Source organism: Rhodococcus sp. RCBS9, from assembly GCF_029457415.1.
Taxonomy (GTDB): Bacteria; Actinomycetota; Actinomycetes; order Mycobacteriales; family Mycobacteriaceae; genus Rhodococcus_F; species Rhodococcus_F qingshengii.
In genome coordinates this window covers 4,637,884-4,753,226 of the sequence record NZ_CP120422.1, presented here as the reverse complement: position 1 = coordinate 4,753,226, position 115,343 = coordinate 4,637,884, and the positions used below count along the sequence as shown (strand labels likewise).

At 62.6% G+C, this 115,343-nt stretch carries 111 protein-coding genes and 1 riboswitch (2 of these 112 only partly in view); of the genes, 38 read left to right on the top strand and 73 right to left on the bottom strand.

Translation table 11 applies throughout. The features are described 5' to 3' along the window. Positions 1–1,303: the beginning of an error-prone DNA polymerase gene (locus tag P0M12_RS22255; protein WP_037129108.1), read on the bottom strand. It extends 1,985 nt beyond the left edge of the window; the window shows 1,303 of its 3,288 coding nt (coding positions 1–1,303); its start codon is at positions 1,301–1,303; its stop codon lies off the left edge, out of view. 268 nt (positions 1,304–1,571) lie between these two features. Here P0M12_RS22255 and phoA point away from each other — a divergent pair, with 268 nt between their 5' ends. Then, entirely contained in the window at positions 1,572–3,104 is a 1,533-nt protein-coding gene (gene phoA / locus P0M12_RS22250; protein WP_003940796.1) for an alkaline phosphatase, read from the top strand. Between the two features lie 31 nt (positions 3,105–3,135). On the opposite strand, the gene P0M12_RS22245 is transcribed toward phoA, so the two are convergent. Genes P0M12_RS22245 through P0M12_RS22230 form a run of 4 tightly spaced genes read right to left on the bottom strand, consistent with a single transcriptional unit; the run spans position 3,136 to position 6,747 of the window. Next, on the bottom strand, positions 3,136–3,906 hold the full coding sequence (locus P0M12_RS22245; protein ID WP_165638210.1) for a (2Fe-2S)-binding protein: 771 nt from the start codon (positions 3,904–3,906) through the stop codon (positions 3,136–3,138). Beyond that, positions 3,903–4,700, bottom strand: a complete 798-nt coding sequence (locus P0M12_RS22240) for an ABC transporter ATP-binding protein (protein ID WP_081305329.1) — start codon at positions 4,698–4,700, stop codon at positions 3,903–3,905. The genes P0M12_RS22245 and P0M12_RS22240 overlap by 4 nt, the downstream gene beginning before the upstream one ends. A gap of 14 nt (positions 4,701–4,714) precedes the next feature. After that, entirely contained in the window at positions 4,715–5,755 is a 1,041-nt protein-coding gene (locus P0M12_RS22235; protein ID WP_277376829.1) for an iron ABC transporter permease, read from the bottom strand. Beyond that, positions 5,752–6,747 carry an ABC transporter substrate-binding protein gene (locus tag P0M12_RS22230; RefSeq protein WP_029254958.1) on the bottom strand — a complete coding sequence of 332 codons (996 nt, stop codon included), beginning with the start codon at positions 6,745–6,747 and terminating at the stop codon, positions 5,752–5,754. Before P0M12_RS22230 ends, P0M12_RS22235 begins: the two co-directional genes overlap by 4 nt. A 115-nt stretch (positions 6,748–6,862) precedes the next feature. Further along, positions 6,863–7,009, bottom strand: a riboswitch (cobalamin riboswitch). Positions 7,010–7,080: 71 nt separating this feature from the next. Here P0M12_RS22230 and P0M12_RS22225 point away from each other — a divergent pair. The 4 genes from P0M12_RS22225 (at position 7,081) to P0M12_RS22210 (ending at position 12,188) form a co-directional block, all read left to right on the top strand. Beyond that, positions 7,081–9,201 (top strand): MMPL family transporter, encoded by a 2,121-nt coding sequence (locus P0M12_RS22225; RefSeq protein WP_277376828.1) that lies wholly within the window; start codon positions 7,081–7,083, stop codon positions 9,199–9,201. 67 nt (positions 9,202–9,268) lie between these two features. Further along, positions 9,269–9,736 carry a hypothetical protein gene (locus tag P0M12_RS22220; protein ID WP_277376827.1) on the top strand — a complete coding sequence of 156 codons (468 nt, stop codon included), beginning with the start codon at positions 9,269–9,271 and terminating at the stop codon, positions 9,734–9,736. Between the two features lie 284 nt (positions 9,737–10,020). After that, positions 10,021–10,143 (top strand): hypothetical protein, encoded by a 123-nt coding sequence (locus P0M12_RS22215; RefSeq protein ID WP_003940840.1) that lies wholly within the window; start codon positions 10,021–10,023, stop codon positions 10,141–10,143. Between the two features lie 50 nt (positions 10,144–10,193). Beyond that, the gene (locus P0M12_RS22210) at positions 10,194–12,188 is read left to right on the top strand and encodes an SDR family oxidoreductase (RefSeq protein WP_277376826.1); all 1,995 of its coding nucleotides are present in this window, start codon (positions 10,194–10,196) and stop codon (positions 12,186–12,188) included. Positions 12,189–12,284: 96 nt separating this feature from the next. On the opposite strand, the gene P0M12_RS22205 is transcribed toward P0M12_RS22210, so the two are convergent. Next, a complete protein-coding gene (locus tag P0M12_RS22205) occupies positions 12,285–12,968 on the bottom strand; it encodes a response regulator transcription factor (RefSeq protein WP_100245420.1) in 684 nt (227 codons plus the stop codon). Positions 12,969–13,009: 41 nt separating this feature from the next. Next, positions 13,010–14,179: a histidine kinase gene (locus P0M12_RS22200; protein WP_277376825.1), complete on the bottom strand. Its 1,170-nt coding sequence runs from the start codon at positions 14,177–14,179 to the stop codon at positions 13,010–13,012. A 301-nt stretch (positions 14,180–14,480) separates the two neighbouring features. On the opposite strand from P0M12_RS22200, the gene P0M12_RS22195 reads away from it, so the two are divergent. The 4 genes from P0M12_RS22195 (at position 14,481) to P0M12_RS22180 (ending at position 19,713) form a co-directional block, all read left to right on the top strand. Further along, entirely contained in the window at positions 14,481–15,566 is a 1,086-nt protein-coding gene (locus tag P0M12_RS22195) for a serine hydrolase domain-containing protein (protein ID WP_230359678.1), read from the top strand. 228 nt (positions 15,567–15,794) lie between these two features. Beyond that, positions 15,795–16,979, top strand: coding sequence for a serine hydrolase domain-containing protein (locus P0M12_RS22190; protein WP_007733647.1), 1,185 nt, complete (start codon positions 15,795–15,797; stop codon positions 16,977–16,979). Between the two features lie 99 nt (positions 16,980–17,078). Then, positions 17,079–18,275 (top strand): serine hydrolase domain-containing protein, encoded by a 1,197-nt coding sequence (locus P0M12_RS22185; RefSeq protein WP_228232546.1) that lies wholly within the window; start codon positions 17,079–17,081, stop codon positions 18,273–18,275. Between the two features lie 295 nt (positions 18,276–18,570). Further along, the gene (locus P0M12_RS22180) at positions 18,571–19,713 is read left to right on the top strand and encodes an MFS transporter (protein WP_238588030.1); all 1,143 of its coding nucleotides are present in this window, start codon (positions 18,571–18,573) and stop codon (positions 19,711–19,713) included. Positions 19,714–19,806: 93 nt separating this feature from the next. Here P0M12_RS22180 and P0M12_RS22175 read toward each other — a convergent pair whose 3' ends face one another. Continuing rightward, positions 19,807–21,432, bottom strand: a complete 1,626-nt coding sequence (locus P0M12_RS22175) for a D-aminoacylase (protein ID WP_007727452.1) — start codon at positions 21,430–21,432, stop codon at positions 19,807–19,809. 153 nt (positions 21,433–21,585) lie between these two features. Next, positions 21,586–22,575, bottom strand: coding sequence for a pyridoxal-phosphate dependent enzyme (locus P0M12_RS22170; RefSeq protein ID WP_277376824.1), 990 nt, complete (start codon positions 22,573–22,575; stop codon positions 21,586–21,588). 81 nt (positions 22,576–22,656) lie between these two features. Here P0M12_RS22170 and P0M12_RS22165 point away from each other — a divergent pair, with 81 nt between their 5' ends. Next, a complete protein-coding gene (locus P0M12_RS22165) occupies positions 22,657–23,580 on the top strand; it encodes a LysR family transcriptional regulator (RefSeq protein WP_277376823.1) in 924 nt (307 codons plus the stop codon). A 2-nt stretch (positions 23,581–23,582) separates the two neighbouring features. On the opposite strand, the gene P0M12_RS22160 is transcribed toward P0M12_RS22165, so the two are convergent. Further along, the gene (locus P0M12_RS22160) at positions 23,583–24,158 is read right to left on the bottom strand and encodes a TetR/AcrR family transcriptional regulator (RefSeq protein WP_042449699.1); all 576 of its coding nucleotides are present in this window, start codon (positions 24,156–24,158) and stop codon (positions 23,583–23,585) included. Positions 24,159–24,234: 76 nt separating this feature from the next. Between P0M12_RS22160 and P0M12_RS22155 the strand changes: the two genes are divergently transcribed. Continuing rightward, the gene (locus P0M12_RS22155; RefSeq protein WP_003940783.1) at positions 24,235–24,849 is read left to right on the top strand and encodes an NAD(P)H-dependent oxidoreductase; all 615 of its coding nucleotides are present in this window, start codon (positions 24,235–24,237) and stop codon (positions 24,847–24,849) included. A gap of 13 nt (positions 24,850–24,862) precedes the next feature. Here P0M12_RS22155 and P0M12_RS22150 read toward each other — a convergent pair whose 3' ends face one another. Next, entirely contained in the window at positions 24,863–25,444 is a 582-nt protein-coding gene (locus tag P0M12_RS22150; RefSeq protein WP_277376822.1) for a GNAT family N-acetyltransferase, read from the bottom strand. 76 nt (positions 25,445–25,520) lie between these two features. Between P0M12_RS22150 and P0M12_RS22145 the strand changes: the two genes are divergently transcribed. After that, positions 25,521–26,504: a hypothetical protein gene (locus P0M12_RS22145; RefSeq protein ID WP_003940911.1), complete on the top strand. Its 984-nt coding sequence runs from the start codon at positions 25,521–25,523 to the stop codon at positions 26,502–26,504. 54 nt (positions 26,505–26,558) lie between these two features. Here the strand turns inward: P0M12_RS22145 and P0M12_RS22140 are convergent, their stop codons facing one another. The 4 genes from P0M12_RS22140 to P0M12_RS22125 are packed head-to-tail and all read right to left on the bottom strand — an operon-like array spanning position 26,559 to position 29,162. After that, a complete protein-coding gene (locus P0M12_RS22140) occupies positions 26,559–27,449 on the bottom strand; it encodes a sucrase ferredoxin (protein WP_277376821.1) in 891 nt (296 codons plus the stop codon). Between the two features lie 58 nt (positions 27,450–27,507). Then, complete coding sequence (locus tag P0M12_RS22135; protein ID WP_003940957.1) at positions 27,508–28,080, bottom strand: YdeI/OmpD-associated family protein; 573 nt, start codon at positions 28,078–28,080, stop codon at positions 27,508–27,510. Between the two features lie 9 nt (positions 28,081–28,089). Beyond that, positions 28,090–28,593, bottom strand: coding sequence for a hypothetical protein (locus P0M12_RS22130; RefSeq protein WP_210378274.1), 504 nt, complete (start codon positions 28,591–28,593; stop codon positions 28,090–28,092). Positions 28,594–28,601: 8 nt separating this feature from the next. Beyond that, a complete protein-coding gene (locus P0M12_RS22125) occupies positions 28,602–29,162 on the bottom strand; it encodes a TetR-like C-terminal domain-containing protein (protein ID WP_037129117.1) in 561 nt (186 codons plus the stop codon). A gap of 292 nt (positions 29,163–29,454) precedes the next feature. Between P0M12_RS22125 and P0M12_RS22120 the strand changes: the two genes are divergently transcribed. Further along, positions 29,455–30,300, top strand: a complete 846-nt coding sequence (locus P0M12_RS22120) for an alpha/beta hydrolase (protein ID WP_003940761.1) — start codon at positions 29,455–29,457, stop codon at positions 30,298–30,300. Here the strand turns inward: P0M12_RS22120 and P0M12_RS22115 are convergent. Next, positions 30,285–31,241: a GlxA family transcriptional regulator gene (locus P0M12_RS22115; RefSeq protein WP_007727480.1), complete on the bottom strand. Its 957-nt coding sequence runs from the start codon at positions 31,239–31,241 to the stop codon at positions 30,285–30,287. The genes P0M12_RS22120 and P0M12_RS22115 overlap by 16 nt on opposite strands. A 125-nt stretch (positions 31,242–31,366) precedes the next feature. Between P0M12_RS22115 and P0M12_RS22110 the strand changes: the two genes are divergently transcribed. Then, on the top strand, positions 31,367–32,005 hold the full coding sequence (locus tag P0M12_RS22110; protein ID WP_277376820.1) for an HD domain-containing protein: 639 nt from the start codon (positions 31,367–31,369) through the stop codon (positions 32,003–32,005). A 9-nt stretch (positions 32,006–32,014) separates the two neighbouring features. Here P0M12_RS22110 and P0M12_RS22105 read toward each other — a convergent pair whose 3' ends face one another. The 7 genes from P0M12_RS22105 to P0M12_RS22075 all read right to left on the bottom strand — a co-directional run bounded on the left by P0M12_RS22105 (position 32,015) and on the right by P0M12_RS22075 (position 39,311). Next, positions 32,015–32,971: a R2-like ligand-binding oxidase gene (locus tag P0M12_RS22105; protein ID WP_003940790.1), complete on the bottom strand. Its 957-nt coding sequence runs from the start codon at positions 32,969–32,971 to the stop codon at positions 32,015–32,017. A gap of 87 nt (positions 32,972–33,058) precedes the next feature. Beyond that, positions 33,059–34,696, bottom strand: a complete 1,638-nt coding sequence (locus P0M12_RS22100) for a sulfatase-like hydrolase/transferase (RefSeq protein ID WP_277376819.1) — start codon at positions 34,694–34,696, stop codon at positions 33,059–33,061. Positions 34,697–34,741: 45 nt separating this feature from the next. After that, positions 34,742–35,080, bottom strand: a complete 339-nt coding sequence (locus P0M12_RS22095; RefSeq protein ID WP_064443375.1) for a DUF6292 family protein — start codon at positions 35,078–35,080, stop codon at positions 34,742–34,744. A gap of 67 nt (positions 35,081–35,147) precedes the next feature. Then, positions 35,148–35,903: an alpha/beta hydrolase gene (locus P0M12_RS22090; protein WP_277376818.1), complete on the bottom strand. Its 756-nt coding sequence runs from the start codon at positions 35,901–35,903 to the stop codon at positions 35,148–35,150. After that, positions 35,890–36,735: an alpha/beta hydrolase gene (locus P0M12_RS22085; RefSeq protein ID WP_054188134.1), complete on the bottom strand. Its 846-nt coding sequence runs from the start codon at positions 36,733–36,735 to the stop codon at positions 35,890–35,892. The genes P0M12_RS22090 and P0M12_RS22085 overlap by 14 nt, the downstream gene beginning before the upstream one ends. A gap of 165 nt (positions 36,736–36,900) precedes the next feature. Then, positions 36,901–38,454: a DNA polymerase Y family protein gene (locus P0M12_RS22080; protein ID WP_003940966.1), complete on the bottom strand. Its 1,554-nt coding sequence runs from the start codon at positions 38,452–38,454 to the stop codon at positions 36,901–36,903. Next, positions 38,451–39,311: a hypothetical protein gene (locus P0M12_RS22075; protein ID WP_007727491.1), complete on the bottom strand. Its 861-nt coding sequence runs from the start codon at positions 39,309–39,311 to the stop codon at positions 38,451–38,453. The genes P0M12_RS22080 and P0M12_RS22075 overlap by 4 nt, the downstream gene beginning before the upstream one ends. A 227-nt stretch (positions 39,312–39,538) precedes the next feature. Between P0M12_RS22075 and P0M12_RS22070 the strand changes: the two genes are divergently transcribed. Beyond that, positions 39,539–40,738 (top strand): serine/threonine-protein kinase, encoded by a 1,200-nt coding sequence (locus P0M12_RS22070; protein WP_003940952.1) that lies wholly within the window; start codon positions 39,539–39,541, stop codon positions 40,736–40,738. Between the two features lie 9 nt (positions 40,739–40,747). On the opposite strand, the gene P0M12_RS22065 is transcribed toward P0M12_RS22070, so the two are convergent. Further along, positions 40,748–42,139, bottom strand: a complete 1,392-nt coding sequence (locus P0M12_RS22065; protein WP_277376817.1) for an FAD-binding oxidoreductase — start codon at positions 42,137–42,139, stop codon at positions 40,748–40,750. Then, on the bottom strand, positions 42,136–42,972 hold the full coding sequence (locus P0M12_RS22060; protein ID WP_047270192.1) for a class I SAM-dependent methyltransferase: 837 nt from the start codon (positions 42,970–42,972) through the stop codon (positions 42,136–42,138). The genes P0M12_RS22065 and P0M12_RS22060 overlap by 4 nt, the downstream gene beginning before the upstream one ends. 135 nt (positions 42,973–43,107) lie before the next feature. Between P0M12_RS22060 and P0M12_RS22055 the strand changes: the two genes are divergently transcribed. From P0M12_RS22055 to P0M12_RS22030, 6 genes are all read left to right on the top strand, one after another. Further along, positions 43,108–43,785: a helix-turn-helix domain-containing protein gene (locus tag P0M12_RS22055; protein ID WP_003940889.1), complete on the top strand. Its 678-nt coding sequence runs from the start codon at positions 43,108–43,110 to the stop codon at positions 43,783–43,785. 110 nt (positions 43,786–43,895) lie between these two features. Then, complete coding sequence (locus P0M12_RS22050; RefSeq protein ID WP_003940687.1) at positions 43,896–44,480, top strand: M15 family metallopeptidase; 585 nt, start codon at positions 43,896–43,898, stop codon at positions 44,478–44,480. Between the two features lie 2 nt (positions 44,481–44,482). Next, positions 44,483–45,124: a phosphatase PAP2 family protein gene (locus P0M12_RS22045; RefSeq protein WP_003940956.1), complete on the top strand. Its 642-nt coding sequence runs from the start codon at positions 44,483–44,485 to the stop codon at positions 45,122–45,124. Between the two features lie 75 nt (positions 45,125–45,199). Further along, entirely contained in the window at positions 45,200–45,898 is a 699-nt protein-coding gene (locus P0M12_RS22040; RefSeq protein ID WP_277376816.1) for a response regulator transcription factor, read from the top strand. Further along, on the top strand, positions 45,895–47,289 hold the full coding sequence (locus P0M12_RS22035; protein WP_277376815.1) for a HAMP domain-containing sensor histidine kinase: 1,395 nt from the start codon (positions 45,895–45,897) through the stop codon (positions 47,287–47,289). The genes P0M12_RS22040 and P0M12_RS22035 overlap by 4 nt, the downstream gene beginning before the upstream one ends. A 189-nt stretch (positions 47,290–47,478) precedes the next feature. After that, positions 47,479–48,687: an MFS transporter gene (locus P0M12_RS22030; protein ID WP_083057657.1), complete on the top strand. Its 1,209-nt coding sequence runs from the start codon at positions 47,479–47,481 to the stop codon at positions 48,685–48,687. On the opposite strand, the gene P0M12_RS22025 is transcribed toward P0M12_RS22030, so the two are convergent. The 3 genes from P0M12_RS22025 to P0M12_RS22015 are packed head-to-tail and all read right to left on the bottom strand — an operon-like array spanning position 48,684 to position 52,124. After that, on the bottom strand, positions 48,684–50,138 hold the full coding sequence (locus P0M12_RS22025; RefSeq protein ID WP_042449833.1) for an MFS transporter: 1,455 nt from the start codon (positions 50,136–50,138) through the stop codon (positions 48,684–48,686). The two genes, P0M12_RS22030 and P0M12_RS22025, sit on opposite strands and share 4 nt — an antisense overlap. Before the next feature lie 49 nt (positions 50,139–50,187). Then, a complete protein-coding gene (locus tag P0M12_RS22020) occupies positions 50,188–50,847 on the bottom strand; it encodes a response regulator transcription factor (protein WP_003940972.1) in 660 nt (219 codons plus the stop codon). Further along, on the bottom strand, positions 50,844–52,124 hold the full coding sequence (locus tag P0M12_RS22015; protein ID WP_037125680.1) for an ATP-binding protein: 1,281 nt from the start codon (positions 52,122–52,124) through the stop codon (positions 50,844–50,846). The genes P0M12_RS22020 and P0M12_RS22015 overlap by 4 nt, the downstream gene beginning before the upstream one ends. A 236-nt stretch (positions 52,125–52,360) precedes the next feature. On the opposite strand from P0M12_RS22015, the gene P0M12_RS22010 reads away from it, so the two are divergent. Both P0M12_RS22010 and P0M12_RS22005 read left to right on the top strand, forming a co-directional pair. After that, entirely contained in the window at positions 52,361–53,746 is a 1,386-nt protein-coding gene (locus P0M12_RS22010) for a PspC domain-containing protein (RefSeq protein ID WP_030535126.1), read from the top strand. After that, the gene (locus P0M12_RS22005; RefSeq protein ID WP_003940832.1) at positions 53,743–53,976 is read left to right on the top strand and encodes a hypothetical protein; all 234 of its coding nucleotides are present in this window, start codon (positions 53,743–53,745) and stop codon (positions 53,974–53,976) included. Before P0M12_RS22010 ends, P0M12_RS22005 begins: the two co-directional genes overlap by 4 nt. A 55-nt stretch (positions 53,977–54,031) precedes the next feature. Here P0M12_RS22005 and guaA read toward each other — a convergent pair whose 3' ends face one another. Next, positions 54,032–55,603, bottom strand: coding sequence for a glutamine-hydrolyzing GMP synthase (guaA, locus tag P0M12_RS22000; protein WP_030535127.1), 1,572 nt, complete (start codon positions 55,601–55,603; stop codon positions 54,032–54,034). Positions 55,604–55,970: 367 nt separating this feature from the next. Between guaA and P0M12_RS21995 the strand changes: the two genes are divergently transcribed. Together P0M12_RS21995 and P0M12_RS21990 are read left to right on the top strand one after the other, a co-directional pair. Then, positions 55,971–57,740 carry an Ig-like domain-containing protein gene (locus P0M12_RS21995; RefSeq protein WP_081557615.1) on the top strand — a complete coding sequence of 590 codons (1,770 nt, stop codon included), beginning with the start codon at positions 55,971–55,973 and terminating at the stop codon, positions 57,738–57,740. A 51-nt stretch (positions 57,741–57,791) separates the two neighbouring features. Then, positions 57,792–59,549: an Ig-like domain-containing protein gene (locus P0M12_RS21990; protein ID WP_003940813.1), complete on the top strand. Its 1,758-nt coding sequence runs from the start codon at positions 57,792–57,794 to the stop codon at positions 59,547–59,549. A gap of 69 nt (positions 59,550–59,618) precedes the next feature. Here P0M12_RS21990 and P0M12_RS21985 read toward each other — a convergent pair whose 3' ends face one another. From P0M12_RS21985 to guaB, 3 genes are all read right to left on the bottom strand, one after another. Next, positions 59,619–61,373 carry a GMC family oxidoreductase gene (locus tag P0M12_RS21985; RefSeq protein WP_003940689.1) on the bottom strand — a complete coding sequence of 585 codons (1,755 nt, stop codon included), beginning with the start codon at positions 61,371–61,373 and terminating at the stop codon, positions 59,619–59,621. A gap of 173 nt (positions 61,374–61,546) precedes the next feature. Next, a complete protein-coding gene (locus tag P0M12_RS21980; RefSeq protein WP_003940976.1) occupies positions 61,547–62,686 on the bottom strand; it encodes a GuaB3 family IMP dehydrogenase-related protein in 1,140 nt (379 codons plus the stop codon). Between the two features lie 27 nt (positions 62,687–62,713). Further along, a complete protein-coding gene (gene guaB / locus P0M12_RS21975; RefSeq protein WP_020723641.1) occupies positions 62,714–64,237 on the bottom strand; it encodes an IMP dehydrogenase in 1,524 nt (507 codons plus the stop codon). A 243-nt stretch (positions 64,238–64,480) separates the two neighbouring features. On the opposite strand from guaB, the gene P0M12_RS21970 reads away from it, so the two are divergent. Then, the gene (locus P0M12_RS21970; protein WP_003940777.1) at positions 64,481–64,885 is read left to right on the top strand and encodes a DUF5319 domain-containing protein; all 405 of its coding nucleotides are present in this window, start codon (positions 64,481–64,483) and stop codon (positions 64,883–64,885) included. A gap of 102 nt (positions 64,886–64,987) precedes the next feature. Here P0M12_RS21970 and P0M12_RS21965 read toward each other — a convergent pair whose 3' ends face one another. The 3 genes from P0M12_RS21965 to P0M12_RS21955 all read right to left on the bottom strand — a co-directional run bounded on the left by P0M12_RS21965 (position 64,988) and on the right by P0M12_RS21955 (position 67,482). Next, positions 64,988–65,926: an anti-sigma-D factor RsdA gene (locus P0M12_RS21965; RefSeq protein WP_231917247.1), complete on the bottom strand. Its 939-nt coding sequence runs from the start codon at positions 65,924–65,926 to the stop codon at positions 64,988–64,990. After that, positions 65,910–66,488, bottom strand: a complete 579-nt coding sequence (locus P0M12_RS21960) for a sigma-70 family RNA polymerase sigma factor (RefSeq protein WP_003940953.1) — start codon at positions 66,486–66,488, stop codon at positions 65,910–65,912. The genes P0M12_RS21965 and P0M12_RS21960 overlap by 17 nt, the downstream gene beginning before the upstream one ends. 175 nt (positions 66,489–66,663) lie before the next feature. Next, positions 66,664–67,482: a hypothetical protein gene (locus tag P0M12_RS21955; RefSeq protein ID WP_277376814.1), complete on the bottom strand. Its 819-nt coding sequence runs from the start codon at positions 67,480–67,482 to the stop codon at positions 66,664–66,666. A 648-nt stretch (positions 67,483–68,130) separates the two neighbouring features. Here P0M12_RS21955 and P0M12_RS21950 point away from each other — a divergent pair. From P0M12_RS21950 to P0M12_RS21935, 4 genes are all read left to right on the top strand, one after another. Beyond that, a complete protein-coding gene (locus tag P0M12_RS21950) occupies positions 68,131–68,427 on the top strand; it encodes a WhiB family transcriptional regulator (protein ID WP_003940939.1) in 297 nt (98 codons plus the stop codon). 165 nt (positions 68,428–68,592) lie between these two features. Further along, a complete protein-coding gene (locus tag P0M12_RS21945; protein ID WP_007728616.1) occupies positions 68,593–69,258 on the top strand; it encodes a fasciclin domain-containing protein in 666 nt (221 codons plus the stop codon). Positions 69,259–69,346: 88 nt separating this feature from the next. Further along, positions 69,347–70,015 (top strand): sigma-70 family RNA polymerase sigma factor, encoded by a 669-nt coding sequence (locus P0M12_RS21940; protein ID WP_007728615.1) that lies wholly within the window; start codon positions 69,347–69,349, stop codon positions 70,013–70,015. A 1-nt stretch (position 70,016) separates the two neighbouring features. Next, positions 70,017–70,754, top strand: a complete 738-nt coding sequence (locus P0M12_RS21935; protein ID WP_054188123.1) for an anti-sigma factor — start codon at positions 70,017–70,019, stop codon at positions 70,752–70,754. 74 nt (positions 70,755–70,828) lie between these two features. Here P0M12_RS21935 and groL read toward each other — a convergent pair whose 3' ends face one another. Next, a complete protein-coding gene (gene groL, locus P0M12_RS21930; protein ID WP_003940715.1) occupies positions 70,829–72,439 on the bottom strand; it encodes a chaperonin GroEL in 1,611 nt (536 codons plus the stop codon). 86 nt (positions 72,440–72,525) lie between these two features. Further along, positions 72,526–72,825, bottom strand: coding sequence for a co-chaperone GroES (gene groES, locus P0M12_RS21925; RefSeq protein ID WP_003940763.1), 300 nt, complete (start codon positions 72,823–72,825; stop codon positions 72,526–72,528). Between the two features lie 233 nt (positions 72,826–73,058). On the opposite strand from groES, the gene P0M12_RS21920 reads away from it, so the two are divergent. After that, on the top strand, positions 73,059–74,774 hold the full coding sequence (locus P0M12_RS21920; protein WP_007728613.1) for a TIGR03767 family metallophosphoesterase: 1,716 nt from the start codon (positions 73,059–73,061) through the stop codon (positions 74,772–74,774). A gap of 19 nt (positions 74,775–74,793) precedes the next feature. Here P0M12_RS21920 and P0M12_RS21915 read toward each other — a convergent pair whose 3' ends face one another. Next, positions 74,794–75,354 carry a potassium channel family protein gene (locus P0M12_RS21915; RefSeq protein ID WP_042922497.1) on the bottom strand — a complete coding sequence of 187 codons (561 nt, stop codon included), beginning with the start codon at positions 75,352–75,354 and terminating at the stop codon, positions 74,794–74,796. A gap of 161 nt (positions 75,355–75,515) precedes the next feature. On the opposite strand from P0M12_RS21915, the gene P0M12_RS21910 reads away from it, so the two are divergent. Further along, positions 75,516–77,105 carry an Hsp70 family protein gene (locus P0M12_RS21910; RefSeq protein WP_042922496.1) on the top strand — a complete coding sequence of 530 codons (1,590 nt, stop codon included), beginning with the start codon at positions 75,516–75,518 and terminating at the stop codon, positions 77,103–77,105. 18 nt (positions 77,106–77,123) lie between these two features. On the opposite strand, the gene tsaD is transcribed toward P0M12_RS21910, so the two are convergent. The 7 genes from tsaD to P0M12_RS21875 are packed head-to-tail and all read right to left on the bottom strand — an operon-like array spanning position 77,124 to position 83,617. Next, positions 77,124–78,161 carry a tRNA (adenosine(37)-N6)-threonylcarbamoyltransferase complex transferase subunit TsaD gene (tsaD, locus tag P0M12_RS21905; protein ID WP_007728610.1) on the bottom strand — a complete coding sequence of 346 codons (1,038 nt, stop codon included), beginning with the start codon at positions 78,159–78,161 and terminating at the stop codon, positions 77,124–77,126. Further along, a complete protein-coding gene (gene rimI, locus P0M12_RS21900) occupies positions 78,158–78,652 on the bottom strand; it encodes a ribosomal protein S18-alanine N-acetyltransferase (protein WP_003940971.1) in 495 nt (164 codons plus the stop codon). Before rimI ends, tsaD begins: the two co-directional genes overlap by 4 nt. Positions 78,653–78,662: 10 nt before the next feature. Continuing rightward, positions 78,663–79,346 (bottom strand): tRNA (adenosine(37)-N6)-threonylcarbamoyltransferase complex dimerization subunit type 1 TsaB, encoded by a 684-nt coding sequence (gene tsaB / locus P0M12_RS21895; protein WP_234551573.1) that lies wholly within the window; start codon positions 79,344–79,346, stop codon positions 78,663–78,665. Positions 79,347–79,395: 49 nt separating this feature from the next. Beyond that, positions 79,396–79,887, bottom strand: coding sequence for a tRNA (adenosine(37)-N6)-threonylcarbamoyltransferase complex ATPase subunit type 1 TsaE (tsaE, locus tag P0M12_RS21890; RefSeq protein ID WP_003940673.1), 492 nt, complete (start codon positions 79,885–79,887; stop codon positions 79,396–79,398). Further along, the gene (locus P0M12_RS21885) at positions 79,877–80,929 is read right to left on the bottom strand and encodes an alpha/beta hydrolase (protein WP_003940782.1); all 1,053 of its coding nucleotides are present in this window, start codon (positions 80,927–80,929) and stop codon (positions 79,877–79,879) included. Before P0M12_RS21885 ends, tsaE begins: the two co-directional genes overlap by 11 nt. Continuing rightward, positions 80,926–82,128: an alanine racemase gene (gene alr / locus P0M12_RS21880; RefSeq protein ID WP_277376813.1), complete on the bottom strand. Its 1,203-nt coding sequence runs from the start codon at positions 82,126–82,128 to the stop codon at positions 80,926–80,928. Before alr ends, P0M12_RS21885 begins: the two co-directional genes overlap by 4 nt. Positions 82,129–82,183: 55 nt before the next feature. Continuing rightward, complete coding sequence (locus P0M12_RS21875) at positions 82,184–83,617, bottom strand: NAD(P)H-hydrate dehydratase (protein WP_277376812.1); 1,434 nt, start codon at positions 83,615–83,617, stop codon at positions 82,184–82,186. Positions 83,618–83,655: 38 nt separating this feature from the next. On the opposite strand from P0M12_RS21875, the gene P0M12_RS21870 reads away from it, so the two are divergent. Beyond that, positions 83,656–84,027: a plastocyanin/azurin family copper-binding protein gene (locus tag P0M12_RS21870; protein ID WP_003940908.1), complete on the top strand. Its 372-nt coding sequence runs from the start codon at positions 83,656–83,658 to the stop codon at positions 84,025–84,027. Positions 84,028–84,080: 53 nt separating this feature from the next. Here the strand turns inward: P0M12_RS21870 and glmS are convergent, their stop codons facing one another. Next, positions 84,081–85,943, bottom strand: coding sequence for a glutamine--fructose-6-phosphate transaminase (isomerizing) (gene glmS, locus P0M12_RS21865; RefSeq protein ID WP_003940837.1), 1,863 nt, complete (start codon positions 85,941–85,943; stop codon positions 84,081–84,083). A gap of 112 nt (positions 85,944–86,055) precedes the next feature. On the opposite strand from glmS, the gene P0M12_RS21860 reads away from it, so the two are divergent. After that, on the top strand, positions 86,056–86,895 hold the full coding sequence (locus P0M12_RS21860; RefSeq protein ID WP_003941000.1) for a dienelactone hydrolase family protein: 840 nt from the start codon (positions 86,056–86,058) through the stop codon (positions 86,893–86,895). Here the strand turns inward: P0M12_RS21860 and P0M12_RS21855 are convergent. The 10 genes from P0M12_RS21855 to eccCa form a co-directional block, all read right to left on the bottom strand. Next, positions 86,856–87,146 carry a hypothetical protein gene (locus P0M12_RS21855; RefSeq protein WP_277376811.1) on the bottom strand — a complete coding sequence of 97 codons (291 nt, stop codon included), beginning with the start codon at positions 87,144–87,146 and terminating at the stop codon, positions 86,856–86,858. The genes P0M12_RS21860 and P0M12_RS21855 overlap by 40 nt on opposite strands. After that, on the bottom strand, positions 87,143–88,207 hold the full coding sequence (locus tag P0M12_RS21850) for a hypothetical protein (protein WP_238587985.1): 1,065 nt from the start codon (positions 88,205–88,207) through the stop codon (positions 87,143–87,145). Before P0M12_RS21850 ends, P0M12_RS21855 begins: the two co-directional genes overlap by 4 nt. Before the next feature lie 80 nt (positions 88,208–88,287). Next, entirely contained in the window at positions 88,288–88,593 is a 306-nt protein-coding gene (locus tag P0M12_RS21845; protein ID WP_050655853.1) for a hypothetical protein, read from the bottom strand. A gap of 110 nt (positions 88,594–88,703) precedes the next feature. Continuing rightward, positions 88,704–90,041: a phosphoglucosamine mutase gene (gene glmM / locus P0M12_RS21840; RefSeq protein WP_050655854.1), complete on the bottom strand. Its 1,338-nt coding sequence runs from the start codon at positions 90,039–90,041 to the stop codon at positions 88,704–88,706. 154 nt (positions 90,042–90,195) lie between these two features. Next, positions 90,196–90,705 (bottom strand): 30S ribosomal protein S9, encoded by a 510-nt coding sequence (gene rpsI / locus P0M12_RS21835; protein WP_007728596.1) that lies wholly within the window; start codon positions 90,703–90,705, stop codon positions 90,196–90,198. Beyond that, positions 90,702–91,145 carry a 50S ribosomal protein L13 gene (gene rplM, locus P0M12_RS21830; protein ID WP_003940842.1) on the bottom strand — a complete coding sequence of 148 codons (444 nt, stop codon included), beginning with the start codon at positions 91,143–91,145 and terminating at the stop codon, positions 90,702–90,704. The genes rpsI and rplM overlap by 4 nt, the downstream gene beginning before the upstream one ends. A gap of 290 nt (positions 91,146–91,435) precedes the next feature. Beyond that, positions 91,436–91,729 (bottom strand): WXG100 family type VII secretion target, encoded by a 294-nt coding sequence (locus P0M12_RS21825; protein WP_003940975.1) that lies wholly within the window; start codon positions 91,727–91,729, stop codon positions 91,436–91,438. A 100-nt stretch (positions 91,730–91,829) separates the two neighbouring features. Continuing rightward, positions 91,830–92,135: a WXG100 family type VII secretion target gene (locus tag P0M12_RS21820; protein WP_003940986.1), complete on the bottom strand. Its 306-nt coding sequence runs from the start codon at positions 92,133–92,135 to the stop codon at positions 91,830–91,832. A 184-nt stretch (positions 92,136–92,319) separates the two neighbouring features. Then, entirely contained in the window at positions 92,320–93,615 is a 1,296-nt protein-coding gene (locus P0M12_RS21815; protein ID WP_277376810.1) for a type VII secretion-associated protein, read from the bottom strand. A gap of 203 nt (positions 93,616–93,818) precedes the next feature. Next, positions 93,819–97,838, bottom strand: a complete 4,020-nt coding sequence (eccCa, locus tag P0M12_RS21810; protein ID WP_277377931.1) for a type VII secretion protein EccCa — start codon at positions 97,836–97,838, stop codon at positions 93,819–93,821. A gap of 219 nt (positions 97,839–98,057) precedes the next feature. Here eccCa and eccD point away from each other — a divergent pair, with 219 nt between their 5' ends. Both eccD and mycP read left to right on the top strand, forming a co-directional pair. Beyond that, on the top strand, positions 98,058–99,524 hold the full coding sequence (gene eccD / locus P0M12_RS21805) for a type VII secretion integral membrane protein EccD (protein ID WP_277376808.1): 1,467 nt from the start codon (positions 98,058–98,060) through the stop codon (positions 99,522–99,524). Positions 99,525–99,538: 14 nt separating this feature from the next. After that, complete coding sequence (gene mycP, locus P0M12_RS21800) at positions 99,539–100,951, top strand: type VII secretion-associated serine protease mycosin (protein WP_118602429.1); 1,413 nt, start codon at positions 99,539–99,541, stop codon at positions 100,949–100,951. Between the two features lie 14 nt (positions 100,952–100,965). Here the strand turns inward: mycP and eccB are convergent, their stop codons facing one another. Beyond that, positions 100,966–102,432 carry a type VII secretion protein EccB gene (gene eccB / locus P0M12_RS21795; RefSeq protein ID WP_204855604.1) on the bottom strand — a complete coding sequence of 489 codons (1,467 nt, stop codon included), beginning with the start codon at positions 102,430–102,432 and terminating at the stop codon, positions 100,966–100,968. Between the two features lie 97 nt (positions 102,433–102,529). Here eccB and eccE point away from each other — a divergent pair, with 97 nt between their 5' ends. After that, positions 102,530–104,170, top strand: a complete 1,641-nt coding sequence (gene eccE, locus P0M12_RS21790; protein WP_081557587.1) for a type VII secretion protein EccE — start codon at positions 102,530–102,532, stop codon at positions 104,168–104,170. A 16-nt stretch (positions 104,171–104,186) separates the two neighbouring features. Here eccE and P0M12_RS21785 read toward each other — a convergent pair whose 3' ends face one another. Next, complete coding sequence (locus P0M12_RS21785) at positions 104,187–104,744, bottom strand: NAD(P)H-dependent oxidoreductase (RefSeq protein ID WP_003940967.1); 558 nt, start codon at positions 104,742–104,744, stop codon at positions 104,187–104,189. Between the two features lie 22 nt (positions 104,745–104,766). Continuing rightward, on the bottom strand, positions 104,767–105,345 hold the full coding sequence (locus tag P0M12_RS21780) for a TetR/AcrR family transcriptional regulator (RefSeq protein ID WP_277376807.1): 579 nt from the start codon (positions 105,343–105,345) through the stop codon (positions 104,767–104,769). A gap of 57 nt (positions 105,346–105,402) precedes the next feature. On the opposite strand from P0M12_RS21780, the gene P0M12_RS21775 reads away from it, so the two are divergent. Then, a complete protein-coding gene (locus tag P0M12_RS21775; protein WP_007728582.1) occupies positions 105,403–106,545 on the top strand; it encodes an acyl-CoA dehydrogenase family protein in 1,143 nt (380 codons plus the stop codon). A gap of 63 nt (positions 106,546–106,608) precedes the next feature. Here P0M12_RS21775 and truA read toward each other — a convergent pair whose 3' ends face one another. From truA to rpsE, 14 genes are all read right to left on the bottom strand, one after another. Next, complete coding sequence (gene truA / locus P0M12_RS21770; protein ID WP_042922421.1) at positions 106,609–107,493, bottom strand: tRNA pseudouridine(38-40) synthase TruA; 885 nt, start codon at positions 107,491–107,493, stop codon at positions 106,609–106,611. A gap of 6 nt (positions 107,494–107,499) precedes the next feature. Further along, complete coding sequence (gene rplQ / locus P0M12_RS21765; protein ID WP_020906897.1) at positions 107,500–108,057, bottom strand: 50S ribosomal protein L17; 558 nt, start codon at positions 108,055–108,057, stop codon at positions 107,500–107,502. Between the two features lie 29 nt (positions 108,058–108,086). Beyond that, complete coding sequence (locus tag P0M12_RS21760) at positions 108,087–109,148, bottom strand: DNA-directed RNA polymerase subunit alpha (protein ID WP_003941016.1); 1,062 nt, start codon at positions 109,146–109,148, stop codon at positions 108,087–108,089. Positions 109,149–109,268: 120 nt separating this feature from the next. Beyond that, positions 109,269–109,874 (bottom strand): 30S ribosomal protein S4, encoded by a 606-nt coding sequence (gene rpsD / locus P0M12_RS21755; protein WP_003940769.1) that lies wholly within the window; start codon positions 109,872–109,874, stop codon positions 109,269–109,271. A gap of 22 nt (positions 109,875–109,896) precedes the next feature. Next, a complete protein-coding gene (gene rpsK / locus P0M12_RS21750) occupies positions 109,897–110,310 on the bottom strand; it encodes a 30S ribosomal protein S11 (RefSeq protein WP_003940683.1) in 414 nt (137 codons plus the stop codon). Beyond that, entirely contained in the window at positions 110,310–110,684 is a 375-nt protein-coding gene (gene rpsM, locus P0M12_RS21745; protein WP_003940834.1) for a 30S ribosomal protein S13, read from the bottom strand. The genes rpsK and rpsM overlap by 1 nt, the downstream gene beginning before the upstream one ends. A gap of 250 nt (positions 110,685–110,934) precedes the next feature. Further along, positions 110,935–111,048 carry a 50S ribosomal protein L36 gene (rpmJ, locus tag P0M12_RS21740; protein WP_003938068.1) on the bottom strand — a complete coding sequence of 38 codons (114 nt, stop codon included), beginning with the start codon at positions 111,046–111,048 and terminating at the stop codon, positions 110,935–110,937. Positions 111,049–111,138: 90 nt separating this feature from the next. Beyond that, positions 111,139–111,360, bottom strand: coding sequence for a translation initiation factor IF-1 (gene infA / locus P0M12_RS21735; protein ID WP_003418601.1), 222 nt, complete (start codon positions 111,358–111,360; stop codon positions 111,139–111,141). 313 nt (positions 111,361–111,673) lie between these two features. Beyond that, a complete protein-coding gene (gene map / locus P0M12_RS21730; protein ID WP_064112325.1) occupies positions 111,674–112,471 on the bottom strand; it encodes a type I methionyl aminopeptidase in 798 nt (265 codons plus the stop codon). Then, positions 112,471–113,016 carry an adenylate kinase gene (locus P0M12_RS21725; RefSeq protein WP_003940868.1) on the bottom strand — a complete coding sequence of 182 codons (546 nt, stop codon included), beginning with the start codon at positions 113,014–113,016 and terminating at the stop codon, positions 112,471–112,473. Before P0M12_RS21725 ends, map begins: the two co-directional genes overlap by 1 nt. Further along, complete coding sequence (gene secY, locus P0M12_RS21720; RefSeq protein WP_003940773.1) at positions 113,013–114,332, bottom strand: preprotein translocase subunit SecY; 1,320 nt, start codon at positions 114,330–114,332, stop codon at positions 113,013–113,015. The genes P0M12_RS21725 and secY overlap by 4 nt, the downstream gene beginning before the upstream one ends. A 276-nt stretch (positions 114,333–114,608) precedes the next feature. Continuing rightward, the gene (gene rplO / locus P0M12_RS21715) at positions 114,609–115,052 is read right to left on the bottom strand and encodes a 50S ribosomal protein L15 (protein ID WP_003940829.1); all 444 of its coding nucleotides are present in this window, start codon (positions 115,050–115,052) and stop codon (positions 114,609–114,611) included. A gap of 2 nt (positions 115,053–115,054) precedes the next feature. Next, complete coding sequence (gene rpmD / locus P0M12_RS21710; protein ID WP_003940751.1) at positions 115,055–115,234, bottom strand: 50S ribosomal protein L30; 180 nt, start codon at positions 115,232–115,234, stop codon at positions 115,055–115,057. Then, on the bottom strand, positions 115,234–115,343 hold the final stretch of the coding sequence (gene rpsE / locus P0M12_RS21705) for a 30S ribosomal protein S5 (protein ID WP_003940718.1). The gene runs 562 nt beyond the window's last position; 110 of the gene's 672 nt are visible here — the last part of the coding sequence; its start codon lies off the right edge, out of view — the gene reads right to left on this strand; it ends in the stop codon at positions 115,234–115,236. Before rpsE ends, rpmD begins: the two co-directional genes overlap by 1 nt.

The window sequence follows — 115,343 nt, the reverse complement described above, 5'->3', positions numbered from 1 at the left end:
CCGGATCGACATTGGTGATGCCGATCGCGTAACACACCGCCGAGTTCGCAGCGGAACCTCTTCCCTGACAGAGGATGTCGTTGTTCTTGCAGAACGACACGATGTCATGCACCACCAGGAAATATCCGGGAAAGTTCAATCCCTCGATGATGGCAAGTTCATGTTCGAGCTGTTTGTATGCCTTCGGTGCACCTTCCGGCGGTCCGTAGCGTTCCAGCGCCCCCACCATGGTGAGCTCACGCAACCACGACGCCTCGGTATGCCCGGCGGGAACGTCGAACGGTGGCAATTTGGGCGCGATGAGCTTGAGATCGAAAGCGCACTCACGACCAAGATCGGCGGCACCACTGACAGCCTCGGGATAGAGCGAGAACAGTGCCGCCATCTCCGCGCCGGACCGCAGGTGCGCTCCGCCGGTAGGGGCCAGCCATCCTGCTGCCTCGTCCAAGCTTTGACGCGACCGCACAGCCGCCATTGCCATGGCGAGGCGTCGACGCGGAGGAGCGGCGAAGTGCGCGGCGGTGGTCGCCACCGTACGTAGTCCATGCTCTCTCGCCAATTCGGCCAGAACGGCATTGCGCTCGTCGTCCTCCGCCAACCCATGATGAGTGAGTTCCACCGACACTCGCTCCGCCCCGAAACGCTCGACCAGATCCCCCAAGGCATCCGCCGCTGCTTCGCGACCACCCGACGTCAAGGCTTGCCGCACATGACCTTTCCGGCACCCGGTCAGGATCTGCCAGTGGCCACCGGCCGCTTCGGTCAGCACGTCGTAGTCGTACTGCAGTTTGCCCTTCTCGCCGCCCGCCAGATGCGCGGCGGCGATCTCCCGCGAGAGCCGGCGATACCCTTCCTGCCCACGGGCAAGTACCAGGAGGTGCGTTCCACCGGGATCTGCCGTGCCGGTTCTGGGTACCGAATCCAGAGACAACTCGGCCCCGAACACGGTGCGCATTCCCCATTCACGTGCGGCTTCCGCAAACCTCACCACGCCGTAGAAGCCGTCGTGATCGGTGACGGCGATAGCTTCGAGCCCGAGACGCACTGCTTCCTCGACCAGCTCTTCCGGCGGTGATGCACCGTCGAGGAAACTGAAGGCCGAGTGAGCGTGCAGTTCTGCGTAAGGAACTACACCGGCACCACGGGTGAGCTCGCCCGCGTGGTACTCGCCGCGCTTTCTTGACCAGGCGGGGCTGTCGCTTCCATCGCCCGGAAACAAATCCTCGTGTTCCACACGGCCGGGTCGTCCGGAAAGCACCCGTTCCATCTCGGACCACGTCGGCGGCCCATTTCCCCAACCCACACTGACCTCGCACCTGATCGAGTCGGCCGTCAGGGACGACCGACTGCTCGAGGATGCCGAAAGGGAAGACGCACCACATGCATCGAACTGATGTTCGATGCAGATTCAGTCTGACAGGTCACTCACCCACAGTCAACAGAGCGAATCTCAACCCTCACCGTCTCGTCACATTCAGATGTACGCATGTCTGCACTCCGTTCACTTTCGCCCCAGATCATTAGCGGCGTTCATAATCTCCATCCATACTGTTTCCAGGAGTACTACTCGTATGTCGTTCTCGCGCAACACACGTAGGTTGACGGCCGTCGCCGGCGCCGTCGCCGTTCTGGCCGCTGCCGGCTGCAGCAGCAGCGCCGACGAGGCCACCGGCTCGAACGGCGCGACCGTCGATCGCGCCGCGACCGGCGAACTGTCCTCGAACGGTGGCGCTCGTCGCATCGACGGTGATCAGTCGGCCGCAGTGCGCGACGCCGTCAATGCCTCCGGCGCGAAGAACGTCATCCTCCTGATCGGGGACGGCATGGGCGACTCGGAGATCACCGCCGCACGCAACTACGCCGAAGGCGCTGCGGGCAGCTTCCCCGGCCTCGACGCCCTGCCGATCACCGGCCAGTACACGCACTACGCACTGACCAAGGACGGCAAGCCCGACTACGTCACCGACTCCGCAGCCAGCGGATCGGCATGGTCCACCGGCACCAAGACCTACAACGGCGCGATTTCGGTCGACATCAAGGGGCAGGCCCAGTCGACCGTCCTCGAGATCGCCAAGGCGAACGGCAAGGCCACCGGCAACGTCTCCACCGCCGAGGTGCAGGACGCCACCCCCGCAGTGCAGGTCGCGCACGTCAGTGGCCGCAAGTGCTACGGACCGGAGGCGACGTCCAAGTCCTGCCCGGAGAACGCCCTCGAGAACGGCGGCAAGGGATCGATCAGCGAACAGCTCCTCGACACCCGCGCCGACGTCACCTTTGCCGGCGGCGCCAAGTCCTTCGCCGAGACTGCGAAAGCCGGTGACTGGCAGGGCAAGACGCTCAATGAGCAGGCCGCCGCCCGTGGCTACCAGCTGGTGAAGAACGCCGCCGAGATGAACGAGGTCGGCAAGGCCGATCAGGATGCACCCGTGCTCGGCTTGTTCGCCGACGGCAACATGCCCGTCCGCTGGGAAGGCTCTGTCGCCACCCGTGACGGTTACCTGCAACCCGCCGAAACCTGCGTCGACAACCCCAAGCGAACCTCCGACGTGCCCAAGCTCGCGGACATGACTCAGAAGGCCATCGACCTACTGAAGGTCAACGACAACGGATTCTTCCTCCAGGTCGAAGGTGCCTCGATCGACAAGCAGGATCACGCAGCCAACGCATGCGGTCAGATCGGTGAAACCGTCGACCTCGACGAAGCTGTGCAGAAGGCACTCGAATTCGCGAAGACCGACGGAGAAACCCTGGTCATCGTCACAGCCGACCACGCTCACACCAGCCAGATCGTCACCAATGTCAGCGCCGACGACATCGCCACCATCGCCAAGGACCAGAACATCCCGGTCGAGCGCGCCCAGGAAATCGTCTACCCCGGCCTGACCCGCAAGCTGACCACGAAGGACGGCTCGGAGATGACGATCAGCTACGGAACGTCCGAGGATCCGGCCGTCGAGTCCGAAGGACACACCGGAACTCAGTTGCGCGTAGCAGCTTTCGGCCCGCATGCGGCCAACGTCAGCGGTCTCACGGACCAGACGGACCTGTTCTTCACGATGACCGACGCGCTGGGACTCGACCGTTCCAAGGTCGCAGCTCACTGATCCGATAACACCTGAATCCGCCCACCCACAGTCACACCAGAGCAGCCAAGGCGCGCACCCGATCTTCGGGTGCGCGCTTCGGGCAACTGGTGCATTTGCCTTCACCGGGTACCTCGTAGATCAGGCAGCACGACGCCCGCTGCGTGAATCTGCGTCGCCCGAATGCCACCGGCGTCAATGGATTACCCACGCGCACAGCAGATTCTCTGCGATCCACGTCCACGAAACGCGGGACCGGAATGCCCGGGTTCTCACCGCGGAGAACTTCGATCAGGCCAGCCGCAAATGCACTTCCGCGCTCCCGCGCATTACCGGCGGCATCGAGGCTGCGATTGGCGATGGAGTCCGTCGTGATCGCCCACAGCGCCTGCTGCCGAACGCCGGACACCTCGGCGAGTACCTCGATCACGGGATTGAGCGAGCGGAACATCGCGTGGCCCAACTCCGCCACACTCCGCGAGATCGGAATGACCGATCCGGCAGCAAAACCGCCCAGATAGCCGTTGTCACGCAAGAAGATCCGCCCACCGTCCAACGATGGATCGGCCGCGAACCCGGTGACCATCCCGGTTCCGATCGGAATGCCGGTCAGCGTCGAGCTGGCCGAGTACCACCACAACGTGCCGTTCACTCGACTGTCCGCACTCCCCCATCGCTCTGCCGTATCGGCGACACGTGCTGCCAACCACTGGGGGTCGGTCATCAACACCGCGGGCACCGTATCCGGATACGCGCTCAGGTTGTCGAAGAACGGCACAGCTACTGCCATACGGGCGTAGATCCCGGCCACCGATTCCGTCATGCCAGCCCCAATATCTCCATCCGCGGACGTACTCCGCGTTCGACTCGCGCCCTGATGCCGAAAACCTCGGCCAACAACGGCTCGTCCAACACCTCGACCGTAGACCCACACGCGCGGAGTTCACCTTCGGTGAGCACGGCAAGGTTGTCGCAGTACTCGACTGCCAACCGTAGATCGTGCATCGTGACCACAACTGCGAGCCCCGCCGACGCAAGTTCGGTAAGCAGTTCCATCACGATCAACTGGTGACGAAGATCGAGATGATTGGTCGGCTCGTCCAACAACAGAACCTTGGGCTCCTGAGCCAATGCGCGAGCTATCGAGACACGTTGCCGCTCACCACCCGACAGGGTCGATACGTCTCGTCCGGCAAGCTCGACCAAACCGACCTGCTCGATGCACCGGTCCACGATGGTGGTATCGCGCTCCGTGCTTCGGTCCAACCAGCTGCGGTGCGGAGTTCGTCCGAGCGCGATCGATTCACGAACCGAAAGTCCTGCCGAGACAGTGGGTTCTTGAACACTTGCCGAGACAGTTCGGGCGATGTCCTTACGCGAGAGCGTCGTCGAGTCGACTTGATCGATCAGAACTGCGCCACCTGTCGGCGTCAAAGCGTTGTAGCAGCAGCGCAGCGCCGTCGTCTTGCCACTGCCGTTCGGCCCGACCAAGCCCAATATTTCACCGGACTTGACTGCGAAAGTGATGCCGCGCAACACTTCGCGATTTCCGAGCCGCGCCCGGGTCTCGACGAGTTCGAGCAGGGGCGCAGTTTCGGAGTCTTTCGGGAGTGTCACTGTTCTGGCCTGTGTCACTGCTCGAGCCTCCGATACTGCCGGTAGAGCATCCAGACGAAGATCGGTGCACCCACGAGGGCCGTGATCACTCCGACCGGAACTTCAGTGGATTGTGCCACCGAGCGCGCAGCGGTATCCGCGGCAACCATCGCGACGGCGCCCAGCAGGGCTGCAGCAGGGAGCAGTCGAATTGCTCTGGTGCCGACGATGAAGCCGGCCAGATGCGGGATCAGCAGACCGATGAAACCGATTCCACCGGCAACGCTGACTGCTGCGCCCGCCAGTACGGAGACCGCGAGCAAGGACAACACACGGAACCGTCGGACGTTCATACCGAGTGCAGCAGCCCCGTCGTCACCGGTCTGCAAAACGTCCATCCATCGCGAACTGAACAGAAGGGCTGTGCCGACGACGACCAGTGTGATCGTCGGGAAGATCAGCGTCGACCATCGTGCATCACCGAATCCGCCGGCAATCCAGTGCATCACCGACGTCACGTGCCGATCATCGGCCAATACCAGGATGCAAAAGGTGATGAGCGCCGAGAATATCTGGGCGAGCGCGACACCCACCAAAATGATCGCGGTCGGCTGCGGATACCGGCCGCCGATCAGCAGTGCGAGAAACAACGGGATCATCGCCCCGGCGAATGCTGCGACCGGAATCGTGAAAACCCCGAGGAGGCCGGCGCCGAAACCCAGCACCGACACGAGCACCACCATGAATCCCGCGCCCGACGAGACTCCGAGCAGATACGGATCGGCAAGCGGATTACGGGTGACAGCTTGAGCAACTGCACCTGCCATGGCCAACGAAGCACCCACTACCGCGGCAGTGAGTGCACGTGGCAGGCGGGAGTCGATCACGATCGACTCCCGCGCCGCGGTCCACCACGTCTCGAAAGTCCCTGGCGCCAAACGGGCTCCGACTATCGCCCAGACGTCACCGACGGGAATGCGAACCGATCCCAAGGAGACGGCCAACCCCAGGACGATCGCCAAGGCGACCGCCAAGCCGACAAGCAGGGCGCCGTACCCGTAACGCGTGCGGGTCACTTCGCCGCGTCAGCGCCTGGATGGAAGGCTGTTGCGATGGTCTGTGCCGAACGCACCAACCGTGAACTCTCGAACAGGTCAGCGAGAGGAACCACGACGAACCGGTTCTGCTGCACAGCAGGGGTGGTCGCCATCAACGGCTGGGCACGGAGGAAGTCGATCTTCTGCTCGGCGGTCTTGTCGCCGTAGTCGATGACCACGATCGCCTGGGGTGCACGCTCGGCAACAGCTTCCCACGATGCGTCGATGTAGGGCTTTGTCCCTTCGGCGAAGATGTTCGAGACGCCGGAGTATTCCGCGACCAATTGACCGACGCCGACTCCGCCGATGGTCGTCGGAACCTGGTCACCGCTGTCGTAGAAGAAGGTCGGTACCGGCGCCGCGTCTCCGACCGAAGCGCGGACGGAATCGAGACCATCGCTGATCTCCTCTGCGACCTCGCGGGCGGAATCTTCGACGCCCAGGACTCGACCGAGTTGCGTGTAGTCGTTCTCGAGCAATCCGATGTCGGGGAACCCGGTGCCACAGTATTCCGAGAAGAGGAAGGTGTTGATTCCGCGCTCGCCGAAAGCGTCTCGGGAACGGCCTTGCTTCTCGTTGAAGGCACTGGTCATTCCTCCGACCACGAAGTCCGGATCGACGTCGAGGACCTGCTCCATGCTGGGGAACGTATCGGAAAGGCTGGGAATCTTGTTGAATACATCGGCGGTCTCGGCAGTTGGCGGGTTGTCGCTGTACGCCCGCCCGACAATCCGATCACCCGCGCCGATCTCGATGAGGGCTTCGGTGACGTGTCCGTTCAAAGACACGATGCGCTGCGGCGGCGAATCGAAGGTCATCTCGCGATCGCAGTTGGTCACGGACACCGGCTGTGCGAAGGATTCCGCAGCAGACGCCGACTCTGATTCCTGACCTTTGGAACAACCTGCCGAAACCAAGGCGACCGCGATGAGAACAGCGGCGGCGCGGGACGGGGAGAACTGAAGTGACACGGGGACCTCGTAAGGGCTCTGAGCCACGAATGAGGATCCGACAGACAACTCCGCCCGCACGCTGATCCTCGGCCAGAGCTCCTGCTGGACTTCCTTTTCGTAGACCACGACGAATGGATGTCGCACACCGCGCGGCGGGTAATCGGGCTTGCCGACACTCGGTGACTACCGAGAATCGACCTACCGTTGCGGGTCAGCGCCGGATTCGGACCGGCTTCCCCCACACGCGTGGCTTGCAAGTGCTTCGAGCAGTATGCATGACGTTTCCGATTCAAGACCAAACGCCCACTACAGTCGATCTGGCCAGACGCCCCCACACACCGGAGTTGATACATGACACGCTGGGCCCAAACCGTCGTCGCCCGGAAATGGTGGGTACTGAGCCTCGCGGTTCTGATAGTTCTCATCAGTGGGGTGTGGGGACTCGGAGTGTTCGGCAAGCTCAGCCAGGGCGGCTTCATCGATCCGGGCAGCGACTCCGCGAAGGTCGCCGACATCATCGAAGACAATCTCGGACCGCAGACCCCGGACATCATCGCGATCTACTCGCCCACGGACGGCAAGACTCTGGACGACATCGGGCCGGCAGTGACAGCCGCCATCGACCAGTTCAAAACCGAAGTGCCGACCGCTTCGGTGAAATCGTATTGGGGAACAGACGCCGCAGCGAAGGCCAGCCTGCTCTCGAACGACGGATCCATGGCGGCCGTTGCGATCACGTTGGCACCGGACTCGGGCGTCACGCCCGCCACCTTCGCCGATCTCCTGCCGAAGCTCGAAGTCGAAGGTGCCGAGGCACAATTCGCGGGTAACACCGTCGTCGGCGTCGCATTCAACACCAAGCTCGAGAAGGACCTGGTGGTCGCCGAAGCCATCGCCATTCCGATCACTCTGGTGCTGTTGGTCTTCATCTTCGGCGGCATCGTCGCTGCTGCCGTGCCCGTGTTCGTGGGTGTACTCAGTGTCCTGAGTGCTTTGGCGGTTCTGCGAATCCTCACGCTGATCACCGATGTGTCCTCGTTCTCGATCAACGTCGCTTCTCTTCTCGGGTTGGGACTGGCCATCGACTACGGACTGTTCGTGGTCGGTCGGTTCCGTGAAGAACTGAATTCGGGCTCGGACCCGGGAGCGGCTGCTCAGCGGACAGTTCTGACGGCGGGTCGCACCGTCATGTTCTCGGGTCTACTGCTGATCTGTGCGTTCAGCGGCATGCTCGTTTTCCCCCAGGCCGTCATCCGGTCTCTGGGCTTCGGCGCGATCGCTGCGGTATTGAGCGCGGCCGTCCTGTCGCTGACCGCTGTGCCTGCGCTACTTGCCATTCTGGGGTATCGCATCAACGCCCTGACATGGCGCAAGGATGCGGCGCAACGCGGCGAGGAACGCTCGCGCAAGTTCTGGGGCCGCGTCGTCACGTGGGTGATGAAGCGTCCGGTCGCAGTCTCGGTGACAATCGTGGCTGTGCTGCTCGTGATGGCCTCGCCGCTGCTCGGCGCCCGGCTGGGAGAGCTCTCGTACACCGCACTACCGGACAACGACCCCGCTCGCGTCGCAATGGACACGTTGGTCAACGACTTCCCGCAAACCGGAAATGGCGCAACGATGATCCTTCAGGCCGAGGACGGGAACACTCTCACCCCGGCCGAAGGTGCAGCGATCGCCGAGTCCGCCGGTCAAGTCGAGGGCATCGGTCAGGCGACCGTCGTCGCGAGCACCAATCAACTCGTCGCGGTTCAGGCCCTCTACAGCGAGGGCTCTACACCCCAATCACAGAGCGCCGCAGTGACAGATCTGCGTGCGATCTCCGCTCCCGACGGAACGGTGCTGCTTGTCGGCGGCGGTCAAGCCATGGTCGACGACGGCAACAACGCCGTCCTGCACTGGCTACCGGTGATGATCCTCATCATGGTCGGATCCACCCTGATCCTGTTGTTCCTCGCGTTCGGTTCGGTGGTGCTGCCGATCAAGGCGGTGCTGATGGCAGCCCTGAGTCTCGCGACCACCTTCGGTGTCCTCACCTTCGTCTTCCAGGACGGACACGGCGTCGAACTCCTCGGGGTCAGTCAAACTCCGCTGGAGGCGACGTTTGTCGTGCTCATCCTGGCGGTGGTGTTCGGATTGTCCACGGACTACGAGGTTTTCCTGATGTCACGGATGGTCGAGGCCAAGAACGCGGGAGCGACGACAGAGGAAGCGGTCAAGTTCGGAACCGAGCGCACCGGCCGCATCGTGACGGCTGCCGCCTTACTCCTGATAGTGGTGACGGGGGCCTTCGCAATGTCAGGGCTGTCAGTGATGAAGTTCCTGGGCGTCGGCATGATCGTCGCGCTGATCGTCGACGCGACCATCATCCGCATGTTGCTCGTGCCCTCGCTCGTGAAGTTGATGGGCGAAGCGAACTGGTGGGCTCCTGTGTGGATGAAAAAGGTTCACGCGAAGGTCGGCATCGGCCACTGATCGCGACTGGATCATGTCGCTGAAGAGTCCCTGGGATCCTGCGGAGAGCCGTGTTTGACTAGGGGTCGTGGATGACTTACCTGAGAGTGTTGTGGTCGGCTCAGCAGTGTTTTCGCGTGTCGACTCGGACGATTCGTTGGCGTGCTGGACATCGAGCATCGATGTCCAGGGGGTCGGTGACTCCAGGCCGGTGAGTCTGGTTATCGAGCCGGCCACCGTGCCGGAGTCTGCGGTGTGTGAGCTCGCTGCGACCGTGATGGCCCGGTTCGGTGAGTTTGCCGAAGTCGCCGCCGATTACCTGCGTCAACAGCTGCGTGGGCCACAGTTCGGCCTCCGCCACTCCGAACTCGTGGAGTTGGACGCCACGGAGTCACTGTTCGGCGAACCTGAGGCGGTGATCTGGGCTGACGGAACCTGGCTGCTGCGGTTCGCTGAGTCAAAGCTCGAGATGGCCGATCCTTTCGGGATCGGTGTTCTGTTCGAAGGAACGACTCCGTATGCGGTCGAGGACTTGTCGGGCGCTGAACCGGCCTAGGGTTTGCCGGCCTGTCCACGCCATCGCCTCGACGATGGTGCGCCGGTCTACTGGCGGACGGCGCATTGCCTTCACACCCTCGGAACAACGGCCGCCCACATCTCATCCGAAATCACGTCACGCGACGCAAGGACGAGCGCGCACCCCACTGCGCCCGAAACTCTTCAGCAACAGACCTAGTGGATTTCCCTGATCGGGCAGTCGTCCTCGAGGATGACTGCCTGATCGTCTAAATCGCTCCGCAGGGCGATGTTCTCCGAAGCTGATTTCGTCAGACTTGGAGCATGACAATTTTCGAATGGATCCTTGCAATCCCCGCTCTTGCGCTTGCCGTCGCGTTCTTGTTCTCCGGAATCATCTCCGCGGGCATCGACTTCGACGCCGAGGACGGTGTCATGACGCACTGATGTTCGTTTCCCTCTAGCCGCTGATCTTACTTTGGAGTAAGTTACCGACTATGGCCACATACATCGTCACTTGCGGTACCGGATTTCTCGGACGAGTTGCACTGCCACTCCTGCTCGAGCGTGATCAAACTGCTCAGATCCATGTGCTGGTCAGAGCCGGTTCTGTAACCAAACTCGAAGAACAGGTGTCGGCAATTCCCGGCGGCGATCGCGTGCATCCACTCATTGGAGATCTGACCGAGCCGGGGCTGGGCATCGACTCTCCCCCGCCTGCCGACCACGTCCTTCACCTCGGCGCGATCTACGACATCACCGCCGGAGACGAGCAGGCTTCGACGAATGTCGAGGGCACACGCTCCGTGGCCGACCTTGCCGCACAGCTGGGAGCCACCCTTCATCACGTGTCATCAGTCGCAGTTGCGGGCGACTACCCGGGAACCTTCAGCGAAACCGATTTCGATTGCGGTCAAGGCTTTCCCACTCCGTACCACCGAACCAAGTTCGAGGCCGAGAAGCTCGTTCGAGAACGAGAAGGCCTCACCTGGCGTGTTTATCGACCGTCTGCCGTGGTCGGCAACTCCGTCACCGGGGAGATGGACAAGATCGACGGTCCGTACTACTTGTTTCCAGGACTGGCGCTACTCGCGAAACTACCTGCAGCACTCCCCGTCCCGATCCCCAACCTCGGCGCAACCAATGTGGTGCCCGTCGATTACGTAGCCGCCGCCCTCGTCGAATTGATGCACGCGCCCGGCCACGACGGCGAAGCATTCCATCTCGTGAATCCGAAACCTCAACCGGTACGCGAAATCTATGCCGGACTCGCCAAGGCCGCCGGAGCGCCCCGGCCCGCACTCAGCCTGCCGGGCGTGATCGCCAAACCCTTTGTCTCGCCATTGCCGATGGATTCGGCAGAATCGGCGCGGAAGGTCTTCCTCGATCGCATCGGCATGCCTGCAGCATTACTCGACAACATGACGATGGCGCCGACATTCACCTCCGCGAGAACCGTTGCCGCCCTGGCCGGATCAGGACTGGCGGTCCCCGAGTTCGGGTCGTACTCCACTGTGTTGTGGAAGTACTGGCGCGCAAACCTCGATCCCAATCGCGCACGACGTAACAGTCCCGAAGGACCACTCGTGGGTCGGATCGTTCTGATCACCGGAGGCTCTTCCGGAATCGGCAAGGCATCGGCCATTGCCGCCGCTCAGAAGGGCGCCACCGTTCTCCTGATCGCACGCCGCACCGACGAACTCGATGCCGCAGTACAGCAGATTCGATCAGTCGGAGGCAAGGCGTTCGGTTACCCCTGCGACATCACCGACGACGAGTCGGTCCAGCACACGATCAAAAGCATTCTGACAGAACACGATCACGTAGACATGTTGGTAAACAACGCGGGCCGATCCATCCGGCGCGGCATTTACCACTCCACTGATCGTTTCCACGACTACGAACGAACGATGGCCGTGAACTACTTCGGCGCTGTGCGATTGGTGCTCGCCTTGTTACCGACCATGCGTTCTCGCCGCTTCGGCCACATCGTGAACATCAGCAGCGCGGGAGTCCAGGCGGCAACGCCTAGATTCTCGGCCTACGTGGCGAGCAAGGCCGCCCTCGACGGTTTCTCGGACGTAGCCGCCTCTGAAACCCTGTCGGACGGAATCACTTTCACGACCATCCACATGCCGCTGGTCGAAACACCGATGATCGCTCCGACCGGCGAATACAACAACGGCCCGATCACCAGCCCGGAAAAGGCTGCGGCAATGGTGATCCGCGCGCTGATCGACCGCCCCAAACGCATCGACGTACCACTGGGAACCCTGGGTGATCTGGGAACCCTGTTCGCACCGCACACCAAGGACCGAATTCTCAACCAGATGTACCAGGCCTTCCCCGATTCTCCGGCGGCAAAGGGTCAGGTAGACAAGGAAACTCCGGCAGACGCTCCGGCAACACCGGCGCGACAGCACCACTCGCGCTCGCGCATCCGCAAACTCGGCCGTCGTGCCGCCCGACTCGTGCCCGGTACGCACTGGTGACCGGTGGTGTGACTTCGCCTCGGAGCGTTTCGGCAAGAGGAACGGATCTGTAGGTTCAGTCGGCGAATCCTCACCGGGTCACGCTGACAAAAGCAATCAACCGCCAGTTGCACAGGGTTCCGTATCGGTGCCTGACCCCGGGACCACCAGACCAGACTCGTAGGCGATGACGACAGCGTGCGTCCGATTCTGAGCACCGAGCTTTGCCAGCACGTTCCCGACATGCGTTTTCACTGTCTCCAGGCTCACAACCAGAACCTGAGCAATATCCGAGTTGCACAGCCCGGTGGCCATCAACCGCAATACCTCTTCCTCCTTTGCTGTCAGCGCTGCATTCGGGAACGCCTCAGCGGAGACCAACGGGCGGGGCGTAACCATCCGGCGTAGCGCGGCAGGGAACAGGATCACTTCGCCCGCCGCCACCACACGTACCGCCGCTGCGATCTGCGGGACTGGGAGCCGCTTCAGCACGAAGCCACTCGCGCCCGCACTGAGTGCGGCCGTGACGTAGCCATCGTTTTCGAAAGTGGTGATTACCAAGACTTTCGGCGGTTCGGTGCACTCGGCCTGGAGGTGCCGAGTTGCCTCTATTCCGTTGCGCAGCGGCATCCGCACGTCCATCAGCACCACATCCGGACGAAGTTGCCGCGAAAGCTCCACTGCTTCGATACCGTCGGAAGCCTCGCCGACGACCACAATCCCGGGCTGAGCTGCGAGCAGCATACGCAGGCCGCTGCGGGTAACGTCGTCGTCATCCGCAATCAGCAGGGTGACTGGCATGCTTGCAGGTTTGGCGGCGTCCTCACTCCAATTGGCTTCGGTCATCGTGCCACCCGTACCGGCAACTGAACACTCAATCGCCAGCCCTGGGCTCCGTCCGGTCCAGCCTTGAACTCACCGTTCAAGAGTCGCACGCGCTCGGCCAAACCTGCCAGGCCGCGCCCTGATCTTCGAACTACGTCTGCCTTTCCCCCGGTCACTGCCCCGATGCTGTTGACCACTCTGAGCTCGACGCTCTCCGAGCCGACTGCCACCGTGATTTCGATCGGCCCACTGTCCCCGTGCCGCAGAGCATTGGTCGTCCCCTCTTGCAGGATCCGGTACGCCGCGCGAGAGAGTGTCCCCTGGATCTGTGAAAGGTCACCCGACAGGTTCACCTCCACAACCGCCCCCGCATGCCGCAACCGATCAATTAACGCAGGCAAGTCCGACAGCGTCCGAGAAGGTACAGCCCCAGGCCTCTCCTCGCGAAGTACACCCAGTACGTAGTCCAGGTCCTCGAGCGCTGCCCGTGTCGACTCCTCGATGCTACGCATGGCGGCCCTCGCTGCGGCAGGATCGGAGGCAAGCACCTCGCCGGCCACCGCCGCCTGGATCGTGGCGGCGGTGAGCGTGTGTCCGATCGAGTCGTGCAACTCGTGAGCGACCCGATTACGTTCGGCCAGTTGCAGTTCACGTTCTTCCGCCAGCGCGAGCCGTTCAGCCGTGGACGGCCCCAACAGTCGTGGCGCCAGCCATCTCAGCAGTGTTGCCACCAGGACACAAATTCCTACCGCAAGCAGGAGGCAGCCGGCCGCCACGATCCAGGTCCATCCACCCGTCACGTCAACCGACGTATCGAACAGACTGATTCGCGCCGTGCCGCCGAGCCAGTTCCCCGGGAGCGAAATCCCCATGATGAAAAGGACGCTGGTCGCGAGCGCCGCCAGCCAACCCACCATGACATGCAGGACAATCCAGAGCGGGGCCCGCCAGCGATCAATCTCCGAGAGGTTAGGAGTACGGTGTCCGAGCGCTGGACTCGGCAGCGACACCTGCAGCAGTCGGCGGGCAGTAACGATGAGCGCGCGTCGCACAGGATGCACCAGGCCGAGTGTTCCTACCAAAGTCACCCATATGAGCAGGACCGAAAGCACCCGGACGAACTCGGGTGCGGATTGCCACGCGAGAGCAGGCAACATCGCAACCACCAGAAGTGGCAGGCTTGCCAACACACCACAAAAGGCGAAAAGTACAGCTGAGTATGTAGAGCCCCGCATCAGCGGTCGTAGTCCTGTGATCATGATTCGACAAGTATGACTGGGCCGCTCGGCGATGGCCTCCCCCGATCGAGGGAGATGGTTTTCCCGCGTCGGAGCGATGCGCGACCAATCCTCCAGCAGACAGGATCGTGTCCAGACCGATCAATCTCTCCAAGGAGTTCTACTGATGCGCCGCCACAGTCGACAGGGCCAACCTCCCTCACCCCAAAGACAAAGCCGGAAACGGCACCGCGCCCTCTGTTCCGTCGCAATGACTCTCAGCGTGGTCACCCTCGGTGCGTGCTCGTCGTCCGCCGATACCGTCGCTGCGCGGCACGATGCGGTTCAACACTCACTCGACGCACTGGTGAGCGAGGACGGACTACCCGCCGCCCTCGCAAGCATCCAAGACCGAAACGGCAACTCCCACAACTACACCGCAGGAGTCGGTGACCTGACCACCGGATCAGAGGTACCCCCCAACGGCCAGATACGAATCGGCAGCAACACCAAAACCTTCACCGCAGTAGTGGTCCTGCAACTGGTCGCCGAAGGAAAGATCGAACTCGACACCCCCATCGAGACCTACCTACCCGGACTCGTCCGCGGAGACGGGATCGACGGCCACAACATCACCATCCGCCAACTCCTCCAACACACCAGCGGACTCCCCAACTACAGCAACTACCTGGAAGACGAAGTCCGATACTACGACCCACGCGAACTTCTCGACATCGCGCTCGAACATCCTGCCGACTTCGCCCCCGGAACGAGTTGGAAGTACAGCAACACCAACTACGTCCTCGCTGGCCTACTCGTACAGAAGATCACTGAAAAACCCCTCGCCGAGGAGATGAACCGGCGAATCTTCGCGCCGATCGATCTTCAGCACACATACTTTCCTGAACCATACGACGAGAAGATCTCGGAACTTCACCCCCGCGGCTACTACCGGGAGTCATCGGACGCGCCTCCCGTCGACATCACAGAGATAGACCCCTCGTGGGGATGGGCCGCAGGGCAATTGATCTCCACCACCTCGGACCTCAACCAGTTTCTCCACGCACTCCTCGACGGACGACTGCTCCCCGCAGCCCAACTCGACCAGATGCGCACTACCGTCCCCGCGGAGGAAACCTTCGGACCCGATGCCCGCTACGGACTTGGATTGGTCAGCCGCCCGCTACCGTGTGGCGGCCTGTCCTGGAGCCACGGCGGCAGTTTCCCTGGATACGAGACACGCGGGGGCGCTACCGACGACGGACGCGAAGCGAACATCGCGGTCAGCATGCAAGTAGTCGACGACGCCACCCGGAGAAAACTCGAACACGCGGTGGATATCGCCCTTTGTCGCTGAGGCCTCCTGTCAATCACCAAAGGCCGCCTACTCCGAAATAGCTCGTCAAACCGACAGTATCGGCCGCGAGACGCCGGACTCCGAGGTGCAGCCGGCTACACCCCGTACGCTCCGGCACGCACCACCGAGAGACTGCACTTCGCACCATGGAGGACGCGTACGCACATCAATACTGTTCTCTGCATGTGGAACTCACCACGAGATTCGACGAACAGGAGACCACAACCAATGACCACCCTTCGACGTCGCCCCCTGCTCACCGTGCTTCCGGCAGTCACCGCTGCAGCCCTCATATTGGGCGTGAGCGGATGTGGTGACACCACTGACTCCACTGATTCCACTCGGCAAAGCGACGCTGCCGTGCAACAGGCGCTCGACGGCGTCATCGAGCAGGGGATCCCCGGCGCACAACTCGTGATCTCCGACCCGTCGCGGGGCACTCGCATCATTCGTGCAGGAATGGGAAACACCGCCACCGGCGAGCCTATCCCCGATGATGCGCGGGTCCGAATCGGCAGCAACACAAAGGCCTTCGTCTCGACCGTCGTCATGCAACTCGTCGACGACGGACTGCTCGACCTCGATATGAGCATCGAGCACTACCTGCCCGGAACGGTCGTAGGCAACGGGAACGACGGCAACCGAGTCACCATTCGAGATCTCTTGCAGCACACCAGTGGACTGACGGACTACCTCGCCGCCGGCGGAGCACGGCCGGAAGACATCAAGCCCGGCCAGCTGCTGGTGGGGACAAGCGCACAACCACCGGAGCACTTCTCCCCCACTGAACTGGTCGATATCGCGATGTCTCTTCCACCCGGCCCGGCAGCCAAAGACAAGGCTGTCTATTCGAACACGAACTACATTCTGCTCGGGATGCTCATCGAGAAGGTCACAGGACGCCCTGCCGCGCAGGAGATCACCACCCGCATAATCGATCCGCTCGGACTGATGGACACCTATTTTCCCGCCTCCCGCGAGACACAGATCCGCGGTTCTCATGCACAGGGCTATCACCCGATTGACGGCATTCAGGTCGATGTCACCGATGGCGACGTGTCGTGGGCCGACACCGCAGGTGCGATGGTCGCAACGGGCGCCGACCTCAACACTTTCTTCACGGCTTTGCTACGCGGCGATCTCGTCTCGAATGACAGGCTCGCCGAGATGAAACACACCGTGCCGTTCGACAGGAGCCCGCAGGACAGCTACGGACTCGGACTAGTCCGCGTGAACAGCTCCTGCGGGAAGGAGATCTGGGGTCACGGCGGCGGAATTCCCGGCTTCGGCACCTCGGGCGGAGTCGATACCACAGGACGCGCTGTGACTCTCACCCTCAATCACATCCCGATGAGCGAGGACGCCTTCGTAGCAGCACAGCGAGTTGTCGACGCAGCGATGTGCGAGAAGTGAAGGAAACATGTTCGTGCACGACTTCGCACGCAACATCGAACAACAATTCTTCCCGAGCGAACGATGTCCCGAACCTACCAATCCTCAGGAGTTCTACTGATGCGTAACAATATTCGAAAGGGCTTCCCTTCCTCAGATCGCCGGCAGGACCGCAAACGGCACCGGACCTTTTCGGTCGTTGCCGCGGCGGCCCTCGGTGCCATGACGCTGGCGTCCTGCTCGCCGTCATCCGCCCTCAGTCCCGATACCGTCGGTTCTTCCTCCACCGAGTCCGACGCGGTTCAACGCTCCCTCGACGCGCTGGTGAGCGAGGACGGACTACCCGCCGCCCTCGCAAGCATCCAAGACCGAAACGGCAACTCCCACAACTACACCGCAGGAGTCGGTGACCTGACCACCGGATCAGAGGTACCCCCCAACGGCCAGATACGAATCGGCAGCAACACCAAAACCTTCACCGCAGTAGTGGTCCTGCAACTGGTCGCCGAAGGAAAGATCGAACTCGACACCCCCATCGAGACCTACCTACCCGGACTCGTCCGCGGAGACGGGATCGACGGCCACAACATCACCATCCGCCAACTCCTCCAACACACCAGCGGACTCCCCGATTACGGAATACACGTCAATGACGAAGAGATCAGATACCGCTACGCCGACCCCCACGATTTGCTCGACGTCGCGTTCCAACACCCCGCCGACGCACCGCCCGGAACGAGTTGGGGGTACAGCAACACCAACTACATTCTGGCCGGCCTACTCGTACAGAAGGTTACCGGCCGCCCCCTCGCCGAGGAGATGAATCGACGTATCTTCGCGCCGATCGGCCTGCGCGACACCTACTTCCCACCCCCGGGAGACATGACCATCCGGGGTCCCCATCCCAAGGGATACCACCGCACCGCACCAGACAGCCCACTGAGTGACGTCACAGAGATGGACCCGTCGTGGGGATGGGCCGCAGGGCAGCTGATCTCCACCACCTCGGACCTCAACCAGTTCCTCTACGCGCTACTCGACGGACGACTGCTCCCCGCAGCCGAACTCGACCAGATGCGTACCACCGTCCACGTCGGCGGGCCCACCGGACTCGAGTACGGCCTCGGCCTCACCAGCAGGACTCTCTCGTGCGGCGGGGTCTACTGGGGCCATGGCGGCGACATAGTCGGTTACGAGACCCGCGGCGGCATCACCGACAACGGGCGCGCCCTAAACCTTGCGGTGACTGCTCTTCCCACGACTGCGTCCGCCACGCAACACGTCGTAGACACCGTGGACAGAGCTTTGTGCAGTTAAAGCTCTGGTGACAGCGTCACCCGGAATCTCACCCGAGTGACGCTGTACCGCCCGACGAAACATTCGGTCGGTTATTGGCCGAACGGACCAATGCGGCCTACGTGTCCGCTGCCACACTTCATCAGTCCATGCGGCACAACGCAATTCAGGAGGCATGATGAAGTCGGAACGCGCCACAGTTGAGGAACCCTCGCATAGCGGCGGCAAGTCGATACAAAACATATTGGACAACAAGTCAATTCGTCGAACAACGACTATGACTGTTGGGCTGCTCAGTACGATCTGGATGATCGACATGATAGATCGCGTGATGATCGGGCTTGCACTGCCGATGATCGGAGACGAATTCTCCCTCAGTAATACGCAATTGGGCGGAGTCGTGTCGATCTTCGCCATCTTTTACATGCTCGGGCAGGTCCCCGGCGGCATGCTGGCCGACCGATTCGGACCCCGGCCACTGTTGATCGTTGCGTTGATCCTGTGGTCGGTGTTCACCGCACTGACAGGATTCGCCTGGGGACTCGTCTCGCTGATGGTCATGCGTGCGATGTTCGGGCTCAGCCAGGGTCTCTTCCCAGCAGCGTCGTTCAAAGCTCTGGCTGAGCGAACCCGTCCGAAAACTCGCGCCACGGCCATGGGCTTCATGATCGGTGCAAACAACCTGGGCCCCGGCATCGCACCATTGATCATCGCCCCAGTTCTCATGGCCGTCGGTTGGCGGGACGCATTTTGGCTGGTGGCCATAGTCGGCGCCGTGATCGGCACAGTCGTCTGGTTGGTGCTCCCGGCGCCGCTGGACACAGAGATCACGGAAGATCCGGAGGCCGCACTGCAACCGCTCGCCCGTGAACACTCACGCGCCGCGGTATTCAAGTCCGTTTCGGTCTGGAAGTTCGCACTTCTGTTCTGCCTGGCTAACATGGCCGGATATGGGCTGTTGACCTGGGTGCCGAGCTACCTCCTCAACGAAAAGGGGCTCTCGCTGATCGATACGGGAATCTTCGCGGCGATCCCGTTCATCGTCACGGCATTGGCCATCGTCGTCGGTGGACGTCTGGTGGACAAGTACTTTCACGACAGCGCGCGCATTCTGCTCGTTCCGTGCATGGCCACCTCCGCCATTCTGCTGTTCTTGATGACTACCACCGATACCGTCGCGATGTTCACGTTCTATCAAACCCTCGCGATGGGCGTCAGCGGACTGTGCTCGATGTCGATCTTCGCCCTCCCGTTGCGGGCATTGCCTGCCGAATTCCTCGGTTCCGGAATGGGTTTGATCAACGGTTGTGGACAGCTCGCCGGTTTCATCACCCCCCTCGTGATGGGATGGATGGTGGACCAGTTCTCGTACATGGCCGCGTTCGGAGTCCTGGTCGGCGCGACGGCTGCGGCGGCTCTGGTGGCCATGATCGTTCCGCAAACCCCGGCGAAATTCTGAGGGCTCTCACGTGGTCCGGCGAAGTGGCCGCTGAAGGGTCGTTCCCGGCAGTGGCCGCTTCGCCGATCCGGAGCTGACCCCGGTGCCAGCTCGTCACCTCACTGCATCGAACCCGTTGCGCGAGCGCCGAAGTGCGCGCCCTGCAAGCATCCCCGTCGGCACCCCGTCCGACAGTGCCGGTTGCCCATTGACCACAACGTGCCGCATTCCGGTCGCATACACTCTTGGGTTGTCGTATGTCGCGAGATCCTCTACCTGCGAGGGGTCAAAGATCGCCAGATCGGCGTATCCCCCTGGCGCAATGTAGCCCCGCTTCGCCAAACCGAAGTTTTCAGCAGGAAGGCTGGTCATTCGGCGAACGCATTCCTCGACTGATTGCCCGCCAATGCCGCGGGTGTAGCGGCTCAGAATACGGGCGAAAGTTCCGAATGAACGGGGGTGGACGGGTTGCCCCGCGAAAAGGGTCTCCGTGCTTTGAGCATCGGCATCGGAACCAACCGAAACCCAGGGACGCTCGAAGGCAGTTCGCGTGTTGTCCTCCGACGCAATGAAATAGGCAGCCTCGGCTGTGGGGAGAGCGTCGAGAACAGCCAGTATGGTGTCTACCGGGTCGTGATGCCCCATCCTCCGAGCAATAGATCCCAGAGCTTCCCCCGCTCGGATCCCGAGTGCCGGTACCTCGGACAAGATCGTCACCCCATCGGCGCCTCCGGACGCAGCGTAGAGATTCTCCCAGTCCTCGTCCTCACGATGGATCCTCTCGCGGATCTGCTCTCGGACACCGGTCGAGTTCAGGTGCGTGCGCCCGGCCGTCGTGTCACGACACCGAAACTCCGGTGGCAACGCGGCACTGAGCAGCGTGTTCCCCGCCTCGTACGGATATACGTCCGCGGTGATTCGCACACCGTCCTCGCGAGCCGACTCAACCAATTGCAAGGCCTCGGACATTTTGTGCCAGTGCGACTTACCAGCAACCTTGAGGTGGTAGATCTCCCCGCGCGCTCCTGTCGTTCGAGCGATATCGACCAGTTCCTCGATGCTTTCGAGAAACCTCTGCCCTTCGCTTCGGAGATGGCAGATATGGACGGCATCGTGTCTGGCGAGCACCTGCGAAAATGCTCGCAACTCGCCGGAATCCGCATAGCTTCCGGGTGGATAGATCAGAGCCGAACCCACTCCGAGAGCTCCATTTTCAAGCTCCTCGTCGAGCAGGGCACACGCTTCGGCCAGCTCTTGTTCACTCAACAGGCGATTGTCCACACCCGCAACCACCATGCGCAGATTCGCCGCGCCGACGAAGCTCGCCACGTTGAAACCGACGCCGTTCGTCTCCAAGGATTCGAGAAAATCATGCAACCTCGGCCAATGTGATTGCACCCCAGTTGGAATCGCGCCCAATCCGAGCATCGCCGGAGTCATCGAACCCGTGACCGGTCCGAGAGACACGCCTTCACCGAAGACCTGGGTTGTGACCCCCTGATACAAGTCCGACAATCCTCGTGGGTCTTGCTGCAGCGTGAGGTAACTATGGCTGAGCACATTCACAAAACCGGGAGCCACCATGCAACCGCGAGCATCGATGTCGATCGCCCCCGGCACAGCACCGATCGTTCCGACTTCCACGATCGTGTCACCGGAGATCGCAACATCCGCTTTCCTGGGCGGGCTCCCTCTACCATCGAGCACAGTCCCGTCCCGAACGACGATTGTCGGCAGCATCACGTCTCCTCCACGGTGGCCTTGCTGTCGCGAGATGCGACCCTGTTCACTTTGCTGAATCGTGGAAGCGAAATCTTGTTCCAGACACACATACGCGATGCAAAATTGGTGCCGCCCTACCAAACTGGCCCATGGTTCCGATCATGCCATCGGTCAGCCGACGACCCTGCGGATCTCACTCTCGGAGGCATTGGCGCCCGTGCAGACAACAGCAACGCGCTTGCCAGCGAAGGTGTTCGGATGCGCATAGACCGCAGCAAGTGCGGCCGCACCGGCGCCTTCGCTCAAAGTGTGAGCGTCGTAGAGCAACGCCCGCTGCGCGAGGGTGATGTCGTCGTCCGTGACGAGCAGGAATCCCCCGAGGCGTTCACGCAAGACACGTTGAGTGAGTGCGAACCCGGCACCGGTCGCAAGCCCTTCGACACGGGTGGTGTTCGGGCGCTCGACACAGGTGCCGGAAGTCCACGAGTCGTGTGCCGCTCGCGCAGCCTCCGACTGCACCGCGAAGACCTCCAGGTGCGGTGCAAGCGCACTGGCGACGAGACACGCCGCCGCCGCACCGCTGCCGCCACCGACTGGGACCACCACCGCGTCCAGATCAGGTTGTTGTTCGAGGAGTTCGACGTAGGCCGTGGCAACACCGGCAAGGATTGCCGGCTCATTGGCGGCGCTCACGAGACGCAGGCCGTCACGTTCGCTGATGAAATCGGCGTGAGCACGTGCCTCGTCGAAGTTCACACCGTGCTCGATGAGCTCGGCTCCGAGCATGCGGACAGCGTCAGCCTTGACTGGATTCGCCCCAACCGGCATGACGATCACACACCGCACGCCCGCACCCGCTGCGGCATACGCCAAGGATTGAGCATGGTTTCCGGTCGAGTATCCGACAATCCCCCGCGCCCGCGTCGCCTCATCCAGTCCTGCCACCAGGTTCAGTCCGCCGCGAACCTTGAACGCACCCGTGGGGTGCACGTTCTCGTGTTTGACGAACAATTGGCTGCACGAGCCCGCACCCAACGTCGGGTGCGATATCAGGGGCGTGACCGGTAGATGCCGTCGGACGACCTGACTGGCACGCTCGATGTCTGCCCATACGGGTGGATGTAGCTGGTTTGATGCCGTGAGATCAGATGCCGGTGCCATGTGATTCACCCTGCCAAACACCGATTCATAGATCCAATACGTGTTTTCGTCCAAAGCATCGAAATCTTCTATGATTTTGGCATGCTCGATCTAATTCGGCTGAGGGTCCTGGTCGCTGTTGCACAGGAAGGATCGGTGACAGCCGCCGCCGATTCTCTCGGTTACGCGCAGCCCTCCATCAGTCACCACCTTCGACAGCTCGAATCGGAAGTCGGGGTTCCACTGTTCCAGCGAGCGGGTCGTGGACTGCGCCTCACGGACGCCGGCGCAGTGCTGGTTCGGCGAGCCACCGAGATCCTCGGCCACGTCGACGCAGCGGTAGCCGAAGTCCAGACGTACGCAGGACTGAGGGCCGGGCGGGTACGACTGGCCGCATTCCCGTCAGCCCTGGCGAGTTTGATTCCGCAGGCGATGGCAGCGTTCACGTCCCAGTACCCCGACGTGTCCATCAGCCTCGTTGATGCAGAACCACCCAAAGCACTTGCACTGCTTCGTAACAACGATGTCGACGTAGCTGTTGTCTTCGCGCACGAGGACACCCCTGAAGTCGGGCTCAAGCAGGTCGCGCAGACGACTTTGCTGGAAGATCCGTTGTACCTGATCACCTCTGCACGGAATGCAGATGCCACCAACGAGATCACGGACTACGCCGGTGAGACCTGGATTGCCGGTTGCCCGAGCTGCCGAGCCCACCTCCTCACCGCTTGCAATCGAGCTGGATTCATTCCGCGGATCGAGTTCGAGACCGACGACTACGTCGCCGTCCAAGCCCTGGTCGCCTCCGGAAGCGGGGTAAGCACCCTTCCGGCCCTCGCCCTCCAGGCACATCAGAACCCGAGTATCCGCGCACACCGCATTCCCGGCGAGCGACGCACTGTCTCCGTCGCAACCTACGGCAAACCTCCACTTGCTCCCGCGATCGACGAGTTCGTCAGAACTCTGACAGCGATATCCGAATCCATGCGTGAGCGCGTCGAATTGGATGGGCACCAAGATAACCGGTGACCTCAGGTCCGGCCGACCACCGCGACTATCAGTGCGGCAAGTTCGCTTCGAGCATCGTCGGGCGAGAGCGCTCCCGCTACCGCCGCATGCGAGAGTGCCTCTGCAGCACCGAATATTGCGGTCATCGAAGGTTGCGCAAGTCCTCCGCCCGCACCAAAGGGAGTCAGCACCTCCCGACATCGTTCGGAATAGGCGTGTTCCGATTCACGCTTGACCCGCTCCAGCTCGGGCGAACCCTCCAGCGCTGCAAGCACACCCGTCAGTTCACGCCCCTGCGCCAGCGAACATCCGACGTAGGAGTCGGCGATGGCATTCGCGCGTCCGTTCAGAGACTCATCCGCGGCATCGAGATACTCCTCGAGCATCACAGTCTGACGATCGTCGAATTCCTTGAAGAGCGCTGCCAACAACGCGGCGCGAGAGGCGAAATGGCTGTATACAACTGGCTTTGCAACGCCGGCACGTTCAGCCAACCGACCAAGGGTCAGCGCGTCCGCACCCTCCTCTCGCACCAATGCCCACGACACCTCCACGAGTTGTTCGTACCTGCCGGCTCGCGACAGTCTCGTACGTGCCATCGGACACCTCCTTGCGCTATATACCAATAGTAACCTACTCTTAGTACATAAGCGCACCATCTACCGAAGGACGCTCATGACCACACTCGTCGTAGTCTCCCACCCCGATCCCCAGTCACTTACCCAGCATGTCGCCCGTTCTACCGCCGACGCGATCCGCGACCTGGGCGGCGACGTCGACTTCGCGGACCTACATGCCGAGAATTTCGATCCCCGATTTGCCGAAGCCGATGTGAACCTGTTCCGCGGCAAAGGGACTCCCCCGGCCGACGTTGTAGCCGAGCAGGACCGAATCGATCGTGCAGACGATCTGATTCTCGTGTTTCCGATGTACTGGTGGTCGATGCCCGCACTACTCAAAGGTTGGATCGATCGAGTCTTCGTCAGCGGATGGGCGTACGAATTCACCCCGGGAAGCGAATTCGTGAAGAAACTGGACCGACTCACCGTCCACCTGATTCCAGTCGCAGGTGACGACGCCGAGAGTTTCGACCGACACGGCGTGTACGAGGCCTTCCGGACACAGATCGAACGCGGAATCATCGAATATTGCGGTGCCACACTGGGATCGACAACCTTCGTTCACGAGTCGGACACGAAGAGCCGAGACGTCCTCGCCGCAGAAATCCACGACCTCAGCGAAAGCATCGCGTCCCGTGTCGCCTACCCTGCGACCGCGACTTCCCGTTGACGGTCAAAAACGGTCAACTGGCGCTTGACCGGCCCGTGGCCGCCCAGTAGCGAAGCGTGTCTCCCGAATGGCCGAGGTTGCGGGACAACTGATCAGCTGGGCGCACGCTCTCGAGTAAACCCCCGCACGCTTCGATTGCCCTACGCGAAACCGGGTTCCTTTCGTCGCAGGTAATCAGGACGCGACTGAGCCCCACCGGGTCGCCGACATACGCGAGCACTTCCCGCAGAGCAGCCGACGCTATCCCTTTCCGCCGTTCCGACGGCCGAATCCCGTAGCCGATATGACCACCAAGATCAGCCAAGAACTCATTCAAGCTGTGTCGCAACTGGATAGCACCGAGATACCTGCCGTCTCGCACGATCCACCAGTTGGTTGCCGGGACAATGTCGGGCCCCGGCAACGCCTCGGGCTGCGCCAACAACTCCTGAACCCACTGCCCGAATCCATCGCGTGATGCAAGGTCCAGATCCAGACGTTGCGCAACTCCCAACGCCGAACCGGGCTGATCCGCCTGCGGTCCACCCCACTCGTCACGCGACTCCAACCAGGACACCCACAAGGCCTCGTCAGGCGCAACCAAATCGACTGTCATAGCAGCGATGCTACGTCGCAGCCGCAATGGTCGAGACTTCGCCTCAATCCATCGCAAAAGCACATAGTGTCGATGTATGAGTGGACGATTCACAGCTGGGGTCTTTATCGTCGTCGTCAGTGTCGTCGCCGTTGCGTTGGTTTGGACCGGCGTTCGAGACTATGAATCTTTCACTCCACCGGTCGCGACGGCGGTCGATCGGGCAGACTGCCTCGCCCCTGATATCACCGCCGCGCTCGTAGCCCCCGAGGCACGCGACAGCAGCATCGCACTTCGCCCCGAGGGAAGTGGTTACCCGCCTCCTGATTTCAGCCCCGTTGCCGTTGTTCGATGCGAACGCGGAGAAACGTCCGACGGTGGGTTGACCATCGACTCCATACGCCTCGAGGGGGACATCCACGCGGTGGACGATGCATTCCGCGAACAGTCTCGTCGATTTCCTGCCAACGTCCGGGCCGACTGCGCGTACCGTCTCGTCCCGCCAGCCGGTTTGTGGCTGGTAGACGAAGCAGGAGCAGCCATACGCCCTACCTGGCCGACCGCGCCCTGCGGACTGCAAGAGAAACCACACGCAGCCCTGAGCCAACTACATGAGATCAGCCGCGCGCAGCATCCGGTCGACGGCATCTCCTCCGATGACGCCGGAACCTGCGCGGAGTCGATCGGACAACCGTTCGCGACGACCACTGAAGCTGACATGAGTCGCATGGCAGAACACGAAGACACTCACGCGCGCCCACTGACGGAAACAGCTTTGGCTACACCGATTTCCGACGTCGGCAGACTACTGGTGTGCCGCTATTCCACCGAACCGCCGCTGCCCGAGTCCCGAATCCGCTTGTCACGCCAGCAGAGTACTGATCTGATGGAGGTTGCATCCACCGCGCCACCTGCAGGCCCATGCGATCTCGTCGCCCATCACATCGCTTCGATCGACGTACTTCGTCCCGACGGATCGGGCGGCACGCGGATGGCAGTCGAACTCGACGGATGCCAACGCGTAAACCTCCTCGGACAACGTCAATTACCGCCCGCAGTCATTGCGCTCCTGTTGCAGTAGCGATGACCCACACCCGAGTTCATCGAGACTGATCGTAGAAAACCGACGATGAAATCACAGGTCTCGAATCGACGTGACGACAACCGGCCTGACCGGCTTGGGCGCCGCGCCGCAACTCGGTGGACGCGGCGCGAGTTCGGAGACTGCAGTCTCCACGGCCCATTGCCGGCCGTCCACATGTGCGACGACGCATGTCCCGTCACTCGCCTGCTCGATGACAGCCAAGTCGTCGATTCCGCAGGTTATTTGCTGTCGCACAGCAATTTCCGAAGCCTGCCCCGCAGGAGACCAACAACTCCGTCCACGCAGGCCTGGCAAATGGACCTGATCTCGGGAAGCCACCTCCACGGCCGTGACACTCTCACTTGCCGACAGACGGCCGTACGTATTGCCGCTCGGCAACAGGATCATCGACGGCGCGAATCGGTGCCCGCCGGTATGCGAACACTCCCACACCTGGGGTCCGAAGGACGACATCAGCGCTGCGGCGATCGGCCTGCCGAATACAGCGCAGCACTGGTCGCGCTTGCCGTGTGCGCAAACCAATACGACTGGCTCGGTCACTTGCTCGCCCAGTCCTGGTGGCGGCCCATCCAACAAGAAGAAATCGACGTCGAGTAATTCCATCGGCGAATCGATGTGCAACCTTTCACACCATGAGTCGCTCGGATCGGAGCGCGCAAGCAGGACGGTGTGTCCATCAGTCATCGGATCGGTACGCCCGGGTCGCCGAACGAACATGATTCGCACGTTCGCTGCATCGGCTCGGCGGCTCAGCTCGGCGGCAAGGTCCTCCCCCAAGGCCGTACCGTCCAACACGTCACGACCCCACGCGACATTGAATTCGAGGCATACCCAGCCCCGCACGACGGCAGCGCTGCCTGCCAGCGGCTCATCGACAGCAGACAGTGCGGAACAGGTTTCGGCTTCGATCACGAGGCCCATTGTGTCAGCCTCGCTGGGTGTCGATTCGCAAGTACCTGTGGCCCAGTGACACGGCAGCTCAATAGAACTTCTTGCCCTCCGCAAGCTGGTTCACGAACTTCTCGATCCGCCTGGCTCGCGTCTCCGGACGCTTTGCCTCCTGCAGTCGGTACGCGATGGTGAATCGGTTGGTGGAATTGAGCGTCGCGTAGAACTCACGAGCCTTCGGGTTTTCCGCGAGCGCATCGAGAAAGTCTTTCGGGACCTCGGCCTTGGCTGATCCCTCGTACGCGCGATCCCATCGACCGTCGGCCTTGGCCTTCTCGATCTCGGCGATGCCGGAAGGCTCGAGAAGTCCCGCAGCGTCGAGGCGGGCGACTATCTCGACGTTGCGTTTGGACCACGGACTCCGCGCGGTGCGTCGCGAAAACTTCTGTACGAAGAAATCGTCGTCGATTCGCCGTGCGAGGCTGTCGATCCAGCCGAAGCACAGGGCAACGTCCAACGCTTGGTCGTAGTCGATCGAACTGTGCGACGAGGTCTTCTTGGCCATTTTCAGCCAAAGGCCGGGGACCACCTCGTGGTTCTCGGACAGCCATCGACGGAACTCTGCTCCGTCAGCGAAGTATTCGGTATCGAGTTCGACTGCCATCAGTGCTCCTCATTTTCGCGATACCCATACTCTGACAAAACCCTGCGACAAATATCCGAGAGTTCCGAGTGCGAGCACCCATTTGGCAATACTGACGGTCGAAGCGGCGCGAACCCTCGAGTTGGTGATCCTGTCGCGATGATCGAGGAAATGGAGTCCGACCACGTTCTCGACGTAGTCGCCGGCCGCCGACAGTACCGGCACTACGGCAAGGGCGCGCCGAGTTGCCGGGGAAAGGAGAACCCGCTCCCCGAGCCTCGTGCCCGCTGACCGCAAAGCCATCGCGTAGATCGCGGGATGTACGAAGTCGGGGTAGTAGTGACTACGAAATCGTGCCGTGGCCTCGTCGTCCATGGAGTCCAAGATCTCGACGTACCGGCGAGCGGAGAACGCCGTCTGCACTTCCAATACTTTGGGAGCCACCGGCCCGAGTAGGCGAGCAATATTCGCTTGTGAGACAACAAAAGCAGTCGTCCACAATGCCATCGCCTTCGCAGATCCAGTTGGTGCCATGTCGTCGATCATTTCACTCTTGAATCGACGCCGACGACAAGTGCAACCAGTTTGTCGATATCGATACGAGGCTCTGTGCTCTGGGAAATCGCGGCCAGACGGATCGGCGAAGCTATTGCCGCGAGAACAGTGTCTGGATCAGTACTGTCCGGGACCTCGCCGCGCTCGATTCCGCGGTTGATCATGACTGCTGCCGCATCGAATCGGGTCCGCCAGAACTGTGCGCGCGCAGCCAGGACTTCCGCGTCATCAGTAGGCATCACACCCGTGCGGGCCAGTGCCAATCCGGTGTCTGTCGCGAGCCAATCTTGCAGACGTCGAGCAAAAGTTCGAAGATCACCGACGAGTGTTCCGGTGTCGGGTATCGACAAACCTGCATCGGTGAACTCTCGGAGTGCATCGACGACCAGCAAGTCGACCGTCGCCCATCGACGGTAGATCGACGTTGGATGAACGTCGGCTTCGACCGCTATCGCGGCGATCGTCACCGACTGCGGTCCCAGTTCAGCGACCTTCCGCACAGTCGCTTCGATCACGGCCGTTCGGACCGCTCGACCCCTTTGCTTCATAGCCTCATTGTGCCAATCGCGACACCCAGACATATCGCAACTACTACTTGCGATATGTTCGATACTCGAACAGTTTTCTTCACCAGTGAGGTGGCAATTGACATGGTTGTGTTCTTCGAAGTGCTTTTTGTTCTCGCGTCGGTCGCGATGGCATGGTTTGCCATGTACGTCATTTACCGCCTGATCACGGACGACCGACAATGACGTCTGCCTTGGATCGGATCGCCGGTGAATGAGGTTGTAAAAAGCGGGCATCCCGTATCGATCATCGGTCCGATAGCGGGGAGCGCGCATGTCGCCCAAGTCCAACCCGACTGTTCTGTTCATCCACGGACTTTGGATGCACCCGACCACGTGGGACCCCTGGGCGCAGGTTTTCAGCGCGCAGGGGTACTCCACAATGGCGCCGGGATGGCCAGGGGACGCGTCGACCGTGGGTGAGACGCGTGAACACCCGGAAGACATCGCGGGACACGGCATCGAGGACGTGACGGATCACTACGCCAAGGTGATAGCCGATCTCGACGAGCCACCGATCGTGGTGGGGCATTCGTTCGGAGGTTTGATCGCGCAGAAACTGCTGGGCCAGAAGTTGGCGACCGCGGCAATTGCCATCGACCCGGCTCAGCCCAAAGGGGTGTTGAAACTTCCCCTCGTTCAACTGGGCAGTGTTTTCCCGGTCCTGTCCAACCCCGGGAACTACCGGAAGGCGTACTCACACAACAGAGAGTCGTTCCACAAGTCCTTCGCCAGTGCCGTGTCCAAGGACGAGTCCGACGCATTGTTCGAGCAGTATGCGATTCCCGCCCCTGGTCGGCCGTTGTTCGAGGCAGCACTCGCCAACTTCGCGCCCCACAGCCCCGCTGCAGTAGATTTCAACGCCCGCCGCGGGCCACTCCTGATGATCGGCGGCGGCAAGGATCGCACAGTCCCGAAGGCCAGTTCGGACAGCTCGTTCAAGAAGTACGCCAAGGCCCCGACGATCAACGAATACAAGGTCTTCGGCGATCGAGGTCACTCGCTGACCATCGACCACGGCTGGCGTGAGATCGCGGACTACAGCCTTGCCTGGCTCGACAAGCAGGGCATGAGCCCGCCGCAAGGCAAGCACGAAAGTCAGTCTCAGCCGAAAGCTTGAAAACGACGGCGGTACACCTGCGGCGAGATTCCGAGATGCGTCGAAAATGCTCGTCGTAGGGATTCCGAACTGCCGAATCCCGCCAATTGCGCGGCTTCGGTCACCGAGTGGCCGGCATCGAGGAGCGCTTTCGCGGAGTCGAAACGGATCAACTCGACGTATTTGGCCGGCGTCGTACCGAGTTCTTCCCGAAAGAGCCTCGTCAGATGCCGTGGGCTCAGGTGCGCCAGGGCAGCCAGTTCGTCGACCGAGTACTCCCCCGCCGGATCGGCGGCCACCGCCTCGACCACTGCGCGAAGCGCGGGCACCCGGGGCCGCGGCCCGCTCAACGACGGCGAGAACTGTGACTGCCCACCTGGACGTTGGAGAAATACCACCAGAAGCTGTGCGACACGTCGGGCCATTTCTGCACCATGATCTCGCTCGAGCAATGCGAGCGCGAGGTCGATCCCGGCGGTCACACCCGCAGACGAGAACACCGTGCCGTCCTGGATGAAAATGGCGTCGGGAACTACCGTGATCTGCGGATAGGCGCGCGCCAGCGTTGCCGTGTGTTGCCAATGCGTCGTTGCGCGGCGTCCATCGAGCAGTCCACTCGCCGCCAGGATGAATGTCCCGGTACAGATCGAGGCAACCCGACCCGAACGTCTCGCCAGATCGCTCGCTGCCTCACGCAATTCCGGACTCACCGGCATCGACGGGAACACGTCGCCACCCATGACCAGCAACGTGTCGAAGGAACCGGAATCTGCGACGTCACAGTCGACCGGAATGCGCATGCCGGTCGACGAGTCGACATCGTGTCCACCCACCGAGCAGATCACCAACTCGTAGTTCGCTCCGCCGCGATTGGCCTCTGCGAACACCTCGCTCGGACCTGCGACGTCGAGCAGTTTGACGCCGTCGAACACCAGGACGGCAACTCGATGCACTGCGGTCACGATCGCTCCCCTTCGTCCTGATCTGTGGACAGTATGGCCGAGATCAGGGTGCGCCCGCGTGCGTGCTCGACCGACACTGGGACAGACCGAGAAATTCGCAGCAGCGACGAGCAGAGCAGGTACCGATGAACACGATCATTGCCGGTGTGAAAATCCCCGATTCGAAGATGGCTGCCGACGCCACCGAACTCGTCCGAGATACGGCGTCCGAGTTACTGTTTCACCACTCGCGACGCGTCTTCCTCTTCGGATCGCTGCAAGGCGCGCGTTTGGGACTGCACGCCGACCCCGAATTGCTCTACGTCGGCGCCATGTTTCACGACCTGGGGCTTACCGAGAAATTCCGGGACAGTAAGGCGCGATTCGAATTGGACAGCGCGGACGAAGCGCGGCGATTCCTCACCGGCTACGAAGTCGACGAAACCGACATCCGCAAAGTGTGGGAAGGCATCGCTCTACATACGACGCCCGAGGTCCCCTCGCGGCTGGAGCCCGAAATCGCCTTGGTGACAGCGGGTGTGGAGACCGATGTACTCGGAATCGGATACAGCGAACTCGACCAGGCCGACATCGACGCCGTCACCGCGGCTCACCCCCGTCCGGATTTCAAGAATCAGATCTTGAAGGCCTTCACCGACGGCTTCAAGCACCGTCCCGAAAGCACGTTCGGGACGGTGAACGCTGACGTACTCGAACATTTCGTGCCGGGATTTCGGCACATCGATTTTGTCGAGGTCATCCAGAACTCGGCTTGGCCCCAATAGAATTCGCAGTCATTTGGCCGCCTCACTCATCGCAGCGGCATCTTCTGCCCCGAACTTTTCCTCGAGGGTCTCCGGCGAATAGTCGAGGTCGATCTCGGCGACGTCGCGCCCGCGTGCAGACTCGATCGCCGAAAGTCTGCGCTGCGCACGGTCTGCGGCATACTCGAGGAACTCCTGATTGTCCAAACCGAACGGCTGCACCTCGAATTGATCGTTGACCCAGTTGATCATTCCGAGGGCCATGGGCATGAGTTCACCCATCCGCTGCTGAACGACGTCCCAGTTGTGATCGTCGGCGGCGACGTGCCTTCGGCAGGTGAACGTTCCCCAAGCCATGTGCCGTCGTTCGTCGTCACCGATCTTTCGCACCAATTGCTGCATGCCAGGGAGGATTCCGCGCGTCGCACAAACTTTCTGCCAGGCGTAGTAACCCGTCAACGCCAGACTGCCCTCGATGACGTGGTTGTACGTGACGCTGGCACGCACCTGGTTGACCGGGCTGGGGTCTGTCTCGAGAATGCGTAGCGACGACGGCAGCTCCTCGTAGAACAGTTGCCGGTAGTACGGATTGTCAGCGACGTAGGAATGCAGGTCACTGGTCAATCCCACTTCGTCCATCCACAGCCGAAACACCTGGGTGTGCTTGGCTTCCTCGAAACAGAACTGCGTCAAGTACATCTCGTCGCCGAATCGTCCCTCGGTCGACATTGCTTTCATGAACGGTTGAATGTCTTCGGTGACGGCTTCTTCACCGGCGATGAACTGCGCACACAGGAAGGTGGCGCTGCGCTGTTGTTCGCTGGTCAGCTCCTGCCAGTCACGGGCATCCTGCGAAAAATCGAGGTCGGTTGGGTTCCAGAATTTGGCGTTTCCCTTGGTGAACAATCGGAGTGGGAACGAATCCCAGTTCAACCCTCCCGACCGAAGAGAACTGAAACCTTCTCGCCCCGGCGAGGTGACAGTCATGACATTCCTTCTTCCCGAACCGAAGACAGATGCCCCACCAGCATGCCCGCAGAACTGAAACGTGAATCAGTTTTGACGAAATTCGATCTATTCCTTCAGGGAAACACCCTTGGTCTCCATCACTGCGAAGAGCTTGGCGTTCATCTGAGCTGCCAGATCCGGCCGATACGAACCGATGTTGAGCGGATTGGCGAGATTGTTCAGTTCCAAGGGGTCGGCTTGTAAGTCGTACAGTTCGTATTGCGGCGCAGCAACTCCCGCAGGATCGAAGTACATCGTGTACTTCCAGCGGCTCTCGCGTATGCACCGAATGTGGTTGGGCTGCGTGACGATGTTCTGACCGTCGGGCGTCGCACAGTTCTGATCGTCGTAGGTGAACAGAATCGTGTCCTGAACCTGCGCGCTGGGACTTTGCGGATAAGCGGCGGCGTCGACGATGACCGGTGTCAGATCGGTACCCAAGAAGTTCCACGATTGACGCGCAGGCGCTTGGGCGAGCGTGGCGAGAGTGGGCATTACGTCGATCAACGACGCCAGGGCGTCGGTGCGAACGGGTTCGGGAAACAGCAAGGGGTTGCTGATGACCAGTGGAACGCGCAGCGTTTCCTCGTAGGCGTTGAACACTTTCTGCCGCAAACCTCCGTGGCTCATCCCCATCTCCCCGTGATCGGACATCCGAACGATCACCGTGTCGTCCAGCATCTGTGGAGTGGCTTCGATCGCGTCGAGCACGCTGCCGATGTGTTCGTCGACCACTTTGTGCATATAGGCGTAGAAGTTGATGTAGTTGCGCGCCTGATCGGGTCCGAGCAGCGGCCCGAGACCGGCTGCCAACAGCAGTTCCGACTGAACCTGGGCTGTCGGTTTGTGATTGAGCGCCAGGATCTCGTCGAAGGTGGGCGGCAAGTCGATACCCTGCTCGAAGGCGCCCGGCGCGTCCGATCCGTAGTTGTCGCACGTGCCGTTCATCGCGTTCCACGTCTGGGGGTACGCGAGGACATCGTGCGGGTTCACGAACGAGACGATCAGCGCCCAAGGCTGTCCGGATGCGACTGCGGGTCCGGAGAGAAACTCGACAGCTTCCTCGGCGACACGGCGATCATGGTCTGCGCACCCGCCACCGAAGTGGTCCGGATTGGTGTCCTGGCCCGCGTCCGGCGGAATCCACCCCTCGAAGCCGAATCCTGCCACGTCCTCGCTTGTCGGATCACCACCCTCGACGCCTTTGCTCAGATGCCATTTCCCCCGGTACTGGACGTTGTAGCCGGCCGACGCCAGCAGCTTTGCCATGTTCTGTTCGGAGACCTGCAACTGTGGCTCGGTGGGTGAGACAGTGCCACCTTCGGTGAGCGTTCTGGTGACCCCGTGCTGCGCGGGGTAGAGGCCGGTGAAGAACGTACTGCGACTGGGCGAGCACATCGCGGTGTTGCACACTGCCTGGTCGAAACTCAGCCCGTGATCGGCAATCCTCTTGCGGTTGGGCAGATTCTGTTCAGCCCAGCCTTGGGGCCAGTACATCGGCCGGCGTTCCTGATCGGTGACGATGACAACGATGTTGGGTTTCTGCGGAAACCGATCGGCGGGTGCTGCTTGTACCGACGCCGCGCTCACCGCGCCGGTTGCGACGTCTGACACTCCGGCGAGGACAAGAGCACCGACGCCACCGAGGAACGTCCGGCGCGGCAATGAATGACAATGCGAGGCTGGAACGTTCTCTGGGTTCACGTGCGTCGTCCTCTCGGAGGCGTTGTCGCCCCAGAGTTGACCGAATCACTCTTCGCTACACATGCTCGAGCAAACCGCCTGACTGATCAGCTCGATTACCCGATCCGCACAGCGCAGCGGATCCGGTGTCCGGCCGATGCCGAGAGTGTCGACTATCGAAATCGTCCTTCGCACATCAGCCTCCTCGACGCCCCACGACCAACCGAAGTCGTGATTCCAGAGCAGAACTGCGTTCTTCCCCGGATGGTTTCGGGCATGAACGGGGAGAACGATCACCGCATCCGTGCTCGGACCCTGCGGCCATCGAACTGTCTCACCGTGAACGGATCGTGCTACCGCGTCGACGTATTCGTGTGCGGACCAGTCGTTGCCGTTGGTATGCATGGAAGTACATTCGGTGCCACACACGTTTCGGATGGGTTCGTGGCATCACCGATCGAGTATTGCGCTTTCAGGAAATGAACGGCAACACAACGGATTCGAATTGGCGATGACCGTCGCGGTGGACACTGTGGCCGGTACGGAAAGAGACCAATTCGCAGCGTGCGACGGTGGCTGCAACAGCGTCGAGGCGAACAGGATCCACCATCCCGCCCAGACCTCCACGCAGGAACAACACGTCAGCCTCGATGAGCGGCAACCGATCCCACCACTGCGGATCCGGTCGGCGGAACTGCTCGAGCGCGGACCGCGTCATCGAGCGATCGAACGTCAACGCGGCTCGCGGATGCCGCACCAAACTTGTTGTGGCATGCCACAGTTCTGGGACACTCGGCAATTTCCTCGCGAACACCTGTTCCGGGTCACCCGCACGTAGTGGTAACGGCGCTTCCTCGATGACCAACTTCCGCACCGCAGTGGGACGTTTCTGCGCGATCAACGACGCCGCGTGCCCGCCGAGCGAGTGGCCGACCAGGTCCACCTGCTCGAGTTCGAGATGATCACACACGTCCATGACGTCGTCCGCGAACTCCTCGAACAGATACGACGACGCACGAGCGCTCCGGCTGTGGCCGCGAAGGTCGACCGAGACAACTCGCCGGTTGCGTGATCGCAAGGTCCGCGCGAACTTGTCCCAGGTACCGCTGTCGCCGCCCATCCCGTGCACGAGGACTACCGGAGGCAGATCGGCCACACTGGGATGCGAGCCGGAATCGCGGTAGCTGATCTGGACCCCGCCGGCACTTCGTACGTTAGCGACACTCACGAGTTCCCAGGATAGACCCGTCCTCGCGGATTGCTGACGCGGTCAGCCGAGGCTGCAACTCCCCTGGTCGCGTGACCTCGTCGTAGCGACCGAGTCCGATCCTCGCGATGTTTCGCAGCGACTCGCTTGCATCGGCGAAGTAGCCGCAATGCCCTCGAACGGCTCCGGTACCGAAAACAATGGCTCCGTGCTGCGCCCGAACTGGAGACGGGCCGTGGCCGATGCGGCCGATCTTGACGCGTGGGAAATAGCGGATCCAGTCCGACGGACCAAGCGCAGCCCAGAGATTTCCGGCAAAGCACAGGTCTTCGCGCGAACTGGTCCCCATCCCCGGACTACCCAGCACCACGCAATCGTCCACTCGCGCCGACGGGAGAGCGAGTCCGCACACCACGGCCCCGTAGCTGTGTCCGACGAGCGTCACATGCGCCGATCGCGGCAAGATACGAGTCAACCGCGCCAGATCTATCGCACCAAGTTCTGCAAGTGTCCGGGAGAACGACTCGAGAAATCCCCACGGCGTCCGATAACCGACCCACACGATCACCGCGACGCGGTCGTTCGGCCCGAGCGTTCGGAGCATCCTTCCCAGTGTCCATCCGCTCGCGCGTGGTCCTGTCGGACGGTTCTCGTCGAAGTAGTTTCCCAGTCCGTTGTCGTTGCCCGGCACGAAGATCATGATGTGCTCGGCTGTGGCGACATCGCCGAACACCTCCACGATCCGGCCTTCGCCGGTCTCGTCGTACGCCAGAAGTTGTGCGTCGCGTAGCTCCATCGGCTCGTAGTGAAGTCGATCGGTTCCGGAAACGTCAGCTCGACCCGCCGTTTTCATGACACTCCTCGCGAAGAGTTGCAACGACGAGAATCATTGCAACAGTGAGTTTTTGAATGTCATCAACGCTAGGCGCCCGATGGCGTCAGTGCGATGGCGCCAGCGCCCCTACTGTTCGTACAGTCGACTCGACCATGTCCGGTACAGCTGGCTGTACCTACGAGCTCATTCGTACACGCCCTCCACCGACCATCCACCGCCTTCACAGATCATCAGCAACGCCCGCGATTCCTCCAACAGCACCTGAGCCCGCGCGGCCGTGCGCGCCGAGGCTGCGTCCCACCATCGCTCGTCCACCGGCCAGGGCCCGGCCCATCCCTGCACTGCCCATTCCTTGCTCCCCCACTTCAGCCTTCCCGGCTGCGAGCTGAAGACACCGCGCTCAGTGACGTACACGGCGTTGCCGGCCACATCCTCCAGCCATACCTTGGGATTGTCGACGAAGATCGACCCCGGAGACGGCTGCGGCAGACGACCAGGCCACGGGGCTGTCGGATCATGAGCAGCTACCCGCTCATCACCCAAGGGCAACAGGGTAATTCGCTCCGAGGGCCCTCGACCACCGCTCAGGACACCGACCTGAACCGATTCGCCGCCCAGAAGACCTTGCACGCGCACCAATGCTCGCCTGGCCCGCTCCTCCTCGTCGCCGACACCGCCCCACAGCCCCAACTGCAAAGCGCCGGCACTGACCACCTCCACCGGTTCCAGACGCAACACCGCTATGCCTGCGGTCGGCCGGGTCTCACTGCGCCCGGTGAGCCAGCCGTCCAGTTGCCATCGCACTCGATCGGCCGTTCCCTCCGGTGTCAGAGGTTCGGCGCAACGCCAAGTCCGAGAAAGATTTTCACCGTTGCCCGTGCTGGCCGAAATCGACAGGCGGGTGCACGCCACTGCGGCAGCCGACAATTTGTCGTGCAGGAGACTCGCCAAGGCGCGCCCGGCAAACGCTGCGGCATCCACCCGCTCGATCGACGGATCGTAATGCTGCTCCACTTCCAGATCCGGCGGAAGCGTCCGCGCCGACGGTGGCCGCTCGGGTTCACCGCGCGCCGCACGATGCGCGAGCACCGCATCGGCCCCGAAACGCGAAGCGACGTCCACTGCCGGTAAATCCGCGAAAGCACCGATGGTTCTGATCCCGAGCCTGCGCAGCAGATCCACCAACTCCCCGCGATGCGGCGCAGACAGACTGGGCTCGGCCGCCAACTCCGGCATGGGTAGCGGCGCCAGAAACCGTGCCCCCTCCCCCGGCGGCACCAGCGCTGCCCGGCGCGCGGCAATGACCGCTGTGGACAGTTGATCCGCCACACCCACCTGACTCTCGACGCCCGCAGCAGATGCCTGATCCACCAATCGTTCCGCCGCGGCTTCCTCCGAACCGAAGTACCGACTGACACCTCGCGCACTGAGCACCAACAAACCAGGACGAAGTACCTCGACGCCCGGTGCCACCGCATCGATGGCCGCGGCGACCGGCTCGAACAATCTGGCGTCGCGTTCCGGATCTGCCATCGCCACATACAGTTCCGGGCAGCGGGCCTGCGACTCGCGTCGGCGCAGGCCTCGTCGCACTCCCTCCGCGCGGGCCGTCGCCGAACATGCGATCACCCGATTACCCGAGGTGACTGCGACAGGATGCGTGGCAGGAAGATCGGCAAGCGCTGCCGCTGCCACCGCCGGCCAGTCCGGGCACCACAACGCCAGAACTCTGCTCACAGTGACACCACCCGCGACGACACCACCTGCTCCGACACGGCCTCGACCGGCCGGGAAGGTACCCACTCGACCCGCCCGGCTGCACTGCAGATGTCCAGACGCGTGGTCCGGGGCTGGAACGAGCGCCCCCGAGCACGAACCGCGAGGCTCAGGGAACTGAGCCGACCACGCCCCAACTCACGGCCCTGACCGAACCCACCGTAACCATGAACCCGAGCGTCCAACCGAACTTCGGCCCCGTCCCAGTGACCTTCGGTGACAACAAGAGTCGAGCCCTTGCTCCGGGCGCGCGCCACCACCGCTCGCGCACGCGACGGGGATACCGACGCACCCGCCAATCCCAGAATCACCAGATCCATACCGTCGAGCAGCACAGCAGCGATCTCGACCGGATCCGGCCCAGGCGCCGGAATGAGCGCCAGACGTTCCAGTTGCGCACCCATCTCGTACGCCGCCAGCAATCCCAGTCGAGGTTGCCCGATGACTGCCACATGCCCCCCGGACGCCGTCACCGACGCGACCAATCCCAAGAGCAAGGAAGCAGCGCCCTCGACGGACACCACGGTTCCGCGCACCAAACCGCCCTGCGGTAGCAATGCCCCGATACCTTCCGGCACTGGGAGAACACCAGCCTTGTGCGCGCGGTCCACGACCGGCATTTCCCGGTCGGCAACACTCTCGAAGGCTGCTGCACTTGTCCCGGAAACACCAGCCACGGAAACACTCGGTCCCGAAAACGACGTATCGCCGCGAGAGGGAATGGACGCGATCTGTCGGCGGAGCTGTGCCAGCCGATCCTGACGGGACAACCCCGCCGCATCTGCCGACAGCTCCACCAACTCGGTCACCTCGGTCATCCCCATCCTCCGGAACACCGGAAAAACTCACTCGGCAGCAATCCATAACCAGCCGGCAAACCGCGGGGAAGTCGGGTCTGACATGCATCCAACGAACAGCAATTTCGAACATATTTTCGAACTGTTTTTAGTAAACCGTGTCACCCCCGACACGTCAAGCAGAGCAAAAAACCCAGTTCACAGGAGCCTCGAGCGTCACAGTGGTATCAATCCATTAACCTTGAGATGTGACAGCTCAGGAGCAGACCGGGAGGGGCATCGGGCCCGAATACCTGCTGGCGGGGCGGTACCGACTCCGCTCCAAGATCGGCGACGGAGGCATGGGCGCCGTCTGGCTGGCCCGCGACACCCTCCTCAGCCGTGACGTCGCGGTGAAACAGGTCACAAGCACGGAAGGCCTCGACACCGAAACGGCCGAAGAGGTCCGTGAACGTACATTGCGCGAAGGCAGGAACGCCGCAAAGCTCACCCACCCCCACTCCATCGCCATGTACGACGTCGCGATCGAGTCCGGTGAACCGTGGTTGGTCATGGAGTACTTCCCCGCCCGCAGCCTCGCCCAGGCGATGAACCTGGCCGACACGTTGCCACCGCTGGAGGTCGCGCAGATCGGCGCGCAGATCGCTGCGGCACTCACCGAGGCGCACGCCGCCGGCATCGTCCACCGCGACATCAAGCCCGGCAACATCCTGATCGCCGACCGAGGCAAGTCTCTCGGCACCGTCAAGATCAGTGACTTCGGCATCGCCCGCGCAAAGAGCGACGTATCCGACACCCAGGACGAGGTCATCACCGGCACTCCTGCGTACTTTGCACCCGAAGTTGCCCGCGGCGACGATCCCACCGAGGCCAGTGACGTCTTCTCACTCGGGTCGACGCTCTACACGGTGATCGAGGGTCAACCGCCCTTCGGCATCGACTCGGACGCCATCGCTCTACTGCATCGTGTCGCCAAGGCCGAGATCTACCGACCCACCAAGTCCGGACCGCTCACCGACGTTCTCCTTCAGCTCCTCGAGCCGGACCCCACCCGTCGGCCGACGATGGCTCAGGCACGCGACGCGCTCGCTGCAGCCGCGACGGGCGGTGGCACGATCGAGCAGTTGATCGACGCTCCCGTCTACTCGTCCGAAGGCGCCGTGCCGGCGTGGGCTCACCGCACCACACAACTCGCCGACCCACACCGCCGCAATCGCCTGACCGGCTCCACGATCACCGGACTGCCTGCAGTGCAACAGAACACGCCACTGCGGAACGTTCCCAGCCCCATGGACATGTTCTCCTGGCCGCCGCGGATACCGACCGGCCCCGCCGATGCCAGCACCCGCGACAAGGTAGTGGCTTGGGCTCCCCTCGCCATGACAGGCATGGTTGCCGTCATCATCTTGGCCGCACTGATCGTCGTCATCCTGGTGTTCACGGCCTGACCGGACGCTCTACGCGGGCAGAATGTTTGCGTTGAGGTGCAACACGTTGTCCGGGTCGTACTTCGCCTTGACGGCGGACAATCGCGCGTACTTCGCCGCACCGTAGGACGCTCGCACTCGGTCCTCGTCGACATCGGTCATGAAGTTGACGTACCCGCCTTGATTGGACGAGAACGGACGCAAGGCTTCCCAGGTCTCACGCACCCACGATCGATCCAATTCCAGTGTCCCGGCATCGGTGGCCGTAGCCGTCATGTTGCACACGTAATGTGGTGTGCGAGAACCACCGAACGCAGTGTCGTCCTCGCCGACGGAGGTGAAAGCTCCCTGCAGCGGAAAGATCGGCATGAAGGACATCGGCGACGATTTCTTGCCCGCTTGCTCGGTCAGAACATCGATCACGGCGTCGGAGAAATCCACCAGGTCCAAGGCCTTCTCATAGGCGTATGCACCCCATGGTTCCGATTCGTCGAGCATCGACTGTAAACCGATGTACGGGAGCGGGGTGACGAACTCGAACAGCGTCGGCACGCCCTCTCGAATCGGCGCAATCGCGTTCGAGTGTTCCTCTTCCGATCCGAAACCGGCTACCAGCAACGCGTATCCGGGCAGCAGGTGAAACTGATCCGGAACAAACGGTGCCGGAGGCGCGGACAAACCGACGGCAACCATCGCTCCGGCATTTCTCGGCAGGGCAGGCACCACTTCGCGGCACAGACGAAGCGCTGCGGGTCCGTCCTCCATCCCCCAGAAGAACAGTCCCAGATGCACTTCCGGACCGATCTCGCTCAGACGGTACTCGAACTCGGTGACCACTCCGAAGTTTCCGCCGCCGCCGCGCAGCGCCCAGAACAAGTCGCTGTGATCGTTCTCGGAGGCCCGCACGATCGAACCGTCGGCGAGCACCACCTCTGCCGACACCAGATTGTCGATCGCCAGGCCGAGCGTGCGCGTCAACCACCCCATGCCGCCGCCGAGGGTCAGGCCACCGACGCCGGTATCACTGATCACTCCACCGGTCACTGCCAATCCGTGTTCCTGCGTCGCGGCGTCGAGGTCGGCAATCGTCGCACCACCACCGACCCTGGCTCGCTTCGCGGACGGGGCGACACTGACTACGTTGATCGCACTGAGATCGATCATCACACCGCCTTCACACACCGAGGTACCTCGGTAGGAATGCCCACCACCTCTGACCGAAACCTCCAACGAATGGGCTCTGGCAAATGCAAGTGCCACAGATACATCCGACGCCGACCGGCACCTGGCGATCACCGCCGGACGATGATCGATCTGCCCGTTCCAGATCGACCTGGCGTCGTCGTACTCCGGATCTCGGGGGCTGAACACAGAACCCGTGATCGCCGATTTCAGTGGCGCGAACTCGACCGTCGTCATCATGCACCGCCCTCGTCGGGTGTCGCGGTGAGAAGCAGGTATTCCCACTCCATCACGAACGGCTCGCTTCCGCTGCCGTACTTCTTTGCCAACTCGAGCAGATCGCGATCGAGCGCCTGTGTGCGGTCAGGATCGCCGGCGATGTTCCGGTACACCGCGATGGTCGGGCCGTAATTCTTCTTGAAGAAATCGCGGAAATCTTCCGGCCCGCTGAATGTGTCCACACGAAGTACGTCTTTCCTTGCGGCAACATCGCCGAGCAGATCACGAACATGGTTCTCGTCGCCCCACAAAGGCGCCGGCTGCGAACCAGGAGGCGGGGGCGGTGCATACGGCTTCATCGTTTTGAACATCTCGCCGATGAACCCCGTCGGAGTCCAACTCAGCACTCCGATCTTTCCGCCGGGTCGGCATACTCGCAAAAGTTCGTCCGCGGCGCGCCGATGATGCGGGGCAAACATCACACCGACGCACGAGAGCACTACGTCGAACTCGTTGTCGCCGAACGGAAGAGCCTCGGCGTCGGCCTCCTGCCAATCGAGTTCGACACCCGCGAGTGCCGCGGCCTCCCGTCCTGCCACGAACAGTTCGGGAGCCAGGTCGGTGGCGATCACCTGCGCACCCAGCGCAGCCGCCGGAATGGCGGCGTTGCCGGACCCCGCCGCGACGTCGAGCACCCGATCTCCTTTCTGCACGCCGCATTCACGCACCAATACAGGTCCGAGTTCCGCGATGACCTGCGTCGCCACCGCCGGATAGTTACCGAGCCCCCACATTGCCCGGTGCTTGGCCTTCAGCTCCCGGTCCAACCCGAGAGTCCCCGTTGATTCACTCATTACCGTTCTCCTTCAATAATTTTCGTACTCGGAGCCCGACAGCGTTCATGCCGTTACTCCGACGCTACGACGACGGTTCACTCCTCTCCAGTACGAAATCTGTACCGGAGCACCCCGGAGGCCTACGATCGAGAGATGGGGTCCTCGTACCACCAGTTCTGCCCCGTCGCCAAGGCGATGGAGCTACTCGACGAGCGGTGGACACTGCTTCTCCTCCGCGAACTGATCATGGGAAGCGAACATTTCAACGATCTCCGCCGCGGGCTCCCGCGAATGTCACCGACTCTGCTCTCGACCCGGCTTCACCAACTCGCGGTCGCCGGCATCGTGGAGCGAGAAGAAACCGACTGTGTCGTCAGCTATCGTCTGACCGACGCCGGCCGTGAACTGCGCCCTGTGGTCGAAGCTCTCGGCATCTGGGGTACCAGGTGGATCGGTGAACTGGGCGACGAAGATCTGGATCCGAAACTGCTGCTGTGGGACATGCATCGCCGCGTGGATCATTCCGTGGTGCCTGAAGGCAAGACCGTGGTGCACTTCGCATTCTCCGGAGTACGTGGACATTCGCGGAACTGGTGGCTCGTCATCAATTCCGGGGAGGTGGACATGTGCGATATCGATCCGGGTTTCGACGTTGCAGTGTCGGTCTCTGCGGGCTTGCGACAGATGACCGAGATCTGGCGAGGTAACCTGACCTGGTCGGACGCCATACGGTCCGGTGACGTCACCATCTCTGGGCCTACTGCGTTGCGTCGTAGCTTGCCTTCGTGGTTCGAGCTGTCGACTTTCGCGTCGATCCCGCGCCCCGCGTAGCGCGCGCTCACCAGCCCCGTTCCGTCCTGTTACAGAGCTGTTGCAGACCGTGACACCGTCGACGAACGGTGACCACCTGCCGGTGACACTGACCGAGAAGTCTCTGTTGTATGCCCAGCCACCGCGGAATCATCCGCTTCGTCGCACTCGGTGCAGTCGTGCTCGGTGCGGTCGCGCTCAGCTCCTGCTCGTACACAGAAGAAGCACAACCGAAGAGCGGTAACTACCTTGCCACTCAGCCTGATTCAGGACCCTCAGGCGGCGAGATCGAGGACGGCATCAGCTTGCAGGACACTCATGTGCCCGCGCTTGCCCGTCTCGATTCCGCACTGCTCGCGGCGCTCCAGTCGGCAGCGGCCGACGCACAGGCATCCGGCGTGGACATGCACGTCACGTCGGGTTGGCGGTCCGCGGCATACCAACAGCGACTGTTCGACGAAGCCGTCGTCAAGTACGGCAGCGTGGACGAAGCGTCCAAGTGGGTGCACTCGCCGAGCCTGTCCAAGCATGTCAGTGGACAGGCCGTCGACATCGGACCGACCGACGCCGACGACTGGCTCATTCAGCACGGCAGCGATTACGGCCTCTGCCAGACCTACGCCAACGAGATGTGGCATTTCGAATTGGCAACCACTCCTGGCGGGGAATGCCCGCCACAACTGAGCAACCCCTCGGACGAGAGAGCGGAAGGCTGATCATGACACGAGTCAAACCAGCGAGACTGATTGCCGCACTGGCAGTCTTGATCCTCGGAGTCGTCGAATTCGAATTGGCGGTCAACACCACCGGTGGTCAGATCGTCGACCAACAACTCATGGTGGGCGCGGCCACCTCCGAACGCCTCAGCGTGTTCTCCGCCGAGTTCATCGGCCTCGTCACCCCGATACTGATAGTGGGAGGAGTGCTCGTGGCGCTCATGATCACATTGCGCAACAACCCGATTGCGCTAGCCTTACGCGTCGTCGTCGTGACCCTCGGCCCCATCACGACAGCCTGGGTTCTCAAACAATCGCTGAATCGACCGGACCTGAACGGTCTGGTGATGCACAATTCCTTCCCCAGCGGCACTTTGACGGCCATAGCTGCTCTGGTCTGCGCGATCGTGATCGTCACGCCCTCGAGGTGGCGGGCGGTCGTTGCGGTCAACGGTGCGCTGATCACCATCGGAACCGCGATCTCGGTAGTCGTGCTGCAATGGCACCGCCCGAGCGACGTGATCGGTGCACTACTGCTCGTCGGCTGCTACACCCTCGCTGTGTCGGCATTTCCGTTGAACACCAGCGTCGCCCGGCATGCGGTGCTGGCAGACTCAGGCAACGAGCGACTCTCGCGAGTGTGACCCCTGTACCCTTGGCTGACCGAGATTTCTCCGACCGCAGAAGGCCCCTGATCATGGCGAGTCCAAGGTGAGCTCATGGTGAGCATTCTTTTCATAGAAGACGATCCAGCCGTGGCCGAGGCAATCACGTTGGGACTGAACCGACTCGGGCACGACGTCAGCCATCGCCCCGACGGTAACGGTGATTTCGACGACGCCCTGGGTGCCACGGACCTCGTCCTACTCGACCTCGGGCTGCCGGGTGCCGACGGTTACGAGATCTGCCGACGTATCCGCACCCGAAGTTCGACCCCGATCATCATTCTGACCGCTCGGTCCGACGACATCGACACCGTCGCCGGCCTGGAAGCCGGTGCCGACGACTACGTCGTCAAACCGGCCAGTCCGCGCGTCCTCGACGCTCGTATCAAAGCCGTCGTGCGGCGCTCGGCACCGGCAACGACGCGCCCGGATGCGACGCCGGGTGCAGAGACGTTCGGCGACCTGGAATTGGATCGGTCGTCGCTGCAGGTCCGCAAGGCCGGGATGCTGCTGACCCTCACCCCGACCGAACTCCGACTGATCCTGGCGCTGACCGAGAACCCCGGACAGGTCCTGAGCCGCCGACAGTTGTTGTCCGCAGCCTGGGACCAGGAGTATCTGGGTGATTCCAGAATCGTCGATGCAGCAGTGCAGCGGCTGCGCGGAAAGATCGAGGACGACCCGGCCGCACCGACCGTCATCGAAACGGTGCGCGGGTTCGGGTATCGCTTCAACACCAGCCCAGCCCGATGAGACCGACCTGGCTTCAGGTCGACGGTCTGCGAACCAGGCTCGTGCTCGTGTTCATCGCAATCGTCGTGATCATCGCCGGGGCAACCGCGGGTGTCGTCTCGTTCATGGCGCGGTCGTGGATCTATTCCAACGCTCAGGATGTCGCGACCGCACAATTTCGCGACGAACTGCAATACGTCAACGGAACACCGGTAGACGAGTTGACGCCTGCCAACCTCCAACAGATCTTCCAGTCCGACATGACGCTGATCGTCGACGGCGAAGTCATCCGTCAAGGATCCGTGGATGCGGCGACCATTCCGCCCAGCTTCGACGAAGGTTTGGACAGTCCGAAGCTGATCCGTTTCGAGAGGCTCGACTCCCAGCGCATCATGTTGGGAATGTCCGTCAATGTCGTGGACATGAGCGCGGACGACAGCTACGACAACGAGACATTGGTCAAAGCCGTCACCATCCGGCCGCTGGTAGGAGTGCAGGACAAGTTCGACGACCTGCTTCGAGCTGTCGGCCTCACCCTCGCCGCCGGTGTGTTGGTGAGCGGACTACTCGGGCTGTGGATCGCGTCGACGCTTGTCCGTCCGCTCAAACGCCTGGACCAGGCGGCCGCCCGTGCTGCCGACGGCGACCTCAGCGTCCGACTCCCCGAAGACGGAGTAGCCGAACTCGCCCAGGTCACAACAACGTTCAACAACATGGTCGCTCGCAACGAAGCGGTCATCCGCGGTCTGGAAGAATCGGAAGAGCAGTCGAGAAGGTTTGTCGCAGACGTCTCCCACGAGCTCCGGACGCCGCTCGCAGCACTGGTGCCGGTCAGTGAGATCCTCCGTGAAGAGATCCCCAATCTTCCGCCCGACGCCGCCGCTGCCGCGCGCATCGTGAGCAGTGAGATCGGCAAGCTCACTCGACTTGTCGAAGACCTCATCGAAATGTCTCGCCACGACTCTCAGCAAGCGCACCTCGTCCTCGACGACGTCGACCTCGTCGAATTGACCGAGCGCACACTCGAGAGCCGCGGATGGACAGATACCGTCGAACTGCGCGCACCCGAAAGTGTCAGCGCCAGAGTCGATTCGCGTCGGATCGACATTGTCGTCGCCAACCTCGTCGGCAATGCACTGCGCCACGGAGCGCCCCCGGTTCGCGTCGAGTTGAGCGTCGAATCCGGTTTCTCCGTCATCACCGTCGTCGACCACGGCCCCGGCATCTCACCCGAAGACCGGCAGGCGATCTTTCGGCGGTTCTACAAGGTCGACACCGCGCGCGGACGCAGCGAGGGCAGCGGACTCGGACTCTCGCTCGCCGTCGAGAACGTGCACCTGCACGGCGGCACCATCGGCGTCGACCAGGTGGATGGTCGCACGGTCTTCACGGTTCGCCTGCCCCGTCGCTGACCCCTTCCCGAGCGAACGTACCTTTCGGCGCACCCAAGGCGATCGTCGTACCGTTCGCTCGAAAAGGGGTGGGCACTTCGCACCCTGAACCGTCCGCGTTTAACCAAATAATGGGATTCTGGTTTCAACATGTGAAACCACGGGAGTAGCGTCGGCATCGTCGAACAGCGCAGAGATCGGAGGGGCACCATGACGCAGGCGTCGCGGCTGGAAAAGACGGCCGTCTCCCCGAAGGCGTGGACGATGCTCGGAATCGGCGTCGCAGCCCAGGCCGCAGGCACTGTCTTCGTCAGCACCCCCGCCTTTTTGATCCCGCTGCTGCATTCCGCGCACGGCCTCTCGTTGACGCAGGCCGGAACTCTGGCCGCTGCACCCACTTTCGGCATGGTTCTCACGCTGGTGGCGTGGGGAGCCATGGCTGACAGATTCGGCGAGAAATGGGTCATCTCCATCGGGCTCGGCCTGACGGCGATCGCCGCGCTGGCCGCGACCACCACCGACAACTACACCCTCCTCGGGATCGCATTTCTGCTGGGCGGAATGGCTGCGGCGAGCACCAACGCTGCCAGTGGACGTGTTGTGGTCGGCTGGTTTCCCAAGGATCGGCGCGGCCTCGCGATGGGAATCCGGCAGATGTCACAGCCCCTGGGCGTGACCATCGCGTCGCTGACCATCCCGACTCTCGCTGCGAACGTAGGAATCGGTTCGGCTGTCGGACTGTCGGTAGCTCTCAACGGCGTTCTCGCCCTGATCTGCGCCGTCGCATTGATCAATCCCCCGCGGCCGGCGGCGCGGCCCACAGACATCCCGGTCGAAACGGTAAATCCTTATCGCTCGAACTGGTTCCTGTGGCGCATTCACGTCGTCTCGGCACTGCTGGTGTTTCCGCAGTTCACCCTCTCGACATTCGGTCTGGTCTGGCTGATCAGCGAGCAAGGATGGGACGCTGCGCCCGCTGGGCTCCTGATCGGGATCTCCCAGTTCGTGGGTGCACTCGGACGCATCGTTGTCGGCATCTGGAGTGATCGCGCCGGAAGCAGAGTAGGCCCGCTGCGGTTGGTTGCCGTCTCCGCGTCTGCGGTCATGTTGGCAATGGCGGCAGCCGGCGCAGCGCCTTGGGGCGTTCCCGCCTTGATCCTGCTGCTGGCAACCACTATCAGCGTCGCCGACAACGGTTTGGCATTCACTTCCGTGGCCGAAGCTGCCGGGCCGAAATGGCAAGGAAAAGCATTGGGCGCACAGAACACCGGGCAGTTCATTGCCGCGTCAGCAGTGGGCCCGGTGGTCGGTGCGCTGATCGGCGCGGTCGGCTACCCGCTCGCCTTCGCGATAGTCGCGGCATTTCCCGCCGCAGCAATTCCCTTGGTGCCCAGCCGCGATCGCGACATCAGCGTCTAGTCCCTCATCGGATTCGGTTGCACTGCGGGTCCCGTCAGATCACAATGCGGCTTGCAGGCAACCGAATCCGCTTCCTGAACAGGCTCTACTGTCGGAGTTCGGATCAGCGTCGCGGCGATCGCTGCACCGACCAACAGCAGTGCCACACAGATGTACATCGCGTACCGGAACCCGTCGGAGAAACTCGTCGGATCGACCAGACTTTCGGCGTCGATACCCACGAGGGCAGGCAAGGCCGCGACGGCAAGAAGTTGGCTCGTGCGAGCAACGGCATTGTTCACACCGGATGCGATTCCGGACTGCTCCACCGGTACCGAACCAAGCACCGCGGCGGTCAACGGCGCGACCATCACCGCCAGGCCGAGCCCGAACACCAGAACTCCCGGCAGCACGACGGTCAGGTACGACGCATCCGGGCCGATCCGCGTCATCAACACCAACCCCACCGCGGCAACGGCGGGCCCGACCGTCATCGGCAAACGCGGTCCGTGCGTCTGCGCGTAACTGCCCGCGCGCGAAGACAACAGCAGCAATGCCAAGGTGATCGGTACCGTTGCGACGCCGGCAGCCACCGGCGAGTACCCGGCAACCAATTGCAGTTGCAGCACGAGCAGGAAGAACACACCGCCCAGCGCCGCATAGACCGCAAGGGTCACCAGATTGGCCGCGACGAACATCCGCGAGCGGAACAGGGACGGCGGCACAAGGGCACTCGGTGAGCGTCGTTCCACCACAACGAACAGGCAGAGCGCAATCACTCCGATCAGCCCGACTATCGGGTTGACCTCGATCAGCCCGTACGTCAGTGCGCCGAGACCGACTACTGCGCAGGCAGATCCGACCACGTCCAGGTGCTCGGGCGGATGCGGGTCGCGGCTCTCCGGTACATGGCGCACCGCTGCCCACACCACGACGATCGCCAGCGGGATATTGAGCAGGAATACCGATCGCCATCCCGCCACTTCCACCAGCCAACCACCGAAAAGCGGTCCGATGGCGCCGGCAACACCACCTAAACCCGACCACAATCCGATTGCCGCGCCGCGGTCCTCCTCACGAAGTGACGCGGAGATGATGGCAAGGCTGCCAGGTGTCAAGAGCGCAGCTCCCACTCCCTGCAGGATTCGTGCAATCACCAGAAACGTGATGTCCGGTGCAATTCCGCAGAGCAACGACGCGACCGCGAACCAGACCGTCCCCCACACGAATACCCGTCGCCGACCCCAACGATCACCGAGGGCTCCCCCGAGCAGAATCAGCGACGCCAAGGCCAAGGTGTAACCGCTGAGCGTCCACTGCAGTCCGGCGACACCGGAACCCAGTTCTTCACCGATGTGAGGAAGAGCAATGTTGACGACGGTGCCGTCGAGGAGAGCCATGCTCGAGCCGAGAACGGTGGCGGCGACAACCCAACGCCCACGCTTCGACGCGAGCGCCAGTGGTTCCGTCATCGGTCCATGGTGCGCCTTCGCACGCAATCGCGAAAGAGCGCGCGGGAATTCAGTCGATCTGGCGGCGATGTGCCCAACGCGTCAACGCATTGCGATTGGACTGCTGAGTCTTTCGCAGGACGTTCGATGCGTGAGTCTCGACCGTCTTCACGGAAATCACCAGGTCCTCGGCGATTTCACGGTAGGTGTACCCACGTGCCAGCAATCTGAGCACTTCGAGTTCTCGCGGAGTCAGCGAGTCGAGTTCCGGATCGAGTTGCGGCTCGGGTGCGTTGGAACGCCCGGTGAAGGAGTCCAGTACGAAGCCTGCCAGGCGAGGCCCGAACACTGCGTCACCACCGGCAACGCGTCGTACACCCTCGGCCAGTTCGGATCCCGAGATCGTCTTGGTCACGTACCCGCGCGCACCGCCGCGGATCACCGCGATCACGTCCTCGGCCGCATCGGAAACGCTGAGCGCCAAGCACACCGGGCCGGAATCGATTCCGCGCAGAACTGCCACTCCACCACCGTCAGGCATGTGGACATCGAGCAGAACGACATGCGGTTTCGTCGAGTTGATACCCGCGATCGCCTCAGCGACGCCACCGGCTTCACCGACTACGTCCATGTCTGCCTCGCGCGAGAGTTCCGCCCTCACCCCGGAGCGGAACACTGCATGATCGTCGACAAGAAATACGCGGTACGGGGGCGGCGCAAGCGAAGTCACTGGGGCTGTTCCTCGGGGTTGTCGACACGGTCAGCAGTCTGGTCCCACTTTAGAGCAGAGTCACCGAGCGGCATGTGCACGCGGATCTCGGTGCCCTTTCCGATGTCGGATCGAACCACGACGCGGCCACCCCGTCGCTCGATGCGACCACGAATCGACTTGGCCAAACCCTGACGGTCCTCCGGCACCGCATTGACGTCGAATCCGACTCCGCGATCACGAACGAACACACTGACCTGGTCGCCCTCGACCTCGGCGAAAAGATTGATTTCCTTCTCCCCCGAGTGCTTTGCCGAGTTCACGAGAGCTTCACGCGTCGCACCGAGGAGCGCGGTGAACGCTTCCTTGGGCAGACCGTTCTCGACGCCTTCGCCTTCGAGTTGTACGTCGCCGACCGTGACGGGGCGGACCGTGACGCCATGCTGGTCCTCCACTTCACCGGCGATGATCTTCAGACCTTCGGTCAGGCTCGTGTGGTCGATATCCCCGCCGCTGAACAACCACTTGCGCAGCTCACGTTCCTGACCACGGGCCAGGCGCGCCACCTCTTGCGGATTGTCGGACTGCTTCTGAATCAGCGCCAACGTCTGAAGTACGGAGTCGTGCAGATGCGAGGCGATCTCTTCACGTTCGTCGTTGCGAATTCGGGCCGCACGCTCGGCGCCGAGAGCCCTCCACATCCGCAGCCACAGCGGCACCGTCAACAAACCGACACCGATCAGCGTCACCACCACGGCCAGCAGGGACGAGCGCAGTGCTTCGAGGTCGACCTGAGCGAGGACGACGACGCCGAGACCCAAGATGATCAAGGTCGCTCCCCCGACCACCCGCGCCCACGTGAGAACGGTAGGCCGCTGCGGCAAGCCGATGACGGTCCGGGGACCGTCGGAGTCGAACTCGCGCCACACCAAAGCGGCACCGATCGCGACGACGAAGAACGGTGCGAGCACCGAACCCGCCGTGCCGCTGAACAGCCAGGACAACGCGGCTGCGCCGCCCAATCCGAGTGCGATCAAGCCGTACGCCCGCTGCCGCTCGGCCGCGGACGGCTTCTGGGTGTCCGTGCCGGCTGAGGTGAAGATCCAGAGGGCGCCGTAAATCACGATGCCGGATCCGGCCATCGCCGCCAGAATCGCGAAGGCGACTCGAACCTTCAGGACGTCGATCCCGAGATGATCGGCGATACCGCCTGCAACACCGGCGACGATGCGACCGCCGGAGCGCCGCTCCAGCTTTCGCAATGGAACACCGCCCGGAATGGGCACACCCTTCTTCATGGGTACGGCATGCACCGGTACCCCGTTGACGGGCGGGCCTCCCGTGAACCCGGGAGCGGGACCGCTCACGAACGGCGGATCTGACAGATATTGCACATAGTCGATACTGGCACGAACCACTCGCAGTCACATCAGGGTCCAACCCTGAATCAGGGCGGCGCCCCTGGCCCCGATCGTCACAAAGATCAGGGTTGGCCCTGATGCGCGGAGGCCGCCCCGGAAGCCAGGATTGATTCATGAACAATCCGACTTTCCAAGAACAGATCCAGGATCTGTGGCGGACCCGCCCCGTGCGTCTGCCGGCACAAGGTCACGTGGCCGGGGTATGCGCCGGAATCGGATACCGGTACGGCATCGACCCCATTCTGGTACGTGTCGCGTTTGTGGCCTCCACTATTTTCGGCGGCTCAGGCATCCTTCTCTACCTCGCCGGGTGGTTGGTGCTCGCCCGCGCCGGTGACGGATCGTCCCCCGCACAGTCGTTGATGGGCCGCGGACACAGCTCCGATTCCAGTACCAAGACCATCGTCTTGTTGGTGGCTCTCGCCATCGCGGCTACGACCGTCGGGCCTGTCGGCGTCGGCCTGGGTGGTTCCGGTCTGATCGGGCTGATTCTGATGGTCGGAGGCCTGTGGCTGCTCTACCAACGAGCGCCGGTCCCGCCTGCACTGCCACAGAGCACGTCACCGTACGTCGGCGCGGGTACCGCGTATCCAGGCACGGGATTCACGCCCGGGCCGTTCACTCCCGGATACTTCGCACCCAATCAGCCGCCCGTGTACACGCCGTACACAAAACTCCCCGACACCTACGTGCCCGAGGAACGGCCGGCCGAACAGTCACCGCAATCTCAGGCCGATCATCCGACGATCAACCTGTCGAAGGACCCGAGCGCTTCAGCCGCCGCCAATCCGACCGAGGTGATCGGCGAGGCCGCCATCACACCGCCCTCCTGGGATCCGCTCGGCGTCGCTCCGTTCGCCTGGGATCTCCCGGACCCGGCAGTCAAAGCCACGCCGCTGCTGCCTTTGCCACCACGTAAGCGTCGCTCGCGATGGACGCTGACAGTGCTCGGACTCGCGATCATCGTCGCCGCCGTCACCGGGGCAGCGGGCGCGGCAACCGGCAACGAGTGGTTCACTCCCGGCCGAGTCGGTGCTGTCGGACTCGCCGTCATCGCGCTCGGCCTGATCCTCGGGGCATTCTTCCGCAAGGGGTACGGCCTGCTGGTCGTCACCGGACCGCTCGTGGGTTTCGTGCTTCTCGCCTCGTTGGTCTACCCGATCGATTTCGACGCCTCGGGTGAGCAAAGATGGACTCCGGCAACCGCTTCCGAGTTGGAGCCGTCGTACTCGGGAGCCTTCGGAAGCTTCACTCTCGACCTCAACGGGGTCAAGTTCACCGAGGACAAGACCATCGACGTCGCGGCGTCGTTCGGTGAGTTCGTCGTCATGGTGCCACCAACCGTCAACGTCAAGAACAGCTGCACCGTCGTCATGGGTGACGGATCAGGTTGCCTCGACGGCGGAATACACCCGGGCCGTGATGTGACACCGGATTCGCCCACACTGACCATCAACGCCAAAGCCACGTTCGGCAGTCTGAAGGTGACGCAATCATGAGCGAATACGACGAGACCACAGAGCACGACGAGACCCGAGAATCCAAGCGCCCCTCGGCACTTCTGCTGATCGCCGGACTGGCCGCACTTCTGGTCAGTGTGTGGGCGTTGGTCGGGCCATTCTCCCTGGCGCCGGCAGCGAACATTCAATTCCGTTGGCTGTTCGTCGGTGCCGCCGTCGTGGCTGGACTACTGCTGGTGATTCTGCCGAATCGGCGCAACCGGAAGTAAAACTGCTGTGCGCCTTTATTAACCGCGGGGGGTTAATAAAGGCGCACAGTTGTTTTTACTCCCACTCGATAGTTCCCGGCGGCTTGCTCGTCACGTCGAGGACTACGCGGTTCACGTCCGCAACCTCGTTGGTGATTCGAGTCGAGATGCGCTCGAGGGTCTCGTACGGCAGACGCGTCCAGTCCGCGGTCATCGCGTCTTCACTCGAGACCGGACGCAGCACGATCGGATGACCGTACGTCCGGCCGTCACCCTGCACGCCCACGCTTCGGACGTCGGCGAGGAGAACTACCGGGCACTGCCAGATGGTTCCGTCCAAGCCTGCAGACGTAAGCTCTTCGCGCGCAATGGAATCTGCATGACGCAGGATCTCGAGGCGATCGCGGGTGACCTCACCGATGATGCGGATACCGAGTCCGGGACCGGGAAACGGCTGGCGTCCGACGATCTCTTCGGGCAGGCCGAGTTCGCGGCCCACTGCACGGACCTCGTCCTTGAACAGCAGACGCAACGGTTCGACCAACTTGAACTGCAGGTCTTCCGGCAGCCCGCCGACATTGTGGTGGCTCTTGATGTTTGCAGTTCCCGTGCCGCCGCCCGACTCCACGACATCCGGGTAGAGCGTGCCCTGGACGAGGAAGTCGACGGTCGCACCGTGAGATGCGTTCTCGCCCAGAACATCACTGACTGCGCCTTCGAAGCTGCGGATGAACTCGCGGCCGATGATCTTGCGCTTGGTCTCGGGATCGGTGACGCCGGCCAGCTCACCGATGAAGGTGTCCGCGGCATCCACGGTGATCAGACGAGCGCCGGTTGCCGCGACAAAATCCTGCTCGACCTGCGTGCGCTCACCGGCTCGCATCAAACCGTGATCGACGAAGACGCATGTCAACCGGTCGCCGATTGCGCGCTGAACCAAAGCCGCAGCGACAGCGGAGTCGACGCCACCGGACAGACCGCAGATGGCGTGTCCGTCTCCGACCTGCTCGCGAACCTGCTCGATCAGCGCATCGGCGATGTTCGACGCCGTCCACGCTGCCGGAATACCGGCAATCTCGTGCAGGAAGCGGCTCAGGACCTGCTGACCGTGCGGGGAATGCAGAACCTCAGGGTGGTACTGCACACCGGCGAGCTTGCGGGCGCGGTCCTCGAACGCCGCGACGGGAGCACCGTCGCTGGTCGCGGTCACCTCGAAGCCGGAAGGCGCTTCGGTGACGGCGTCACCGTGGCTCATCCATACCGGCTGCGTCGAGGGAAGACCGTCGTGGAGCAATCCGCCGGATACCGCGATGTCGGTACGGCCGTATTCGCGGGTACCGGTCTCGGCGACGGTGCCGCCCAGGGCGCCTGCCATTGCCTGGAATCCGTAGCAGATTCCGAAAACCGGAATGTCGTGATCGAACAGTGCGGGATCAAGCTTGGGAGCACCGTCTGCGTAGACACTCGAGGGCCCACCCGAGAGCACAACAGCCAAGGGGTTCTTGGCCACGATCTCCTCGACGGTCGTGGTGTGCGGAATCACCTCCGAGTAGACCTTGGCTTCGCGAACTCGCCGTGCGATCAACTGCGCGTACTGCGCCCCGAAGTCGACGACAAGAACTGGTCTCTGCTGCTCGATATCTGCCACAGGTGCAGTCTAATCGCCGCAGCCAGCGCTTCTGCGCATGCATGGACTCAGCCCGCTACTCGGCCGAGCGAGCGCGAGGTACGTCACTACAAAGGCCTCCCCTCAGAACTGCGCGGCGACCTCGCGCGGATCTAGACCACCGTCCAGGTCAACGGCGCCCCAATCACCCGCACCTTAGCTTCGGCAATCAATTCGGCAGCATCACCGCAGGCCAGAGCCCGAAATGGACGAAGGGTGAATTTTCTGGACGTTTGACCGATTCGCCTGAACCAAACGTCCAGTAAAGGTAATCTCGCCCGTCAAGTGATCAGGATCACGATCGCAAACGGCCGGCGCCGCCGAACGGCGCTCACCTCGAGGAGGACCTGTGCGTCGATTCATACGACGACTCGCCATACCTGTCGCAGCTGTGACGGCTGCCGCCGGACTTCTAGTCCTCGGCACGCCGGCCACTGCTGACGAAGCCCCGCCGACCACTTTCACCGGCACGACCGACAACCTGATCTTCACGAAGAGTGTCATCGGGAACGCGGCAGTTCACCCAGGCGACACCGTCACGTACAAGACCGAGATCAAGCACAACGAAAGCGGCATCGAACGGTCGATCGCAAAGATCCGTGACATCCCGCCCGCAGGATTCGTCCTCGTGCCGGGCAGCGCCAAGGCCACCTACCTGGGTGTGACCAACCGGGCCACGATCACCAACGAATCAGACGGCGGAGTCTCCGCGAAGTGCTCGAGCGGCTGCACCTTCCTGGTCGGTGGATTCGTCGTCAAGAAGAACCAACCCGTCACACTGGAAGCGACCTACACGGTCCCCGTCGGCACAGCATTCGGGACGTACGACAGCGGCATGCTCTTCGACGTCAACGCCTTCAGCACACAGCAGGGCCTCAACCCGATCAACGTCAACGTCCAGGTAGTCGACCCGTCTGTCGCCACCGGAACCACACTGGTTGCACCGGCAACGGCGAAGGTCGGCACGCCGGTCGACCTGACCGCGACAGTTGCGCCGTCCGACGCGAGCGGCACCGTCCAGTTCAAGGACGGCGGCAACGACATCGGCTCACCGGTCCCGGTTTCGGGCGGTAGCGCCACCCTCTCCCACACTTTCGACAGCGTCGGCGCCCACGACATCACCGCCGCGTACAACGCCGGTCCGGGATTCCACAGCTCGACCTCCGGAGTCCAGACCGTCGACGTCTCCGCGGACACCACCACCACGATCTCGGCCCCGAACGCCGCGCTGGTAGGTGACAGCATCACCGTGAGCGCTGTCGTCACACCGGCAAACGCCGTGGGCACGGTGCAGTTCAAAGACGGCGAGACCAACCTCGGCGCACCGGTGGCTGTAGTCAACGGGACGGCTTCCCTGACCCGCAGCTACGACGCTTCGGGCACCCACAGCTTCACCGCAGTGTTCACCGGCGAGGCCGGTTACGGCGATTCCGTCTCCACCGCAACCCAACTCGACGTCAGCGATCCCGACTGGGGAACCACGACCACAGTTGTCGAACCACTCACCGCTGTTGTCGGTGAACCGACCAACCTCTCGGCCACCGTCTCCCCCATCCCGAGCAGCGGAACCGTGACGTTCAAGGTCGACGGCGCCGAGGTCGGTACCGCACCGGTCGGCACGGGTGACGGCGTCGCGATCCTCCCGCATACCTTCGCATCAGCGGGCGCTGCAGCCGTGACGGCAGAGTTCTCCGGCGGAACCGGATTCATCGGCTCCACGTCCACGTCGTTCACTGTGAACGTCACCGATCCCGAACCCGCCCGCGCCGACACCACGACGTCTCTGACCGTCAGCGGCTCGGCTCAGGTCGGAAAGGCATTGCAGCTCAAGGCCACCGTCGCACCCGGAACAGCAAACGGAATGATCCAGTTCAAGTCCGGCACGACGCCCATCGGCGCACCCGTTGCCGTCGTCAACGGCGTCGCGACACTCACGCACACCTTCGACGACGAGGGAACGTTCGGCCTCACTGCCAACTTCGTCGGCGACGCCGGTTGGAAGAACTCCGTCTCCGGCCCGACGGTCGTGCAGGTCGGCACCGCACCGACCGACGGCGGCGGCACCGGAAGCGTGGACACCGGTTCGCTCAGCGGCCTCATCCCGCTCTTCGGAAGCTAGTCCCCCACATCAGCTTTGGACACCACTCCCGTACCCAGCTCAGGAGAATCCATGTTCGTGTACTCCAGACGTCGCATCGCGGCGCCGATCGCCGCCACGGCACTCGCCAGTGGCGTCATCCTCGCGGGAATCCCCGCATCAGCGGCCCCCGTGACAACAACCTTCGGCACGAGTTGCCTGGCAACCCCGTCCGCTGTCGCCGGTCCGACCACGCAGTCACAGTCCGGCTCGGTCATCGTCGACGCACCGGAATCCATCGGCGCCGGTGAAACCTTCGAGGTCACCATCCAACCCGGCCCCATCGCCTTTCCCGGCTCCGCTTCGGGGGCGACCGTCCAGAACGTCTCCCGCATCAAGGTCGACGTCGACGTTCCTGCGAACGCCACCCTGGTGGAAGCCACCATCGTCCCCGGCACTTCGGCGGGGCTCAGCGGTGTAGCGCCGAACATCCTGCGCGTCAACGAGAACGGCAACGTCGATCCCAACGGAACGATTCTGCGCCTCTCCGGAAACAACCAGGTCATCGGAAACAGCCCCAGCTCGAGCATCAACTCCGAGGGCGGCATCGTCGTCAAGGCGACCGGCAAGAACGTCGATGGTTCCAACAATGCCGACGGCTACACGCAGTTCCAGCTCCCCCAGGTCAAGGCAGTTCTCAAGGCCGGCGATTCAGGGGACGTCGCGATGAAGGTACGCACCGGCGGCAGCGCAGGAGCGTGGAACAACGATCGCAACTTCCTCACGTTCCTCCCCAAGGCCACCCTGGTCATCACCGCCTGGGCACCCACGCGATGCACCCCGCGTGACGCCGAGAACGGTCCGCTCAACAGCGGCGCAGGCCCCCTCGCCACGACGCGGATCATCGAGGCGGACAAGGCAACCACCACCACAGTCGTCGGACCGGCCAACGCCAAGAACGGAACTCCCGTCACCCTGTCAGCCAACGTGAGCGGCGGCGCAAACGGTGGAACCGTCCAGTTCTTCGACGGCGACAACCCACTCGAGGACGCCGTGCCGGTAACCGGAGGGTCGGCCAGCATCTCCCCGACCTTCACCGAGGACGGACCGCACTCCATCACCGCGAGCTACAGCGGAGCCCCTGGGTTCCTGGCGTCGACGTCGGCGTCGGCCAAGATCGTGACCGTCACGACCGATGCACCGCCGGACGCCGTGACCACTACCGCCACGGTGTCGCCGTCGACCGCGAAGGTCGGACAGGACGTCAACCTGACTGCCAAGGTCGATCCGCAGGGTACCGGCGGCACCGTCGATTTCATCGTCGACGGCACCGAAACGGTCAGTGCTCCGGTCGGAACCGACGGAGTTGCCGTCGCTCCGTACACCTTCACCTCGACCGGAACGCACAAGGTTGTCGCGAAGTTCACGGGCTCACCAGGATTCGCCCCGTCCGCTGCCCCGGCATTCCCGGTCAGTGTGACGACGCCGGCTCCGGCTGACGTCGAGACGACCACGGTTCTCGACGCTGTCGGAACTGTTCAGAAGAACACCCCGGTGACGCTCAAGGCAACGGTCGATCCGTCCGGCGCCACGGGCAAGGTCCAGTTCAAGGTCGGTGACACCCTCATCGGTGGACCGGTCGACGTGGTCAACGGTGTCGCAACGGTACCGGCGACGTTCTACAACTCCGGGACCTACAGTGTCACCGCCGAATTCGTGGGCGCTTCGGGCTACACGGCCTCCGCATCCGCGCCGCAGACCCTGACCGTCCCCGGCGATACGGACGGCGGGCCCGGAGGCGGGACCGGCAGCCTCGACCTCGGCACTCTGTTCGGGTCGCTAGGAGGCTGACACTCTGAAACAGAGATGGGGCGTGTCGTCGAATCCTCGACGACACGCCCCATCTTCGTTCGCGGCGAACTATCCGGCTGCCGGCTCCGCCGGAACAGCGGTAGCTGTCTTGCCGCCGGTGATCTTCACGATCGGCAGGACCAGCGCGGCCGGGGCCGACGCCGGCACCACAGGCGACTTGGGTGCAATCGGAGCCAAACGCTCGTAGCCGCTGCCCTGGGCGGGACGCAGGTCGGTCTCCCCCTTGTTCGGCCACAGCGAGGCCGAACGCTCGGCCTGAGCGGCAATGGTCAGCGACGGATTCACGCCGAGGTTGGCCGAGACCGCTGCGCCGTCGACGACGCTGAGCGTCGGGTAGCCGTACACGCGGTGGTACGGATCGATGACGCCGTGATCGGAATCCGACGCGATAGCGCAACCGCCGAGGAAGTGCGCCGTCAGTGGAACGTTGAAGATCTCGCCCCACGTGCCGCCCGCGACGCCGTCGATCTTCTCGGCAACTCGACGCGTCGCCTCGTTGCCCTCCGGGATCCACGTCGGGTTCGGCTGACCGTGGCCCTGCTTGCTGGTGACCTTGCGTCGACCGAACAGGCCCTTCTTCGTGTACGTGGTGATGGAGTTGTCGAGGTTCTGCATGACCAACGCGATGATCGTGCGCTCACTCCAGTCCTTGACCGTCAACATGCGCAACATCTGGTACGGATTCTTCGCAACCACACCGAGGAACTTGATCCATCGGGGCGTCTTGCCGCCGCCGTCCGTCATCAAGGTCTGCAACAGGCCCATCGCGTTCGATCCCTTGCCGTAGCGGACCGGCTCGATGTGGGTGTCGCTGCTCGGGTGGAACGACGAGGTGATCGCCACTCCGCGGGTCAGGTCGAGTGCGGGATCGACCTTGTACTTGCCTGCGCCGACAATGGATTCGGAGTTCGTTCGAGTCAGCTCGCCGAGCTTGTCGGAGAGCTTGGGCAGCGCTCCGGTGTCCTTCATGTCGAAGAGCAGATGCTGAGTGCCCCACGTTCCGGCCGCGAGAATGACGTTCGCAGCCGTGTAGGTGCGGCGGTTCTTTCGTCCGAATGCACCGGTTCGCTCGGTGAACACGTCCCACGAACCGTCGCGAGCCTCACGAAGCCCGGACACGGTGGTCATCGGAATGATCTCGGCGCCGGCTGTCTCGGCAAGGCCCAGATAGTTCTTGAGGAGCGTGTTCTTCGCTCCGTGACGGCAGCCCGTCATGCACTCGCCACACTCGATGCAACCGGTGCGCTCGGGTCCGACGCCGCCGAAGTACGGGTCCTTCGCTTTCTTGCCCGGCTCACCGAAGTAGACGCCGACAGGGGTCTGGATGAACGTGTCGCCGACGCCCATGTCGTCGGCGACGGACTTCATGATCTCGTCAGCGGGCGTCATGTGCGGATTCTGCACGACGCCGAGCATCTTCTGAGCCTGCTCGTAGTACGGGGTGAGCTCGCTTCGCCAGTCGGTGATGTGCGCCCACTGCTTGTCCTGGAAGAACGGCTCCGGCGGCTGGTACAGCGTGTTGGCGTAGTTCAACGACCCGCCGCCGACGCCTGCGCCCGCGAGAATGAGGCAGTCGCGCAACAGGTGCACGCGCTGAATGCCGAAGCACCCCAGCTTCGGAGCCCAGAGGAACTTCTTGAGATCCCAACTGGTCTTCGCGAAATCTTCGTCGGCATACCGTCGGCCGGCTTCGATGACGCCGACCTTGTAGCCCTTCTCCACGAGACGAAGCGCGCTCACGCTTCCGCCGAACCCGGATCCGACGATCAGTACGTCGTAGTCCGTTGCCCGTTGCTTGCCCATCAGGACACCTCCACCGTGAACCGTAGTTACCCGCCAGTATGCACCTATCCCTTGTGACTACCACCACAAGGGGCCCCATAAGCGTAACCGCAAGTATCAGGAACGGAAGAAAGTCCTGCACAACGAACTGTGGCCCCGGTTCACGAAGAACCGGGGCCACAGAAAGGTACAAACTACGCGCGGACTGTCAGCCCGACCTTCTGGAACTCCTTGAGATCGGAGTATCCGGCCTTCGCCATCGACCGACGGAGACCACCGACGAAGTTCAGCGAACCGTACGGATCGTCCGAAGGGCCGCTCAGAACCTGGTCCAGACTCGGACGCTCACCATAGGAAACCGGAAGAAGTGCTCCACGCGGAACCGAAGGATGAGCCGCAGCGGACGGCCAGTACCAGCCACCACCCGGCGCCTCGGCGGACACGGCCAGCGGCGTGCCCAGAACGGCAGCGTCGGCACCGCAGGCGATGGCCTTCGCCAAATCACCCGAAGTTGCGATGTCACCGTCGGCGATGACGTGGACGTAGCGTCCACCCGTCTCGTCGAGGTAGTCGCGCCTGGCTGCTGCAGCATCGGCAATGGCCGTGGCCATCGGAACGCCGATGCCCAGGACCTCACCGGTGGTGGTTGCACCCTCGGTAGACCCGTACCCGACGATGACACCGGCAGCGCCGGTACGCATCAGGTGCAGCGCGGTGCGGTGGTCACTGACCCCACCCGCGACAACCGGAACGTCGAGTTCCGAGATGAACGTCTTGAGGTTGAGCGGTTCCTGCTCGGTGTGCACGACGTGCTCGGCCGAGATGATCGTGCCGTGGACGACCAGGAGGTCGATTCCCGCCTTGATCAGCTCCGGCGTCAGTGCGCGCGCATTCTGCGGGCTGACGCGAACGGCAGTGGTGACCCCCGAATCACGGACCTGCGCCACCGCAGCTGCCAGAAGACCGGCCTGCAGCGGAGCCGCATGCAGCTCCTGCAGGTAGCGGATGGCCGCGTCGACGCCACCGTCCTTCTCGGCGATCTCGACGAGACGCCGGAGCTTCTCCTCGACATCGGGGTGACGGCCCCACAGGCCTTCACCGTTGATGACACCGAGGCCGCCGCGCTTACCCAACTCGATCGCGAAAGTCGGCGAGACCAACGCGTCGGTGGGATGTGCGAGGACAGGAATGTCGAACCTGTAAGCGTCGAGCTGCCAAGCAGTCGACACCTCCTTCGACGAACGAGTTCGCCGGGAGGGAACGATGTTCACATCGTCCAACTCGTAGGTACGTCGGGCCGTTCGACCCATGCCGATCTCAACGAGGTCGCGCACGCGCGCCCCTTTCTCGTGTACTGGTTGCTAACGAGCGGTGTAGTTGGGTGCTTCGACAGTCATCGTGATGTCGTGCGGATGGCTTTCCTTCAAACCGGCCGCCGTGATCTGGACGAACTGAGCGTTCTGCAGGTGCTCGATCGTCGCCGACCCCGTGTATCCCATGGCAGCGCGCAGACCACCGGTGAGCTGGTGCGTCACCTGCGAGAGCGGGCCACGGAACGGAACACGTCCTTCGATGCCTTCCGGAACCAACTTGTCCTCGGAAAGTACGTCGTCCTGGAAGTACCGGTCCTTGGAGTACGACTTGGCCTCGCCACGCGACTGCATCGCGCCGAGCGAACCCATTCCGCGGTAGCTCTTGAACTGCTTGCCGCCGACCAGAATCAGTTCGCCGGGCGATTCAGCGGTACCGGCCAGGAGTGAACCCAGCATGGCCGTCGACGCACCTGCGGCAAGAGCCTTCGCAATGTCACCGGAGAACTGGAGTCCACCGTCTGCGATGACGGGCACACCGAGAGGCTTGCACGCGGCAACCGCTTCCAGGATGGCCGTGACCTGAGGGGCACCGACACCGGCGATGACGCGGGTGGTGCAGATGGAACCAGGGCCGACTCCGACCTTGACGGCATCGACGCCGGCTTCGACCAGTGCCAGAGCACCCGCGCGCGTAGCGACGTTGCCACCGATGATCTGAACCCGCTCGCCCAGTTCACGCTTGAGCTTGGCGATCATGTCGAGAACGTTGGACGAATGCCCGTGCGCACTGTCCACCACGAGTACGTCCACACCGGCATCGGTGAGCGCCATCGCGCGCTGGAAGGCGTCATCGCCGGCACCGACTGCAGCGCCGACGAGCAGTCGACCGTCACGGTCCTTGGTGGCGTCGGGATGCTGCTCGGTCTTGACGAAGTCCTTGACCGTGATCAGACCGGTGAGCTTGCCGTTGCCGTCGACGATCGGCAGCTTCTCGATCTTGTGCCGACGAAGAAGGCCCAGTGCCACGTCAGCGGTGACGCCTTCCTGAGCGGTGATAAGGGGCATCTTGGTCATGATCTCCACGACCGGGCGATTCTGGTCGACCTCGAAACGCATGTCCCGGTTGGTGACGATGCCAACCAGCTGGCCGGCGTCGTCGGTGACAGGCAGACCCGAGATGCGGAAACGAGCGCACTTCGCATCGACCTCACCCATCGTGTCGGTCGGCTTACACGTGACGGGATCGGTCACCATGCCGGCCTCGGAACGCTTGACCGTCTCGACCTGTCCTGCCTGGACCTCAACCGACGAGTTGCGGTGCAGAACACCCATGCCGCCGGCGCGTGCCATCGCAATTGCCATGCGCGACTCGGTGACGGTGTCCATCGCAGAACTGACCAACGGAATCCGCAGACGGATGTCGCGGGTCAGTTGACTGGACGTGTCGACCTGGCTCGGGATGACGTCGGACGCAGCCGGCAACAGCAGCACGTCGTCGTATGTCAGTCCCAGCATCGCGACCTTGTTGGGGTCGTCTCCTCCGGTGTGTACATGTCCTGCAGAACTACTCATGCGGTCAGGACCCTCCATGGACCTAGATTCGCCCAGGGCGACCGCTGTAGCAGCCGCCTCGAAACGGATTACGAAAGCTGGATATCGGATAGAAGGCGCCTGCATGGAAAGAAATTCCTGGCACCTTTTCCCGGCGTTGCACACCATGGTATCGGCTCACTCAAAGGTCCGAACCATCCCACCCACGCTGCGTGTACGCGTAACAAGTGGCGCTGACCCCCCTGACCTGCGTACCGTGGTGCTGTGCGTGATCAACTGCCCCCCGGTCTGCCGCCAGATCCCTTCGCCGGCGACCCAGCTGACCCCTCCGCGGCTCTCGATGCCATCGAGCCGGGCCAACCACTCGACCCCCACGAACGCCAAGCGGTCGAGGAGGATCTCGCTGACCTCGCTGTTTACGAGGCACTCCTCGCTCACCGCGGTATCCGCGGTCTCGTAGTCTGCTGCGAGGACTGCCAACAGGATCACTACCACGACTGGGACATGCTGCGCGCAAACCTGCTGCAGCTGCTCGTGGACGGAACCGTCCGCCCTCACGAGCCTGCCTACGACCCGATGCCTGAGGCATATGTCACGTGGGACTACTGCCGTGGATACGCCGACGCGTCGATGAACGAGGCGATGCACGGCGACGGTTTCGACAGCTGAGCGAAACCTCACCCAAGCTCATACGAAAGTGGCCGACAAGCAATTGCTTGTCGGCCACTTTCGTATGAATTCAGATCGGAACGATGCCGATCAGAGCGGGTCTCAGGGCGGCGGTGACGAGAAATCACCGGACGGCGACGAGGCAGGCGCCAGAGACGTCGTCGTCGTGGTGGTGGTCGTTGTCGTCGTGGTTGTCGTCGGCAACGAGGTCGGAGGCGTCGAGGAAACCGACGTCGGTGGCAACTGCAGCTGCACTCCCGGATCTGGTTTGGTCGAACTTGTCGGTTCGCCAGGTCCCTGAGGATTGAGCGGTTTGACCGAGGAGCCCGGAATTGCCGTGATCGAAGTGGTCGGGCCGGCCGGCTGACCACTCGTCGGCGGCGGCGCTACGGGTGACGTGGTCTCCTGGACCTGCGTCATCAACTTGCCCCAACGCTCGACGAGGTCGGTCTTGTCCTGCGAGTCCTTGACTGCATCGGCACGGTGAGCTGCGTTGTCCAGCACCATCTTTGCCGCAGGAATGTCTCCGGCAGCCAACAGCCGCTCGGCCTTTTCCAGCTCGGAAGTCGTGTCGATCTTCGCAACTGTCGAGTTGGCCTCGTCGGCGAAGACGACCTGCTTGACGCCCCACAGGGCATCGCCGGGCTGGGCGTCGTACGCCATCGCCGTGGCGCCACCGAAGACCACTGCTGCAACTGCTGCAGCGGCGGCGATCGGACGAACCACACGCAATCGAGAACGGGAACGTGAACGCTGACGATCGGAGAAGCCGGACGGCGTCGCTGTGATTGCAGCGATGACATCGTCCAACAACGGACCCTCGGGCATCGGAGTCGCAACGACATCGTCACGCCACTGCGAGAGGATCAACGCAAGTTCGTACTGTTCGGTGCTATCGGTTGCTACCGGCCCACCATTCGAAATGGATTCGATCAGCGCATCGTCACGCCGAACCGCAGCCAAATCCACTGGCGTACCGTCGTCGGCGAGATCACCGAGATTCGAAGCGTCATGCCCCTCGTCTCTAGCCAAAGCTCTCACCTGCTTTCGTCACTTCTTTTTTCAGTTTCGCGATCGCTCTGTGCTGAGCGACTCGTACAGCTCCGGCGGTACTACCGACGGCGACGGCCGTTTCCTCGGCCGACATCCCGACCACCAGGCGAAGTATCAAGATTTCTCGATGCTTCTCCGGAAGTGTGCCGAGAAGTTCGTGCATCTGTCTGCTGGACTCCGAATCGAGAGCTCGCTGTTCGGGACCATCATCCAGTGCTATTACATCCGGTACTTCGGAAACGGGCTCCGACTTGTTACGGGCGGAGCTTCGATGTGCGTCCGCAACCTTGTGCGCGGCAATTCCGTACACAAAGGCCATGAACGGGCGTCCCTGGTCCTGATAACGCGGCAGCGCGGTCATCACGGCCAGACAGACTTCCTGTGCGACGTCGTCAGCGGACAGGTGTCCTCTCTCGGCCGCACCCACTCGACCGCGGCAGTAGCGCACCACCATCGGTCGGATGTTCTCCAGAACCAAAGCTAGAGCTGTACGGTCGCCCTGCGCAGCAGCGGCGACCGCGGTGTCCAACTCATCGCTCGTATTTGTCATCGTCAGCGAAAATCCTGGCGTTACAGTGGCACCTCCCGAGCGGGTGTGCTCCCGCTCTCAGCGGAACCCTCTAAGAGTAACCATCCGGACCGACTGGTCTCCGCATACCTGCCCAGCAGTCGCGATATCGATACAGCTCCTTCTGGAATGTTCTCCGGAGACTTCGGTGGAGTGGTTACGACAAAGGTAGGAGTGATCCACCACGCATCGCAATCAGATCGCCGATCTCCTGGGCACTCGGTGAGGTTCTCTCACCGCTGACACCTTCGATCAACAGAGACGACGCCCAGGCCAGGGGCAGCAGGCCGTATTGCCGGCACCGCGCGAACACATCTGCTGCCATCTTCACGGCTGCGCTCGCGTCTGTTCCGGTCAGCGCGGCGCTACGCAGCAGATCCGACTTCACGCGGTGCCGCACAGACTCCGATTCCGCTGACAATTCGACGGCGCGTTCTGCGTGTCTGCCGGCACGAGCGAAGTCCCCTCCCGCCAACGCCAATTCTGCGGAGACCCATTCGATCCGAATTTCCTGCCGCCACAGCCCGCCCTCGGCATCCAGACGCGCCCGACATTGCGCCAGCAGGCGCCAGCCGAGCGGGAGCCTGCCACAGCCGAGGGCGTCTGCGGCCAGACCGGTCAGAGCGTCACAGGCAGCCTCTGGATCACCTGGCAGGCCGCCGACGATCGCCAGTGCGCGCCCGTCCCACGTGGACGCGAGTGCATGGCGTCCGCTCTGGCGAAGAAACGACGCCCTCGTGCTGGCAGACAGAGAGGCAAGAACTCGATCCGAGTGCGTCGAGAACCCGGCCGTGAGCCGATCGAGGACATCCAATGCAGCCCGCGCTCTTGCGTAGTGGCCCTGACCACCCAGCACTACTGCCGTTGTCCACCAATCTCGGGCAGAGCAAGGCGCCGGGAGGCGGTCGAGATCCGGATCCGCACCGAACGCGGCAGACTCGAGGGACCCTGGAAGTGCAGTTGTTTCGTTGGGCACAGGTGATTGAGGGCGCGCAGGTGTCGACACAGGTTGATCATCGCAGCAGCACGAGCAGACATTCGCACGACCGGCGTCACACCAACGATGCCAAAAGTCGTACGAAACACGAAAAGGCAAGTTTGTCGGAGTTAATCAGATATTCAACTGAGATTTGCCAAATGTACTCGTAATGATATTTAACGGGCATATATCCGTGACGTTAACTGCGCATTACTTATTGGACGGATGTCCTAGTTGAAACTTGGGCACTAAGTCCCGAAATGGAGTGCAACCCCGCCCACGCAATATCGGACAAATGACGCAAACCGAGCCGAATGACCGAGTGATTTCGCCGGGCGATCAGCCTCGAACATATCCCTGATCTGTAGGTTTCGCATCTCGAGCAGCCGGGCTTGCCGGCCGCCACCTCGATCGACCCAATTTCGACATCGGCGCAGAACAACGCACGAGGGGCCCGAAATGTAAATATATACTTCGTTAACTCTCGCATTTCGATATATGCCGATCGCCACTGAACGAGCCTATTGACGCGATTTACTCAGCACCCTTACGGTTAGCAAGCGTGAACGATTCAGAAGGCCCGGATAACCTCCGGGCAACTTGGTCCGCTCGTTGATCAACGCGAGCTTGCAGTAAGGAGTCAACATGCCTGCACCGAATCACCTTCCAGGCCCCAACGCAGACATCTGGGACTGGCAGATGCACGGTCTGTGCCGCGGAGTCGACTCCTCCATGTTCTTCCATCCCGATGGCGAACGCGGTAGAGCACGTGCCCAGCGCGAAACCCGCGCAAAAGAGATGTGCCGTCAGTGCCCGGTCCTGATGCAGTGCCGCAGCCACGCGCTGACCGTCGCCGAGCCGTACGGCATCTGGGGAGGAATGTCGGAAACCGAACGTGAACTACACGCGCGCCACCGTCGCACCACCCGCATAGCTTCCTGATACACGTAGGTAGAGCGCACTAGGCCCCCGAGAGTTTTCGGGGGCTTTTGCGTGTGGACGGGACACCGTCGAAAAGAATTTCCGACACGACCCATCCGACCGACGCCCGCCTCCGAATGCCTTCTGACAGTGCACCTCAGCACATCCCTTCAGGAAGGCAGACCCATGAACACCTCTACTCGAGTTCTGGCAGTCACCGCAGCAGCCTCTTTCGCCGTCTTCGGCGTGGTCGGTTGCTCCTCCGACGACAACGATTCGTCGACCGACACGTCCAGCGCCGCCATGACGTCTTCTGCCATGGGATCGAGCATGTCTCCCAGCAGCGCGATGGCGGAGCCTGCTTCCGATCTGGTCGGTGCCGGTTGTGCCGACTATGCAGCCGCAGTGCCGAGCGGCGCCGGATCGGTCAGCGGAATGGCCCAGGATCCGGTTGCCACAGCGGCGTCCAACAATCCGTTGCTCACCACCTTGACCGCGGCAGTCTCCGGCCAGCTCAACCCGGACGTCAACCTGGTCGACACCCTCAACGGCGGCGAGTTCACCGTCTTCGCACCGATCGACTCGGCATTCGCCAAGATCGACCCCGCGACGATCGACAGCCTCAAGACGGACAGCGCCACGCTGACCAAGATCCTCACCTACCACGTGGTTCCCGGCCAGATCGCCCCTGACGCGATCGACGGAACGCACCCCACCGCCGAGGGCGGAACGGTCACCGTCACCGGATCCGGTGACAACATCAAGGTCAACGACGCAACTGTCGTCTGCGGTGGAGTCAAGACCGCAAACGCCACCGTCTACCTCATCGATTCGGTGCTGATGCCGCAGTAGTCCCCACCTGCTGTGCGCCTTTATCAACCCCCCGCGGTTAATAAAGGCGCACAGCGGCCAACGGCGGGCCAAGAGAAAAGAACCGGACATGCACGCTACGGTTGTACGCGATGAAGCGAGACAACTCTTCGTGAGCGAGCCAGACCATGCGTCGGATGCGGCCGACGCATGCCCGACGGACAATTCTGCGGCCCGCACCGCGCGAATCGCGGAATCACGCGAGCTGGCAGTGATCCTCGCGAACGTCGCCGGTGGCGACCAGAGCGCCTTCGCCGAGTTCTACGACCGAACCAGCTCCCGTGTGTACGGCATGGTTCTTCGTGTACTCCGTGATCCAGGTTTCTCCGAGGAAGCGGTCCAAGAGGTCTACCTCCAGGCCTGGAAATCAGCCGACAGCTTCGACCCTGCCAAGGGGTCCGCGCTTTCCTGGCTCCTGACACTTGCTCACCGGCGCGCAGTGGATCGCGTGCGCTCCGAACAGTCGAGTTCGGATCGACAGGCTCTCTACGACACCACCAATGCCACTCCCGAATTCGACGTCGTCAGCGACGAAGTGACACGAAGAGACGAGCATCGTGCTGTCACCGACTGTCTCGAAACGCTGACGGACACTCAGCGCCAATCGGTGACTCTCGCCTATTACGGCGGCCGAACGTACCGCGAGGTGGCCGAAGATCTCGGCGTGGCGATTCCCACGATCAAGTCGCGAATTCGCGACGGACTACTGCGCCTACGTGGATGTTTGGGGGTGATGTGAGATGGACGAAGAGCTGATCGACTACGCGTACGCCTACGCGATCGATGCGTTGGACCTCGACGAGCGCCGTGAGGTCGACAAACGACTTGCCGCTTCGGACTCCGCGACCCACGCCGAATTCGACGCCCAGGTCCGGCTCACCGCCGAAACCATGGCCGCGATGACCGTCGTCGACGCCGTCGAGCCCCCGCCGTCGCTGCGCAGCAGCGTCCTTGCCTCGATCGCAGAGCAGGCCGCTGCTCCCAATGCCCCCGTTTCGCTGGCCGAGCGCCGTAACCGTCGACGCCCGTGGACCGTGGCTCTTGCGGCGGCCGCCGCAGTCGCAATCCTGGTCGGCGGCATCGGAATCGGGCGCACGCTGTCCGACAACACGCCGCCGCAGAACCCCGCGTCCGAAATCATGGCAGCACCCGACGTTCATGCCACGACGCGTGAAATCCCGGGCGGCGGTAGTGCCACGACGCTGTTCTCGCCCTCCGAAGACGCCGCAGTCCTCGTGATGAACGATGTGACTCCCCCGAGTCCGGATACCGTCTACCAGATGTGGCTGGTGCCGGGCGACACCGACGACACCACGATGATCCCGATGGGGACGATGGCTCCGGGTGACGTCAAACCCACTACCCAGGTGGTGCTCGACGGCATCGGTCCGAATACGAAGTTGGCGTTCACTGTCGAACCGCCCGGCGGATCGCAGCAGCCGACGAGCGAGCCGTTCGCAACGATCCCGCTCATCTGATCGCCAGACGAAAAAAGATCCCCCACCGGAATCCGGTGGGGGATCTCTTCTTTGTCGAAACTACGAGCAGCGAGTCAGTGGCTGTGACCGTGTCCGGTGTCGGCAACTTCCTCGGTCGGCTTCTCGACGACGGCGCTCTCGGTCGTGAGGATCATGCGCGCGACGGAAGCGGCGTTGACCACTGCCGAGCGAGTGACCTTGACCGGGTCGACGACGCCGTCGGCAAGCAGGTTGCCGTAGGTGAGGGTGGCAGCGTTGAAGCCTTCGCCCTTGGTCATCTCGGCGACCTTGCTGACAACGACGGAACCGTCGATGCCTGCGTTGCTGGAGATCCAGAACAACGGGGCGTTGAGGGCTTCGCGGACCACGGCAACGCCGGTGGCCTCGTCACCCGTCAAGCCGAGGTTCCCGATCAGAGCCGTACCGGCTTGAACGAGAGCCGATCCGCCACCGGGGACGATGCCCTCGGAAACTGCTGCCTTGGCTGCGTTGACCGCATCCTCGACGCGGAACTTGCGTTCCTTCAGATCGGTTTCGGTGGCTGCGCCGACCTTGATGACGGCCACGCCGCCGGACAGCTTCGCCAGACGCTCTTCGAGCTTCTCGCGGTCCCAATCCGAATCGGTGTTCTCGATCTCGCGACGCAGCTGCGCAACGCGGGTCGCGATGTCGTCAGCGGTGCCTGCACCGTCGACGATGACCGTCTCGTCCTTGGTGACGACAACGCGGCGAGCGCTGCCGAGCAGCTCGAGGCCGGCTTCCTTGAGCGAGAGGCCGACGTCGGTGTTGATGACGGTGCCTGCCGTGACGACTGCGAGGTCGTCGAGGAATGCCTTGCGACGATCACCGAAGAACGGCGCCTTGACGGCGACGGCCTTGATGGTCTTGCGGATGGAGTTGACCACGAGGGTGGAGAGAACTTCACCCTCGACGTCCTCGGCGATGATCAAGAGCGGCTTTCCGGATTCGGCAACCTTCTCGAGCAGCGGAAGGAAGTCGGGAAGTGAGCTGATCTTCTCGCGGAAGAGCAGGATCAGCGCGTCTTCGTAGACGGCCTTCTGCGCATCGATGTCGGTGACGAAGTAGGGCGAGAGGTAGCCCTTGTCGAACTGAACACCTTCGGTGACAACGAGTTCGGTTGCAACGGTGGAGGATTCCTCGACCGTCACGACGCCGTCGGTTCCGACACGGGTGAGTGCCTCGCCGACGAGCTTGCCGATCTCTTCGTCACGCGAGGAGACGGTGGCGACCTGAGCGATCGACTTCTCGCCCTCGACGGGGGTGGCTGCGGCGAGCAGTTCCTCGACGACCTTGTCGGCTGCGGCGTTGATGCCGACGCCGAGAGCCATCGGGTTCGCGCCCGCTGCGATGTTCTTGAGTCCGCCGCGGACGATGGCCTGGGCCAGAACGGTCGCGGTGGTGGTGCCGTCGCCGGCAACATCGTTGGTCTTGGTGGCGACGCTCTTGACGAGCTGTGCGCCGAGGTTCTCGAAGGGATCTTCGAGCTCGATCTCACGGGCGATGCTCACACCGTCGTTGGTGACGGTGGGGCCGCCGAATGCCTTGGCGAGCACGACGTGGCGTCCACGCGGGCCCAAGGTCACCTTGACGGCGTCGGCAAGCTTGTCGACTCCGGCTTCGAGAGCGCGGCGTGCGGTCTCGTTGAACGCAATTTGCTTGGACATCTGTTCTGTCAGCTCCTGAATCTTCGGGGCGTGAACGCATTCCGCCCCGGGATCCTGTGTGGACTCCGGGGCGGATCACGTGTGTCTTACTTGGAGACGACAGCCAGCACGTCGCGTGCCGACAGGATCAGGTATTCCTGGCCGGCGTACTTGATCTCGGTTCCGCCGTACTTGGAGTAGATGACCGTGTCACCCTCCTTGACGTCGACCGGGATGCGGTTGCCCTGCTCGTTGACGCGGCCTTCGCCGACTGCAACGACGGTGCCCTCCTGGGGCTTTTCCTTGGCTGTGTCAGGAATGACCAGGCCGGAAGCCGTCGTCGTTTCAGCCTCGTTGGCCTGGACGAGGATCTTGTCCTCGAGCGGCTTGATGTTGACGCTCGCCACGATGAGCCCTCCACTTTGGGGTATGTGCGTCCGAGGCGATCCTCGGACAGCTGTTTGGGTATGCCGTTTACGGCGCATCACTGCAGTCCCGTCGTCGCGGGTGCCGGAACTCGATCAGCGCCAATTGGCACTCTATACGTGAGAGTGCCAACCCTCAAGGACTGGGCGCATTTTTCTCTTCGTCCAGAGCGAAACAGGACAGCCGTCCACCACGTTCACCTATTGTTCACTTCGTGACGAACATCAATCGCCGTAGTTTTCTGACCTTCGCCGGACTCGGCGCCGTCGGCGCGGTCAGCCTTGGCAAGCCGTGGGGCCTGCAATATGCAGGCGCGTCGACCATTCCGACGTCAGGTCCTGGCACCACTCTCGAGTCCGTGTCCACCCCCGTCAGCAGCAGCGGCTACACCAAGCTCACCGCCGGACCCGGTTGGGCGAACATCGTGCGCAGCGAGTTGGCCGAGCCGAAGTCGGGACGCGAGGACCGACGCACCGCACTCGCCTCACTCGTGCAGCTGACCGACGTCCACATCGTCGACGCCCAGTCCCCCATGCGATTCGAGTACGTCCACCAGATCACCGGCTCGGCGTTCCGCCCCCAGGAGACCCTGACGGCGCACGGGCTGATTTCACTTGTCCGCCGGGTCAATTCGATCGGCAGTGGCCCGCACACGTCGCGCCCCTTCGATGCCGTCGTCACCACCGGCGACAACACGGACAACAAGGAATTCGCCGAACTCGACTGGTTCCTCACCTCACTCAACGGCGGAACCGTCGTCGCCAACACCGGTGCCAAGGACCGCTACGAGGGTGTACAGAACTCGGGTGCCGATCTCTACTGGAACCCCGAGTCACCGATGCTCGACATGTACAAGAAGGCCGGATTCCCGGAGATCCCCGATTTCTTCGGTGCCGCTTTCACGCCCGTGTCGAGCCCCGGCCTGAACACCCCTTGGTACTGCGTGTTCGGCAACCACGACGATTCGGTGTCCGGCACGGTGCCCAGCGGCATCCCGCCGCTCGAAGCGATGTACACGGGATCTCTCAAATTCGAGGTGCCTGGTTCACCGGAGCAGGCCAAGCAGATCGACGTCGCCACCAAGTTCGATCCCAGTGCGATACCCGGAATCCTGTCCGCCTTCACGACGCCGCCGCGCCAGGTCACCCCCGACCCGTCGCGCGCGCCGTTCACACCGCGACAGTTCATCGCCGCACATCTTGATCCCGCGCACACCGGTCCCGGCCCCGTCGGACACGGTTTCGCCCCCGACGCCGGCGAAACCGGTATCGGTTACTACTCGTTCGAGATCGCACCGGGCGTCGTCGGCATCAGCATGGACTCCACCAACCGCGCGGGCCTCGTCGACGGTTCGCTGGGCGCCGCTCAGTTCCAGTGGATCGAGAACACCCTGCGCGCCGGCAGCAGCACCTACTACGACGCCGCGGGCTCTCGCGTCACCGAGTCGCGAGGTGACACGTATTTCGTGCTGTTCAGTCACCACACGAGCGACACGATGGACAATCTCATTCCCGACCCCGAGAACGTCCTCGAGCCACGCCTGCGCGGTTCACAGCTTCTCGACTTGCTGCATCGTTTCCCGAACGTACTTGCCTGGGTCAACGGACACACCCACGAGAACAAGATCACCCCGTGGCCCGGCGCGACCCCCGAGCAGGGCTTCTGGGAGATCAACACCGCCTCGCACATCGACTACCCGCAACTCGGACGCATCATCGAGATCGCGGACAACCATGACGGAACGGTGTCGTTGCTTGCGACGCTCTTCGAGGCGGAGAGTCCCAATTCCGTCGACTACAGCGACAAGTCGGCAGCCGGGCTCGCCTCGCTGTACCGCGAACTGTCGTTCAACGACATCCACCGCGACCCGAAGCTGACGGGTACCGGCGTCGACCAGAACGTCGAATTGTTGGTCCACACCGGACGATGACTCCGATTGCCGCAGTGTCCTAGGTGATTTCAGGTCCGCTCGAAGGCGAGCGGTGCGCTTTCGCCCACGACACTGCGGCAACGACGAATCGAACGCCGAATCCGATCAACACCAGATTGCAGACGATCTGAAGGCTCACGAGCCCCCGGGCAAGGTCCGTCTGCGCGGCGATGTCACCGAATCCGACTGTCGAGAAGACGGACAACGAAAAGTACAGCGCCGCCATACGCGACAGCGGTTCGGTGAAACTGCCAGGGCTTGCATGCTCGACCGAAAAATAGGTGATGGACACCAACAACAAGTACGTCGGCATCACCACCGCCACAGCTTCGACCGCCTGCAGAGATGGCACATCGGAACGCAGAATTCGCCGCACCTGCCAGGTGGTCACGGCAAGTACCGCGGCGCCTCCACCGATCAAGAGGAAGATTGCACTGGCGGTATGTACATCGATCCACGGCAGAAAGAAATACGCGCATCCGAAGGCGATCACCGTCAGCGTGGGTCGAAGCACTGCACCACGGATCAGCGCGCGTCGTCGTTCCCGGTCGATGTGGGGAGAATCGCCTTTTTTCCGCATGAATCAATGATCGACAATTTCGCAGGTAAAACCACCCTTTCGGTCCGAAAAGGACGTCACGGAGACGAAAAGCACTGAGCAATCCTCACGAACCTTCTGTAACGTTCATATAACGGCGGTCGATTGAACATTGACCGGTATTGACTGTGAGGAGGTGTGCGATGAGTTGTTCACTGGGAATTTCCACTGGATCTTCCGGTGTCTATTCAGCACTCGTCGACACCGATACCAGCACAAACGCGCCAGGCGCCGTGCCTGCCGAGACTCGCTTCGTCTCGGCGGATCAGGCCAATTCCAACGTCGGTGACCTTGTCAGAGCATCCATCAAACTGATGACGACGCAGGTGACGGACGGATCTGAAGCGCCGCGCTCGATCGGTGTCAGCTATCGCACGGACGATCAACTCGCGAGCATCAGGTCATCTCTTTCGCGCTCGCCGAAGCAGGTCCGTGCAATCCCCGAGCCTGCCGCCGTACACGCGTATCTCGCCGAGACAGGGAAAACCGAGCGGTACGACACGACAGCTCAGGTGGACGTCGGTGATCAAGGTCTGACGGTGTCCGTCGTCGACCACACCGGTGAAGTTCTGCACTCCGACCGTATCGACGCCCTCGCAGGGGCCGGAATCGACCGGGCATTGGTCGACTTCGTGACGGAGAAGGCGCCAGGGCACTTGCGCCGGTACACCGACGCGGAACTTCTTGCCGCCCGGTGCCATGTCGCCAAAGAGCAACTGTCCACGTCCACCAAGGTGACCATCGACCTTCCGATCGACGCGATGGCGATCACGCGCGACGAGTTCGAGGCCATCATCGCCCCGGATATCGAGCGCGCCGTCACCTTCATCCGTGAAGTCGTGAAGGGCTCACCGCGGCCCGTCGGTGCCGTTGTACTCATCGGCGGTGGCGCACATATTCCGGCCGTGCGGTCCGCCGTCGCCGCTGCCGTCGACGTCCCCATGGTCGAGATCGTCGAGCCCGAGACTGCGGCAACCAAAGGTGCTGCACTCCTGGCAGATTCGATCACCGCAATTCGTTTCCCGCTGCTGGGCTCCGGAAGTGACCAGCGCTCCGGATCCACCGCCAAGGTCTCGGGAGCGTTGATCGGTGCGCTCGTGGTCGGCGGACTGGTACTCGGTTACGGCGCAAAGGAATTGGTGCCGACCGACGACACCGCGGTCTCGCCCGTCGGAACCGGGTCGACCACGACGACGGTGAGCCCCGAAGCGACACCGAGCACCGGATCGACGATCATTCCGTCTCATGATCCTCTGCCTTCGGTAGCCGGCAGCACGTATCCTCGGTACGGGTATCCCACCACCCCGTTCGACTCGCAGCCTTACGACACGCACTCGTACACAACGCATCAGTACACACTTCCGCCTGCGCCGATCCCGGACACCTCGACGACAACCACGCCGCCGACCACGACAACGACCACTCCGAATTGGCCGACCATTCCCGGAATCACGCTGCCCGATCCACCGGCGTGGTGGCCGACGCTGCCGGACACCGAGGCGACGCCCCCGGTCGATCCGACCGAGGCAAACCCCGGCGGCGGTCTCGGCCCGGGTGAGAGCGGCGGCGAGAACCCGACGACGCCGGAGACTCCTGGATCCGGTTCCACCGAAACCGAAATCACTACCCCTGGTGGCGGTGATCCGACGACGAAGCCCGGTGAACCGAATACCTCGATGCCCGAAAACGGTCCCGCGACCACACCGGATCGGGAACCGGCCCCGGTCGGCTGATTCTCAGTCGGCCGATTTTCAGTGCATCAACTGGCTGACGGAGACCGACAGACCCGGGTCCGTCGCAACACTCAATTCCGAAGGGCCTGCGCCGTTTCCGATCAGGTGAGCGGCCAACGATGCGATCATCACGCCGTTGTCCGTGCACAGTCGAGGTTTCGGAATGCGCAACGTGATGCCCGCTTCGGCGCAGCGCTGCTCGGCGAGTGAGCGGATACGCGAATTGGCCGTGGCGCCGCCGCCGAGAACCAACGTGTCGACCCCGACGTCCTTGGCTGCACGCACTGCCTTCATCGTCAGGACGTCTGCAACCGCTTCCTGGAACGAGGCAGCGATGTCCGGGATCGAAAAGGTCTCGCCTGCGCGCTCTTTCGATTCGACATAGCGCGCGACGGACGTCTTGAGTCCCGAGAACGAGAAGTCGTGCCGCGAATCGCGCGGCCCCGTCATGCCGCGAGGGAAGGCGATTGCGTTCCGATCTCCCTCTTGCGCAGCAGCATCGAGTGCCGGTCCACCGGGAAAGCCGAGTCCGAGCAGTCTGGCCACCTTGTCGAAGGCCTCACCGGCGGCGTCGTCGACAGTCGTGCCCAGTTCGACAATGGGCTTTCCCAGATCTTCGACGTGAAGCAGGTGTGTGTGACCGCCGGAGACCAACAATGCGACGCACGAGGGCAACGGACCGTGCTCGAGAGTGTCCACCGAGACGTGACCGCCGAGATGATTGACCGCATAGAACGGGATGTTCCATGCTGCCGCATAGGCTTTCGCTGCGGCTACACCGACCAGCAGCGCGCCGGCCAGGCCGGGTCCGATGGTGACGGCCAGCGCGTCGGGCTTCTCGATACCGGCGGCAGCAAGGGCACGGCGCATCGTCGGCACGATCGCCTCGAGGTGAGCCCGCGAGGCCACTTCGGGAACCACTCCCCCGTACCTGGCGTGCTGATCCACGCTCGATGCCACCTCGTCGGCCAACAATTCGCAGGTTCCGTCACCGTTCCAGCGGACGATACCGACACCTGTTTCGTCGCAAGAACTTTCGACACCCATGACGATCATGCTTGCTGCTCCTCAATTTCGCGGACACCGAGCACGGCAGGCCGTCTCATCGTGTACGCATCTGCCCCACTGGGCTGGTAGTACTTCTTTCGTGTTCCGACGATCTCGAATCCTTCGCGCCGGTACAGCGCGATGGCAGGTTCGTTGTCGGTGCGCACTTCCAGGAACACCGGGCACTGCCGTGAATCCGCCAGAGTCAGAAGCGCATCGAGCAACGCGCCGCCGATTCCGAGTCGCTGAGCCGAGGGATCTGTACCGATGGTGTGAACCTCGGCCTCCATGTTCGGCGACGCCCCCAACAATGCGACTCCGGCGTAGCCAAGGACGTGACCGTCAGGCTCCCGGGCAACGAAGTAATGATTATGTGCGCCTGCAAGTTCCGAGACGAACGCTTGTGCGCTCCAGGGTCCGTCGCCTGCGAACAACGCGCGCTCCAACTCCGCGCACCGTTCGGCGTCATCGACGTTCATCGGCTCGATGCTGTACTTCATCTGCTCTGTCTCACTTGCCACGTTCTGCAAGGGTCTTCGCGTCCGGGCGTCGGAGGTACAGCGGCTCCAGCGGGGCCGGAACCGAGCCGGACAGGATCTCGCGAGCAGCGACTGTCACCAACCCGGCCGGTGAAGGTGTCTCCGCCGGGTCGACGGGTAGATCGAAGAAGTCCACGTGCGAAGCGGATCCGGCAATCAGCGTCGAAGGCGAAGGATCGACGTCGCCGGCGGAATTCACAGCCGGTCCTTCGACGCGCACTCCGCCGTCATAGCGCGCCCAGTAGATCTCGCGACGCCTCGCGTCAGTCACGACGAGCAGGCTCGGTGTGGTCGGTACCGCAGCCGCGATCGCATCGAGGCTGCACACGCCGTACACGGGAACACCGAGTGCGTCACCGAAGGCAGCGCCCGTCGCCATGCCGACACGCAGTCCGGTGTACGGCCCTGGCCCGACACCCACGACGACGGCGTTCAAGTCGGCCGGTGTGAGCCCTGCCTCGGCGAGGCATTCGAGGACGTGAGGGGTCAAGACCTCGGCGTGCGCACGAGGATTGACCGTGACACGCACGGCAAGCGTCTCCACTGTGTCCGGTGACTCTGCGTCCGGTGCCACTGGGTCCGGCGACGAAGCCGACAGGGAGACGACTCCGGCAGTGACTGCCGGAGTGGAGGTGTCAATTGCGAGAACAAGCACGATTTCTCAGGGTACCCGCACGTGAAGAACTACTTCCGGCCCGGGAGGGTCACGACGTCCAGGACCAACTCGCAGTCCGCACATCCGATTCGGGTTCCCGATGAAGCTGCACTCGCAGGTGCCGTTCGACGAGCCTTTCCACGACGTCACCACCCCATTCGACCACCACCACTGCATCGGTGAGGTCGGTGTCGAGGTCGAGGGCATCGAGTTCGTCGAGCGCATGCGGTCCGCTGTCTCCCAGCCGGTATGCGTCGACGTGGATCATGCCGACGGGAACTCCGCCGCCGGGGCGGGTGCCCGGACGATGCTCACGAGCGATGACGAACGTCGGGGACGTCACCCGGCCCTGCACCCCGAGCCCGGCGCCGATTCCGCGCGTCAACGCGGTCTTGCCTGCCCCGAGTGGACCGTCCAGCACCACCAGGTCGCCGGCAACAAGTCCCGCCGCCAAGCGTCGGCCGAAAGCCTCGGTATCCTCGGCCGTTTCCAACGTGATCTGTCCGGACACGGGAAGTCCCGTGGAGTTCTCAGCCGACATCGGACCGCTCTTCTACCTGCGCTCGCTGCACCAACTTGTCGATTGCGTCCGTCACGATCGCCGGGAACTCGAGCTGCACCAGATGGCCGGCCCCGTGAACTCGCACGAGTTCGGATTCGGGGAGATCGGCAGCGAGACGCTTGGAGCTGATGAACGGAATCATCATGTCTTGATCGCCGCAGATCACGACTGCCGGTGTGTGTGCGAGGACCTCGAGAGAAGCGGACTCGTCGTGCAGTTCCAACGTCCGCAGGAAATTGACGATGGTCACAACCGAGGTCCGGTCGAGCATGCCGTCCGAGAGTTCATGCAGCCGTGGGCTGACATCGGTGCCGTACGAGGCCGCACGCAGGATCGGCGTGATCAATACTCGCGCAGCGCCCCGGGCATGCTGAACCACTCCTGGTGAGGTGCGCACTGCCAACCGGAATCCGTCGATGATCGGATTCTGCAGATTGCGGGTCAGGCCGGTTTCGGCCAGGCCTGCCGCCGTCGTCGCGACCAGCCCCACGCCGATGACTCGGCCCTCGAACCATTCGGGTCGCTGACCGGCGAGCGCGAGTACCGTCATGCCGCCCATCGAGTGACCGACGAGAACTATCGGCCCCTTGGGTACCTTGGCCTCGACGACGGTCGCGAGGTCGCGGCCGAGCTGAGAAACCGTACAACTCTTCGAACGCGGCATGCCCGAGTCTCCGTGTCCGCGCTGGTCGTAGAACACCATGCGAACCTTGTTGCCCCATCGCTCTTCGAGCTGGCGGCGCTGGAAATGCCAGGACAGCGCACTCAGGCAGTATCCGTGCACGAAAACGACCGTCAGCGGAGCGTCGTCCGGTCCCACTTCGCGAACTGCCAGCTCGACACCGTCCTCGGTGCGCACCGTGCTCTTGCGGTCGCGCGTCATGAGGTCGAAATCCTCGTCCGCGTAGATTTCCCGGCCTGGACGCGTCGCGGTCTTGAATGCGTTCACGCCGGCCATCGAGCCGAGCGCCACGGCGCTGAGCAGGCCACCGAGAATGCTCATCTTTCCTGCAGTCTTCATGACGTCTCTCCCCCGATGTACGTACGCACAGTGCGTCCACGTATCCCGGTCACGACCTCGTAGTGAATGGTGTCGAGTACGTCGGCCCAGGCCTGCGCGTTGGGTTCGCCGTGATCGCCGTTGCCGAAGAAGATCGCGGTGTCGCCTTCGCGAACTCCGTCACCGTCCGGACCCAGGTCCACCAATACCTGGTCCATGCAGATTCGCCCGACAGCCTGGCGACGCTTACCGCCCAACTGCACTTCGAACTTGCCACTCAGTGAGCGAGACAAACCGTCGGCGTAGCCGACGGGAAGCAGCGCAAGAGTGGTGTCGTGCGGTGCGACCCACTGATGCCCGTAGGAGACGCCCTCTCCGGCGGCTACCTTCTTCACCAGAATCACCTTCGCTCGCAGCGTCATCGCCGGTCGTAAACCGAAATCTCCGAGTTCGGGCACCGGAGACAATCCATATATCGCGATTCCGGGCCGAACCATGTCAAACCGCAGGTCAGGACGGGTGACTGTAGCAGCGGAGTTGGAAAGATGAACAACTTCGGGGTCGAATCCGCGAGCGCGGACGTCGGCAACCGCGTCGATCAAACGCTGCTTCTGCATGTCGATGACGTCGTGATGCGGTTCGTCCGAGTGCGCGAGGTGAGAGAACACTCCGCGCAGCCTGATCGTGCCCTCGTCCCGCGCAGTGGCGAGGTCGTCGAGCATCTGCGGCCACTCGGTTCTCGATACGCCGTTGCGATTGAGACCGGTGTCCACCTTGAGCGTCACCATCGCCTGTTGTCCCAGAACCCGTGCCGCGCCGACGACAGCGGCCAGGTGTCGCGGGGAGGACACGCCGATCTCGACGTCCGATCGGATCGCCGAGCCGAAATCGGCGTCGACGCCGTGCAGCCAGGCAAGGACGGGAGCGGTGATGCCTGCCTCGCGAAGGACCAGTGCCTCCGCGATGGTGGTGACGCCGAGTTCCCGGGCTCCCGCCGAGAGCGCCGTCCGCGCCACCGCAACTGCGCCGTGGTTGTATCCGTCCGCCTTGATGACCGCCATCAACGCTGCATCCCCGGCAAATTCACGCAGAACACGCACGTTGTGCGCGATCGCGTCCAGATCGACGACTGCCTCCGTCTGCGGCCCTACTGCGTCGTCGAGTCGGCTCGCCTTCCCCTCCGCAGGCTCCTTCGGTGCTCTTCCCTGGGCAAGCGTCATGGCGACAATCCTGCCACCCACGCAGAATCGGACACGTGTTCGGGTTTGAACACCCTCAATCGAGGGCAAAAGAGCGAAGCACACGCACCGATTCCCGCAGACCTCCCAGCAGGGGTGAAGCCGAAATCGGTGCTCCGGCGACATCGCTCTGACCGCCGGCAGCGGCGATGTTCGCAGCCAACGCGTGCGCCCGCGCCCCGACGGCCCCGGCTTCGAGAGGGCTCAGACCCGCCGCCAGCAACGCACCGATCACACCGGAGAGGATGTCACCCGAACCTGCCGTCGATGCCCAGGAGCCGCCGGCGTCGTTGACCAGCACCTCACCGCCGGGATCCGAGATCACCGTCGTATGGCCCTTCAGCAGGACCGTGACTCCGAGGCGTGCGGCAAGAGCACGCGTGGCCGCGATCCTGTCGTCGCCAAGAGTTGTGAATCGAGCGAACTCGCCGGCGTGGGGCGTCAACAGTGTCGGCGCGGTCCGGGCTGCGACAAGTTCGGGACGCTGAGCGAGGAGGGTAAGTCCGTCCGCATCGACAACAACGGGTACATCAGTAGCCAGCACCGACGCCAGAAGTCGCGCGGCGTCGTCGTCGGTACCCATACCGGGGCCGACCACCCACGCCTGAACTCGCCCGGCGGCTTGGAAGGTCTCACTCGCAATCACCTCCGGGAACCGGGCGAGCACCTCGGTGGCGCCGTGCCCGGCGTAGCGGACCAGGCCGGCGGTCGCGGTCACCGCGGCACCGGTACAGAGCACGCCCGCGCCGGGATACTGCTCACTTCCCGCAACGATGCCCACCACACCCTGCGAATACTTGTCGTCCTCCGGACCGGGCACCGGCCACAGCGCACCGACCTCCGCCGGATCGAGCGAACCGAACTCGGGTTCGCCGACGCTCAATCCGATGTCCACGAGTTCGACACGACCACACAGCGGAGCCGCGAGTACGTGTACCGGCTTGAGCGCACCGAATGTGACCGTCACATCAGCGGTCACCGACGGGCCGTCCACTGCGCCGGTGTTCGCGTCGACGCCGCTCGGAAGATCGACCGCCACGATCGGTGCATCCACCTGGCCGACGAGATCGGCCGCGTCAGGCCGTAGACCGCCGTGCCCGGAAATCCCGACGATGCCGTCGATCACCAGATCCGGCGACCCGACTTCGGCGGCGACTCGGCCGCCGGCCTTCAAGAGAGCATCGAGGCCCGCCCGATGAGCGCGCGCCGGATCGAGCAACACGGCCCGCACGCTCACACCTCGTTTGCGGAGCAACGCACCGGCCCACACGACATCACCGCCGTTGTCGCCCGTACCGACCAGCAGCGTCACCGACCGATGCGCGACCGACCCTGTACGGGAACGCAATTCGTCCGCGACTACCCGCGCAAGACCGTACGCCGCTCGACGCATCAGCACCCCGTCGGGCAGCTTGTCGAGCAGCGGCGCCTCAGCTGCTCGCACCTGATCGGCTGTGTAGTACCCACGCATGTCGGAACCCTTCAGTTGCCGTCGCTACCCTCGAAACCATGAAATCACGTCTTCGCCCGGCAATCGCGGGTCTCGTGCTCGCTCTCGGTCTGGTCGGGTGCAGTTCCGGCACCGACTCCACACCACCGGCTCCGGAAACGACGGCCAGCGGACCCGTGGTGACCATCTCCGGGATGGCGTACTCCCCCGCGTCCATCACCGTGAATGTCGGCGAGACGGTCACGTGGGTGTTCGACGACAACGGAATGGCCCACGACGTCAACGGCCTCGGGGACGCCAAGGGCAAACTCCGCAGTCCGCTCAAGAAATCGGGAACCTACACCTACACGTTCACCGAACCCGGAACCTACGACTACACCTGCACACCGCATCCCGAGATGCGCGGAACCGTCGTCGTCGAGACGCCGTAACGCGCTCGGGCCCCACAGTCTTGCGACTGCGGGGCCCGATTTTCTAGCGAAAGCTACTCGACCGTAACCGATTTCGCCAGGTTACGCGGCTTGTCGACGTCGTAGCCACGCGCCGCGGCAACCTCGGCCGCAAAGATCTGCAACGGAACCGTGGACAGCAACGGCTGCAGCAGAGTCGGTGACGCCGGAATCTCGATCAGGTGATCCGCGTGCGCCGCGGCGACGGTGTCGCCTTCCTCAGCGATGACGATAGTCGTCGCCCCGCGCGCCTTGATCTCCTGAATGTTGGACACCAACTTCGAGTGCAGGACAGCGCGGCCCTGCGGCGACGGCATGACGATGATGACCGGAAGGTCCTCCTCGATCAAGGCGATCGGGCCGTGCTTGAGCTCACCGGCGGCAAAGCCCTCGGCGTGCATGTACGCAAGCTCCTTGAGCTTGAGCGCACCCTCGAGCGCCACCGGGTAGCCGACGTGACGCCCCAGGAACAGCACGGTCGACGCGTGCGCGAACTGGCGCGCCAACGCGCGCACCGGTTCTGCCGTCTCGAGCACCTTGCTGACCAATGCGGGCATCGCTTCGAGGTCGGCGTACTCGCGGGCGACCTCGTCCGGATACTTGGTTCCGCGAGCCTGCGCCAAAGCCAAACCGACGAGGTAGTTCGCGGTCACCTGCGCCAGGAACGCCTTGGTGGACGCGACCGCGATTTCCGGTCCTGCCCGCGTGTAGAGAACTGCGTCGGCTTCACGCGGGATCTGTGCACCGTTGGTGTTGCAGATCGCCAGGACGCGTGCCTTCTGGTCCTTGGCGTGCTTGACAGCCTCGAGCGTATCGGCCGTTTCCCCCGACTGCGAGATTGCGACAACAAGCGTCGAGCGATCGAGAACCGGGTCGCGGTAACGGAATTCGCTGGCGAGTTCGACCTCGACAGGTAGACGCGTCCAATGCTCGATCGCGTACTTCGCCAACAGACCGGAGTGGTAAGCGCTACCGCAAGCGACAACGAACACCTTGTCGACGTCGCGCAGTTCCTGATCGGACAACCGCTGCTCGTCGAGGACGATCTTCCCGTTCTCGAAGTGGCCGAGGAGCGTGTCGGCGACAGCGGTCGGCTGCTCTTCGATCTCCTTGAGCATGAAGTAATCGTGACCACCTTTTTCGGCGGCCGCGAGATCCCAGTCGATGCGGAACGGGCGCCCCTCTGCCTCGTTACCCGCGAAGTCGGAGATCCGGTAGCTGTCGGCAGTGATCACCACTGCCTGATCCTGTCCGAGTTCAACCGCATCGCGTGTGTGCTCGATGAATGCAGCGACGTCGGAGCCGAGGAACATCTCGCCCTCACCGACACCGACTACGAGCGGTGTCGAGCGGCGCGCGGCGACAATCGTGTCCGCATGATCAGCGTGCGTGAAGACGAGCGTGAACGCACCTTCCAACCGACGAACCACCGACAGCGCACTCTCGATGAAATCACCTGCCGTCGGCCCCTGGGCGTACGCCCGGGCGACGAGGTGAACCGCGACCTCGGAATCCGTGTCGCTCTGCAGTTCGACGCCTGCAGCCTCGAGCTCCGCACGCAGCGGGGCAAAATTCTCGATGATTCCGTTGTGAACGACAGCCAGCTTGCCCGAGGCATCACGATGCGGGTGCGCATTGCGGTCCGTCGGACGCCCATGCGTCGCCCAACGTGTATGGCCCATACCGGACGTACCGACGAAGTGATCCGCACCGTACTCGCCGAGCTCCGCCTCGAGGTTGGCCAACTTACCGGCCTTACGCTCGATCTCGACCCCACCGGTTCCGTCGAGAATCGCGATTCCCGACGAGTCGTACCCGCGATACTCCATTCGTCGCAAAGCCTCCACCACAACGCCCAGAGCTGGGCGGTGGCCGACGTATCCCACGATTCCGCACATGGTGACTCAGGGTACTTGGACATCGGCGGTGGGCGCATTTTGCGGTTCCCGCACCTGGTTGCAGCGTCCGCTCCGCATACACGAGGCGGCTCATCGGATAACGTCTTCAACCGTGGCACCGAAACTGAAGACACTGACCCGTGAGCTGTCCAAGCGCGGCCCGCACCGAGTTCTCCGCGGCAACCTCGCCCTGGCCGGACAGCCGGGTGTCGTGTACACGCCGGAAACCGGTTTCAATCTCCCCGCCGTTGCCTTCGCGCACGGGTGGATGGTCGGGTCCCACAAGTACGAGCAGACACTCCAGCACCTCGCTTCCTGGGGAATTGTCGCAGCGGCGCCCGACAGCGAACGCGGTCCGGTCCCGTCACATCTCGGATTGGCTGCAGATCTTCGAGCGACGCTCGACATCTGCGTCGGCGTGCGACTCGGCCCCGGACAGATCAGCGTCCAACCCGATCGGGTCGCCTTTGCCGGTCACGGCATGGGCGCGGGCGCTGCGGTACTGGCCGCAGCGCAGCGCGGGGATGTCGGTGCGGTAGCCGCACTGTTCCCGGCCCCGACAGCACCCAAGGCGGAGAACTACGCGTCGAAGATCACAGCGCCCGGATTGATCCTCGCCGGCGAAGACGACGTCGATTCCTTGACCAGCAATGCCCGGCCGCTGAGCGTGGAGTGGGGCGGTCCTGTCATCGCACGTACCGTGAATGACGCCCAAGACGCCGGACTGATCGAAGGCCGCCGACTCCTCGGCGCCCTGGGCCTCGGTGGATCCGAGCGCAAGACACAGGCCGCCACACGGTGCCTGCTCACGGGCTTCCTGTTGTTCCATCTGACCGGCGACAAGAAGTACAAGGATTTTGCTGATCCCGACGTCGAGATTCCGCACACGGCGCCGTTGCTGCCGGTCGAACCTCACTCCGACGCGCGGGCCAGCCAGCTGTTGCGTAAGTAGGAGTCCGTACTCGCCACCGACTCCGGCGGCGAGCACGGCGGCGTCGGCGTCGGCGTCGGCTCTGACGCGGATCGCAGATACGGGCCGGACCTGACCGGCCCATCCGTGTCATTCTCGGCGGATGTCGTTTCGGACGGCGGCTCCTGGTGCGATTCCGCGCTCGCTGCGGCCACTCTGCGCTCACGGAAGTCGTCGAGTTGAGAATCGAGGGTTCGACGGATCGCTTCGAACGACGCGTGAACGGACTTCACAGCGGACCAGCTCCGGCCAACTCAGCGCCCGTCTCTCCGTCGGGGACCACGATCGACTCGTCGGGGACTGTGGAAGGCGGCTCCGGGTCCGGCGCGGGCGAGAACTCGGCGTTGGATTCAACCGGCACCTCGTGCTCGCGAATCTCAGGGTCGGGAGTTTCGGGCTGGAGTGTCGCAGGCTGGGACGCTTCTTGCGGGCGCGCCTCGTGCAGCGACATCTCCGGATCGGCATCGAGCACTATTCTCGGCCAACCATTTTCGCTCAACTCCAGGGTGGCCGACACAGAGTTCCCGTCAGCACCTGCAACATCCAGACTCACCCCACGACCGTCGGACGCAATCGAGAAGCCCCAAGTGTTGCCGCCGATCGAGAAAGAGACAGGAGCGGCGGCGACACCTGATGCACTCGGCTCGGCGATCGGAAAGGTTGACGTGAACGCGTCTGTCACCCACTGGGTCGCGGCGTCAAAAGCATGACCAACCGCGCTCGCGCACTCCGCACACGCCCTGTCGAATTCATCGCGAGTATCGAGATACGCCGAACGAAAAACCGTGTCCAGCCATGGCGCCGCACCACGACCGGTGGAAGCGACGTGAGTCAGCTGGTCGATCTCCCCCGCACCCAGACCGCCGATCGTCGCCCGGTCGAGGCTTGCCACCTTGAAAGCCTTGTCTGCCAAAGCCGTTCGAACCGTCCGCGCGAACTCGTCGGCCAGCGTGATCAACAGTGGCGCCGAATCCGCATCGGACCGAGCTTCACGCCGCGCCGCGAAGGCATGATCTACGACCGCACCCACGCCGGAAACATTCCACACTGCAGGAAGATTCTCCGCCAGGGTCGTCAGCATCGCGATCTCGGCGACCGAACCGTCCACCGCTGCCGCCATGTCCGACGCATCTCGCATTAGTGCCTCGAAATCGATACCAGCCTCTGCGCGATACGCATCCTCGTAGGACGTAAGCATCCGTTCTTCGAAGCCCAACCGAGAGGCCAGGTCGTGAAATCGATCGAAGAACTGCAGTCCCCTCGCACCAGCATCCAGGATTTCGTCAGGACGCACGCGCGAATCACGCAGTGCAAGAATATCTTCGACGCAATAGTAGCTGTTTGGTACTGCCTGTGCGGTACCGCTCGTCCGTCTCATGAGACCGACCCGCTGGAGTCTCGCAATCGCTGCGCACCCTGACCGTCCACCTCAGCGATCACCTCAGCCGAAGAGGAAAGCCGACGCGCCAACGCATCGAGAAGATCCGCACGGCCAGTCAAGCGAGAATTCAGGACCGCCAATGCCGACGCCAACGCGGCTCCATGCTCGGCGTAATCACGGCCCGAAACGGCACCGCTGAATCGCAGACGCCTGATCGGCTCGGCAGAATCGCGCAGAGCCTGGGCCGCCGACACCGCATGGCGCGCCAATTCATCTGTTCCAGCGCGGTCGACATCCACGAGCGCTCCCAAGTTTCAACGGAACCACTCGAACGTCGAGCGGCCTTTGACTCCTTGGACGCAGCAGGGCGCAATTACGTTCCCTCAAAACGCGAACGCGTAATGAGGGGCTAAACCGAACCGACGATCTCGGCCAACTCGTCGGCCAGCTTCTGCGCGAGCGGAAGTTCGGTGGCCTCGACCATGACGCGGACCAGTTGCTCGGTCCCGGACGGGCGCAGGAGCACGCGACCACCGTCACCGAGGACGCGCTCTGCGTCCGCGACTGCTGCGAGTACCGACGGCGATGCTGCGACTGTCGCCTTGTCCCCGACCTTCACGTTGATCAGAACTTGCGGGAGGGTTGTCATCGTTGCGGCCAGCGCGGATGCCGACTTACCCGTGCGAGCCATGCGTCCGAGCAGCCGGAGGCCGGTGAGAATCCCATCGCCCGTGGTGCCGAACGCCGGCAACACGACATGGCCTGACTGCTCGCCACCGAGGCTGTATCCGCCCGCGCGCAGTTCCTCCAAGACGTAGCGGTCGCCTACGGCAGCAGTCACGATGTTGATACCGGCCTCGCGCATCGCGATGTGCAAACCGAGATTGCTCATGACAGTCGCGACGAGAGTGTTCTCGACCAACTCACCGGCGTCGTTCATCGCGATCGCCAGAACTGCCATGATCGCGTCACCGTCGACCACCGCTCCGGTCTCGTCGACGGCCAGGCAGCGGTCGGCGTCGCCGTCGTGCGCGAGGCCTAGGTCCGCCCCGTGATCGACTACGGCTTTCTGAAGATTCTCCAGGTGCGTCGATCCGCAGCCGTCGTTGATGTTGAGGCCGTCGGGATCGGCGCTGATCGCGATGACGCGAGCGCCCGCTGCCGCGTAGGCAACCGGTGCGAGCGCGGAAGCGGCGCCGTTGGCGCAGTCGACCACAACGGTGAGTCCAGCGAGTGGCTCGCTCGCCGCGCTCGCCAGATGCGCAAGGTACAGCTGAGCGGCGTCGTCGACCGTACGGACGCGGCCGATCCCGGCACCTGTCGGTAGGACGGGCGGTGCAGTGCCCTCGAGTGCATCCTCGATCGCCACCTCGACAGCATCATCGAGCTTGTGTCCACCGGCTGCGAAAATCTTGATTCCGTTGTCCGGCATGGGATTATGCGATGCAGAGATCATGACACCGAGACTGGCGTCGAGCTTTGCCGTCAAGTATGCAACTGCCGGAGTCGGAAGAATACCCACGTCGAGCACGTCGACACCCGCGGAACTCAATCCTGCGGTCACCGCGGCTTGAAGCATCTCACCGCTGGCGCGAGGATCGCGGCCGATCACGGCGGTCGGACGTGCGTCCGAGGTGTCGGCTGTCAGTACGCTCGCCGCGGCAACTGCCAATCTCAATGCAAGATCTGCAGTCAGATCCGAATTGGCAAGTCCACGAACACCGTCAGTACCGAACAACCGACCCATAGAACGACTCCTGAATCCTGTGAACCTCGAGAAGGGAACTCGAGAAGGGAATTTCTCCGAGAAACACAAGAGCGAGCGTCCGGTAACGATGGACGCCCGCTCTTGTGGTGAACAGGTGCCGAAGCAGACCCGTCGGGTCAACCTCGGCAAAGCATCAGCGCTTGGAGTACTGCGATGCCTTACGGGCCTTCTTCAGGCCGTACTTCTTACGCTCGACCGCGCGGGCGTCACGCGTCAGGAAGCCTGCACGCTTGAGGGCCGGACGATCATCAGGGGTTACCTCGATGAGTGCGCGCGCGATAGCCAGACGCAGTGCGCCTGCCTGACCGGACGGGCCGCCACCGTGCAGCAGTGCAATGATGTCGAAAGACTCGGGACGCTCGACGAGCACCAGCGGAGCCTTGATCAGCTGCTGGTGAACCTTGTTGGGAAAGTAGTCCTCCAACGTACGACCGTTGAGCTTGAACTGACCGGTACCGGGAGCCATCCGGACGCGAACGACAGCCTCCTTGCGGCGACCGACGGTCTGGACCGGGCGATCGAGGACGATCGGTGCGAGCGTAGCTGCAGCAACCTCTTCGACGACCTCGACTGCGTCAGAGACAAGCTCTTCCACTGCTTCGATGTTCTCTTCGGACACGTTCTGCTCTTCCGGCGATGTCACTGTGCGACCTGCTTGATCTCGAACGGCACCGGCTGCTGCGCGGTGTGGGGGTGATTCGGGCCCGCGTAAACCTTGAGCTTGCTGCTCATTGCGCGGCCGAGCTTCGTCTTGGGGAGCATGCCGACGATGGCCTTCTCGACGAGACGATCGGGAGTCCTGTCGAGGACCTCACCGACAGTGCGGGACTTCAGGCCACCCGGGAATCCGGAGTGGTGGTAAACGTTCTTGCCCTGCAGCTTGTTGCCGCTGATGGCAACCTTCTCTGCGTTGATGATGACAACGAAGTCACCACCGTCGATGTGCGGCGCGTAGGTGGGCTTGTGCTTGCCACGCAGCAAGTTCGCTGCCTGAACGGCAAGACGGCCGAGCACCACGTCAGTGGCGTCGATGACGTGCCACGTGTGGGTCACATCTCCGGCCTTCGGGGTGTACGTAGACACAGATCTTCCTCGTCTTAATTCATTCCACTGCTGACCATGTGCGTATCGCGTAAACGATCCTCGGCGGCCAGTTGAGACCCGAGAACCGCCGGTCTCCACGCATTTCTGCCGGAGCCCTACGGCACGCCACCGATAGACGATACCGGTCTACCCGCTGCCAGGTCAAAGCGCAGCCATTCCTGCCAACAGCATCATCGTCCAGCACAGCGATGCGAGCGATCGACATGCGCCTGCCCCGGCAACCTGACGGTACCGGGGCAGGCGGGGTGTCATCACGGCATGGGATGTTGTCAGCGACCGAACCCGTTTGCCGCGATCCGATCAGCTTCCTGCATCTTCTCCGAGCCGCTCGCCGTCGCTCCGGCGATCTGCGCGAGAACCATGTTCAGTTCTTCGGAAGCCTGGGCCCAGCGACGCTGTGCGTCGTTCCACGCTTCGGAACCTGCCCCTTCCCAGCCTGCTTGCAGCTTGTCCACGACAACCTTGATGTCGCCCTGTTTGTCGTTGATCGCTTTGGCCTGCTGTTTCATCTGATCGGACAGCATTGCGAGGCCGCCGAAGTCGTACTTGATCCTGTCGGACATAACTGCTCCCGGTTCGGTGTGACTGGAGAGAAATTGTGAGAACTAACATGCGAGAACTACTGGCTGAGGATTGCTTGATCGGACGATGAAGAGCTGGCGGTCAGGACATGTTCACCGTCGCGCCGCGAAGCGAGCTGACGTTGTCGTCTTCGGTCGAGTCGAAGGTTCCCGCGGCCTGTTTGATCTGCTCGCAGATGTCGGTCAGAGCTGTGTCCAACTTCAGGGCCGCGCTGTTGTATCGCTCCATGATTCCTGCGTATTCGACCTGCGCCGCACCGTTCCACGAATTGTGCGAAGCGTCGGCCTCCGACCGAACAGCGTTGACCAGCCCCCTGATGTCACCGAGATGTCCGTCGATGGTCCCCGCCGAATCGATCAATTCAGCGGTAGTTGCGGTAAAGCCCATGTCGTCCCCCTGGATTCGGTGAGTACCGTTCGGTATCGGCGATCACACACAACGGGCTTTGTCCGTCGGATGTGCACCGGGGTCGAGCGGAACTCCCTGATGTGCGCTACACATACTTTGACGCGACCTTCGTACCAACGGTTCCGGCCCGACCGAAGAATATTTTCAGAACCGACCGATCCGGTCACGGTGTGAATTCGACTGACTGCCACATCCGCAGGCAGTCCGCTTCGAGACTGCCCCACTCACCGACCAGATACTGGCAGCCGATACTCACTTGCCGTCCGTTGTCGACGTACACGTGCCAACGCACCTCGGAGAAATCGTCCGGAAACTCGACGTACACCACTGCCCGTTTTCCTGCGGCATCGTCGAGCACAGCAAACTCTGCGAACCGCAATGGGTCCTCGAACGTCGAAAACTGCTGACGCAAAACAGCTTCGACGGAATCGAATCCCACACCTTCCGCAAGACGTTTCTCGATGACCACGATCTTGCGATCCGCACCCGAACCGGGTACCAAATCGGTACGCCCGCTCGAGGTCCCTCGCGACAGAAGCTTCCAATCGGAAGGCACTTCTGCCGCAACGCTTCCCACGTCCACACGCGTGAGTTCCGGCGTGGCCCCGGACTCGATCGACGAGATCGAAGTCTTCGGCGCAGGCGTTTCCTGCTCTTTCGACGCCTCCACGATCTCGACTTCGTCTTCCGCCGTGGCTGCGACCGACCCCGTCAACCGAGAATCGTTTCGATCGCGAGTGGACACCACGACCGTTCCTGCGACCGCACCGGCGACGGCGACCACCGCAAGCGCCGCCGCGAACCATCGACGGCCTCCGCGCCGCCCGCCGACGCGACTCGGCGAAGAGGCATTCGAGTCCGCGCCAGGAATCGACTTCGCGCCATCCGTATCGCCTACCCACCCGGCGCCAAAAGCCGAATTGTCGACGATTCGTCCCGAACTGTCCCGCGCGGTTGTCTGGCGAACGAGCGTCTGAGGATCCACCAGAGACGCAGCCACCCGGCTCTCGTCCAGAATTCGGATGCTCGCGTGGCCGTGAACATTCGTCGACCCCCGTTCGAGCGAAGCCGCAACAACATGGGAGCGCGGCCCGACCAACACCACAGCGTCCCGAACCGATAGATCCCCGATTGCGGAAAACAACCCCGCAACGTCTGCGATCTCCGAACTTTGGGTTCCGTCGATTTGGAGTTCACCGTCGACCTCAGCGACAACAGAAGCGACCACCGTTCCGCCTCGCAGTTCGAGGACGACACACCGCGATCGCCAAGCCGTATGAGCCGACCTCGCCGCCGCGATCGACGTCGGAACGAGTACGACGTCGTGCGCCACTCGACGTGCGGCATCGAGCAATCGCCGCCTGCGTGGGGCACCCCAATCCGAGGGATGACTGAGATGAAGAATGTCTGCGTCGACGATTCCGCACCCGTCCATCGCACTGGAGATCAGCCTGGCCACCTCCAAGACTGTAGGGACAACCCGACCATCCACGTCGACATAATCGTCGTCGATGTAATCGATCGCATTCTTACCGGCCGCACCGGGGCCCGACGTCGGTTCGCGTCTGAGGTCTGCACTGCAACAGAATTCGCGTTGACCCGATACGACCCGGATATTCGATGCACCCCAATGTAACGAGACCGACACTGCGGACGGAGCGGTCACAGCGGTGGCATCCACGGAACTTGGACAAGTTGGGTTTGCGAGCGGGAAACGTAAACCCCACGGCCTTCCGGCATCGCCGACGCGCGGACAGTGCCGACGAGATTTCCCTCGTCACGACTTCCGCTCATGATCAATCCGGCCGGCGCCATGTCGCGAATTCTCGCAATGACCGGCTCGTACAGTGCTCTGGCCGCACCACCGGAACGGCGGGCAATAACCAGGTGCAAACCGATGTCCTTGGAGTGCGGAATGTATTCGAGCAACGGCGCCACCGGATTTCCACTCGGTGTGGCCACAAGGTCGTAGTCGTCGATCAGTACGTAAATCTCCGGCCCACTCCACCAAGATCGTTCCCGCAATTGCTGCTGCGTTGTTTCGGCGTTCGGCATTCTGGCAGCGACGATCCGAGCCAAGTCGACCATCAACTCACCGAAGGTCGTCGACGACGCCGAGTACCCGCCGAGGTGATTCCCTTCGACCACGCCCAGCAGGGAATGCCGATAGTCACCGATGATCAGCTTGGCCTGGGCCGGTGTGTTCGACGCGATGATCCCTTCGGCTATTCCACGCACGAGAGATGTCTTCCCACACGCGGTGTCGCCGAATATCAACAGGTGCGGGTGTTCCCGGAAGTCCATGTACACCGGGGCGAGGTCGGTCTCACCGAGCCCGATCGGCACGGTGAGGCACCGACCGTCGGCCGCACTCGGTGAGGGCCACCGGGTCCCGACAGCTTCGAGAAGTTCTGCCCGCGAGTAGGAATCCGGGAGCATCCGCACGGTGGGTGCCGGACGCGAATTCGACATGGCTGCAATACGTTCGACCGTCGCCACCACAGCCGTACTCGAGTTCTCACTACCCGGTAGGCCGTCGATTCGAGGTAGTCCGGTGAGAAGGTGGAGTCCGTCGCGAGTGATGCCACGACCCGGTCGACCTTCCGGCACCAGGCCGGCTTTCCGGCGACCCGCATCCGAATCTCCCGGATCACCCAATCGAAGTTCAATGCGAGTACCCAGTTGATCCTTGAGCGCCGGCCGGATCTCGGCCCACCTCGACGTCGTGACGATCACGTGTACACCGAAGGACAAACCTTGACCGGCGAGCGTGTTGATCTGGGGCTCGAGTGATTCGAAATCCGAACGAACGCTTGGCCAACCGTCGACGACGAGGAAGACGTCACCGTACGGGTCCTCTCGGAGTCCCGCAGCCTCACCTTCCCCGGCGGGATCAACTGTTCGCAATCTACGGAAATCGGCCATCGATTCGATGCCGAGGTCACGAAACAGTCGCTCCCGTTTGGCGACCACACCGAGTACCTCGGCAACTGTGCGCCGGACGCGGTCGGAATCCAAGCGGTTTGCCACCGATCCGACGTGCGGCAGATCTTTCAATCCGAGGAGCGTTCCACCGCCGAAGTCGAGGCAGTAGAACTGAATCTGTTCCGGCGTGTGCGTCATGCTCAGAGACAAGATCAACGTGCGCAACGCCGTCGACTTTCCCGACTGCGGGCCGCCGACAATCGCGAGGTTGCCAGTCGATCCGTTGAGATCGGCGACGAGTAGATCGCGGCGCTGATCGAACGGCCTGTCGACTATGCCGAAGGGTGCGCTCAGATTTCCGCGAGGTTGATCACCGGTCGCCCACCGCGGCAACAACTGGTCAAGCGTCGGAGATGACTCGAGCGGCGGGAGCCACACTTCATGCGCACGTGGACCGTGACCGCGCATGCGGTCTACGAGGACTCCCATGAGAGTACGTGCATCGTCACCGATTTCACCCATGTCGACGACGTCGGGCTCGACGGGAACGACAACGGCCTCTGGTCCGATCACGGGCTTCGCGGTAAACGGCAGCGGCGCCAGTTCGACGGGGGAATCGACCGAGAATCGAGTGGGCACGATCCGCTCGCCCTCGTACGGGCCTGACACGTACGCACCTTGGAAGCGAACGATCTCAGCAGAATCGGACTTCAGGTATCCCGCACCGGGTGTACCCGGAAGGTGATAAGCATCGGGAACGCCGAGGACGGAACGAGACTCGTTCGCCGAGAACGTTTTCAACCCGACGCGATACGAAAGATGGCTGTCGAGACCCCGAAGCTTTCCTTCGTCGAGTCGCTGACTGGCCAGCAGCAGGTGAATGTGAAGTGACCTGCCCAATCGCCCGATGGCCACGAACAATTCGGCAAATTCCGGCTGTTGACTGAGCAGTTCAGAAAACTCGTCGACGACCACGAAGAGTGCCGGTAACGGATCGAGTGCAGCGCCGGCCAGCCTCGCCCTCTCGTAATCGGACACGTTTGCGAAGTTTCCTGCCGCACGCAACAGTTCTTGTCGACGATTCATTTCGCCGGCGAGCGCGTCCTTCATACGATCGACCATCGCCAATTCCTCGGCAAGGTTGGTGATGATCGCAGCAACATGCGGTGCCTCCTCGAGGCCGAGAAAGGTTGCACCACCTTTGAAGTCGATCAGGACGAGGTTCAGTGCGTCGGGAGAGTGGGTCGCGATCAGGCCGAGCACCAAGGTTCGCAGGAACTCCGACTTGCCAGAACCGGTGGCTCCGATACACAGCCCGTGCGGACCCATACCGTTCTCGGCCGACTCCTTCAGATCCAGTTCGACGGGGTTTCCGTCTTGTCCGACACCGATCGGCACGCGGAGTCGGTCGCGTCCCTGACGTGGAAGCCAGCCATGCTCAGGATTGAACCTCGCAACGTTTCCTATCCCCAACATCTGGCTCCACGTCCGAAGGGATCGGTCGTCGTCAGCTGCGTCGACGGCATTCTGCGATGCCGCACGGAACGGTGCGATGCGACGGCCGAACGCCTGCGCCAGGCTCGTCGTCGCAGCGTCAGGCCTCGCAAAGTTCTCAACTCCTGCGCTGCTCACCGCGCCGATCTGATCGCTACCGACGACCAGTCGCAAACCACGCGTCGCCACCAGCCGCGGGCAGAACCAGCACAGGTCGAGGACGGTCACCGAGTCGAGCCCGGATTCGGACAAAAGGCCGGTGTCACCTTCGAACAAGCCACCGTCCACGACCAGCACGAGATGCGGAACGCCCGCACTGGCTGGAGTGTTGCGAGCGAATCGAGCACGCATCGAAAGCGGTTCCCCGAGGGAACTTTCGAATTCGAGATACGAACCGAACACCATGCGTGCAGTGCCGGTGCCGTCCTGAGACTGCGGGTGTTGCGCGTGTGGGAGCCACTTGACCCACTCCCACTCGGATTCGGTATCGGGACCGCACACCACCGCAACTTGGAGCGTGTCCGGACCGTGGAATGTGCACAGTTGCATCAACATCGAGCGGACAAGCGCACGAGCGGAATCTCTCTGCCCCTCGATGGACATCGCAGCAAATCCGCGAAGCGAGACGGCGGTCGGCAGGTCCTGCACAACCGAATGTGCACGGACGAATCGCCGAAGTGAGACAGCAGCGACGGGTTCGAGATCCTCGACCGGCCCGGTCTCCGGAGACACGAGTCTGGTGGCCAATCGCTGTGTACCCAGACCTACCCGAACGTGGCAGTAGTCCGAGTCGGTGATCTGACGCTCCCACATCCGCACAGTCCCGGCCAGTGTCCAGAGCAGCGACGGCTCGGGATTGCTCCACTCGAGAGCAGCACGCTGCGCACCAGTCGTCGCAGCAACATCACTACGCATCTGATCCAGGTACCGGAGGTAGTCCTTGCGGTCCTCGTTCGCTTCGGACGCTCTTGCTCCACCGCTACGACCGCCCCCGGCGAGCATTCCGAGCATCGACACCATCATCATGACCGGAAACAGCAGGGACATCGGATTGCGCGCCATGCCGGAAGAGAACATCAGCGCCACCATGCCGATCATGGCAACCACCATGATCACCGGAAGTAGTTTGGTCAGTAGGTTTCCCGGCGTGACGCGAGGTATCTCCGGTGGGGGCTGAAGCGTCACCTCGCCGCCCGGTGTGCGCGGCGATTCACGGCGTGCTCGACGCGCAAATCTGACAGTGCTCAATTCACCCACCCCCATCGGTGCTGCAGCTGTTGCCGCCAGACGCCTCGTCCGACTACCGCCGGCCCCCAAGGCGTACTCGCGCAATTGCAAGAGAGTAGATCACAACACCGACACTCGGGTCGGTGCCACCTGTTGTCGGCGCTGTCTCCGATACAGGCGCGCAGTTCATGTCGTATTGTTCGGGTGAACTGGGGTGACGCGAAGGGGGAATCGCGTCATGGGAGGGGACAGATCTTGACCAGCACCACTACAACCAGCGCTGCGAACACCGGAAACGGACGAGGCGCGAGTCATTCTGCCGAACTGTGCAGGTTGACGGTACTTTCAGCCCATTCGCAGGTGGATCTTGCGGTGCCGCTTCGTGTTCCACTCACCGTGGTCATTCCGGGCATTGTGGACACAATTGTCAACCACAGCAATTTCAACGAGTTCGACCACACCACCGAACAATTCGAGCCCGTCGACTGGACTCTGTCGAAAGTCGGCAGGGCACCGCTGGCACCGACGCTGTCGCTGCACGAGCACGGAATCCGCGATGGAGAATTGCTCGTACTCGAGGCCTCGGACACCGCTGCCCCGCCCCCACTCTTCGACGACATCATGTACACCGTCGCGGCCACGGATGCGGACGTCTACCGACGCTGGACTCCGGTCACCGCGCGCATTGTCGGCTCGACCGCCGCCCTCGTCGCTGCGCTCGTCGCGGCCCTCGCCCTGGTCCTCGGCGACACGGGACTGATCGGCGCCGTCTGCGGCGGAGTGACGTCTTTGGTGCTCACCGTCGCCGCCGTCGTGGCAGCGCGGGTGTACGGAGACTCTGGAAGTTCCGTCACGCTCGGATGCGCTTCGGTGCCACTGGCGTTCGTCTCCGGCGCACTCTGCGTGCCCGGCACTGTTCTTTCGGCTCATCTGCTTCTCGGTTCGGCATCTGCCGCTGCGGTAACTCTGATCTGCTTCCGCTTGTGCGGCGCCGGATTAGCTGTCTTCACAGCACTTCTCGTCGTCCTTCTCGCGGCGGTGGGCACCTTTGCCGTCACTACCACGCTTCCCGAGGCGCGCACCGCGACCGTCAGCGGCGCGGTGATTGCCGCCGCATTGATCGTTCTCACGTTCACCGCTCGACTGTCGATGTTGTTCGCGCGACTACCGCTTCCCCCTGTTCCGACGCCGAGTAATCCCCTCGACGACGACCGCGACGAACTGCCCGAACCCGAACTACCCGGGCTGACCGAGTTGGCCGAAAGGGCAGGGCGGGCGCGTAACTATCTGACCGGGCTGATCGTGGCCACGTCAGTGGTCGCGCTCGTCGCTGCCGTCGCACTCGCGTGGTCCTGGCCTGGTCAGGGGATCGTCTGGCCGAATCTTGCTCTCGCATTCGCGACGGCCGTCGTGCTGATGTTTCGCGGGCGCACCTACGCGGGCGCACAGCAGGCTGTGCCACTCATCGCGGCAGGCATCTCGGTGATTCTCGTTCTCCTGGGCGACATGGCATGGACCCATCGCGACCATGCATTGGTCGTCTTCGCCATCACGATGACCGTTCTCCTCCTGGCACTGGTTCTGGGAATCCTCGCCCCCCAGAACACATTCAGCCCCATGATGCGACGCGCTGCCGAGCTGTTGGACCTCGCTGCGATTGCAGCAATCGTTCCGCTGATCTGCTGGGTCAGTGGCCTCTTCGCGCTCATGCGTGGCCTCTGAGCGATCGGTGATCGATGGTGATTCGACGTGCAACAAACATCTGCGCCAGTCTCGTGATCGTTGCCTTCAGCATTCTCGCCGGGGCAGGTGGCGCATCGAGCGCGGTTCCCTCCCCCATCGATCCTGCAATGCTGCCCGAGGACGGTCCGCCTGCACCTCCACAACCCACCGAACAACGAACCCTGTGCGTCCCAGCCGTGGCAGGTGGTGACGGTGCGGACATTCCACGTTCTCAACGAGATCTGGGATTCGATTCTGTGTGGCCGATCACCAGAGGGGCAGGACAGCGAATTGCTGTCATCGACACCGGTGTCAGCAGACATCCCCGGCTGCCATCGCTCGACGGCGGCGGTGATTACGTCGGTACCTCCGACGGCACCGACGATTGTGACGCACACGGAACTGTCGTGGCCGGTCTCATCGCCGCCCAGCAAGTCGAGGGTTCCGGATTCTCCGGAGCTGCGCCTGACGCACAGATAATTTCGATCAGGCAGTCCAGTGCCGCCTTCTCGGTGGCCGGCCAACGCGAAGACCCTGCTGTAGCCGAGAACTCATCCGGGTACGGAAACGTCGACACCATGGCATCGGCCGTCCGTCACGCTGCGGACATGGGTGCAAGCGTCATCAACATCTCCGAAGTCGCCTGCAAGCCTGCCGGGGACGGGATCAACGACCAACGACTCGGCGCTGCAATCGAATACGCCACGATCGCGAAGAACGTCGTAGTTGTCGCAGCTGCAGGTAACGTCGGATCCGGAGGTTGCAAGAACCAGAATCCGCCGCCGGATCCCGTCGACCCCTTAGCCGATCCATGGAACTCGGTTGCGACGATTGCCAGTCCGGCTTGGTACGACGACTATGTCCTCACGGTCGGGTCGGTAGACCCCAATGGCGCCGCCAGTTCCTTCAGCCTCGGCGGTCCGTGGGTCGACGTGGCGGCGCCCGGCACCGGAATCACCTCACTTCACCCGACGTCGCCCGGTCTGACCAACGGGGTGTACGGCTCCGACGGCGCCGTACAGTCGTTCAACGGGACCAGTTTCGCTGCGCCCTTTGTCGCGGCGACCGCCGCACTGGTCCGGTCGGTTCACCCGGAACTGACGGCGCTTCAGGTCATGCAACGTATCGAAGCCACCGCCCACGCTCCGGCGCAGGGTTGGAATCCCTACGTCGGTCACGGCGTCATCGATCCACTTGCGGCAGTGACGGGCGAATTGGCCCCAGGAGAACGCGTCAAGGTCAACCATCAGTCGGTGTCGATCGATCCCCTACCCACGCCGCCGACCCCCGACAACCGATCTCGCGACACGGCACTCGTCGGAGCCGGAACGGTCGGCACCCTCGCCCTACTGACGCTGTTGGCATCGATGCCTCTTCGTCGAGTAATTCGTCGGCATCTTCCCGAACGCCAGAAAATCGATCCCTGAACCGTCAGCAGTGTTCAGTTCACCGGAGCGGCCGGCGCTGTATCGGGGGCGATTCCGTCGTGAGCTATCAGTGCATTGCTCTTCTCGAGCGCGGGGCCTGATGCAAGTAGGTCGAGCATCTGCCAAGGCGCGCGATCAGGCGTTCGCGTCAATCCGAGCGCGCGAGCGGAGGTTTCGTCCGGTACGCCGTACTTCACACCGGTATCGGCTACGTAGAACACTCCGTCGTGCCTGGTGCTGTTCGTCTCGATTCCGGTCGCTTGAACAAATCCGCCGAATCCCTGTTCGACATGGACGTTGTCGAGATTGTCACCCGATCCGTCCGCCTGCGCCAAGGACACCAACTTGCCACCCTCCGGGATCGGAACCTGCAATCCAGCGACAAGTTTCAGCGTTGCAGAACTACTTTCGCCGCCCTCGACTGCAGGTGAGGGAGCCCATTCCAGACAGCCGACAGGTGCGCCGTGATCATCGACGATCTCCGGAACCACCCGCGGCAACAAGTCGACGGCCAGCTCACTCACCGAGGGAATACGACTGATGGCATCAGGGGTGACGCTCGCGATCCCGGTGGCGCCCTGCGAATCCGAGAAGTAGATCAGTTGGGCGAGCGCCGCACCGATCTTCTGGATCCCGTTCTCGAGTACCACGTAGTACTGCGGGTCCGCACCCACCGAAACCTGGACGACGGAGCCGACAGTCTTGTTCTGCAGAGGAAACCGGGGCGCCGATCCCAGTTGGCGGATTCGCGGAGCCTCGATGCGCGGAACTTCGGGAATCGAATTGAGGAATCCGATACTGATCGGTCGCGCCTGTGCTCCTTCCAGGCCCAAAGCCCGCATGATCGCCGGATCGTCCACATCGATTTCCGCTCGCTTCCCGTCGTACACGAGAAAGTGATCGGAACCCGACTTCACCAGGAATGCACGGTCATTCGTCAGATATGTCGTGTTTTCGCCGACATTGGACGAGCCGACCAGGACCGAAGTCGTCAACGATTTTCTCCCGTCGGATCCGACGGAATCGCACACCGTCCACGCGGCGTTGGTAGGGTCGGCCGATTCCGGCAGCGCGGACGGTGCGCCGGGAATGCCGACGAGCGCGCCCCGGGGTTTCGCCTCGACCTCGGATGCCTTGACTATTGCCGGTTTTCCTGGCGAACCCAGAATCAGTCGTGCGGAGGCCAAGTTCAGCACAGGGCGAAACGTACCCTCCATGGCGACGAACATCGCGCCCGATTCCTTTGCAACGACGATCTCTGCATCGCCGATTCTGTCCTGTGGCCGAAACAGAGCGAGTACAGCGCAACCCGCCAATCCCAGTGCAGCGAGGACTATTCCGACGGTGAACGCGCGCGACTGTGATCGCATCGGATCGTGAAGCATCCGCACGTCTCGTCTGACCAGCGCATGTTCCATCCGCCTGACCAAGAATCGGTACCCGTTGACCTGCCAGCGCGTGGTAGGTGTCGCAGCCATCATTCCCCCCGTGCCTTACATCCCCTTGCGAAGACACAGTACAGTTCCGCTGGGGCGGAAATTTTCGGGTAGTTCGCAGGTCAGGTATCGGGGAGGAACCGTGGACCGATCGCGGTTGAAGCATTGGCCGTCGTCACACAGGATTTCGACGCGCGAGTTCGTGCCGGCACAGATTTTCGGAATCGGTGCGGGCGGAATCGCGATGGCCAGTGGGCTCGATTGGTTCTGGGCGCTGGCAATCGGTTGTGTGGTTGCCGGATCAATGCTGCTTCATGTGGGCGGTTGGTCGGTAATGTCCTGGATTGTCAGGTACTTTCGCTATCTGCACCGCAAGGACGTCGACCGCAGCACGATCGTCAGTTTTCACACTCCCTCCGAGCAGTCCATCGGGCTCCGAGTGGACGGATCTTCGCTCGTCGCTGTCGTCGAGATCGCTCCTCCACGCGACTACCTGACCAGGATCGGCCGTCATTCGTTCGACGCTTCCCACCTTCTGCCCACGGCAGCCCTCGCCAATTGTCTCTATCAGCACGACATCTCACTCACCGGCATCGACATCGTCAGTCACGGATACCGCGCCGCGTCGGGAACGCCGGCCACCGAAGTCTACGAACGTCTCATCGGACCACTACCAGCCACCGCCACCAGAAGTGTTTGGCTTGCACTACGTTTCGACGCGCTGGAGGGTGGTGCAGCAGTCGAACGCCGGGGCGGGGGCGAACAGGGCGCCGGCCGCGCGATAGCTGTTGCCGCCAATCGTGTCATCCGGGTGCTCGATTCAGCGGGGTGCAAGGCGCGGATCCTCACCGCACCGGAGATCGCGTCGTCCACTGCCCAGGTGACAAGAGGAGTGGCCGGCCACGAGGTCACCGAAACGTGGCGAAGTACCCCCTTGCCTGGCGTGTCCAACGTCGGATTTGGGATCGAACCCCGTTTCATCACCACTGCGACCCTGACCCGAGTGTGGGCAGTGGCAACGGCCGGGACGTCCGTGACAATTCGGTTACGACCCACCGGACGACGCGGAGAGGCGAAGGTCAGTGCGACATGTCGCTTCACCACGCGCAATCCACCTGAGAACGCACCGCTGGCCGGTTTGGTCTCGCTACGTGGGCGCCAGCGCGACGGATTGCTGACCAACTTGCCAACCGCATTGGCCGCGCTGGACGGCATCACGCCGGGCGTTCGCATGGACGGGGGCACACTCGACTCACTCGCTCTACCCCTTGCCGGGTGCGGCCAACTCATCGGCTCGGACCGAAACGGGCACGGTGTCGCGGCCAGAATTTCGGGACCGGGCGTCAACACCGTTCTTGTCGCCGGCGAACTCTATCTGGCTCAGCAGTTGATCTTTCGAGCCATCGCGACCGGCGCACTGGTACTCGTCCACACCGATCGACCGCAAGCGTGGACCGCGCTCACCGACTCGATGGGAGTGCCTGACCGACTCCGCGTGTCCGGGCAGGGCGGTGGGCCTGAGGGCGCCTTCAACACTGTCGTGTTCGACGGCGTCGAGGGGTTATCTCCGCGTGCCGGCGTGACCGCAATCTATGTGTACGGACATCCACGCCAATGGCCTCGGGTCGACCCTGAAATCTCGATAGTCCAGCCATTCGCACTCGGTGACAAGATCACGGTCGAAACCGGCCGTACACGCGTCGACCTGACTCTGGTGACCATCGCTTCCGAGACATCGTTCATCGGCCGTCCACGAGCCGGCGACGCTCACCAGATGGCGTGATCGCGTATGTCCAAGATCAGCCGGGATAGGGATCACTTGCACGTTGCATCCGCAATCCGCTTCCCCACCAATCCAATTCACGAATCATCTTCTCGCTTGCATCGATCGCAATCGAATCGACGCCGTACGGCTCGTGTCCGAATTGCTTACGCACCCGGTGGATGGTCACGCTTTGACGCACCGAGACCATGTGCAACTCCGCCACCACTTGCCTCAGTTGCTCGACGGCCCGAACACCACCTGAAATCCCGCCGTAGGACACGAATCCGATCGGCTTGGCACGCCACTCGTGTTTCACCGAATCGAATGCGGTCTTGAGAGCAGCCGGATACCCGTGGTTGTATTCGGAGGTCACGGCGACAACAGCGTCGGCGCGCCCGATTCGCCGGCGGAAAACCTCCGTGGCAGGTGAATCCGAGAAATCCTGGGGCAACGACAGCTCTCTGAGGTCGATCACCGATACGTTCCACGACGGGTTCGCGGTTGCGCGCTCGACAAACCAGTCCGCCACTGCTCGTCCCATTCGCCCCTCGCGGACCGAACCTACGATGACTTCGACGTTCAAAGGTGCCATGAACGTCGATGCTAGCGACTGATCACGCAGTGATCCCGTCCGTGATGAGTGCTGCCAGTTCCCGATAAGCGCTGGCATCGTCCAGACCAGTTGCCCGGTAGACCGCGCGTTGCTGGATCCGAACCATCGTCGCCGCAGCGGCATCGGCGACAAATGATGCGTGTACCTGCCGGAATGCGCCCGAATCGACTCCCTCGACGATGAGCGATCGCACACGATCAGCAGCGATCGACGTGTTCTTCTCGTAGACCTGGCTCGCCGACACCGATTCGGCCAGGTCTTCCATGAACTGACTGGACGCCGCGGACAGCCGATCACCCACTGCTTCGAGATACACCGCGACTCGACGAGGCGGGGCCGTTTCGGCGGCGACTGCACTCTCCACTGCATCGGTCGCCGCCCGGAAGAAGTGCACTGTCACAGCCCACACCAGATCCTCTTTGCCGGCCGCCACGGTGTACAAGGTGCTCTTGGAGCAGTGCAGACGAGCTGAGATCTCGTCGAGCGTGAGGTGGGCGAAACCCTCGCTCAAGAACAGTTCGACCAGTTGATCGAACAACTCTGCCCTGCGCGCAGTCGTCTTGTGAACCAGTCTTGCCATACGTACAACAGTACTGCAGTATCGTTCTCAGTACCATTACCTAGCTAGGAGCCGACCGTGCCCGTCGAACGCCTGATGCCCAGCCAAGAAGCTCGCGATCTCATCGAACTGACGCGTGATGTCGCGGACAAGGTACTCGCGCCCAAGGTCAACGAATACGAGAAGGCCGAGAAGTATCCAGACGGAGTGTTCCCCGCACTCGGACAGGCGGGTCTGCTGAGCCTTCCGTATCCCGAGGAGTTCGGCGGCGGCGATCAGCCGTACGAGGTGTATCTCCAAGTGCTCGAAGAGATCGCCTCACGCTGGGCAGCGGTTGCCGTGGCGGTGAGCGTGCACAGCCTGTCGTGCTTCCCGCTGTTCACCTTCGGCACCGACGAACAGAAGAACCGCTGGCTACCGGACATGCTGGGCGGCAACACCATCGGCGCGTACAGCCTTTCCGAAGCGCAGGCCGGATCCGACGCCGCCGCGTTGTCGTGCAAGGCGACGCCCACCGACGGTGGCTACCGCGTCAACGGTTCGAAAGCCTGGATCACCAACGGCGGCAAGGCGGACTTCTACAACCTCTTCGCACGCACCAGTGACGACGGTTCACGCGGCGTCTCCTGCCTCCTGGTGGACAAGGACACCGAAGGCCTCAGCTTCGGAAAACCCGAAGAGAAGATGGGGCTACGCGCGGTTCCCACTGCCTCCGCGAACTACGACGACGCCTTCATTCCTGAGGAGCGATTGATCGGTCAGCGCGGCCAGGGGCTGCCGATTGCCTTCAGCGCTCTCGACTCCGGCCGACTCGGAATCGCTGCCGTTGCCGTCGGAATCGCTCAAGGCGCGCTCGACGACGCGGTCGCTTACGCGAAGGAGCGCAAGGCATTCGGCAAGCGGATCATCGATCACCAGGGACTCGGTTTCGTGCTCGCGGACATGGCTGCCGCAGTCGACTCCGCGCGAGCCACCTACCTCGATGCAGCCCGCCGCCGCGACGCCGGAGTTCCGTATTCACGCAACGCGAGCGTCGCCAAGCTCGTGGCCACCGACGCGGCAATGAAGGTCACCACCGACGCCGTTCAGGTATTCGGCGGGTACGGATACACCCAGGACTTCCCCGTCGAGCGCTACATGCGCGAGGCCAAGATCACGCAGATCTTCGAGGGCACCAACCAGATTCAGCGATTGGTCATCGCGCGCCAACTGGCGGGATAGCCCCCCCCCCCCGATACGAATGCCCTCCCACACAGAGTGGGAGGGCATTTTGCATGGTGATGTTCAGTCGCCGCAGCATCCACCCGAAGACGGAATCTCGCGGGTCTCACGGGTAATCGCGTTGCGGGCAGCCAGTTCCGAGTAGTCGGGGTAGTCCACGCGGACCAACGAAAGTCCGTGCGCCGGAGCAACGAGGATGGAACTGGATCGCGACGTTTCGTCGAGCAACCCTGCCACCCAGTCGGCGGTGCGCCGTCCCTCACCGACGGAGAGGACTGCGCCGACGAGACTGCGAACCATCGACCAGCAGAATGCGTCAGCATTCACGTAGGCCGTGAACACCGTGCCCACTTGGGTCCAGTCGAAACGCTGCAGCTCCCGCACCGTCGTAGCGCCTTCTCGACGCTTGCAGAATGCCGCGAAGTTGTGCAGACCCAGCAGCCGATTCGACGCATCCTGCATCGCTCCGAGATCGAGTGGTTTGGGATACGAGACGGTGTCGCGTGCGCGTAGTGGTTCCACTCCGAACGCCGCGTTGGTCACCCGGTACTCGTAATAACGTCGCATCGCGGAGAAGCGCGCATCGAAGTCACCCGGAACCACCGATATCTGTTTGACCCGAACGTCCTTGGGCAGAAATCGTGCAAGTCTGCGCACGAGTCGAGACGGATCGTCCGGGAGCAACTCTCCCGGAACGTCGACGTGCGCTACCTGACCGGTGGCGTGGACACCGGCGTCGGTTCGACCGGCAACGGTCAACTGAACCGGGTGTCGAAGCACCGTTCCCAACTTGTCTTCGATCTCACCGCACACGGTGCGCAGATCGGTCTGGCGGGCCCAACCCGAGAAGTCGGTGCCGTCGTAGGAGATGTCGAGCCGCAATCGAACGAGCCCGCCGTCCCCGATGGGGGCGGCGGGCTCGTTCGATTCAGCGTGTGCCGAAACCAAGGGGGACTAGTCCTTCTTGGCCTCTTCGGCCTCGGGAGCGTCGGCCGCAGTTGCGGTCTCGTCCTCGATGGCCTCGACGACTGCGTCAGCGTTCTCGACCTCAGCCTCGGTCGCGTCGGCCTCTACGGCCTCGACGACGTTCTCTGCGGCGGGAGCTTCCTGCGAGGACTTGACGCGACGAGCGCGGTCAGCCTCGGAGGTGACGGTCTTTTCCTTGACGAGCTCGATGATTGCCATCGGAGCGTTATCACCCTTGCGGGGGATCGTCTTGATGATGCGGGTGTATCCACCGTTACGGTCCGCGTAGAACGGGCCGATCTCGGCGAACAGGGTGTGAACGACATCCTTGTTGCGGATGACCTTCAGCACCTCACGACGGTGAGCCAGCGTGCCGGCCTTTGCGTGCGTGACGAGCTTCTCGGCGTAGGGGCGCAATGCCTTGGCCTTGGACTCGGTGGTGGTGATGCGACCGTGCTCGAAGAGCGCGGTAGCCAGATTGGCGAAAATCGCCTTCTGGTGGGAAGCCGACCCGCCGAAGCGGGCACCCTTCTTGGGCTTGGGCATGATGATCTCCTAGTAAAGGACCTGAGCTGCTACAGCTGTTCGGTCTCGGCGTAGTCCTCGGTACCTTCGGCATCGCCGAAGGAACCGGCATCAGTGTCACTCCACGTTCCGGTGGCGGCGTCGTAGCCGGCAACGGTGGTGGGATCGAAGGATGCGGGGCTGTCCTTGAGGGACAGGCCGAGCGAATGCAGCTTGACCTTGACCTCGTCGATGGACTTCTGTCCGAAGTTGCGGATGTCGAGCAGATCGGACTCGGTACGGCCGACAAGCTCACCGACGGTGTGAACACCTTCGCGCTTGAGGCAGTTGTAGGAGCGGACCGTGAGGTCCAGATCCTCGATGGGGAGTCCGAAGGAAGCGATGTGATCGGCCTCGGCAGGCGAGGGTCCGATCTCGATTCCTTCTGCTTCGACGTTCAGCTCACGGGCCAGGCCGAAGAGCTCAACCAGGGTCTTGCCCGCCGAAGCGAGCGCGTCCCGTGCGGTGATGGAGTTCTTCGTTTCCACGTCGAGAACGAGCCGATCGAAGTCGGTGCGCTGTTCGACGCGAGTGGCCTCCACCTTGTAGGTGACCTTGAGCACCGGCGAGTAGATCGAGTCGACCGGGATACGGCCGATCTCTGCGCCGGACGCCTTGTTCTGAACGGCGGGGACATAGCCACGACCGCGCTCGACTACGAGCTCGATCTCCAGCTTTCCCTTGTCGTTCAGGGTGGCGATGTGCAGATCAGGGTTGTTCACGGTGACGCCTGCCGGGGGCACGATGTCGCCCGCAGTAACAGCGCCGGGGCCCTGCTTGCGGACGTACATGGTGACCGGCTCGTCCTCTTCGGAGTTCACGACGAGGCCCTTGAGGTTCAGGATGATGTCGGTGACATCTTCCTTCACGCCCGGGACGGTGGTGAACTCGTGGAGAACGCCGTCGATACGGATGCTGGTGACAGCAGCGCCGGGGATCGACGAGAGCAGCGTGCGGCGCAGCGAATTGCCGAGCGTGTACCCGAAACCTGGCTCCAGGGGCTCGATGACGAACTTCGAGCGGTTATCAGCGATGACCTCTTCGGTCAGCGTGGGTCGCTGAGAAATGAGCATTGGTATTTCCTCCTGTACGGACGTCCACTATTTGACGCCCACGATGGGAAAGGGCCTGCGGCCCTGTGAGTGGTTGAGGAGTCCGGAGACTCCTCAACCACTCACGGGGTGCGAAGCGCCTTACTTCGAGTAGTACTCGACGATGAGCTGTTCCTGCAGAGCGATGTCGATCTGCGCGCGCTCGGGAAGCTGGTGAACCAGGATCCGCAGACGCGAGCCGACAACCTGCAGCCACCCGGGAACCGGGCGATCGCCGACGGTCTCACGCGCAACCTGGAACGGAAGCGTGGAGAGCGACTTCTCCTTGACATCGATGATGTCGTACTGCGAGACGCGGTAGCTCGGGATGTCGACCTTCTTGTTGTTCACGAGAAGGTGACCGTGCGTGACCAGCTGACGTGCCTGACGGCGCGTGCGAGCGAGGCCTGCGCGGTACACGACGTTGTCGAGACGCGACTCGAGGATGCGAAGCAGGTTCTCGCCGGTCTTGCCGGGGCGGTTGTTCGCCTCCTTGTAGTACAGGCGGAACTGCTTCTCCATGACGCCGTAGGTGAAGCGAGCCTTCTGCTTCTCCTGCAGCTGGAGCAGGTACTCGCTCTCCTTGATACGCGCGCGGCCGTGCTGTCCGGGCGGGTACGGGCGACGCTCGAATGCCTGGTCGCCTCCAACGAGGTCGACGCGCAGACGACGCGACTTGCGGGTGATGGGTCCGGTATAACGTGCCATTTTCTTCTACCTATCCTTCCCGCTATACCCGACGCCGCTTGGGCGGACGGCAGCCGTTGTGCGGCTGGGGGGTTACATCGGAAATGGTGCCGACCTCGAGGCCAGCGGCCTGGAGGGAACGGATTGCGGTCTCGCGACCGGATCCCGGTCCCTTGACGAAGACGTCAACCTTCTTGACACCGTGCTCCTGCGCCTTACGGGCAGCGCTCTCAGCAGCAAGCTGAGCGGCGAAGGGAGTCGACTTACGCGAACCCTTGAAGCCGACGTGTCCCGAAGACGCCCAGGAAATGACATTTCCGGCGGGGTCCGTGATGGACACGATGGTGTTGTTGAAGGTGCTCTTGATATGAGCGGCGCCGTGCGGGATGTTCTTCTTATCCCTGCGACGCGTCTTCTGGGTCTTCTTCGGACCGGTGCTACGTGACTTCGGGGGCATTACTTCGCCTTCTTCTTGCCGGCAATGGTGCGCTTCGGACCCTTACGGGTACGGGCGTTGGTCTTGGTGCGCTGACCACGCACGGGCAGACCACGACGGTGGCGCAGGCCCTGGTAGCAGCCGATCTCGATCTTGCGACGGATGTCGGCCTGAACCTCGCGGCGAAGGTCACCCTCGACCTTGAGCGACTCCTCGATGTACTCGCGGAGCTTTGCCAGGTCCTCGTCCGAGAGGTCCTTGCTCCGGAGATCCGGGCTGACGCCGGTGGCGTCAAGGATTTCCTTGGAGCGGGTACGGCCGATGCCGTAGATGTATGTCAGTGCGATCTCCATGCGCTTTTCGCGAGGAAGATCAACACCAGAGAGACGTGCCATGTTGGCATTTCCTTATCGGTGTGCGGAGGTCTGCTCCCAGCCCTTCCCCTGTGCCTCTTGCCGAGTACCGACGCCCGAAGGCGCAGATGATCTCATCAACTAACTCAGTGGGGCCCCGGCCTCCGTGCCGGGGGTGAACCATTGTCCGACCTTGGCGATCGGTGAACGATCGCGTGGGGTCTCGTCAACAATGGCTGGTACTGGGAGGTCTTCTTTGCTTGTTGCCAAGCAGATCTTCGAAAAGCTAGATCTAGCCCTGACGCTGCTTGTGACGCAGGTTCTCGCAGATCACCATGACTCGACCGTTACGGCGAATCACTTTGCACTTCTCGCAGATCTTCTTGACGCTCGGCTGAACCTTCACGTCTTCTGATCTCCTGTTTTGTCGCAGCCCGCCGCGATGAACCGCGGCAGACATACTTCTCCCTGACCCAGGTCAGGTCCGGGAAGTTCGTTACTTGTAGCGGTAAACGATGCGTCCGCGCGACAAATCGTAGGGCGAGAGCTCTACGACAACGCGATCTTCCGGGAGGATGCGAATGTAGTGCTGACGCATCTTTCCGCTGATGTGGGCGAGGACCTTGTGGCCATTCTCGAGCTCAATGCGGAACATCGCATTGGGCAGCGGCTCGACTACTCGTCCTTCGACCTCGATGGCCCCGTCTTTCTTAGCCATATCCTCCGCGATCCGTTTGGTTTGGCATGCTTCGTGCATCGGCTTCCGTTACATTGGCACGCAATGGAAAGATCGTCGGCAGTTCGAAAGGCCTATCCCGGAGCGATCCGGGCGTAGGCACACGAACTATCGACGCGCATAGCGCACCGCCTAGCCATGTTACGCGATGTAAACGACCAGGCCAAATGCGCCTCCGGTCAGGGTGACGACGCACACCGCTCCCCCATCGAAAAAGTCCCAGCCTCGAAATGAGGCTGGGACTTCTCGAACGTGAATCATGCTCGCTGCCAACACTTGTCAGCGACTGTGTCGACTACTCCGGCCGGAGTGTCAGAATCCGCGGACCGTCTTCGGTCACTGCGACAGTGTGTTCCCAGTGCGCCGCACGGGACCCGTCGGTCGTCACAACGGTCCAGTCGTCGTCGAGAATCACCGTGTCGGTGGCGCCGAGCGTGAGCATCGGCTCAATCGCCAGGCACGATCCGACAACCAGTTCAGGACCCTTACCCGGGGCACCTTCATTGGCGAGGAACGGATCCATGTGCATTTCCCGGCCGATTCCGTGTCCGCCGTATCCGTCGACGATGCCGTAGGAACGACCGTGCAACTTCTCGGCGGCATGAGTACCGACCTCGATCGCGTGCGAAACATCCGTCAGACGGTTGCCGGCGATCATTGCCGCGATCCCGGCTTCCATAGAAAGCCGAGTGGCTTCGCTGAGCTCCTGATCGGCGACGCTGATCTCACCGACACCGAACGTCCAAGCGGAGTCACCGTGCCATCCGTCGAGGATCGCGCCACAGTCGATGGAAACCAGGTCGCCTTCAGCCAGGATGTCCTGAGCTGAAGGGATTCCGTGAACGACGCGATCGTTGACCGAAGAGCAGATCGAGCCGGTGAAGCCGTGGTACCCGAGGAACGAGGGCACGGCGCCGGCGTCACGAATGACGGATTCAGCGACCGCGTTCAATTCCAAAGTGCTGACACCGGGCTTCGCCGCAGCGCGAACCGCCACCAGAGCCGAACCCACGATCGCGCCGGCAGCAGCCATCGCGTCGAGTTCGCCCGCGGAGCGGAACGGAACAACCTTGCGTTTGCGCCCGAAGACCATTACTTACCCAACGCTGCCAGTGCGCGAGCGTTGACCTCTTCGACCTCGCCGATCGCGTCGACGGAGACGATGCTGTCCTTGTAGTAATCGAACAGCGGTGACGTCTCGTCGCGGTAGACCCGGAGTCGGTTGCGAATGACGTCCTCGGTGTCGTCTGCACGACCACGGGCGAGCATACGCTCGACCACGATGTCCTCGTCGACGACGAAGGAGAGGACACCGTCGAGCTTGGTGTCGAGATCCTTCAAGATTCCCTCGAGTGCCTGAGCCTGTTCGACCGAGCGCGGAAATCCGTCGAGAAGGAAACCGTTTGCTGCGTCCGGTTCTGCGACGCGAGCCTTCACCATGTCGTTGGTGATCGAGCTCGGTACGAGTTCGCCGGCGTCGATGTACTTCTTTGCTTCCACACCGAGAGCGGTGGCCTGACCGATGTTCGCGCGGAAGAGATCACCCGTGGAGATATGGGGAACGCCGAACTTCTCGGACAAGATAGCGGCCTGGGTGCCCTTGCCGGCACCGGGAGGACCAAGGAGGACAAGTCTCACTTGAGGAACCCTTCATAGTTACGCTGCATTAGCTGACTCTCGATCTGCTTCACGGTGTCCAGGCCGACGCTGACCATGATCAGCACCGCGGTGCCACCGAACGGCAGGTTCTGCGCGCCGCCGCCATTCCCGATGTCGAGGAACAGGTTGGGCAGAACAGCAATGGTGCCGAGGTAAATCGCACCCGGAAGGGTGATGCGACTCAGCACGTAGTTGAGGTAGTCCGCGGTCGGCTGACCGGGTCGGATACCGGGGATGAAGCCGCCGAACTTCTTCATCTCGTCGGCGCGCTCTTCGGGATTGAAGGTGATGGCGACGTAGAAGTACGTGAAGAAGACGATCAGGCCGAAGTAGATCGCGATGTACACCGGGTTGGCCGGATTCACCAGGTAGGTGTTGATGAGGCGCTGCCACCAACTGGGGTCGACCGCTGTACTGGCCGAAGTCAGCTGTGCAATCAAGTTCGGGAGGTACAGCAGTGAAGACGCGAAGATCACCGGGATGACGCCGGCCTGGTTCACCTTCAGAGGCAGGTACGTCGAGGATCCGCCGTACATCTTGCGTCCGACCATCCGCTTCGCGTACTGCACCGGGATACGACGCTGACCCTGCTCGACGAAGACGACACCGGCGATGATCAGCAGCGCTGCGAGGCAGACGAAGGCGAAGACCAGCGGACCACGGCTGTCGAGGATTGCCTTGCCCTCGCTCGGGATACGCGATGCGATACCGGCGAAGATGAGGAGGGACATACCGTTGCCGACGCCACGTTCGGTGATGACCTCGCCGAACCACATGACCATGGCAGCACCGGCAGTCATGACCAGCACGATGATGACAAGTCCGAAGATCGACTTGTCGGCGATGATGTCGTCACAGCCCTGGAGCAACTGTCCGCGTGCCGCAAGAGCGACGATGCCGGTCGACTGCAGGATTGCCAGAGCAATGGACAGGTAACGCGTGTACTGCGTCATCTTGGCCTGGCCGGACTGGCCTTCTTTCCGAAGTTCCTCGAACTTCGGAATCACCACGGTCAGGAGCTGCACGATGATGCTCGCCGTGATGTACGGCATGATGCCGATCGCAAAGATCGACATCTGCAGCAGAGCGCCGCCGGAGAACAGGTTGATCAGCGAGTAGATACCTGCTGAGTCACCGGAGTTGGCGATATCGATGCACTGACGCACACGGCCGTAGTCGACACCTGGGGACGGGATGAGAGCGCCGACCCGATACAGAGCCACCAAGCCGAGGGTGAAGAGGATCTTCCGCCTCAGGTCTGGGGTCCTGAGGGCCGAGACGAAGGCGGAAAGCAAAGATCCTCCTGGCACGACGGTAGGGAGACAGATCGTTTTGACCTGTCGAACTTTTGAACTCTAACAGTGAGCATTTGGGAACTAGGCGGGCAGACCACGAAAACCGGGTAAGCCGAAGATACATTTGCCACTCGGTGACCAGAATACTGGCCCGTCCGAGCATGCACGACCAATCTGTGACACGACCTCGTACCTGTGACACGACCTCGTAGACGCCGATGGCCGCACCGCAGCAAACGCTGCGCTGCGGCCATCGGACTAGCTACGCGTGATCACTCACAGCTCGGTGGCGGAACCACCGGCAGCAGCAATCTTTTCCTTGGCGGAACCGGTGAACTTGTCGACGGTCACCTGAACGGCAACTGTCAGTTCGCCGTCGCCCAGAACCTTGACGAGCTGGTTCTTGCGGACTGCGCCCTTGGCGACGAGATCCTCGACCGTGATTGCTCCACCTTCGGGGAACAGACGGGCGATGTCGCCGACATTGACGACCTGGTACTCGACGCGGAACGGGTTCGTGAAGCCCTTGAGCTTGGGCAGACGCATGTGAAGCGGCATCTGTCCACCCTCGAAGCCCACGCGCACGGTGTTACGTGCCTTGGTGCCCTTGGTACCGCGACCTGCGGTCTTACCACGCTTGCCGCCCTCACCGCGTCCAACACGAATCTTGTTGGACTTGGATCCCGGAGCGGGGCGCAGGTGGTGCAGTTTGATGGTCATGGTTAGACCTCCTCAACTGTTACGAGGTGGCGCACCACGTTGATCAGACCGCGGTTCTGTGCGTTGTCCTCACGAACAACGGTCTGACGGATGCCCTTGAGACCCAGCGTGCGCAGAGAATCCTTCTGGTTCTGCTTGGTCCCGATGATGCTCTTGATCTGAGTGACCTTGAGATCTGCCATTACTTCACACTCCCAGCAGCCTGTGCGCGAGCGCGAAGCATGCCGGCGGGTGCAACCTCTTCGAGGGTGAGGCCGCGGCGAGCCGCAACTTCCTCGGGACGCTGCAGAC

Coding starts and splice junctions, on each gene's coding strand:
- mycP (WP_118602429.1), top strand. CDS start 99,539: ATGGTGATTCGACGTGCAACAAACATCTGCGCCAGTCTCGTGATCGTT.
- P0M12_RS22205 (WP_100245420.1), bottom strand. CDS start 12,968: ATGCCAGTCACCCTGCTGATTGCGGATGACGACGACGTTACCCGCAGC.
- P0M12_RS21885 (WP_003940782.1), bottom strand. CDS start 80,929: ATGAAGACTGCAGGAAAGATGAGCATTCTCGGTGGCCTGCTCAGCGCC.
- P0M12_RS22015 (WP_037125680.1), bottom strand. CDS start 52,124: ATGAAGAAGGGTGTGCCCATTCCGGGCGGTGTTCCATTGCGAAAGCTG.
- rpsD (WP_003940769.1), bottom strand. CDS start 109,874: ATGGCACGTTATACCGGACCCATCACCCGCAAGTCGCGTCGTCTGCGC.
- tsaD (WP_007728610.1), bottom strand. CDS start 78,161: ATGATCGTCATGGGTGTCGAAAGTTCTTGCGACGAAACAGGTGTCGGT.
- groL (WP_003940715.1), bottom strand. CDS start 72,439: ATGTCCAAGCAAATTGCGTTCAACGAGACCGCACGCCGCGCTCTCGAA.
- map (WP_064112325.1), bottom strand. CDS start 112,471: ATGGTCTTCGGGCGCAAACGCAAGGTTGTTCCGTTCCGCTCCGCGGGC.
- P0M12_RS22180 (WP_238588030.1), top strand. CDS start 18,571: ATGATAGATCGCGTGATGATCGGGCTTGCACTGCCGATGATCGGAGAC.
- P0M12_RS22135 (WP_003940957.1), bottom strand. CDS start 28,080: ATGGCAGTCGAACTCGATACCGAATACTTCGCTGACGGAGCAGAGTTC.
- guaB (WP_020723641.1), bottom strand. CDS start 64,237: ATGAGTAGTTCTGCAGGACATGTACACACCGGAGGAGACGACCCCAAC.
- P0M12_RS21785 (WP_003940967.1), bottom strand. CDS start 104,744: ATGGCACCTTTGAACGTCGAAGTCATCGTAGGTTCGGTCCGCGAGGGG.
- P0M12_RS22065 (WP_277376817.1), bottom strand. CDS start 42,139: ATGATGACGACGGTCGAGTTCGCGCCACTGAAATCGGCGATCACGGGT.
- P0M12_RS22245 (WP_165638210.1), bottom strand. CDS start 3,906: ATGACGGAATCGGTGGCCGGGATCTACGCCCGTATGGCAGTAGCTGTG.
- P0M12_RS22170 (WP_277376824.1), bottom strand. CDS start 22,575: ATGGCACCGGCATCTGATCTCACGGCATCAAACCAGCTACATCCACCC.
- P0M12_RS22095 (WP_064443375.1), bottom strand. CDS start 35,080: ATGCATACCAACGGCAACGACTGGTCCGCACACGAATACGTCGACGCG.
- P0M12_RS22085 (WP_054188134.1), bottom strand. CDS start 36,735: ATGAAAACGGCGGGTCGAGCTGACGTTTCCGGAACCGATCGACTTCAC.
- P0M12_RS22040 (WP_277376816.1), top strand. CDS start 45,200: ATGGTGAGCATTCTTTTCATAGAAGACGATCCAGCCGTGGCCGAGGCA.
- P0M12_RS22030 (WP_083057657.1), top strand. CDS start 47,479: ATGACGCAGGCGTCGCGGCTGGAAAAGACGGCCGTCTCCCCGAAGGCG.
- P0M12_RS22125 (WP_037129117.1), bottom strand. CDS start 29,162: ATGAAGCAAAGGGGTCGAGCGGTCCGAACGGCCGTGATCGAAGCGACT.
- P0M12_RS21945 (WP_007728616.1), top strand. CDS start 68,593: ATGAACACCTCTACTCGAGTTCTGGCAGTCACCGCAGCAGCCTCTTTC.
- infA (WP_003418601.1), bottom strand. CDS start 111,360: ATGGCTAAGAAAGACGGGGCCATCGAGGTCGAAGGACGAGTAGTCGAG.
- P0M12_RS22160 (WP_042449699.1), bottom strand. CDS start 24,158: ATGGCACGTACGAGACTGTCGCGAGCCGGCAGGTACGAACAACTCGTG.
- P0M12_RS22120 (WP_003940761.1), top strand. CDS start 29,455: ATGTCGCCCAAGTCCAACCCGACTGTTCTGTTCATCCACGGACTTTGG.
- P0M12_RS21935 (WP_054188123.1), top strand. CDS start 70,017: ATGGACGAAGAGCTGATCGACTACGCGTACGCCTACGCGATCGATGCG.
- P0M12_RS22005 (WP_003940832.1), top strand. CDS start 53,743: ATGAGCGAATACGACGAGACCACAGAGCACGACGAGACCCGAGAATCC.
- eccB (WP_204855604.1), bottom strand. CDS start 102,432: ATGATGGCTGCGACACCTACCACGCGCTGGCAGGTCAACGGGTACCGA.
- tsaE (WP_003940673.1), bottom strand. CDS start 79,887: ATGTCGGCTGAGAACTCCACGGGACTTCCCGTGTCCGGACAGATCACG.
- P0M12_RS22110 (WP_277376820.1), top strand. CDS start 31,367: ATGAACACGATCATTGCCGGTGTGAAAATCCCCGATTCGAAGATGGCT.
- phoA (WP_003940796.1), top strand. CDS start 1,572: ATGTCGTTCTCGCGCAACACACGTAGGTTGACGGCCGTCGCCGGCGCC.
- P0M12_RS22195 (WP_230359678.1), top strand. CDS start 14,481: ATGACTCTCAGCGTGGTCACCCTCGGTGCGTGCTCGTCGTCCGCCGAT.
- P0M12_RS22175 (WP_007727452.1), bottom strand. CDS start 21,432: ATGCTGCCGACAATCGTCGTTCGGGACGGGACTGTGCTCGATGGTAGA.
- P0M12_RS22155 (WP_003940783.1), top strand. CDS start 24,235: ATGACCACACTCGTCGTAGTCTCCCACCCCGATCCCCAGTCACTTACC.
- P0M12_RS22140 (WP_277376821.1), bottom strand. CDS start 27,449: ATGGGCCTCGTGATCGAAGCCGAAACCTGTTCCGCACTGTCTGCTGTC.
- P0M12_RS22075 (WP_007727491.1), bottom strand. CDS start 39,311: ATGACCGAGGTGACCGAGTTGGTGGAGCTGTCGGCAGATGCGGCGGGG.
- rpsK (WP_003940683.1), bottom strand. CDS start 110,310: ATGCCCCCGAAGTCACGTAGCACCGGTCCGAAGAAGACCCAGAAGACG.
- P0M12_RS21820 (WP_003940986.1), bottom strand. CDS start 92,135: ATGGGCTTTACCGCAACTACCGCTGAATTGATCGATTCGGCGGGGACC.
- P0M12_RS22150 (WP_277376822.1), bottom strand. CDS start 25,444: ATGACAGTCGATTTGGTTGCGCCTGACGAGGCCTTGTGGGTGTCCTGG.
- P0M12_RS21960 (WP_003940953.1), bottom strand. CDS start 66,488: ATGACAAATACGAGCGATGAGTTGGACACCGCGGTCGCCGCTGCTGCG.
- P0M12_RS21760 (WP_003941016.1), bottom strand. CDS start 109,148: ATGCTCATTTCTCAGCGACCCACGCTGACCGAAGAGGTCATCGCTGAT.
- P0M12_RS21940 (WP_007728615.1), top strand. CDS start 69,347: ATGCACGCTACGGTTGTACGCGATGAAGCGAGACAACTCTTCGTGAGC.
- eccCa (WP_277377931.1), bottom strand. CDS start 97,838: ATGGGGGTGGGTGAATTGAGCACTGTCAGATTTGCGCGTCGAGCACGC.
- P0M12_RS22060 (WP_047270192.1), bottom strand. CDS start 42,972: ATGAGTGAATCAACGGGGACTCTCGGGTTGGACCGGGAGCTGAAGGCC.
- rpsM (WP_003940834.1), bottom strand. CDS start 110,684: ATGGCACGTCTCTCTGGTGTTGATCTTCCTCGCGAAAAGCGCATGGAG.
- P0M12_RS22050 (WP_003940687.1), top strand. CDS start 43,896: ATGCCCAGCCACCGCGGAATCATCCGCTTCGTCGCACTCGGTGCAGTC.
- P0M12_RS21825 (WP_003940975.1), bottom strand. CDS start 91,729: ATGTCCGACAGGATCAAGTACGACTTCGGCGGCCTCGCAATGCTGTCC.
- P0M12_RS22045 (WP_003940956.1), top strand. CDS start 44,483: ATGACACGAGTCAAACCAGCGAGACTGATTGCCGCACTGGCAGTCTTG.
- P0M12_RS21870 (WP_003940908.1), top strand. CDS start 83,656: ATGAAATCACGTCTTCGCCCGGCAATCGCGGGTCTCGTGCTCGCTCTC.
- P0M12_RS21950 (WP_003940939.1), top strand. CDS start 68,131: ATGCCTGCACCGAATCACCTTCCAGGCCCCAACGCAGACATCTGGGAC.
- P0M12_RS21990 (WP_003940813.1), top strand. CDS start 57,792: ATGTTCGTGTACTCCAGACGTCGCATCGCGGCGCCGATCGCCGCCACG.
- P0M12_RS21875 (WP_277376812.1), bottom strand. CDS start 83,617: ATGCGTGGGTACTACACAGCCGATCAGGTGCGAGCAGCTGAGGCGCCG.
- P0M12_RS21915 (WP_042922497.1), bottom strand. CDS start 75,354: ATGCGGAAAAAAGGCGATTCTCCCCACATCGACCGGGAACGACGACGC.
- P0M12_RS22145 (WP_003940911.1), top strand. CDS start 25,521: ATGAGTGGACGATTCACAGCTGGGGTCTTTATCGTCGTCGTCAGTGTC.
- rplO (WP_003940829.1), bottom strand. CDS start 115,052: ATGACCATCAAACTGCACCACCTGCGCCCCGCTCCGGGATCCAAGTCC.
- P0M12_RS22225 (WP_277376828.1), top strand. CDS start 7,081: ATGACACGCTGGGCCCAAACCGTCGTCGCCCGGAAATGGTGGGTACTG.
- P0M12_RS22055 (WP_003940889.1), top strand. CDS start 43,108: ATGGGGTCCTCGTACCACCAGTTCTGCCCCGTCGCCAAGGCGATGGAG.
- P0M12_RS22010 (WP_030535126.1), top strand. CDS start 52,361: ATGAACAATCCGACTTTCCAAGAACAGATCCAGGATCTGTGGCGGACC.
- rplQ (WP_020906897.1), bottom strand. CDS start 108,057: ATGCCCAAGCCCAAGAAGGGTGCCCGCTTCGGCGGGTCGGCTTCCCAC.
- P0M12_RS22035 (WP_277376815.1), top strand. CDS start 45,895: ATGAGACCGACCTGGCTTCAGGTCGACGGTCTGCGAACCAGGCTCGTG.
- rpmD (WP_003940751.1), bottom strand. CDS start 115,234: ATGGCAGATCTCAAGGTCACTCAGATCAAGAGCATCATCGGGACCAAG.
- P0M12_RS22185 (WP_228232546.1), top strand. CDS start 17,079: ATGCGTAACAATATTCGAAAGGGCTTCCCTTCCTCAGATCGCCGGCAG.
- P0M12_RS22165 (WP_277376823.1), top strand. CDS start 22,657: ATGCTCGATCTAATTCGGCTGAGGGTCCTGGTCGCTGTTGCACAGGAA.
- P0M12_RS22025 (WP_042449833.1), bottom strand. CDS start 50,138: ATGACGGAACCACTGGCGCTCGCGTCGAAGCGTGGGCGTTGGGTTGTC.
- P0M12_RS21985 (WP_003940689.1), bottom strand. CDS start 61,373: ATGGGCAAGCAACGGGCAACGGACTACGACGTACTGATCGTCGGATCC.
- alr (WP_277376813.1), bottom strand. CDS start 82,128: ATGACGCTTGCCCAGGGAAGAGCACCGAAGGAGCCTGCGGAGGGGAAG.
- P0M12_RS22215 (WP_003940840.1), top strand. CDS start 10,021: ATGACAATTTTCGAATGGATCCTTGCAATCCCCGCTCTTGCGCTTGCC.
- glmM (WP_050655854.1), bottom strand. CDS start 90,041: ATGGGTCGGTTGTTCGGTACTGACGGTGTTCGTGGACTTGCCAATTCG.
- P0M12_RS21780 (WP_277376807.1), bottom strand. CDS start 105,345: ATGGCAAGACTGGTTCACAAGACGACTGCGCGCAGGGCAGAGTTGTTC.
- rimI (WP_003940971.1), bottom strand. CDS start 78,652: ATGAAGTACAGCATCGAGCCGATGAACGTCGATGACGCCGAACGGTGC.
- glmS (WP_003940837.1), bottom strand. CDS start 85,943: ATGTGCGGAATCGTGGGATACGTCGGCCACCGCCCAGCTCTGGGCGTT.
- P0M12_RS22105 (WP_003940790.1), bottom strand. CDS start 32,971: ATGACTGTCACCTCGCCGGGGCGAGAAGGTTTCAGTTCTCTTCGGTCG.
- P0M12_RS22130 (WP_210378274.1), bottom strand. CDS start 28,593: ATGGCACCAACTGGATCTGCGAAGGCGATGGCATTGTGGACGACTGCT.
- P0M12_RS21910 (WP_042922496.1), top strand. CDS start 75,516: ATGAGTTGTTCACTGGGAATTTCCACTGGATCTTCCGGTGTCTATTCA.
- P0M12_RS22190 (WP_007733647.1), top strand. CDS start 15,795: ATGACCACCCTTCGACGTCGCCCCCTGCTCACCGTGCTTCCGGCAGTC.
- P0M12_RS22210 (WP_277376826.1), top strand. CDS start 10,194: ATGGCCACATACATCGTCACTTGCGGTACCGGATTTCTCGGACGAGTT.